Here is a 115,343-nt window from a genome sequence, read left to right as displayed (position 1 = left end):
AAGGACCCTCTGATTAACAGTCAGATGCTCTAACCAACTGAGCTAAGAAGGAATTTGCTTTTTTGACTTAGCGAGTGCAAATATAACTTCTTTTTTAAATGCTACAAACTTTTTTTAAAAAAAGTTTAATTTTTTTTTAATCAAAAACAGCTTTAAAAATATCATTTCCGTTGGCAAATAATACTAAGGCTATTAAAATAAAGAACCCTACCATTTGGGCATACTCCATAAATTTGTCTCCTGGCTTTCTTCCAGATATCATTTCGTATAGTAAAAACATAACGTGTCCGCCATCTAGAGCAGGAATAGGTAATAGGTTTAATACACCTAACATTATAGATAAAAATGCTGTAATACCCCAAAAAGCCTCCCAGCTCCATGTATCTGGAAATATATCGAAAATAGCTTTAAAGCCACCTACACCTTTGTATGCACCAGTACTTGGACTAAAAATCATTTTTAATTGACTAAAGTAAGATGTTATTTGGGTTGTAAACTTGTTGTAGCCTACACCAAAACTTTCTCCAAAACCATATTCTTTTTTTATGATAGAAAAATAGCCTAACTCTTCAAATCTGTTGTAAGTACCAGTTGGGTATATACCAAATTTTCCGTTGTTGTCAACTTTTAATTGCTTTTTTAAGGTTTCTGTGCCTCTTAAAACATCTACAGTAACGGTTTGTCCTTTAAGGTTTGCTAAAACAGCTTCGAATTGATCGAAGTATTTCATTTTTTTACCGTTTACTGCGGTAATAACATCGTCTTTTAATAAGTCTGTACCTTTGTTAGCAGAAGAGTCTGATACTTTACCAAATATAAAAGGCATTCTTATTTCGAAAAGTGTACGGTCTTTACTTGTAGATAGCTGACCCAGAAAATCTTCGGGCATTTGTATTGTTTTTGTAACACCATCTCTTTTTATGGTAACAGATTCTGCACCAATAAAATTACTTTTTATGTCTGAAACGTTTTCAACTTTATAATCGCCTACAGCAATTACATTGTCACCGGTTTTAAAACCTAAATCTGTTAGTAAAGGGTTGTTTATAGCGTAGCCATCTTGAATGCTGGCAGCGCTAATATCTGTGTCTCCGTAAACAAAAGAAGCAAAAATGTATATAACTAATGCTAATACAAAGTTTACAAAAACACCACCTAGCATAATAATTAAACGTTGCCATGCTGGTTTAGAGCGAAACTCCCATGGTTGTGGCTCTTGTGCCATTTGCTCGGTGTCCATGCTTTCGTCTATCATACCCGAAATTTTTACATATCCACCTAAAGGTAACCAACCAATACCGTAAACGGTATCGCCAATTTTCTTTTTAAACAGAGAAAACTTTACATCAAAAAACAAGTAAAACTTTTCTACTCTAGTTTTAAAGGCTTTTGCTGGTATAAAGTGCCCTAATTCGTGTAAAACAATTAGTAGTGAAAGGCTCAGTAAAAATTGAGATATTTTAATAACAAACTCCATATATTATTCGGTCAAATTTTGATAATCGCACAAAAGTAAGCTTTTATACCAACTTTAAAAAGACAATTAAATTTTGTGATTGCTTTTAACAATAAATTAAGCTGTTATAAAGTTTTTAGGAAATTATTTTCATTGTATTTTTGTTTAAATATTAGTTGTACATGTTATCTTATTTTAAGGATTATAAAATTTTTGCAATTGTTTTTGCAGTTATTTCGGTTATTATAGTTTCACTTATTTACAATACTTTAAATGTATATCAGCCTTTGCCTGTTTACCAACCTGCTATGGTTAGTACAGAGTTGGTAGATAGTACAATTCAATACAAAAAAAAGTATCATAAAATAGCAGATTTTAGTTTGACTAACCAAAACGGAAAAACGGTTACTCAAAATGATTATAAAGATAAAATTTACGTTGCCGATTTCTTTTTTACTACCTGCCAAACCATTTGCCCAATAATGACAAACCATATGGCAGAGATACAAAAGGAAATTTTAAATGATGATGAGGTCATGTTGCTTTCGCATTCTGTAACTCCCAAAATAGACTCGGTAGAGCAATTAAAGCGTTATGCTATTAAAAAGGGTGTGAATGATGAAAAATGGAATTTGGTTACTGGTGATAAAAAAGAGATTTATGCTTTAGCTAGAAAAAGCTATTTGGCGGTTAAAGATAATGGTGATGGAGGACCGTTTGATATGGTGCATACAGAAAACTTTATGCTTATTGATAAAAAACGACAGATAAGGGGTTTTTACGATGGTACTAATGCTAACGATATTGATAAGCTACTTGCTGATATTGAAATTTTAAAACAAGAATAAGTATTGTTTATTTGCGTTAGGGATTGAACGGTGTGTTTGAGCTCCCCGACAACGGAGGGAGCGAGTAGTGAAAGCCCGACCCTTGTGGTAACGCCCTAAATAATGTTTAAGGCGTTTTCTATTACTTTATATATTTTTTCTAGTTGTTTGTCTGTTATTACGTATGCAGATTGAATGTAGATGGTACTGCCTAACGGGCGTAGAAAAATACCGCTAGTCATAAAAAAGTTTAATAATTTATCGCGCAGGTTACCGTAGCGTTCCATTTCTATATTTAAATCGAGAGCAAAAATAACTCCGGTTTGTCTTATTGATTTTACTTTGGGGTGTTGCTTAATATGGTTTCCAAATTTTTGATGCGAAGCAATAACACGTTTTATATTGTTTTGAATTTCTGTAGATTGAAGTAGCTCTAGACTCGCCAGTGCAGCTGTACAAGCTAATGGATTGGCAGAGTAGGTGTGGGCATGAAAAAGACCTTTGCCCATATTATCGCTATAAAATGCATTGTAAATATTTTGTGTGCAGGTTGTAATGGCCATAGGCATTAGGCCTCCTGTTAGGGCTTTGCTTAAACACATAACGTCTGGTTTGGTGTCTAGGTGTAGCGAGGCAAAATGTTTACCGGTTTTGCCAAAACCCGTCATAACCTCGTCTGCAATGGTAATAATATGGTGTGTTTTGCAAAATTGTAATATTTGGTTTAAACCTTGGGCATTATGCATTTTCATGGCTGCTGCGCCTTGTACAAGGGGCTCGTAAACAAATCCTGCTATTTTATTTTTACTTATTATGGTTTCTAATCGATTTATAATGTCTAGATGGTTTTTACCGTTTGGTACAGGAATACGTTTTACATCTATAAAAAAATCTTCGAAAGGACCATTATAAACCGATAGGCTAGATACACTCATGGCACCGAAGGTATCGCCATGAAATCCGTCTTCGAAAGCTATTAATGTGTTGCGCTTTTCGCCTTGATTAAAATGATATTGTAAAGCCATTTTAATTCCAATTTCTACAGCGGTCGATCCGTTATCGCTAAAAAAGATTTTATTTTGGTTTTCTGGTAAAATTTTAATGAGCTCTTCTGATAGTTTTATAGCGGGCTCGTGGGTAAAACCACTAAATACTATTTGATCTAGTTGTTGCATTTGCGTGGCAACACGATTAGTAATATAATTGTTGCAATGCCCATACATGCTGGTGTACCACGAGGCTATGGCATCTATATATTCGTTGCCATCTTCGTCTGTTAATATGCAGCCTTTGGCTTTGGTAATAGCAATGGTTTCTGGGTGTAATTTATGTTGGGTTAGCGGGTGCCAAATGTGGCTTTTGTCGCGTTGATTTAGTTTCATAAAGCTTATGCTTTGTTTGTGGGTTCTTGCTTTTGTGTGGTTTTATAATTTACTTTTTAGGGTTTCGGCATATTCTTTAACCACATTTTTATCGAAATAAGGCTCTTCGTCTATACGCCCAAGTATAGGTACTTGGGTCATGTTTTTAATAATGCTTTCTGTGGTTTTATGCGCGTTACCACTAAATAGTATAGAAACGTTAAACCCTTTTTCTTTTAGTAAATTAACGGTAAGTAAAGTGTGGTTTATACTGCCTAAATAATGTCTAGATACTACAATAACCTTATAATTGGGTTTAATAATGTTTAAAATAGTATGGGTATTATTTAATGGTACAAGTAAACCGCCAGCGCCTTCTATTACTAAGTTGTTAGTGGTTTTTGGTGGAGTTATTTTATGTAATTCTATTTTAACACCATCTATATTGGCAGCAGCATGCGGACTCATAGGTGTTTTTAAAGCATAGCTATTTGGGTGGAATTTTGTTTTTGTGTTGGATATTAGGTTTTTAACCTTTTTAGTGTCGCAATTATCTAGCTCGCCTGCTTGTACGGGTTTCCAATAATCGGCCTCTAAGGCTTCTGTAACTATTGCTGATGCTATTGTTTTACCAACTTCGGTAGATATTCCTGTAATAAAGTATGTGTTCATTTTAAATCGAATTCGGTGTTACATGCTTCACATCTGTATTTATGTTTAGTGTAAAATGGAAGTGAAGAAAATAGAACGCCAAAAATAAACCAGAATAATGATTTAGCGTCTTTTATTGTAGAAAATAATTCTATGTTTTTGCTATTGCATTTTGGGCAATTTATGGTGTTGCCATTGTTGTCTACAGAATATTTTTTTATAGATTCTAGAATATGTTGCGCTTTTAAGGCATCTTGAGCTAAAACCTTAAGTTTTACACCTCCAATGGCGTGACTTACTAGTGGGTCTGTATCTATTGTTATATTATCTGAAAGAAAAACTTGAATGCCCTCTGCTTCTAAACGCCCTTTTATAATTTGTGCTTCGGTAGAGTATTGAAATCTTGCTATGGTTTTAAACGTATTACTCATTTGCTTAGTAGTTTAGCAAGTAGTTTTAAAACGTTAGATATGTCTTCTTTTAAATTATAACTATGCAAACAAAACCTTAAACGTTCTTGGTTTTTTGGTACAGTTGGAGATAGAATGGGTTTTACGTTAAATTGATGATTTTTAAGTTTTTCTGCAATTAACTTTACTTTTTTGTTGCCAGAGATAATGCAACAATGGATGGACGAGTTGCTTTCTATAAAAATATGTTCTAAGTGATTTTTTTTAATTTCTTCTTTAAAAAAATTAATGTTTTTTTTAAGTTTTTGCGTTGCTGTGTCTGCTTTTAAATTTGACGTTTTAAGCTGCTTGTATGCCCATTTAATGGTGGCTAAACTATGTGGCGATAGGGCTGTAGTGTATATAAAACTACGAGAAAAATTAACTAAATATTGTTTTAAAATATTAGACCCTAATATAGCAGCACCATGGCAACCCATAGCTTTGCCAAAGGTAATAATACGTGCAAAAACAGATTGTTCTAATTTTAGATGTTGAATTAATCCGTTGCCTTGTTTGCCAAAAACGCCAACAGCATGGGCCTCGTCTACAATAAAAAGTGCTTCGTGTTTTTTACATATTTGAGACATCGTTGTTAAATCTGGCGAATCGCCATCCATGGAAAAAACAGATTCTGTAACTATATAAATGGTGGTGTCTTCTGAATTTTTACTGCGTTCTGCTTCGCATTTTTTTTCTAAATCTATTAGGTCGTTATGTTTAAATTTGTAGGCTTTAGCGTTGCTCATAGCAATACCATCGCGAATAGAAGCATGTATGTATTCGTCGTATAAAATAATATCTCCACGTTGTGGAACAGACGAAAAGAAGCCTATATTGGCATCGTAACCAGAATTAAAAATTAGAGAAGCATCGCTGTTATGAAACTTGCAAATTTTGTTTTCTACAACATGATATAAATTATGATTTCCAGAAAGCAAGCGCGAGCCTGTAGCGCCATTTTTAAAAATATTGTTAGCTTTTAAATACGCGTGTGTGTTGTTAAATATAATTTTAGAAGAAGAAAAACCCAAATAATCGTTGGATGAAAAGTCGATTAAATCGTTTTGATCACCTAATTGTCGTAAGGCATTAGTTGTTATTCTGTCGTCTATTTTTTTTTTAAGTTTTTCGGGAAACATAATATCAAAGATACAAAGAGCCTATAGCATAATAAAATATCTTTTCTTTAAATTATTATTGTTTATCGATAATTTTTATATATTTGTTATCGTTAAACAATAATTAAATTATTTTAAGATGAAAATGTTTGGAACAAAATCTTTATCCAGTTATTTATTTACATTAAGTCGGGTTGTTTCTGTTTTAATATTGCTTTTGGCTCTATTTATTATCATTTCAATTTTAACCAATAATATGGCTTTGTTAGATGGTAGGTTTGCCATCGCTCTTCCTGTATCTAACATGGAAATTAAGGCAAATTATAACTTAAAAACTATTTTTACAATAAGTAGCACGCTTGTTTTTTATGCTGGTTATATTTATTTATTGTCTTTAATTTTTAAAACTTTTAAAGCCGAAAAACTTTTTACTAAAACTGCTGTTAAGTATTTAAAATATTTTACTGTTTTAAACCTAATTGTATTTCCATTTTCTTATTTGTTTATTCGCTTTGTGGTTATGGGTGGTGTTAAAATAAATATTCCGTTTATTGTATTGCACGTTTTAGTGGGGGTTTTATCTGCATTTTTAATAGCTTTATTTAATAACGGTTACAGTGTGCAAAAAGAAAACGATTTAACAATATAGCCCATGTCAATAATTGTAAATTTAGATGTTATGCTAGCTAAGCGACAAATGAAAAGTAAAGAATTAGCGCAGCTTATTGGTATAACTACAGCTAATCTTTCTATATTAAAATCGGGAAAAGCAAAAGCTATTCGTTTTTCTACTTTAGACGCTATTTGTAAAGCTTTAGAGTGTCAACCTTCAGATATTTTAGAATATGTTGAAGATTCACTTTAATAATTAATCTGTACTTTTGAAATATTAAAAATCTATTGCTCTATTATGAAATTGCCATCTTTTATTCTTGTGTTTTTTGTTTCTTTTTTAAGTTTTTCTCAAAACAATCATATTGTAAAAACAGAAGATGGTAGGCGTGTTTTGCTTAAAGCAGATTATACTTGGCAATATATAGATAAAGGAGACCCAACAGTAGACTCTTCTATTAAAGAAGCTATAAAAACCATAGAAGAAAATACCTGTAATACCGAAAATGGTTTTCTAGAACCTAAGTTAGATAGTAAAATACAAGCAAAATTAAAACGAGGTCGATCTACTATAAGCCATGTCAAAAAAAAGGTAGCTAAAGATAGTGATTGTAATGTGTCTGATGTTTTACTTATAGATTTTACAGAGCAAAAAGAAAAAGCGGTTTATCACTTTTGCGTTCGTGGTAAAAAGGTAACGTATAAGCGTATTGGTAATTCTATTATTAAGGCACCTAAGCTTTTTTAAACTTTGTAAGTATATGCTAGGTTTAGCTTAAAATTTGTACTTAAAGCTAATTTGTCTTTTTTGCCAAAAAGTTTTGCATCAAAAATAAAACCTATTTAAAGCTATGCTTGTAGCATGTAGTGTGTTTTGTTGTAGCATAAAGAAGATAACTATATTTCTGTTAGTTCTTTAATATTGTAATGCTTGCTTTTAATTGTGGGGTTTTCCATTTTGAATTAATTTTTATAAAAACTATTAATTAAATGAAGGTGAAAAAAATGAGTTCTTAACAATTAGTTGGTGTAACTTGCCTTAGTTAAAAAGCAAAAGAGTTGTTGTTTTTATTTTGTTATTTTGATGGTTATTGGTGTTAATTTTTTGTGTTTTCTAGGTTAGTAATTAATATTATTACCATATTCATAATTTAATATTCTTTTTGAAATAAGAAAGTAATTAATAATTTCTAATTTTTTATTCTAAATTAGTAGCACTTTTTAATTTAATTTCTCGAAAAATATAGCTTAATATTAAGTAATTAATGGAGGTAGCTAATAAAATACATGATAAAGAACTGGTTATTTGGTCTGAAATAAGACAAGGTAATATAACGTCTCTTGGTGTGCTTTATGATTTGTATATAGATTCTTTAATTGCTTATGGTATTAAAATTAGTGGAGATAAAAATTACACTATGGATTGTATTCACGATCTTTTTGTCGATTTATATAAATACAAAAATAAATTAGCCAAAACAGATAATGTGAAGTTTTACTTATTTTCTGCTTTAAAAAGAAAGATTAATAAAAAATATAAAACCAAAGAAATTCGATTGAATAAAAGCGAATTTAGTGCTGCTATTATTTCAAAAAATAATCACGAAAAATCTTTCGAAGACGATTTGGTAGAAAAAGAACTTTACCAAGAAAAAGTTATTAAATTAAATACTTTATTAGGGCAATTAACAGAAAAACAGCGAAAAGGTTTAAAACTAAGATTTGAAGAAGACAGGTCTTACGAAGACATTGCTTTAGCATTAAATATATCTGTGTCTTCAGCCAGAACAAGTATTTATAGAGCAATAAAAACACTACGAAATCATCCTGTTACACTAGCCACGCTCTTCGTTTTGCAATTTTTATTAAAAAAATAAAAAAACTTGTCTATAAATTAACAAGTAAATGCTTTATAGCATAGAGGGCGTTAACTAAACTATACTTTTTACTCAAAAATTTAACGTACAAACAAAAAGATGAACCAAGATTTAAACAGAAATCCTGACAATAATTCTGTGACAGAATTAGAGAAAAAACTTTTAAAAAAGTCTATTCTCAATTCAATAAAAGCATATAAGGCTAAAAGGCGTTTACGGTATTTTTCTCTAACAGCAGCAGCAACAATAGTTGTTGCCTTAGGAGTTTTTACTTTTTTTAAAGTGTACAAAAATGCTCCAGAAATATCCAACTTTGTTAACACTGCCGATATAAAAGAATTAAAAAATTCTGACAAAGTAAAATTGGTGTTGCAAGAAGGCGATGATATTAAAATTGAAGGGGAAAACACGTCAATTTCTTATTCAACACAGGGTTCTAAAGTAGATATCGGAGATGCTAAAACACTAACGCAAGACACTAAAGTTAAAAATAAAGTAAAGTTTAATACCTTAATTGTGCCATACGGAAAACGTTCTGCGTTAACCTTGTCAGACGGTAGTAAGGTATGGTTAAATTCAGGCTCTAAGTTTGTATACCCAGTTAATTTTTCTGAAGATGATAAAAGAATTGTTTATTTAGTTGAAGGCGAAGCTGCTTTTGATGTGGCGCACAATGCAGAAAAACCATTTATTATGATGACAGAACATCAGGAAATAGAGGTTTTAGGTACGGTATTTAATGTAAGTAACTACTCTGACGATACCAACAACTTTGTGGTGCTTAAAAGCGGAAGCGTACAGGTGTCTTACCCAGAAGAAGATGCAAACCTTTTACAAGAAAAGAAAAAGCTTGTTATTACACCAGGGCGTATGGCTAACATTAATAAAGAAACAAAAAAAGTTACCTCAAGAAGGGTTAATACAGATCATTATTTTTCTTGGCAAAAAGGCATTTTAATATTCGAAAACAGTGAGCTTAATTATATTGTTAGAAAACTTTCTAGGTATTATAATATTCCAATTAAAATAGAAGACGAAGCACTTAAAAAACAAACATTTTCTGGGTCTTTAGACTTAAAAGATAGTGTAGAAAAGGTTATTGAAACAATTATAGAAGCAGGCGTTACAGCAAAATTAAATTACGAAAAAACTAATGATAACTTAATATTAATTAACCAAACTAAAGAAAATATATGAGATAAAAATTATTTAAAAAAAACCAGAAGATGCGCCAACACCTTCCGGTAGATAGATTGCAAAATTATTGCATTAAACAACAAAATTACAAACCAACAAAAAACTAAATTATGAATAAAATCTTTATCAGTCCTCAAAAGGGGCCGAAAAAGACGCTAACTAGCGTCGTTTTAACAATTATGAGAGTTTTTATATTTTTTATATTAATTGGCTTAAGTTCTGTCTATGCCAACTCTACTTATTCTCAAGTAAAAATTGATATTAATGTTAAAAATGTTAGTATTAAAGAGCTTTTTAAAGAAATTCAAAAGAAAAGCGAATACATTTTTTTCTACAAAGATGACGTTATAGATAAAAGAGCTAGAGTATCTATAAAATTAGAAGGAGCTGTACTTTCTGAAATCCTAAATAAATCGTTAAATAATATTGGCTTAGATTATACAATATTAGATAGGCAAGTTGTAATTAAAACCAAAACAAACGTTGTTAGTTTAGAAACTAATACGGTAGTAAAACAGCAAAAGTTTTCGGTTTCTGGTGTTATTAAAGATAATAACGGTACACCTTTGCCAGGAGCTTCTGTAATAGAGAAAGGTACGTCTAACGGATCGCAAACAGATTTTGATGGTAATTTTGAGCTAGATGTAGAGTCTGCAAACGCAATTTTAGAAATATCGTTTATAGGTTTTACAACTAAAGACGTTTCTTTAAACGGTCAATCTACAATAACGGTACAATTAGAAGAAGATACAGCTAAGTTAGACGAGGTTATTGTAGTAGGTTATGGTAAGCAAAAAGTTGCCAACTTAACAGGAGCAGTATCTATGGTGTCTAGCGAAGTTATAGAAAACAGACCTGTTCAAAATGCAACTCAGGCATTACAAGGGCAAATTCCAGGCCTTATAATTGGCCAGTCTAACGGTATTCCTGGTGGCGAAAGCCTTAATGTTACCATTCGCGGACTTAACTCTTTTGGAAGTAATAATTCGCCATTGGTTTTAATAGATGGTGTAGAGGGAAATATTGGAGATTTAGATCCAAGTGTTATTAAATCTGTTAATGTTTTAAAAGACGCTTCGTCTGCAGCTATTTATGGTTTAAAAGCAGCCAATGGTGTTATTTTAGTGCAAACAAAAGCAGGAGGAAAAGAAGGCATGCAGGTTACTTACGATGGCAGTTTCCAGATGAGTAATCCTACTATGCTTCCAAAAATGATTACCAATTCTGTAGATTTTATGAGCTTGTATAACAATTCATTAGTTAATTCTGCTGGCTCTGCAACAGGTGGGTATCCGCAAGAAGTTATAGACGCTTATCGTAATGGGCAAGGTAATCCGTTGTTTCCTAATACCGATTGGACAGATTTAGTTTTAAGAACCGGAACTGTAAAAAGAAACACCGTAGGTCTTAATGGTACTTCTGGAAAAACATCTTATAACCTATCTGTTAGTAGTTGGAATCAAGATGGAATGATAGAAAATTCAGATTATAACAAATACAATTTCTTCTTAAATTTTAAAACTGAAATAAAAGACGATATTGTAGTGGGAGGTACTCTTACTGGTTTAACATCAGATAGAAAAGGACCAAATAATGATGCAGGAAGTCCATTACTACAAACATGGTGGGTGCGTCCAACTTGGGGGCCTTATACTCTAGATGGAACAGGACATTATGCAGCAAAAGCATTTTCGGGTTCTGCAAACGATCCTGACGGACTTATTTTTGACGAAGGTTTTACGCGAGAAAATCCATTGGTAAAATTATATGGGCAAAACGGAACTAGCGACGAAAAATATAATTTTAATGGTAACCTATTTACAAGCATTAAATTACTAGACGGACTTGTTTTTGATGCTAAAGGCGCGTATAAATTCGATTATTTTAGATCTAAAAATCAAGTGTTACAGCAAGACGAGTATAACTTTCGTACTGGAGAATATAATCGTACAACTCGTGATGCTCCAAAAATTGAAGTTGGTAATGAGTTTTCTAAGGTAACTACTTTTTACTCTACTTTAACATACAATAAAGCTATCGAAAATCATGACTTTAAGTTAATGGTTGGTTATAGTCAAGAGTCTAGAAAAAGAGAGTGGACAAACTCTACTAGGTTTGGTATAACAAGTAGATCGCTTACAGAGTTAGATGGCGCAGGAACAGCAAACCAGCTTACTTCAGGATCTACTACAGAAAGTAGTATACAAAGTGGTTTTTCTCGTTTTAATTACTCTTATAAAGATAAATATATTTTCGAAGGAAATGTGCGTACCGATGTAAGTAGTAGGTTTGCAGAGGGTAATCGTGTAGGAGTTTTTCCTTCTTTTTCTGCGGGATGGCGTTTAGAAAAAGAACCTTTTTTAGAAGAAGTAGATTTTATACGACAGTTAAAACTACGTGCTTCTTGGGGGCAACTTGGTAATGATGGTAGTAACGACTATCCATACCAATCGCGCTATGCTTTTGGTAACTATGATGCGGGCAATTATCTTGCAACCAGAAATTCTGGAGCACACGGTTATCCGTTTGGGGCATCTATTTCTCCTGGTGTTGTTTTAGAAAATTTTACAAATGCAGATATTACTTGGGAAACTACAACAATTACAGATATAGGACTTGATTTTACTTCAAAAAACGGTTCGTTTTTTGGTAATGTAGATTATTATCAAAAAGTAACTTCAGATATTTTACGTCAGTTACAAGTATCTGTAGAGTCTGGAGCTGGTGGTCCGCAAGTAAACCAAGGTGAGATGAAAAATACAGGATGGGATATTGTTATTGGTCATCGTAAAACACTTGGCGATTTTAGTTATAAAATTAGTAGTAATATTTCGTGGTATAAAAACGAATTGGTAAAATATGGAGCTGCAGAGATAGGTACAACGACTATTAATGAAGAAGGTTATGCTTTAAACGACTTTTATATGTGGGAAGCAGATGGGTATTTTAATACACAAGAAGATATCGATAATGCGCCAGATCAGCCATTAACGCCATATTTAGGAGGTATTCGTCTTAAAAACCAAAACCCAGAAGAAGATAATGTGGTAGATCAAAACGATCGTATTCATATAGATGGGCAACATCCAGATTTTATGTATGGAGCTAACATTTCGGCAAAATATAAAAACATAGAGGTTAGTACTTTTTGGCAAGGTGTGGCAGGGCAAAAATCGTATCGTTCATCTCACGGTGTAGAGCCTTTTAATCAAGATGGAAATGCGCCATCTGTTTGGTTAAACAATTCTTGGACAGCAGATAATACTAATGCAGCTTTACCTGCAGTTTACAACGAGTCGCTTAGTGATTACGGAGCAGGAAAATACACGAACTCTTTTTGGTTAATGAATACGTCTTATTTTAGAATGAAAAACATTACTGTTAGTTACACTATTCCTAATCAATTTACAGAAAAACTGAAGCTTAAAAAGGCGATGGTTTATTTCTCTGGAGACAATATTTTAACACTTACAGGTGATAACCTGTTTGATATTGATCCAGAAATTCTAACCTCATACACTTATCCTATTTCTAAGTCGTATACGTTTGGTGTTAAAATCACTTTATAATCCATTTAAATCTTTAGAAAAATGAACACAAAATATATTTATAAAGTCTTATTATTAACGTTTGCCATAGCTTTAACAAGTTGTAGCGACGAGTTTTTAGATAAACAACCTGGAGATGCTATTTCTAGCGGAACCTTTTGGAAAACAGAAGGAGATGCACAAATGGCGCTTACTGGTGTGTATAGTAATTTACAAACAAACTTTTATTCTACTTTAACGCTTAGTAAGTGGAACGGAGGGCCTAGTATACAGCAAGGTTGGGATGAATTAACAGATAATATGTACGGAGCCAGAGATAATGGTTTTCGGGATATTTTAAGAGGAATTTTAAACCCAGACGGCGACTCTAAAAGAGCAATAAAAGCACTGTATGGAGTAAGCTATGTAGGAATAAATGGTTGTAATGAATTTTTAGATAAAGTTGATAATGTATCGGCTAGCGAAAGTTTAATAAACCAATGGAAAGGTGAAGCGTTGTTTATTCGTTCGTATTTTTACTATTATTTGGCAACTACTTATGGCGATGTGCCTTTAAGGTTAGAGGCTAGTACGGTAGAAAATCAGCATACAGCAAAAAGTACTCAGGAGGAGATTTTTGCTCAAATTTTAACAGACTTAGATACAGCTATTGGTTTTCTGCCTTCTGGAGCTTACAACGGGCATGTTAAAAAAGAAGCTGCTTTGGCTTTAAAGGCTAAAGTTTTACTTTATACTAAAGATTATCCTAACGCAGCAATAGCAGCAAAAGCAGTAATAGATGGCGGTATGCATTCTTTATCTGCTAAATACGACGATTTGTTTTTAGAAGCTAGTCAAGATGATAATGAAGAAATTATTTTTTCTGTAAAGTTAACAGATACCCCAGGAGAAAGTGCTTTATGGTCTTCTCAAATAATGATTGGTTTTTGGGGTAATATGCACCCAACTACAGATCTTGTTAATACGTACGAGTGTATAGACGGATTACCTATTACATCCTCGCCACTATACGATCCTGCTAACCCTATGAATAATAGAGATCCGCGTTTAAGTGCTACTGTTTACCAAGGTGATTGGAATCCTTTAGTAGAAATTAAATCTGTAACAGGTTTTACTTTTATAAAAGGTATTAACCCAACGGTTATTAGTACGCTTACGCAGCCACTTAACGATGGTACAGACTTTGTTCATCTTAGATATGCAGATGTGTTGTTAATGTATGCCGAAGCTAAAATTGAAGCAGGAGACATAGATCAATCTGTTTTAGATGCAATAAACATGGTACGTGCTAGAGCTTACCAAGTAGATTATACAGATGTAGCAAACTACCCGAGTGTAACGTCTATGGATCAAACCACGTTACGTAACAAAGTACGAAATGAGCGTCGTGTAGAGTTTGTTTTAGAAAACTCGCGTTACTTCGATTTAAAACGTTGGGGATTAGCAGAGCAAATTCTTAATGGTTTTGATGGAGATCCTGTGTCAGAGCGTGTTTTCTTGCCTAAACATTATAAGTGGCCATTACCGCAAGATGCGTTAAACAAAAATCCAGAGTTAGAGCAAAACCCAGATTATATCAATTAAATATTGCATTAATGCAGACAAAAGGCAACTAAATTTTAGTTGCCTTTTTGTTTTAATACTTGTGGAGAAGATGGGATTCGAACCCACGACCTCTTGACTGCCAGTCAAGCGCTCTAGCCAACTGAGCTACATCCCCGTTTATTTTATAAACTTTATACTTCCTTTTTAATAGTAAGTGTAGCAGTTAGCCCAACACTAAAATTTCTTGGTAATTTTTCTACCCCAAAAATAGCTCTCGAGTGTTGGCCTTTTTCTTCCAATACTTTTACAAATAAATCTGAAGCGCCATTAGCAACAATTGGCGAGTCATCCCAATTTGCACCAGATTGAAAATAAATATCAATGTGATTAAGTCCAACAATTTTGTTAAATCCAACCTTGTTTTCTACTTGAGCCAAAACATTTAAGGCGCATAATTCCATTGCTTTGTAGCCTTGTTCGGTAGTTATTTCGTTACCTAATCGCCCTTGGTAAAAGTAGTCTCCATTTAAAATTGGAAATTGAATGGCGATGTATGCTATATTTTCTCGAATATTTACCGAAACATAACTTCCGCCAGGGGTTGATACTTCTGGAAGTTTAAGTCCTAGGTAATTAAGGTTTTCTTTTATATTTCCCATTTGTGTTTGTTATCTTTTTTCGGCGTATTTAAATATGTCAAAGTTTTTAGGAAACTCATTAGTTAACTCTAGTTTGTTAGACGTAATGGTGGGTTTTATTTTAATAACTTTAGTTTCGCTATCTATGTCTATTTCGTGTTCACTTCTCATGTTTACAAGATCGATATGTAAAGCTTTAAAAAAGTGTTTTCCTTTTTTAATGTTTATAATTATATATTCACTGGGTCTAATTTGTCCTAGAGCTTTATTGTCTAGCCAAATATTTAATCTGGCGGTATTGTCCATTTTGTGTAAAATATTTGCTCCATTATAAATTAAAACATTGCCATGGCCTAAATCATCTAATGTTACATTCTCTATGTTAGTTTTTATAAAAGAATATTCTGGCGTTATTGGTTTTAATGCACAAGAAGTTAAGAGTAAAAAACAAAATAAAGTGATGATGGTACTAAAGTTTCTCATTTTATAATTTGGCAGGGTTAGCTTAGGTGCGGGTTTAATTTTTTTTTTTGAAAAATAACCTAGTAAGTTTTCGCTTTGTTAGCATGCTAAACCAAATATAATATTTTGCCTTTATAAAATGTAAGCTTTAGTATTTTTTATTCATCTTAAATTCTAGAGATTTTTTAACGGTTTTCCATTCGCTATTTAAAATTGAAAATACAACAGTATCTCTTAAACAACCCGTTTTATCAATTTTATGATTTCTTAAAACCCCGTCTTGTTTAACTCCAAGTCTTAAAATAGCATTTCGAGATTGATTATTGTGTATATGGGTTCTAAACTCTACAGCAATGCACTCTAAATTTTCGAAGGCGTATTTAAGTAGTAGGTATTTACATTCTGTATTTACTCCTGTTCTTTGTGTAGATTTTGAATACTACGTTGTTCCAATTTCAAGTCTTTTAACGAGAATTTTAATCTAAAAAAATGTAGCGATTTTTTACTAATTATGTTTAACATTTTGTTTTTTTAAAATGCTGTTTAAGCCAAGCAGAAATAAAGTTTTAGTAATTAAATCTTGTATTTTTTTTAGTTCGCTAAATGTCATAGTAAAACTTATATGTGCATTTGGAGCTTCTAATAAAAACAAACTATAAATATCGTTATTTAATTTGCTGTGGTTGGCTTTTATTTTGCTAAACGTTTGCTCTATGTTTTTAGAAAATTGAATAAGCTCTTTTTGGGTAAGAAACAAGCCTGTATTTTTAAACACCAATTGTATTTTATTAAAATCTTTAGCAGCACAACGCTTCCATTTAAAAGCAATTCCTAGGTCGTTATAATAAATAGTGTTTATGTCTTCCATGGGGTTTTCAATTTAAAATAAACGCATAATCTATATCGCTAATATTTAAATTTGTATTAAACACATCTTTTTTTGTGCTAGTTAATAATATTTGCAATTCTCTTATTTCTTGGCGCTTAAACATTAAAACTAAATTTTGTTGCATAGATGGAATTGGTATTTTACGCTTTACTTTTGCCAATGCGTATTTGTGTTCCCAATAATCTATTTCAATATCAAGAATATAGGCTTTAAAGCGCTTAAATTCTTTTTTGCTAAACTCTAAATAAATGTTGTTAAATTCCAGATGGTAAATATGGCATTGTGTACAAATAGACAATTCGCCACTTTTTACTTTAGATATTATTTTTATATTGTTGCACATAGTTTCTATTTAATAACAATCTGTTTTTATTAAACTCATGTTTAGAGGAGTGTTTAATTTAGATTCTGAAATGGTATTAAGTGTTTTTAAAACACCTTTTTCCATGGCTACAGAACCACAAATCATTATAACACCTTTGTTTTTTAAAACACGAGAAATAAGGTCTTCCTTTTCTTCTAAGGTATTTTGGACGTATTTTTTCTCGCTTTCTTCTTTAGAAAAACTAATAAAAATTCCATTTAAGCTTTTGTTATAAAAAGCTTTGTCTATGTATTTAGAGTAAGTTTGGTAGGATTCTTTAGTGCGTCCACCCCAAAACAAATAATTTTTTGTGTTGTTGTGGTTTTTGTTATTAATCATGCCTAAAAAAGGAGCAATGCCTGTGCCATTGGCAATCATAACCACTTCTTTGGCTTTTTTTGGTAGATAAAAATCTTTATTTTTTTTTATTGAGGCAGTCATTATATCGTTTAATTTAAGGGTGTTTAAATAATTAGAGCATTTACCAAACTCGTGTTTTTTAATGCTAAGCAATATGTTGTTATTTACTTTAGCTATAGAGTATAAACGTTCTACAGGGTCGTTTTGGGGTAATATAGATAGTAAATCTCCAGAGGTAAATTTGATTTTTTTTTCGGGTTTAAATTCTATTAAAAATGAATGATCTGTATTTATTTTAGATTTATTAACAACTTTAAATAATTGTGAGTTTTTAGGTTGAGGTATTTTGGTTGGAGTATCTATTTTTAGCTTTAAGTTTTTACTTGCAGACCATAATTCGGCCCAATTTTTAAAAGCTTTAAACGATTGATTATTTATTTTATGAAGCGCTAAATTAGGTGTAAAATTTTGATGCTTTTGTAGTAAGGCATCAACCAAAACAGCGTATTTACAATAGGCTTTGTAGGCTAGCGACCCAAAGCCAAGAACAGTATACTGTAATGTGTTCTGTTGAGGGGTTTTAGTAATAAGTTTCTCGAAATTTGTTGCGTTTATTGGTGCTTCGCCATCTCCGTAAGTAGATGTAAATACAACTAAATGCTTCGCTTTTTTATAGTTTGAATAATTATTTAACTCTGATACAAAAACCGATTTGCCTTGCTGTATTAAAGCATTGTAAAACGTTTTTGCAAAACCAAAGGTGCTTCCAGATTCCGATCCTACTAAAATAATATACTCCGCATTATCTTTACTAAACTTATTGTTTATTTTAATACTATGCTTTTTACGATTTAACGTTATGGCAAAGCCCGAATAGATAAAAAATAAAATGGCAAAGCAAGTAACCAATAATACAAGAGACCAAAGTATAGAGCCTTGCCCAGTGTGTAAAACCATACTCCAGCTAGAAGCCAAAGCGACTAAACTTTCTTTTTTCTTACTTACTGTGTTTCCGCTGTATTGGTTTACGTAAAGTTCTTTGTCTTTTAGTTTTATAATAAAGTAATCTTCGGCATCAGTAGAAAAAGGGAACTCTATGTGTTTTATGTCTTTTAAAGTTGTGCTTTTAAATACATCAAAATTTAAGGTTTGTGTTGGTTTATCTGTATGGGTTTCGGTTAAAACATGTTTATTTTTATTTAATGGTAATAACGAAAATTTTTCTAAAGATAAATAGACTCCAGAAAGGGTTATAATTATTAAAGGTATTAGGGCATACTTACCAATTACGACATGAAAATACTGCTGGAAATCTTCTTTAATAACTTTCTTAAAAAAGTTTAAAATTCCGCCTTGGCGCTTCACAATTAAAATAATGCCTGTAACGACCATTAAAAAGAGTAAAAAGGAGACTAAACCAACAATAAATCTGCCAGTAGATTTTAAAAATAGCGAACGGTGTAAATTGGTAGCAAATTTAAAAATAGGGGCTTTTTCTATAACATTGCCTATTTTTTTTCCTGTAAAGGGGTTTATGTAAAAGGTTTGGTTTTTACCTTGTTTTGTAATAACCGATGCTTGTACAAAGCTATTTCTATCTATATTTATACTAATTATTTCGTCGTAGTTTGCTTTTAAATTATCTATTGTTTTTGCAACAGAAAGTGTTTGGGCATTTTTAACAGCGTATGGCTCTAGCTTATTCAAAATAGGCTCGAATGCTAAAATAATACCAGTTAAAGTAGCTAATAAAATAAAAATAGAAGAAGATATAGCTAGGGTTAGGTGGCTATATCTCCATATAGAAATAGTCATTTTTAATTGGGTTTATTGGGGCATCATACGTACATAACGTATAAAACCATGACCTTCTACTTTGCTTTTTACAGATGCTGAAGTTAATTCGAACTCTACATCGTCTTTGTAATATTCTTGATCTTCTACAGCCGATTCAAAACGAATTTTGTATCCCGCATCTATTTTGTCATCTTCTAACTGAATAATGCTTATAGTACGACCACCTCCACTTATTGTAGCTCCTGTAATGGCATCAATATCTGCTCTAACTTTACCATGAAATTGCCACCAATTTGTAATGTCTGAATACCACTCGTCATCATCACCTTGAACGTACAATGTTTTTTCGTATTCGCCATTTGGGTTTAATAATGAAATAGCAATATATGCACCTTCGCCTGTATAGTTTGTCATTTGAATCATGCATTTATAAGAAGCCGATGCGCTAGGTTTACTTTTAAATCCGAAGGAAATAAATAACACTACTGCCAACATTATAAATGTTTTAAATGCTAATGTTTTTTTCATGGTATATTATTTTAATAGGTTGATGTTTTGTTTGCTTAGTAATTCGTTTTCTTGAGCTAAGTCTAAAAGAGATTCTTCAAAATCGGTTTTAATATTTTTATCTGCTCCAATAGATAGTAAATATGCTACCGTTTTTAAGTTTTTGGCTTTCATAACTGCAATATGTAAAGCTGTTAATCCGTCTTTGTTTTTAGCATTAATGTCAATATTTAAAGTGTTTGAATACTTTAGTAAATCGATATTATTAGCATTTGCTGCTAAATGAAATAAGGTGTTTCCGTTTTTTTGAGTGGTTTTAATATCGAACCCATTTGCAGATAATGTTTTAATATTCTCTTTAAATGCTTCTTGTTTTTTAGGTTGAAATGCTTCTACTAAATAATAAGCAAGGTTGTTTCCTTTAGCGTCAATAACATGGACATCTGCTCCTTTATTTACCAAAAAAGTAACGATTTGAGGTTTGTTTTTTAAGGCTTTTGTTAAAGCAGATTGTCCATGGTTATTAACATGACTAATTTGTTTCGTGTTATTTGCCAACTTGGTAATAATTTCTAATGTATTTCTGCCAGAAGCATTAATAAGAGCTGTATTGCCATTGTTGTCTGTCTTGTTAACATCTACACCTTTATTTATAAAATAATTTATAGTAGCAAGGTCTTTATTGCCATAAGCCAGATTATGTAGCGGTGTTAAACCATTGTTATTAGTAATATTGGCAGCAATACCTAAGCTGTTTAAATGTTTAAAAAAATCTAAAGTATTGTAGCCTTGTCTAGAGCCTTGAGTGGCCATTAACATAGCGTTACCACCGTTGCTATTTGTGTTTTTATATGGCAATCCTTTTTTAATAAGTAGCTCTAGCATGGCTTTATTTCCTGTTTTTGCAACATAATTAAAGGCACCATTACCATGGTTGTCTACGCTTTTTAAACTAAGGCCTTTGGCTTCAAAATAATCTACAAGTTTAAAATCTTTTAAATGCGGAATAAGTAAAAGTAAGGCGTTGGCTCCGTGCTCATCTTTGTCTGTTTTTATATCGATACCATTTTCAATTAATGTATCGTAAATCTCGGTATTAGTCTGTCCTGCAACAGCAGCAAATGTTAATGGAGAAAAATGATGAGAATCTTTAATGTTTAATTTAGCATTGTTTACTATAAGGTGTTTTACTAACTCTAAGTTACCACTATATGCAGCCCAGAACACGTAAGTTCTTTTATCGTGGGTTAGCTTATTAACGTTGTTTCCTTTTTTAGATAATAAATGCTTAATGGTTGTGTTGTCTGCATGCGCTAAAATGGCGTTTGTTACAGCATCAAAACTCATAGGGTTTAATGCTGCAGCGTCGTTACCTTCGGCTATTTTTTGTTCAATAACTTTTATGGTTGGATTGGTTTTCCAGAAACTCTTTTCCCAAAAAATATTTTTTGATTGCGCTTGTAAAAGATTAACAAACAATAAAGTAATGATAGAAAATTTAATAGTTTTCATATAATTAATTTTTTAAAATTTATAACGTAAAGTGGTTCCGAAAGTAACTGGATTTATTCGGTTTAAATATACCGTTCTGTATGCGTTATAACCAACTTCGTTAAATAGGTTGTTTACAAATACATCTAAACTTAAATCTGCATTAAATTGATAAGATGATTGGATGTTAACTGTTGTGTAAGCTTCTAAATCAAAAGGTTTAACGCCTGGTACAACACCATCGTGCGTGTAATCTCTAGACCAAACATTGTGCGGGCGTTCGCCTAAATAATAAACTCCTGCACCTAGGGATAGGCCATCTAAACTATTTTCAAAACGGTATCTTGCCCATAAGTTTGCTGTATTTTTTGGTGTGTTTAGTGGGCTAGAATTGTAATAGTAAGATACGTGATCTTTATATTTAGCATCTAGATACGAGTAGCCTGCTATAAGCTCTAAATTAGGAAGCACTCTACCAATAATTTCTATTTCTACACCATTTCTTGTGTCTTCTCCTCCTTTTAGGTAATAGCCTAAAGATGTTCCGTTGCCATCTATAGCTTCAAGATTTAGGTTTTTGCTAAAGGTAGAGTAATAGGTAACATTAAAACGTAATGCGTTGTTTAACCAGGTCGATTTAATTCCAGTTTCAAATTGATCCCAACGCTCTGTCCCTAATTCGTCTCCATTAACATCTGTGTAAAAAGAACTCATTGGGTTAGAGTTACTCGCGTAAGACCCAAATACAATAATGTTTTTTAAAGGTTTAATATTAAAACCAATTAAAGGGTTAACAGCATCGTCTCTTTTTGATCCAGACAGGCTTCTTCCTAAAAAGTTACCTCGAGTTCTTTCTAGAGAAGTGTAGCGTAAGCCTAAAAATACATCGGCCCACTCTGTTAATGTTACTTTATCTTGAATTGTAAAACCGTAAGATTTTGTTTTAGATCCAGATGCAGCATCAGGGTTTTCGGTAACGCTTACACCAGCTGGTAAAACATTATTTATAGGTTTAAAAACATCAATAATATCTACATAGGTGTTATCTGTTGGGTAGGTTGTAGTGTAAGCTATGTTTTCAAACTCACTAGTTCTATAATCTACACCAACTTGAAAGGTATGTTTTAAAGCTCCTGTTTCAATATTTTTTCCTAATAAATCTATTTGGAATACACTGTTTTTATCTAACCTCCCGCCAGCGTAGTATTCTCTATATCTTTCGTTGCTTTCTAATACATCTAAACCTGTTCTTCCTCCGCCTTCAAATATATAAGATTCTTCTTCGTATATTTCTAAGTCTGATGAGAATAAGCCTGCTTTTACGCTTAAATTATCACTTATTTCTCTTTCAAGTCTAATGGCGTAAGTTGTGTTTACAGAGTTTGTTCTGTCAGAATCAAAACCTACAAAGTTATCGTTTGGTAATTTGTAAATATCATTGGTGTCGTAACCACCTAAATTAATGGTTCCTTGATCTGGAGTTACACTATTATCAGTATAATCCATTTCTAAAATAATATTTGTTTTATCGTTTGGTTTCCATGCTAAAGATGGGTTTATATAAAAACGCTCTGAGTTAACTTTGCTTCTGTAACTATCTGCTTTGTCGTAAGATCCTGCTAGTCTAAAAGCCACAGTTTTTTTGCTGTCTAAAGGCCCATAAAAATCGAATGTTGGGCGTATTTGTCCGTAACTACCTGTTCTAAAACTAACTTCGCCACCATCATAAAATTTTGGTGTTTTTGTAACAATATTTATTACTCCTCCGGCAGAACCAAGGTCGCCTCCAAGACCTTGACTAATTGCCGAAATACCTTTTAATACCTGAATGTTATCTACACCAGCCATGTCTGTTACAACACCTGTACCTCTAAAGTCTGAATGAATTCTAACACCGTTTTTAAGTATAGGAATTCCTCTAAAACCTCTTAAAGACATACTTTCTCTAGTGTTACCATAAGTTGCAAATGTGTAAACACCAGCAACATTTTTGGTTACATCGCTTAAACTTAACGCGTTTTGTTTTTCTATTAAAGCATGCGATAGTATAGATATGCTTTGTAATTGCTCGTTTGGTGCTAATGGTAAACGGGTTAATGTTTCTAGCTTTTCTGCTACTTTATCTCTGTGTCCAAAAAGCTCAACTTCATCTAAATTAGTGTTTTGTTTTAATTTAAAAATTATATGATTTTTATCTCCATTTATATTAATTTCTTTAGTTACCTTGTTGTACCCCACAGCGCTAGCAATAATGGTATATGCTTTATAAGGCACGTTTTTTATAGTAAAAATCCCGTTTTCATCTGAAGCTACACCAATTTCTGTGCCTTCTAAATATACTGTAGCAAAAGGAATACCTTCGTCTAACTGGTTTTTTACTGCACCTCTTATTGTGGCTTGACTATAACTTGAATATATGCTACTTATTACTAGTAGTAATGTTAGTACGCTTTTCATTGTGTTTTAAAATTTGGTTGATTATTTAAGTTGACTTATTTTTTTACGAAAGATTCTATAACTTTATTTATGTTCTCGGTTGTTTTATAATCGTCAGAGAATAAATATTTATATAGTTGTTTGTTTTCTACTTTATTTTCTAGAGATAAGTTTTTATTTCTGTTATATACTTGAGCCCATTTATTACGAACCAAAGCCCATTTTTCGTGGTTTTCTTTCCACCAATCCGATGCGCCTTTACATTTGCTATCGTCTACTTTTACGTAGGTGTTATATCCTTTTTCTTTTGCTAAAATCACATCTTCTTTTCCAGTTTGGCGAATTACTTTGGCGTTATCTTGATCGTGTATCCAACCATCTTTAGTAATTTCATGTCTGTTGCCTCTTAGGGTTATGTTATAATCGCTTCGTTTTGTGTATTCTCTTCTTGGTAGAGGGGCGTTGGTTGTGTTTTCCCAGTAGCTTTTTCCGTCTACATGTACCCATGTTGAAGAACCCTCGTATCGCGGACTATCGTCTACTTGAAATACTTTTTGAGTCCATTGTCCTTTTACTTCAGCTTTTGGTTTGGTAATAAAATTCCAGTTGTTATTGCCATTATACATGTAAAAACTTGTGTTTTCGAAAAGCCAATCTTGTCTCCAGTGCTTTACTATATAGGGTTTTGATGGATCTCCTACTTGTAACAAATGCTGAATTGATATCTTGTTTTTGTCGTCTTGAACTAACTGTGCCCATTCTAAACCTTTATCAACTTTAGTTTTAGATGGTTTGTAAAGCGAATCGTTACTATAGTTAAAGGTTTCTGCAAAATTGAAGGTTACTTCGTAGCATCCACACATTTTTTTAATGGCTTCTGCATCTCTTTTTTTCTTGTTTTGGGCGTTTGTATAAATGGAAAATGTTAAAAATAACAATGTTAAAATTTTTAATCTACTCATTTTTAGCGGGTTGTTTGTTTTGGTTTTAAAAAAATAAAATTTTACTTGTTCTTATTTAGACTGAATTAAAATAAGACATATATTTGCTGCAAATTTAATTAAGAATGGTTCTAAATAAAAAATATTTAAGCATTTATTTTTCAACTTTTTTTTCTTGTTGGATAATTGCGCAGAATGTAAAACAAGATTCTATAAAAGTTAATGGTTTAGAAGAGGTTGTTATAACAGGACAATACAATCCGCAGGGTATAAAAAAGTCTGTTCATAATGTTAAGGTTATTAAAAGAGAACAAATAGAAAACCAAGCAGCCAATAATTTAGCCGACTTATTAAACTTTAATTTAAACTTAACTATTATACCAAATGCCCAAACAGGAAAATCTACGATTTCTTTTTTTGGATTAGACTCGCAATATTTTAATATTCTAGTAGATAATATTCCGTTAGTTAGCGATAATGGATTGGGTAATAATATAGATTTAACACAAATAAATCTTGATGATGTAGAGCGTATAGAAATTGTTGAAGGCGCCATGGGAGTAGAGTATGGTGCTAATGCAGTTTCTGGTGTTATTAATATAATTACCAAAAAATCTATAGATACTAACTGGAAAATTCAGGCTTTTTTACAAGAAGAAACAGTTAATAACGAGTATGCTTGGTTTAATAAAGGTAGGCATATACAAGGTTTAAATATTGGGCATAATTTTAACGAGAACTGGTTTGTTAGGGCAGGTGTAAATAGAAATGAATTTGCAGGTTTTTTTAACCAAAGACAAGGGCAAGATTATTATCAAAACGATGGATTACGTGGTTACGATTGGTTGCCTAAAACCCAAATTAACACTAATGCGCTATTAAACTATAGTAAGACTAATTTTAAGGTTTTTTATAAGTTTGAATATTTTAACGAAACAATAAATTACTATGATGCAGCGGTTAGGGCTAACGTAAACACGCAGTCGCAAACCAGTAATCCATCTGCTACAGATAGGGTTTTTACAACCAACAGATTTGTAAACAATATAAACCTAAACGGTAAACTTAATTCTGGAGCAAATTACAATGCTTCGTTATCTTACCAACAACAAAAGCGTCGCTTAAACGAGTTTAACTATTACATATTAACCAAAGAAAAAAGCAACGAAACCGATGAGGTTTATCAATCTAGCAGCGTATTTTTTTCTAAAGGAAGTATAAATAATTTGGTTAAAAACGATGTTTATAATTTTCAATTAGGTTACGAAACTCGTTTTATAGAAGGTTTCGATACTCAGGCTTCAGGCGATGTTACACAGCAAGATAAAAAGCAAACCCAAAATAATTATGCAGTTTTTGGTTCTTCCGAAATAAATTTTTCTAATAAGTTTTTATTCCGACCAGGTTTACGTTTTGAATACAATTCCCTATTTCAATCTAAATTTTTAGGCTCTATAAGTGCTCGTTATCTTATGAAAAAAGGTTTTGAGTTACGCGGAAACTTTGGTACAGCGTACAGGACACCAAATTTCGAAGAGCTTTACTATTACTTTGTAGATAGCAATCACGATGTAAGGGGTAACGAAAATTTGAGTCCAGAAAATGGTTTTACAGCCTTTTTAAACTTAAAAAAACGTAGTTGGTTTAATAATTTATCAATGCTAAATGCCATAAAAATAAGCTATATCGATATTAAAGATAGAATAGATTTAGCTATTGTTAATAATGCGCCATTGCAGTATCAATATATAAATATAGATACCTATAAATTATGGAGTACAACATTAGAGAATAGTTTAAAAGCCAATAGTTGGATATTTAACTTTGGAGCTACATTACAAGGTATCGCTCAAAACACTAATAACGACAAAGAAGCAAACAACAATTTTCTTTATGCTTTACAAATAAATGCAGGTGCTACTTATCAAGTAAAAAAATGGGATGCTGCTTTTACTGTGCTTTTAAAACATAATGGCGAGCAGCAAAACTTTACAGCTACAGGCGCAGATAGCGATGGTAACTCTACATTTTCTAAAACTACAACTAGTGCTTATAATTGGTTAGATGCCTCTGTAAAAAAGTCTTTTTTTAATAATACAGTTCAAGCCACACTTGGAGGTAGAAACCTGCTAGATGTTACTAATGTAAATATTAGTAATTCAGCAAATGGAGGTATTCACTCTGCTAATAACAATGGGCTTTTATTGGGTTACGGTCGCTCGTATTACTTAAAACTATTATATAATCTTAAATTTTAAAAACTAATATCATGACAAACAAATTATTTACTTTTATTTTATGTGTTGCAGCATGTGCCTTTGTAGGATGTAGCGATAATGACGATGGACCAACGGAACCTATTAAAATTCTTATTGAAGGAGCCTCTATAGCTCCAGAAGTTGGTGGTCCAAACGAGCAAAATCAAGTGTATGTAGATTTAAGTAGTAGCATTTCAACTGTTGTACAACGCGATACTTGGGATTTAGGTTTTTATTCTGGGGCAGAATTTAGAGTTGTAATAAATGGTACTATTGCTATGGCTGCAGCCCAATTAACAGCAACAGATATTGATGCTGTAACCTCCAGTAATCAAGAAATACAAGATTTACAGCCAATGGTAAAAACTAATACCTATGATAAAATAAGCATGCAGTATGTAGATACACCTAATGGAGATTTAAGTGGTACCGCTTTTTCAGAAATTTCTGTAACAGATGCAAATAATCATGTTTATCTTGTAAACTTAGGTTATGAAATAGGAACAGAAACACCTACTACGGGAGCTATTGACACTACAGATGAACCAAGAGGCTGGAAAAAGGTGAGAGTTTTACAAGATGGATCTAATTACATCTTACAATATGCTGATTTAGACGATACAACTCACCAAGAAGTATTAATTTCTAAAAACTCTAATTATAACTATAGTTTTTTTAGCTTTAATACTAATAGTGAGATTAATATAGAGCCAATTAAAGAAGAATGGGATTTAAGCTTTACAACATTTACTGATGAAGTCTTTATAGGTACTGATAGCTATGGACCTTATTTTTATTCAGATTTTGTTGTTACTAATAAAAAGCAAAATACCAAAGTATATATGGTTGATAATGAGTTGCAAACAGATTTGTCATACGAAAACTTTACATTGGCAGATATAGATAATACAAAATTCTCTAGCGACCAAAGAAGTATTGGAAGTAGTTGGAGAAATAGTGGCGGACCAGGAAGCTTACCTTCTTTAAAAACAAATGTATTTTATATTGTTAATGATACTGATGGTAATCTTTATAAATTGCAGTTTATAGCCTTAACAAATGCAGACGGAGAACGTGGATACCCTGAGTTTGTTTATAGTTTATTGCAATAATTAAATATGTAAATTTATATGCAGGTGAGTCTGGCAATTTTTGCTAGACTCACCTATTTTATATAAAAATATAGCTTACTTTAAGAGCATTTAATAATATGGTTTTTTTAAAAAGGATAGGTGTTAAAATTTTACGAACTTAGCAACATTTAAAAGCGTAACTCATTCTAATTTTTTAGAATGCTTTTTACTTTATAAATTTATCTTTTTGGAGACTAACATCAGTTTTAAGCAAATTAATAAATTGGCAATTCCTGCGCTAATATCTGGCGTGTCAGAGCCTATTTTGTCTTTAACCGATGCTGCTATTGTTGGGCATGTTAGTGTAAATGCAACAGAGTCTTTGGCTGCGGTAGGTATTGTTACCACTTTTATGTCTATGCTTATATGGGTGCTTGGGCAAACACGAAGTGCAATATCTTCTATAGTTTCTCAATACGTTGGTGCTAACCAGTTAGATAAAATTAAGAATTTACCAAGTCAGGCTATTTTTTTTATTACCTCTTTAAGTTTATTAATTATTGTTTGTACTTATCCTTTTGCTAAATATATATTTAAACTATACAATGCCTCTGGTATTATACTCGATTATAGTGTCGATTATTATTTAATTCGGGTTTTAGGATTTCCTTTTACTTTGTTTACAATTGCTGTTTTTGGTACATTTAGAGGGTTGCAAAATACCTTTTACCCAATGGTTATTGCTATTATTGGTGCATTAGCTAATATTGTATTAGACATTATATTGGTGTACGGTATAAGTGGTTACATATTACCAATGGATATAAAAGGCGCAGCATATGCTAGTGTGGTAGCTCAGCTTATAATGGCTTTACTATCTGCTTGGTTTTTACTTAAAAAAACAGTTATTCCATTAAAAATAAGTTTTCCGTTAAATAAAGAAATGAGTCGTTTTTCTTTAATGATTTTAAACCTTTTTGTGCGTACAATAGCATTAAATGTTACGCTTTATTATGCGAGTGCATTTGCAACAAGTTATGGTCCTGCTTACATTGCTGCATATACTATAGCTATTAATTTGTGGTTTTTGGGCGCATTTATTGTCGATGGTTATGCAAGTGCTGGTAATATTTTATCAGGCAAATTATTTGGAGCAAAAGCTTATGGTTTACTTTTAAAATTAAGTAATAAACTTATTAAATACGGGCTAATAATAGGTGTTGTTTTAGCTGTTCTAGGATCGCTTTTTTATTTTTCTATTGGTAGTATTTTTACTAAAGAACCAGAGGTTTTAAAGCAATTTAATGCTGTATTTTGGCTCGTGCTTGTTATGCAGCCTCTGTGCACTTTGGCTTTTATTTTTGATGGTATTTTTAAAGGATTAGGAAAAATGAAATATTTACGAAACGTTTTACTCTTTTCAACCTTTATTGTCTTTATTCCAATTTTATTTTGGTTAGATGGTTTAGGTTATAAGCTACATGCCATTTTTATTGCTATTACATTTTGGGTTATTGCTCGTGGTATTCCATTAATTATTAGGTTTCGTAGTTTGTTTGTGCCATTAATTGAAAATAAATAAGTTAAAGGTTTATATACCTAAAGAATTTTCTTATTTTTAGGTTAAACTTTTTTGATTATTATCTCCTTGAAAAAATTATAAGAAATGATATTAAAAATAAAGCTTTTTATATGCATATTTTTTATTAGTATTTCTGTATTCTCTCAACAGAGTCAAATAAATAGCGATTCTATTTTAAAAAGAATTGAACGTTTTAGGACGTTTTTTTACAAACAACAACGGTTTGGTGAAGCATTGGCTTTATCAGAAGATTTATTAAAAATTGCAGAGCAAGAAAAATCAGATACTTTAATAGCGCGAGCTAATAACGATTTAGGTCTTTCGTTTTCTGCTTTAAAGGATAAAAATAAAGCTATTGTTTATTATAAAAAGGCTTTAGCTATTTACAAAAAGCTTAATTTGCTAAACGAAGTAGGAAATGTATCGAATAACATAGGTATTGCTTATGCCGAGATTAACGATTTTGAAAATGCAAAAGTATATTATTTCGAAGCGTTAGATTATTTTGAGACAGAAGACGATAAGGCGCACGTTTATCATGATTTAGGCTACGATTACGGAAGAAATGGTTACTATAAAAACTCTATAGAGTATGTTAATAAAGCATTGCCTTTTATTCTTAAAAATAAAGAGGTAATAACAGAAGGGTATAGTTATCAAGCCTTGTTTTATGCCTACTATAATTTAAAGAATAAAGATTCAGCAGATTTTTATTTCTATAAAGGTATAAATCATGCAAAAGCTATAGATAATTTAGATATTATCTATTTGTTATATGAAGATCGTTTCGACCAGTTAAAAAAAGAAAACAATGCAAAAGAAGGTTTTAAGGTTATAGACTCTGTTTTTAAATATAAAAACCTTCTTAAAGAAAGAGAGGCGCTTAATATTTATAAAGAGGTAGAGGCAAAGCTTCATATTAAAGATACCAATAATAAATTAAAAATTATCAAAAAAGAAAAGCGAGCTCAACAATTATTAAATGTTACATTAGTGTCTTTGCTTACTATTTTGTTAGTTCTGGGTTTACTTCTTTACAGAAAAAATAATCAATTAATAGCGGTTATTCAAAATCTAAATTCTGCCAATCAAATAGCAAAACAAAGCCTTTTAGAAAAAGAATTATTAGAGCAACAGTTAGAAAACATACAAGACGATATAATTACAGATATTCAAGATAATTTTGGGAATAGGCTTAGTGGTATATCTAATTCTTACGAGATCTTTTTATCTCTTTTTAAAACAGAAGATACTAGTAGCGAAAAACTAGAGGTTTTTAAATCGAATTTAGAGCATAGTTTAAAAAATTTACAAGAAGATATTAAAGATTTTATATGGAGTAACAAAAGTAAAAACAACTCTTTGGTTTTAACTCTTAATAAGTTAGAGATGTATGTATATAATTTGGCAAACGAGAATAGTGATGTTAGTATTAATATAAAATCGAACTTGGCAAAAGATGAATATAAGCTACCAAAATATTGGAACAGACAGTTGTTTTTAATATTACGAGAAACAATAGAGAATGCCTTAAAGTATTCTAAGCCAACTTACGTAACTATAGATTTTTCTATAGATAAAAATAATAAGCTAACTATAATAACAGCAGATGATGGTAATGAATTTAAAAGCGAAGCTTTGTTAAATTCGGTATACCTTTTTAATGTAAAAAGAAGAGCGCAAACTATGGGTAGTGTTGTAACCATGGAGCCTAAAGGCGATAATAATGTTATTAATAGAGTTATTATAGAGGGCAAAATACCAAGTGTTTAATTTTGTAATTATAACATGGTAAATAGTAAGTGGCGTTTGTAACTTTAATAATAGTTTGTATATTTCGTTTTTTAAATAAAAACAAAAATTAAAAAATGGAAATTCTATCGTTTATAAGTGGTAATGGCTTGTTTCTTGTTCTTGGCTTAGTATTAGTAATTGTTTATGTGGTAAACCGCAGAAAAAGAAGATAGTTATCTTGTTTTTAACCAGCCAGTAATACTTAAACGTTCTGTTTTTACCGGTTTTACTTCATGTTCTATTTTCTGGCTTTCAAAAATAACAACACGACCAGGAAAAGGATAAATAATTTTTTCAACCTCTTGTCCGTTTTTGTCTAGATATAAAACCAATTCTCCTCCGTTTTCTTCCAACCATCCATCTTCATTTAAATAACAAACAAAAGATAGTTTTCGTCTACCATCATTTTGAAAAGTGTCAATATGTCTTTTATAAAAGGTGCCTTTAGGATATAAAGCATAGTGAAATTCTTTATGCAGAATGCCTAAAAAGCAGGTTTTATTTAAATAATTAACCAAGTGGTTTATTTTATTAAAAAAAGGGAACTCAAAAACATCTGCTTTGGTTTCGTCCATCCATAAAATAATATCTCCCCGTATAGACTTTACAATAATTTCATCAAATTTATTACCAATTGCAGCTTTTTTAAAAGCATTCTCTTTGTGTTTATTTAATAAAGATTGTCGTAAAGTTTCAACTTCTGTACTAGAGAAAAAATTTTCAGAAATACTGTAACCGTCTTGAAGTAAGTTGTCTATAATCTTTTCGTAAGCGGTGTTGGTGTTAAAGTCAAGATTTTTAAAAAGCGCATTCATATGCAAGTAAACCTTTTAAAAATTAATACATTACAAATAATGTCCGTTTAAAAGTGCGCAAATGTAATCTAAAAACCAATTGCTTTTACAAAATGAATATCTTTGCAAAGTAAATAAGTAAACTAATGAGTAATATTCGCATAACAAAACAATTCTCTTTCGAGACAGGTCATGCTCTTTATGGGTACGATGGTAAGTGTAAAAATATACACGGGCATAGCTACAAACTATCGGTTACCGTAATAGGAAAACCAATTACAGATAGCACAAATGTAAAATTTGGTATGGTAATAGATTTTGGAGATTTAAAAAAAATAGTAAAAGAAGAAATTGTAGATGTGTTCGATCATGCTACTGTGTTTAATAAAAATACACCACATGTAGATCTTGCTAAAGATTTGAAAAGTCTTGGGCATAATGTGTTACTTGTAGATTACCAGCCAACTAGCGAAATGATGGTTATAGATTTTGCAGAGAAAATTAAAAATCGTTTACCAAAGCAGCTTAACTTACATTCGTTAAAGCTTCAAGAAACCGATAGCTGTTTTGCAGAATGGTTTGCAAGCGAAAATAATTAATTCGAGATATCGAGTTGTTTAATTTTAACCAATGAGTAAACTTTACATTGTACCAACACCAATAGGTAATTTAAAAGACATTACATATAGAGCTATAGAAGTTTTAAAAGACGTCGATTTAATTTTAGCCGAAGACACACGTACATCTGGTAAGCTTTTAAAACATTTTGAAATTACAACACATATGCAGTCTCACCATATGCATAACGAGCATAAAACGGTAGACAGTGTTATTCAAAAATTAAAAGGAGGTACAACTGTGGCGCTTATTAGCGATGCAGGTACGCCTGCTATTTCCGATCCAGGTTTTCTTTTAACTAGAGCCTGCATAGAACAAAATATAGAGGTAGATTGCTTGCCTGGTGCTACAGCTTTTGTACCTGCGCTAGTAAATTCTGGTTTGCCTAACGATAAGTTTGTTTTCGAAGGTTTTTTGCCTGTTAAAAAGGGACGCCAAACCAGATTGTTACTTTTGTCAGAAGAAACAAGAACCATTATTTTTTACGAAAGTCCGCATAAATTGGTAAAAACATTAGGCCACTTTTGCGAATATTTTGGAGAAGATAGAGAAGTGTCGGTATCCAGAGAGTTAACTAAGCTTTACGAAGAAACTATTCGTGGTACAGCAAAAGAGGTTTTAGCATATTACACCAATAAACCACCAAAGGGCGAAATTGTTATTGTAGTAGGTGGAAATTCCAAAAAATAAATTATAGTTATTCTATTTTAAAATAGAGTTAAGCATTTAAAATTATTAAGATGAATATAGAAGCATTTAAAAAAAAATTAAAAGCAACACCAACAGATATTCAGTTTTCTGAAACAATGAGTGCTATTGAAGCCAATTACAATTTTACTCCAACAGCTTTTAAAAACGGAGCTTTAGCAAATGCTGAAGGACAAAATTCTGGATCGTGTAAATTGTTTGCTTTTGCTATAGCCGAAGGCTTGACTAAGGAAGAAACCTTAGCTAGTTTTGGACAGTATTATTTTGACGATGTTTTAAAAGATCCTAATGGAGATGGGCATCAAAATATAAGAAATTTTATAAGTACTGGTTTTGATGGTTTAAGTTTTAAAGGCACTGCTTTAACAAAGAAATAGCGTATTTATAAAAGGACTGAGTGATTTCTTGGTTTAGAATTTCATGATAAAAAAATTACGTAACTAAAATTAATTAAGTTTAGCGTGTCTTAATGAAGCATGAAAGATTTACTTTATAACATAAGGCAATGCGATATTTGCGAAGCACACTTGCCTTTGGGTACAAGACCTGTAGTATCTGCACATCCCGAATCTAAAATAATTATTATTGGCCAAGCGCCAGGTACAAAAGTGCATGCCTCTGGAGTGCCTTGGGACGATGCTAGCGGTAAACAATTGCGAAAATGGTTAAACGTATCTGATAAAGATTTTTACGACGAAACCAAATTTGCCATTATGCCAATGGGTTTTTGCTACCCAGGAAAAGGAAAAACAGGAGATTTGCCACCACGTAAAGAATGTGCACCACAATGGCACAAGCCTTTATTAAATAAGTTGCCAAATGTAGAATTGGTGATTTTAATAGGCCTATACGCTCAAAAATATTATTTGGGTAAAGAGGCAAAACGTACCTTAACAGAAACTGTTAAAAACCATAACGAATATTTGCCTAAATATTTACCATTACCACACCCATCGCCACGAAATAGATTTTGGTTAACAAAAAATGCTTGGTTCGAAGTAGAGGTGTTGCCCGTATTAAGAGCCCGTATTAAAGGCATGATATAATTACTGGTTTGGCTCAATATCTTTTTTTAAACTAAGAAAATATTTTGGCTTCGTGTTTTTTTCAAAATTTTCTATGTCTTTTAAAGTAGCTTGAGGATGAAGTTTTTTATGTAGCCATAACCTTGTAAGTAAGCCTAACCTTAGTTCTTTACAAAGCATAATAATAAAGGTGAAAATTGAGCTTGTAATTAAATATGTTTCCATGGGTTTGATGTTTTATCAAATCTATGGCAAGAAGTATACGTTTTAAAAGGACAACTACTTTAGAGTGTATCTTTCTGTTTATTAGTTTTTTACGTGTTTTTGTGGTTGTTGTTGTTTTTAAAATCACCTTGTTTTAGCTTAATCTAAAGGGACAAAAGTACACTGTTTTTTTAAACCTAATGTTTATAGGGCTTTCCGGTGGTTATTGTAAAATAAAAAGGTGAATTATTCATTTTTAAAACGCAGAATTAAAAAAACCTCACTATTTCTAGAAAGGTTTTAATCCAATTTATTAAAAAGCAAACAGCATTAAAAATGCTAGAAAACCTAAATATGTTTTCCTTTTTCCCAGCCATGTTTTCCTAAATACTGTTCACCACTTTCTACAGCGCCACCTTCAATAGTGGTTCCCATACTGTCGTTCCATCTATTTAAATATCCAAAAAGAGAAATAACGCCAAGCATTTCTACAATTTCACCTTCGTCCCAATGCTCATGTAAACGCTTTTCAATTTCTTTGTCTACAGCATTTGGTACTTGGCTGGCAAGTAAAGAAAAATCTAAAGCAGCACGTTCTGCTTCGCTAAATGCAGGATGCGTGCGGTATTCCCAAATATTATCTAATTGTTCTTGTTCTGCGCCATAACGCTCTGCAGCTCTTATAGCATGGGCTTGGCAATATCTACAACCTGTAGCGTTGCTAGATACCCAAGCAATCATACGCTTTAATGCAGATGTTACTCGACCTTCATTAGCCATAACAGCTTTATTTAAATTAATAAAAGCTTTGCTAATGGCGGGTCTACGTTGCATAGTTAAAACCGAATTAGGGCAAAACCCAAGGGTTTCGTTAAAAAACTCGGCAAGTTTTTTTGTTTCTAAATCGTGATCTGAAGATAATGGTGTTACTAAAGGCATATTTTAATTTTTTAAGTCTTATTTTTGAGATTTACAAGTAACAAAAAATAATTAAGAAAAAATGGGAGTTCAAGTTACCACAAAATGGTTGGGAGAGATGCGATTTGAAAGCACAAATCCGTCGGGGCATAATTTATTTATAGATGCAGGCGAAGAAAACGGAGGTAAAGGAGAAGGGTATCGTCCTAAAGCGCTGATGCTTTCTGGTTTAGCTGGTTGCTCTGGTTTAGATGTTGCTTCTCTAATAAAAAAGATGAAGCTAGATGTTGCAGATTTTAAAATAGATTTAGATGCTAATTTAACAGACGAGCACCCTAAGTTTTATGATAAAGTTGTTATGAGTTTTCATTTTTATGGAGACAATTTAAACGAAAAGAAACTTCAGAAAGCAGTAGACTTATCGGTAGAGAAATACTGTGGCGTTATGGAGATGTTTCGTCAATTTGCAGAGCTATCTATAGAAACTCATTTTCATAATTCATAACAAATGCGTTGGACGCTAAAACCAAAACCGCCAAAAGAAAAGATAGAAGCTTTAAAATCTGTACTTAGTATAGACGATGTTGTTGCTACGCTATTATTACAACGTGGCATAGAAACGTTTGAAGATGCTAAAAAGTTTTTTAGGCCAAGTCTTGACGAATTGCACGATCCATTCTTAATGAAAGATATGGATAAAGCTGTTACTCGTATAGAGAAAGCCATAGCTAATAACGAAAATATTTTAGTTTATGGCGATTATGATGTAGATGGTACAACCTCTGTAGCATTAATGTCTACGTATTTAAAATCGAAATATCCGCTTGTTCATACGTACATTCCAAATCGTTACGACGAGGGTTATGGCGTGTCTTACAAAGGCATAAATTTTGCTTTAGAAAACGATTTTACTTTAATAATAGCACTCGATTGCGGTGTTAAAGCCATCGAGAAAGTGGCACACGCAAAATCTTTGGGTATAGATTTTATTATTTGCGATCATCACAGACCCGGAAACGAAATTCCAGATGCTGTGGCTGTTTTAGACCCAAAGCAAGAAGATTGTAATTACCCTTATAAAGAGCTTTGCGGTTGTGGTGTTGGTTTTAAACTTATACAGGCGTTAGCCTCTAAAGACGGGCAAACGGTAGACGATTTAACACAATATCTAGATTTGGTAGCTACAGCTATAGGCGCAGATATTGTTCCTATAGATGGCGAAAATAGAGTGCTTGCTTACTTTGGGTTAATGGTTATTAATTCGAGTCCAAGACCTGGAATTAAAGCTATTTTAGATCAGGTAGAAAAAACAGTACTTACCATTACCGATGTTGTTTTTACTGTTGCACCCAGAATAAATGCAGCTGGAAGAATGAAACATGGTAATTACGCAGTAACATTACTTTCTGAGGAAGAGGAAGATAAGGCGAAACAATATGCAGCAGAGATCGATGAATATAATCTAGATAGACGTGAAACAGATAAACGCATTACAGAAGAAGCTCTTAAACAAATTGAAGAACAAAAAGAGCAGGAGCGTTTTACTACTGTTGTTTATGACAAAGATTGGCATAAAGGCGTTATTGGTATTGTGGCTTCTAGATTAATAGAAACCTATTACAGACCAACTTTAGTTTTTACACGAAGTGGCGAGTATTTAGCAGCTTCGGCACGATCTGTTCGTGGTTTCGATGTGTATAATGCTATAGAGGCTTGTAGCGAACATGTAGAGCAGTTTGGAGGTCATAAATATGCAGCAGGATTAACGCTTAAAGAAGAAAATTACGAGGCTTTTAAACAAGCTTTCGAGGCAGTGGTAGACAAAACAATAGATAGAGCGCTATTAACACCAGAAATTAAAATAGATTATAAGATTAATCTAGACGAAATATCGCCAAAATTTTATAGAATTTTAAAACAATTTGCACCCTACGGACCAAATAATATGACACCTGTTTTTATGTCTGATAATTTAATAGATACAGGGTATGGTAAATGTGTAGGAGCCGATAAAACACATTTAAGAATAACAGTTAAGCAACCAGATCTGTCTTCAAACAGTTTTGTTGGTATAGGTTTTAGTATGGGCGATAAGTTGGATGTTATTTCTAGCGGTAATCCTTTTAGCGCAGTTTACTCTGTTGATGAAAACGAGTGGAAAGGCAATATCTCGCTTCAATTTAAACTAAGAGATATAAAATAATATTAAAAATAAATTTGCTTTAACAAAGCGATATTATGGCAAAAACCGATCCTTACGCAGCTTTGCGTATTAAAGAATTCAATATATTTTTACTTGTCCGTTTTTTATTAGTATTCGGCTGGTCTATGCAATTTATTGTTATAGAATGGGAAGTGTATGCCTTAACAGGAGATCCGTTATACTTAGGTTTAATAGGTTTAATGGAAATTATTCCCGCATTAAGCATGGCTTTATTTGCAGGGCATATTGTAGACCAACGCGAAAAACGAAATTTATTAGCCATTTGTATAGCTGCCTTTTCTTTAATAAGCTTTGGTCTTTTTTGGCTAACATCTCAAAATGTGTCTAATACTTGGTCTACACAAAGTATACTTTACTCTGTTTATGCCTTGGTGTTTTTTGGCGGATTTTTACGATCGTTTTTCGGGCCTACCATTTTTTCTATTGTAGCTCTTATTGTTCCTAAAAAAATATATCCAAATGCAGCTACATGGAATAGCTCTACATGGCAAATGGCACGTGTATTGGGCGTTGCTTTTGCAGGCTTTTCTATTAACTGGATTGGCGTACATTGGTCTTTGTGCATTATTTTTGGTCTAATTACACTGTCACTTCTTGTGTTATTTAAAATAAAACGAAAACCTATTCTTAACCCTAAAATAGGCGAACCTGTAATGCAAAGCTTAAAAGAAGGAGTGCGTTTTGTGTTTAAAACAAAAGCCATTTTAGGAGCCTTAACTCTCGATATGGTTTCGGTTTTATTTGGTGGCGCAGTGGCATTATTGGCAGTTTTTGCAGAAGATATTTTAAAAGTAGGTCCAGAAGGTTTTGGTATACTAGTAGCAGCACCATCGGTTGGAGCCTTTTTAACCATGTTAGTTACCGCCTACATTCCAATTAGTAAAAATGCAGGTATGAAACTGTTAGCAGCTATTTTTGGTTTTGGTGTTTGTATTATAGTATTTGGTTTATCGTCTGTATTTTGGATATCTGTGGTAGCCTTGTTTTTTAGTGGTGTAACAGATGGGGTTTCTATGGTAATAAGGCAAACCATTCTTCAATTAAAAACACCAGACGAAATGCGTGGTCGCGTATCGTCTGTAAATTCAATGTTTGTAGGGTCTTCTAACGAGTTGGGGGCTTTCGAGAGCGGATTAACAGCAAAACTTATGGGTACAGCAACAGCAGTAGTTTTTGGTGGCACCATGACTTTAATTACTGTAGTTACTACAGGTTTGGTCTCTCCGTCGTTTAGAAAATTAGATTTAACAAAAGATATAGAAGCACACGAAAACGAAACGTAATAATTGGGGCAAGTTGCCAAAAAAAATGGCAACCAGGCTTTTGGCAGTCGCTCTCTGCGAGGAGCTTCAACAAATGCCTCAATCCTTCTTGCGTGCAAGTTTGTTGTGTAAAAGGTTTAGTTAAAATGGGTTTTGTTTGTCAGTAAGGTCAATCCAAAAAGAATATACTTTTTTCTTGATGTAAGTTTTACTCATTTAAGGTTTTGTACTCTTTTAACTCCAATGTTTCACCATCAAAAACACCGTAGGTGTAGTATTTAATCCAATCTCCTAAATTAATATACTTAGAGTTGTTGTTAAGATCTATATTTAATGGTAAGTGTCTGTGCCCAAACACAAAATAATCGCGGTGTTTTGTTTCTAGTTTGCGTTTGCAATATTGTACAAGCCACTCTTTGTCTTCGCCAAGAAACTTAGCATCGTCATCGCCAGAAATAAGTTTATTTTTTACAGATAGGTGTTGTGCCATACGTACGCCAATATCTGGGTGTAGCCAACGAAATAACCATTTACAAAATGGATTTGTAAATACTTTTTTCATGCGTTTATAACCTTTGTCTTTTGGGCCTAAACCGTCGCCATGTCCAATAAAAAAACTTGTGTTGTTAAAGGTAAATTCTTGGGGTTTGTGGTACACAGGAATGTTTAGTTCTTCTTCGAAATACCCGTTCATCCAAAGGTCATGATTGCCAACAAAATAGTAAATAGGAATACCAGAATCTGATATTTCGGCAAGTTTACCAAGGGTTCTAGTAAAACCTTTTGGTACTACGGTTTTATATTCCATCCAGAAATCGAACATATCTCCAAGAAGAAAAATGGCTGCAGCATCTGTTTTTATTTCGTCTAGCCAGGCTACAAATTTTTTTTCGCGTGGCTTTGAAGCTTCTGTTGTTGGTGCTCCCAAATGATTGTCTGAGGCAAAGTATATTTTTTTTCCTTTGGAAATTTGCATGCTGTAAATATAATATAATTTCCTGCGAACGCAGAAGCCTAATTATCGAGTTTTTTTGTTTTTTAATGGGAGTTGTGTGGTTTGCGCTAGGGATAGAGGCTTTGTTGAAGCTCTTTTTGTGTTGTTGCACATATGCAACACAAAAAAGCGACTGCCGATAGCCCGACCCTTGTGGTAGCGCCCATAATTTTAATAAGTAAAAGGGGTGTTAAACATTAAATACTTCATTATTTTTACAGCATGATTATTACAGATACACATACGCATTTATATAGTGATGCTTTTGACCAAGATAGACACGATATGATTAATCGTGCCATTGAGCAAGGGGTTTCAAGATTTTTTATTCCAGCAATAGACTCAGAGTATACAGCGTCTATGCTTCAGTTAGAAAAAGATTTTCCAGAACACGTGTTTTTAATGACGGGTTTACACCCTACACATGTTAAAGATAATTATAAAGATGAGCTAAAGCACATTGAAGATTTACTAGAAAAGCGAAGTTTTTATGCTATTGGAGAGATTGGAATTGATTTGTATTGGGATAAATCGACTTTAAAAATTCAGCAAGAGGCATTTAATTATCAAATTAAATTAGCGAAAAAGTACAAGTTGCCTATTGTAATTCATTGTCGTGATGCTTTCGATGAGGTTTTCGAGATTTTAGAAAGCGAAAAGGGAGACGATTTATTTGGAATATTTCATTGTTTTACTGGTAGTTTAGAACAAGCGCATAAAGCTATATCGTATAATATGAAATTGGGTATTGGTGGTGTTGCTACTTTTAAAAACGGAAAAATTGATAAATTTTTAAACGAAATTGGTTTAAAACATATTGTTTTAGAAACCGATGCGCCTTATTTAGCACCTACACCTTATAGAGGTAAGCGAAACGAAAGCGCATATATTGTAAAAGTTTTAGAAAAACTGTCTTATATATATAATAGGAGTGAAGAAGATATAGCAGATATAACTACACAAAATTCTAAGGCTGTTTTTAAAGTGTAATTAATACTATTAAAATGAAACCAAATATATTATTAATTTATACTGGTGGTACCATTGGTATGGTTAAAGATTTTGAAACGGGTGCTTTAAAGGCGTTTAATTTTAAAAATTTATTAAAAAGAATACCTGAATTACAACTTATAGATTGTAATATAGATACGGTTTCGTTTGATGAGCCTATAGATTCTAGTAATATGAACCCACAAGAATGGGTGCGCATTGCCGAAATTATTGAAATTAATTACAGTAATTTTGATGGTTTTGTGGTGTTGCATGGTAGCGATACTATGAGTTATACCGCATCTGCATTAAGTTTTATGCTAGAAAACCTTGCTAAGCCAGTAATTTTTACAGGATCGCAATTGCCTATTGGAGATTTGCGTACCGATGCTAAAGAGAATTTAATAACTTCAATTCAGTTAGCATCTATGCAAAAGGATGGTTTACCTATTTTAAAAGAAGTGGGTTTGTATTTTGAGTATAAATTATATAGAGCAAATAGAACAACAAAAATAAATGCCGAGCATTTTCAAGCATTTACATCTTTAAATTATCCAGATTTAGCAGAATCTGGAGTGCATTTAAAAATTAACGAACCTTATTTATTTAAGCCAAATATAAGTAAACCTCTTGTTGTGCATAAAAACATGGATACTAATGTGGCAATAATAAAGTTGTTTCCGGGTATGCAAGAGGCTGTTTTAGCAAGTATTTTAAATACACCTAAATTAAAAGGTGTAATAATAGAAACTTTTGGTGCTGGTAATTGCACTACCCAAACTTGGTTTGTAAATTTATTAAAAAAAGCAATTTCTAATAACATACATATTGTTAATGTAACACAATGTGCAGGCGGAAGTGTTATTATGGGGCATTACGAAACGAGTAGTCAGCTTAAAAAAATAGGCGTAATTTCGGGTAAAGATATTACAACCGAGTCTGCTATTAGTAAATTGATGTTTTTATTAGGGAAAAAAGTATCTTATAAAGACTTCAAAACCAACTATGAAACCGCTTTGTGTGGCGAATTGTTTTAAAATTAACCATTAAAATTTTAGCGTTCAAAGATTTTTTTGTTATTTGAGCCCTTAAATGATGCAATTGAAATAAAGAGAGGTGGCCGAGTGGTCGAAGGCGCACGCCTGGAAAGTGTGTATACCTCAAAAGGGTATCGAGGGTTCGAATCCCTTCCTCTCTGCTGATTTTTATTTTTTAATTGTATTTTTTTTATATCTTTAACACTTTAACTAATAAAATTAAGATTTAGAACATGAAAAGATTATTTTCTATCCTTGCATTATCAGGAATGATGGCATTTGGAACTGTTAGCGCAACTACAACTACTACAACAAGTACAGCTGCAACAACTATCGTTAGTACAACACAAGATGAAGAGGCTCCTGCTGAAGAGTTAACCTTTCATCAAGAATTAAAGAAAAGATTTATTGAAGGGGGTCCTGGATTTATGGGGATCGTATTATTATGTTTAATTTTAGGGTTGGCTATCGCTATCGAAAGAATTATCTTTTTAAACCTTTCTACAACTAACACAAAGAAATTAACTCAATCTGTAGAAGATGCATTATCTTCTGGTGGTGTTGAAGCTGCAAAAGAAGTTTGTAGAAACACAAAAGGGCCTATCGCTTCTATATTCTATCAAGGTTTAGATAGAACTGATGAAGGTATTGATGCTGCAGAGAAAGCTGTTGTTGCTTACGGTGGTGTACAAATGGGACAATTAGAGAAAAACGTATCTTGGATTTCATTATTTATCGCATTAGCACCGATGTTAGGGTTTATGGGAACGGTAATTGGTATGATTCAAGCATTTGATAAAATTGAAGCTGCAGGAGATATGAACCCGTCATTAGTGGCAGGTGGTATTAAAGTAGCACTTTTAACAACTGTATTTGGTTTAGTTGTGGCAATTATTCTTCAAATTTTTTACAATTACATCATTGCTAAGATAGATAGCATTGTTAACGATATGGAAGATGCTTCTATTACGTTAATGGATTTATTGATAAGAAATAAGAAGTAATAATTAAAAACATAAACTATTATGGGTATTCATAAAATATTTAAAATATTGGCTGCTGTTTTAGCTATCGCTGGTGCTGTTTTTACAGTAATGCTAGCGTCAGGAAACGAAAGCCAAATAGGTAACGTACTTTACGTAGCCTATGCGGTATTAGGAATAGTTCTAGGTGCGGTTGTATTATTTACTATTTTTAATACATTATCTAATCCAGCTAACCTTAAACGCACACTTACAGGAGTAGGAGCTTTTGCTTTATTAGCAGCAATTTGCTACTTTGTATTCGCTTCAGGAGTAGAAACACCTTTAAAAGAAGGAGGTGTGCTATCTGCAAACGGATCTAAACTAGTAGGAGCAGCTTTATACTTATTCTATTTTCTAGGCGCAATTGCTATAGGATCTATGTTAATGGGTGGCGTTAAAAAAATGATAAAATAATATGGCAAAACGTGATGTACCAGAAGTAAATGCAGGTTCTATGGCCGATATTGCTTTCTTACTACTAATATTTTTCTTAGTTACTACAACTATACCGAAAGATACTGGTCTTAATCGTAAGCTACCGCCAATAGATGAGAGCGATGTAGAGCCGCCTGTTATTAAACAAAAAAACATCTTTACCGTTTTACTAAACGGTCAAGATCAATTGCTTGTAGAAGACGAAATTATGGAAGTTAAAGACTTAAGAGCAGCAGCTATTGAGTTTTTAGATAACGGAGGTGATGGAAGTTGTTCTTTTTGTAAAGGGAAGAGAGATGAAAAATCATCAGACAATCCAGACAAGGCAATTATTTCTTTAAAAAATGAGCGCGAAACATCTTATGCTGCATACATTGCAGTACAAAATGAATTAGTAGCAGCTTATAATGTGTTAAGAAATAGACGAGCATTAGAGGTAGGACCTAAGAAAGGGTTTCGTGATATGGATTTTATTACTATGCAAAACAACTACAAAGATGTTAAATGGTATGGTAATAAAACAAAACTGAAAGCGGTAATTGACGAAATTAAATTAGAAATTCCGCAAAAGCTTTCAGAAGTCGTAAATTAATTTAGAATTAAAACAATATAGATTATGTCTAAATTTAAAAAGAAAAAAGGTGGAGGTTTACCTCCTATTAACACTGCGGCATTACCAGATATTGTTTTTATGTTGTTATTCTTTTTCATGGTTGCTACCGAGATGAGAGAAGACACACTTAAAATAAAAAATGCGATGCCTGTGGCAGACCAGGTTGAAAAGCTAGACAAGAAAAACCCAGTTAGTTTTATCTATATGGGAACACCAAAGGATGAATTTCAAAAGAACTTTGGTACAGAAGCTAGAATTCAATTAAATGATAAGTTTGCAGATGTATCTGAAGTTATTGCATTTATTGGAGCCGAAAGAGCTGCTTTAAGAGAGGAATTAGTTCCTTTTTTAACAGTGTCTTTAAAGGTTGACAAAAAATCTAATATGGGTATTGTAGGAGATGTAAAGCAAGAGCTTAGAAAAGCGAATGCTTTAAAAATTAACTATGCTACCGGTACTGGTGATGCAACATCAAATATGAAGTAAACAATCTTAATTTGTTAAAATAAAAAAGGTATTCTATTTAGAATACCTTTTTTTATATCTGTAATTTAACAAGTTCAATTTATATTTGTATTACTACTAATAGTTAATAATTTAAAATGAAAAATTTTTTACTATTTCTATCCTTTATTTTTGTTTGCAATGTTGTTATTGCTCAAGATGAAGCTACAACTTCTGTAGAGATTGATTCTTTGTACAAAGAAGATCAATTTTACCTAGGCTTAACTTATAACTTGTTGGGTAATAAACCTAAAGATGTTAGTCAAAGTCAAATTTCTCTAGGGTTTCATTTTGGTTTTATTAAAGATATGCCAATAAACAAAAATAGAAATGTGTCTATTGGTGTTGGGGTTGGCTATTCTACAAACAATTTTAATAATAACTTATTTATTAATGAGAATGAAAACGGAACAAGTACTTATCAAGTTATAGATGATGACATTGGCAATTATTCAAAAAATAAATTGGCGCAACATTTAGTAGAAATACCTATAGAGTTTAGGTGGCGCACATCTACCCCAGAGCGTTATAAGTTTTGGCGTATTTATACAGGGTTTAAGCTAGGTTATTTACTTAGTAGCACAACTAAGTTTAATGGAGATTTTGGAGACTTTAAAAGCCGAAATAATAGCGATTTTAACGATTTTCAATATGGTCTTAGTTTAAGTGCAGGATATAATACTTGGAATATTTATATTTACTATGGTTTAAATGCCATTTTTAATAACAATGCAATGTTAAATAACAAACATATAGACATGAATGCTATTAAAATTGGATTAATGTTTTATATTCTTTAAAAGATAATTGTGAGAAATTTAACTTTAGTTTTTACAGGGTTTTTGCTAATTTTTCAAGTTGTAAAAACCATGAAGAAAATACTACACTTGAGAATTTTAATGGTGATAGAACTACATTCTCTAAAACCTTAGCCAATAAAATACTTATGGCACAAAAAGTTGGAGGTTCTTATAAGCTTTCTAGCACAGAAGCCCTGCCGGTAATGGTTAAGAGTTTAAGCGAAAATGTGCAAAAGCAATCTTATGCAAAAATTAAAGCATTATTTGGCGATTATAAAGGACTAGAATTTCATTCTATAAAAGAAATTGTTAAAGGTGAGACTTATGAAATATATAGGTTTAAAGGTGATTTTGAATTTAACTCTGAAACTGAAGTTAGAGTCGTTTTAAATAAAGAAGGCAAACTATCTGGTTTTTTTGTGAAACCTTGGAACAATAGTTTATAACCAATTAGGAATTAATATTAATTGAGGAATAAAACCAACAAAAAAGCCCATAATAAGTTCTTTATAGGTGTGAGCTTTTAAATGCAACCTCGATGTTGCAATTGCGCCGGTTAGCAAACATATTATGGCTATTACTTTTACAATATTAATGCTAAAATGTATACTTAGTGCGACAAAAAACATAAATATTCCAGAAATAGATACGAGATGTAAACTGGCTTTAAATTTTGCAAATGCTAATACTAAGCTTATAATAGTAGACATAAGTATACCTATAAAAAAATAATATAGCTCTATAAACTCGTTTTGAGGCAATACCCTTAATAAAATTAAAACTGTAATTACACCATTTAACGCTAAAGGAACAATGCGTTCGTTTGTTGTTTTAAGATAAATGGAACTTACTTTACCTAGTGTTTTTAATAAAAAAAATAATAGAATGGGTAATAATACGGTTAGTATAAAAAGCGATATTAGTTTAGCGTTAATAAGATTTTGGTCTACATATCGAGGTGTTTTATAAAAATAAAACATAACACCCAATAAAGGCATTATTAGGGGGTGAAACAGTACCGAAATACTTTTTAATATGCGATGCTCCATTAAATCTTTTTACGTAATCGAGCCACAGGTATATCTAACTGTTCTCTATATTTTGCTACAGTTCTTCTTGCGATAGGGTAGCCTTTTTCTTTTAAAATAGTAGCTAAATTTTCATCTGTAAGCGGTTTTTTCTTATTTTCTTCTTCAATAACGGTTTCTAAAATCTTTTTTATTTCTCTGGTAGATACATCTTCGCCTTGATCGTTTTTCATAGATTCAGAGAAAAACTCTTTAATCAATTTAGTGCCATAAGGCGTGTCTACATACTTGCTGTTTGCAACTCTAGAAACTGTTGATACATCCATAGATATTTCGTCTGCAATATCTTTAAGAATCATGGGCTTTAGCATACGCTCGTCTCCAGATAAAAAATATTCTTTTTGATAATGCATAATGGCGCTCATAGTAACAAACAATGTTTGTTGACGCTGTTTAATAGCCTCTATAAACCACTTTGCAGCGTCTAGTTTTTGTTTTATAAAAATAACAGCATCCTTTTGAGACTTAGATTTATCTTTCGTGTCTTTGTAGCCTTTAAGCATATTATTGTACTCTCTTGAGACATGAAGCTCTGGAGCATTCCTACCATTTAAAGTAAGTTCTAGTTGGCCATCAACTATTTTTATAGCAAAATCTGGTACAACGTGTTCTACAATTCTATTGTTACCAGCATAAGAGCCACCAGGCTTAGGGTTTAAGTGCTCAATCTCGTTAATGGCATCTTTAAGTTGCACTTCTGTAATATCGAATTTTTGAAGTAATTTTTTATAATGCTTTTTAGTAAATTGATCAAAGGCATTATCTATAATATTTGTTGCTAATTCGGTGTCTGCAGTTTTTTCTTTTCGATGTAGTTGTATGCTTAAACATTCTTGTAAACTTCTTGCACCAACACCTGCTGGGTCTAATTGATGTACTAATTTTAAAACATACTCTATTTTGTCTTCTGTGGTGTAAACGTTTTGAGTAAAAGCTAAATCGTCCATAATATCAGATAAAGACCTACGTATGTATCCGCTTTCATCTACACTACCAACTAAAAACTCTGCAATGTCTCGCTCTTCATCATCAAGTCTGTATGTGTTAAGTTGATTAACAAGAGATTGAGTAAATGATGTGCCAGCAGCGTATGGTATGGTTTTATCATCTTCGTCTGCACTGTAATTATTTACTTGCGTTCTGTAGTCTGGTATTTCGTCATCACTTAAATACTCGTCTACATTAATATCTTCAGCATTAATAGTTTCGTTATCTGCATAATCGTCTGTAGAATTATCTAAATCAGAATCAAGCTCGTTTTCTCCTTTTTCTTTTCCACCTTCTAATGCTGGATTTTCTTCAAGTTCTTGCTTTAAACGTTGCTCGAAAGCTTGCGTAGGCAACTGTATCAATTTCATTAATTGAATTTGTTGCGGAGACAGTTTTTGCGATAATTTAAATTGTAAATGTTGTTTAAGCATGTCTTGATTTAAGGTTGTTACTCAAAGATAGAAAAAGCAATTAGTTTACCAAAGTCGTACCAAAGTTGTATAAATATGTTTTTTTTTGTTAGAATTCAGCATTTTGAGGTGTTCTAGGAAACGGTATTACGTCTCTAATATTGCCCATTCCTGTTGCAAACATAACTAACCGTTCGAAGCCTAAACCAAAACCAGAATGTACTGCTGTGCCAAATTTACGTAGGTCTAAATACCACCAAAGGTCTTCTTCTGGTATGTTTAAGGCTGCCATTTTTTCTTTTAAAACATCTAAACGTTCTTCACGTTGTGCGCCACCAACAATTTCTCCAATACCAGGAAAAAGAATATCCATAGCGCGAACCGTTTTACCGTCTTCGTTTAAGCGCATATAAAATGCTTTAATGTTTGCAGGATAATCAAAAAGAATAACGGGGCATTTAAAGTGCTTTTCTACAAGAAAACGTTCGTGTTCGCTTTGTAAATCGGCACCCCATTCGTTAATTATGTATTTAAATTTTTTCTTTTTATTTGGTTTAGAATTACGAAGTATATCTATAGCTTCTGTATAGCTAACGCGTTTAAAATTGTTTTCTGTAACAAAATTTAATTTTTCAATTAAACTCATGTCACTACGTTCTGTTTGTGGTTTTGTTTTTTCTTCGTTTAGTAAGCGTGTGTTTAAAAACTCTAAGTCTTCTTTATTGTGTTCTAGAATGTAAGAGATAACAGATTTCATAAAATCTTCTGCCAAATCCATATTACCTGCCAAATCCATAAAAGCAACTTCGGGCTCTATCATCCAAAACTCTGCTAAGTGCCTAGATGTGTTCGAGTTTTCGGCTCTAAATGTTGGTCCAAAAGTGTATACTTTACCAAGTGACATGGCGTAAGTTTCTGCTTCTAATTGACCAGATACGGTAAGGTTGGTTTCTTTGCCAAAAAAATCTTGTGTGTAATCTATTTTGCCATCTTCCGTTAGTGGTGGGTTTTTAGCGTCTAGGCTAGAGACTTTAAACATTTCGCCTGCGCCTTCGGCATCGCTACCTGTAATAATAGGAGCGTGCATGTAATAAAAACCATTTTCGTTAAAGTATTTGTGTATGGCAAAAGATAACGCTGAGCGTAAACGCATAACTGCGCTAAATGTATTGGTACGCGTGCGTAAATGTGCATTTTCTCTTAAAAATTCGAAAGAGTGTTTTTTAGGCTGAATTGGGTATGTTTCTGGATTAGAATCGCCTAAAATTTTTAGACTTGTTACATTTATTTCGACGTTTTGTCCTTTTCCTAAACTTTTTACTAATTCGCCTTTTATATGTATTGCTGCTCCGGTTGTAATACGTTTTAAAATAGTTTCGTCTGTGTTTTCGAAATCGACAACACATTGAATGTTATTTATTGTTGAACCATCGTTTAAAGCAATAAATCTTTTTGCTCTAAAGGTGCGTACCCACCCTTTTATTTCTACATCGGTTAATGTAATTTCTTGTGATAATAACTGTGAAACAGTACGTGATTGCATATGTATTATAATTTATAATGTAAATATAATGGTTTCAATTTTTATAAATGAAACGTAGTTTGTTTTTTGAGCGCCTTAATGGTGTTTTGATGTATTAAGAACAGTTGAAGCTTTGTTAATTGTATGATGAAACTTGCGTAAGGGATTGATGCGGCATCCTTTTGTTTTATTGATGTTAGTTTATCTACTTGTTGGGAACTACTATTTTGTATAGTAACTAGCTTTTTTAGATTGAAAAACAAAAGATATAGCGCAAAGCCTGACATCGACCTTAGGAGGTGTTACGCCATAATAATTTTTATTTTTTTGTTCGTTTTTGGCTCGCTTTCATTTTATCTAAATTTTCTTTAGTAAGCATATAGTCTTGTACATTTTTGTCTTTCCAACGGTGGTAAGAGAATAGAGGGAATACTACAAAAAATAAACCGAGTACACCAAAACCAATTAGTTTTTGCGAGTAGTCTGTGTCTAGAAAATAGCCTGTAAGAATGCTTGCTATGGCTGCTATAAATAAAATAATTATAAGGTTTTTCATGGGGTTAATGAGATAGTATTATTAATTGACGCCTATAGGCCGATAATAATTTAGATTTTGATATATAACCGTAATATTTTCCGTTTTTTATTACGGGTAAGTTCCATGCACCGCTGGTTTTAAAGAGGTTCATTATGGTGTTCATGGAGTCGTCGTAATCTATAATTCCTCTATCGGCATGCATTAAACTTTCTACGTCTACTTTTTCGTAAAGTTCTGTGTTAAACATTATATGCCTTATGTCGTCAAGCCTTATAACACCTAAAAACTCTTGGTTTTCGTTTACTACAGGGAAATGGTTTCGCGAAGATTTTGATACAGCATCTTTTAATATGGCACCTAATTTCATGTCTGGAGTTAGTTTAATAAAGTTGGTTTCTATAACTTTATCTATATCCATGGCCATTAGTGCGTTTTGATCTTTATCGTGTGTTACAAGTTCTCCACGTTGTGCTAGTTTTAAGGTATAAATAGAGTGCGATACAAAATACTTAGTTATGGCAAAGGAGATGGCAGAAACAATCATTAAAGGAACAAATAGTTCGTAACCTCCGGTAATTTCGGCAATTAAAAAAATGGCTGTTAATGGGGCGTGTAGTACGCCTGCCATAAGCCCTGTCATGCCTATTAGCGTAAAATTAGACTCCGATACATGAAAATCTAAACCTATATTGTTAATGATTTTTGCAAAGGCATTACCTAGTGCACTGCCCATAACAAGTGTGGGTATAAAGACACCACCAACACCTCCTGCTCCAAAAGTTGTGGTCATGGCAATGGCTTTAAAAAAAGCGATGCCAATAAGTAGAGCAATTACTAGCCATATATTCGATAAATCTAAATTAAAAGGTGTTTCTCCTATGGCAGCTAAGTGGTCGCCTTTTAATAAATTGTTCATAATACCGTAACCTTCACCATATAATGGTGGAATGATGTAAAGCATAGTACCTATAGCTAAGCCTCCAATAACAAGGCGTAAAGCTCGGCTTTCGAATTGTTTAAAAAAATTAGTTATCGCAAAAAATACCTTTGAAAAATAGGCTGATGCTAAACCGGTTATAAGGCCTAGAATGGCATAAAAAAAGATGTCGTTAACTTGAAATTTATCGGTTAGTTCGAAACGTAATAATACATCGGTACCTAAAAACATATACGAAGTAACCACTGCCGATACCGAAGCTAGTAAAAGTGGTACTAAAGATGTAAAGGCTATGTCTAGGCTAAATATTTCTATGGCAAAAATTATGGCTGCAATAGGGGCTTTAAACATAGAAGCCATAGCGCCAGTTGCTGCGCAGCCAATAAGTAGCATTCTTGTTTTTGTGTTCATGTGAAATAGCCTTGCTGCGTTAGAGCCTAAAGCAGAGCCTACACTAACAGCAGGACCTTGCAACCCGACAGAGCCACCAAAGCCAACCGTTAGTGGTGCAGTTATTAATGCTGCGTAAATATTGTAACGAGGTATAATGCCACTAAGTTTAGAAATGGCATGAAGAGTAGACGATATACCGTGCCCAATATGTTTTTTTAGCCATATTTGTTTAATAACATAGACAAGAAAAAGACCAATAATTGGAAAAATAAAGTACAGCGAGTTTTTGTAATTGCTAAAAAAATCTATTTCGAAAAGTAGCCTAATGTAGTGTACTAAGTTTTTAAGGGTAACGGTACCTAATCCTGCTAAAAAACCAACTAGAATACTAAGGATGTATATAAATTGTCTTTCAGAAATATGCTTGTATTTCCAAATTAAAAATTTTCGTAAAAGACTTTTGTAGCTTAGCATGTTTAAGTGATGGCTGGTATAAAGCTAATAAAAAATCCTGCAATTTGCAGGATTTTGTAATGTTATGATTTTAAGTTTAATTTTAAGCTTAAATCGTTTAGTTGCTCTTCGTCTATTGCAGCAGGAGCATCTATCATGACATCTCGACCCGAATTATTTTTAGGGAATGCTATAAAATCTCTAATAGTTTCTTGTCCGCCTAAAATAGCAACCAGCCTATCTAGACCAAATGCTAAGCCCCCGTGTGGTGGCGCTCCGTATTGAAAGGCATCCATTAAAAAACCAAATTGAGCTTTAGCTTCTTCTTCTGTAAAGCCTAAGTGTTTAAACATTATGGCCTGTGTTTCTTTATCGTGTATACGAATAGAACCACCACCAATTTCGTTGCCATTTAATACTAAATCGTATGCATTAGCTTTTACCTCTCCAGGGTTTGTATCTAGTAATTTTAACTGCCCTGGTTTAGGAGATGTAAACGGATGATGCATAGCGTGATAATGCCCTGTTTCTTCATCTAATTCTAATAAAGGGAAATCTATAACCCATAAAGGTGCAAATACTTTAGGATCTCTTAAGCCTAAACGTTCTGCAAGCTCCATACGTAAAGCACTTAATTGCGCTCGTACTTTATTTTTATCTCCAGAAAGTACACACACTAAATCTCCTGGTTTTGCTCCTGTAATTTTTGCCCATTTAGCTAAATCGTCTTGATCGTAGAATTTATCTACAGAAGATTTAAATGATCCATCGTCATTACAACGCGAATAAATCATACCTAAAGCACCAACTTGAGGTCGTTTTACCCAGTTAATTAATTTGTCTATTTCTTTTCTTGTGTAACTGTTTCCTCCAGGCACAGCAATACCAACAACCAATTCTGCATTGTTAAAAACTGCAAAGTCTTTATGTTGTGTTACTTCGTTAAGTTCTCCAAATTCCATTCCAAAACGAATATCTGGCTTGTCGTTACCATATAAACGCATGGCATCGTCAAATAACATTCTAGGGAATTTATCAACCTCTACACCATTTACTTCTTTTAATAAATGACGCGTTAAACCTTCAAATATATTTAAAATGTCTTCCTGCTCTACAAATGCCATTTCGCAATCTATTTGCGTAAATTCTGGCTGCCTGTCGGCACGTAAATCTTCGTCTCTAAAACATTTTACAATTTGAAAATATTTATCCATACCACCAACCATAAGTAATTGCTTAAAGGTTTGAGGCGATTGCGGAAGCGCATAGAATTGACCCTCGTTCATTCTAGATGGTACAACAAAATCTCTTGCGCCTTCTGGTGTCGACTTTATTAAATATGGTGTTTCAACCTCAATAAAATCTTGTTTAGATAAATAGTTTCTAACTTCTTGAGAGACTTTAGATCTAAAAATTAAACTATTTTTTACAGGGTTACGACGAATATCTAAATAACGATATTTCATTCTTATATCTTCGCCACCATCAGTTTTATCTTCAATAGTAAATGGCGGAAGCAATGCTTCATTTAAAACGGTTAATTTAGAAACTAATATTTCTATTTCTCCTGTTTTAATATTAGGGTTTTTTGAGGCACGTTCTATAACAGTACCTTCAACTTGAATAACAAATTCGCGACCTAAGTTTTGAGCTTGTTCCATCATGTTTTTAGATGTGCGTTCTTCATCAAAAACAAGTTGGGTAATACCATATCGGTCGCGTAGATCTACCCAAACAATAAAACCTTTATCTCTTGATTTTTGAACCCAACCAGAAAGGGTTACTTCTGTGTTTATATGTGTAGCTCTTAACTCGCCACAATTATGACTTCTGTACATTGTTGTAAAATTGAACTGCAAATTTAACTAATTAGTACAGATGAATAATTTTTTGTTGCTTTTTTTTAATACATATAAATAATAAAGTCTGTTTATTTTGATTTGTAGGGTATTACGGTATTATTGGTGGTGTTTGATGTTTGGTTTGGCATTTTCGTATTTTTTTAACTGTAAAAATGTTAATTTGTAAAGTTTGGAGTTTATTTTTTGATAAAAAACTACGTTTTAGTAATAATCTTTAGTGTTAATTTTTGTTAAAAACATGATAATATGTATATATTAGCATTAACTAATTCAAAATTACTTAAAAATTATGACTAAAATTTTACATTTAAAATTATTAATGTTTTTGATGTTCTTAGGGGTGTCAAGTATCATAGAAGCTCAAGAAGTTTCTGGAACTGTTACCGACGATTCTGGCCCATTGCCAGGTGTGTCTGTTATTGTAAAAGGCACTAGCACTGGTACAACTACAGATTTTGATGGTAATTATAGTGTAAGCGCCAGTAGCGGATCTACATTAGTGTTTTCTTATGTAGGTTACGACTCGCAAGAAATTGTTGTTTCTGGTAATAAAGTAAATGTTACAATGAAAGCAGGTGTTGCTTTAGATGCAGTTGTACTTACAGGAAATAGAGCTAAACCTAGAACAATTTTAGATTCTCCAGTGCCAATTGATAATATTGGATTAGAAGAAATGCAAAAAACAGGGCAGCCAACTGTAGATAAAATGTTAACTTATAAAGTGCCTTCTTTTAACTCGACTACTCAATCAATATCTGATGCTACAGCGCATTTTGATCCAGCAGATTTAAGAGGCTTGGGCCCAAGTAGAACTTTGGTTTTAGTAAATGGAAAACGTAAAAACCAAAGTGCATTAGTTTACATTAACGATACACCTGGAAAAGGAGAGGTTGGTGTAGATTTAAAAAGTATTCCTGCAGCAGCTATAGAGCGTGTAGAAGTTTTAAGAGATGGAGCTTCTGCTCAATACGGATCTGATGCGATTGCAGGGGTAATTAATATGGTTTTAAAGAAAAATGTAAAATATACATCTGTAAATGTGAAATCTGGTATTACTACTGAAGGAGACGGATTTAACTACGGAATAGATTTAAACACAGGTTTAACTGGAGAGAACGGTGGTTATTTAAATATTACTGCTGGTTATTACGAACAAGAAAAAACTAATAGACCTGGAAGTCCTGGGAGCGATGTTTTATTTGGTGTAGCTGCAGACGATCCAACTTGGGGAAGTTGGTTAGCTGAAAATCCAGAATTAGGAATGAATGTTGGTCAGCCAGAATTAAAAAAGCTTGATTTATTTTTTAATGCTGGAATTCCTTTTAAAAATAATTCTGGTGAGTTTTATACTTTTGGTGGTGTAACTACTAGACAAGGAAAAAGTTTTGCCTTATACAGAGCACCTTATTGGGTTGGAGACCCTCATAATTTATTACACGAAGCAGGAACAGATTACCAAGGATTTCAGCCTACTTTTGAAACCGATGTTTTAGATAACAACTTAACAGCAGGTGTAAAATGGAAAATGTTAAATTTTGATGTAGACTTAAGCGGAACTTACGGAAGAAATAGAATAGATTATGAAGTAAACAACACTTTAAATATTGATTTAGGAGCTAATAGCCCTACCGAGTTTAACGTAGGAGGTTATACATTTAGTAATACTTTAGCAAATTTAGATTTTTCTAGAAGTTTAGGACAAGTAAATATTGCTTTTGGAGCAGAGGTTAAAAATGAAAATTTTTCAGCAAGAGCAGGTGATCCTGCATCTTATTTTAATCCTACAGGAAATGGTGGAGCTCAATCTTTTCCTGGTTTACAGCCATCTAATGCTGTACGCGCCGATAGAAATAACTATGGTGTTTATGGAGATTTAGAGTGGGAGCCAACTGAGGAGTTATTAATTGGAGGTGCCATTCGTTATGAGGATTTTAGTGATTTTGGAGATAATGTATCATGGAAGGTAAGTGGTCGTTACTCTTTAGGAGATAAAGGAGCTATAAGAGCTTCTTACAGTACCGGTTTTAGAGCGCCATCTTTACACCAAATATATTTAAGTAATGTGCAAACATTAGTGTCTGGTGGGTCTATTTCTAACCAAGGAACGTTTAATAATGTAGATCCTATAATTAGAGAAGATTTAGGGGTGCCACAATTAACAGCTGAAACATCGCAAAACTTATCGGCTGGTATTACTTATAAAATTAAACCAAACTTATCGGTATCTGCTGATTTCTATAATGTAAAAGTAGACGATCGTGTTTTATTTACAGGTGAAATAGGAACTGATGGAGATGATTCTACAACAAATCCTGTGGAACAAGTGTTGTTAGATAATTCTATTACAACATTAAAATTCTTTGTTAATGCTGTAAATACAAATACTTCTGGGGTAGATTTAGTTGTTAATTATACTAATATAGGTCTTGGTGATGGTATGTTAAATGCTACATTAGCAGCAAACTTTAATGAGACTACAATAGAAGGAGAGATTGATACACCAGAATTATTGGCTCAAAATGGGTACGATATATTTAATAGAAAAGAGCAATCTAGAATTACATCATCTAGGCCAAAATCTAAAGTATTATTAGGTTTAGATTACGATTTAAATAAGTGGAACTTTATTTTAAATAACACCTATTTTGGAGAGGTTAGCTGGCAACATGCTAATAATGGATTAAATGGTGCCGATTTAGGAAATGGACCATTGCCTACAGATGATGCAGATTTCGATCAAACTTTTGCAGGTAAGGTAATTACCGATTTAATTATTGGTTACGAGTTTAATCAAAAACTTTCTGGTACTATTTCTGTAAACAACTTACTTGATGTTTACCCTGACGAAATTGATACCAAAGGTGATTTTGTTACAGATCTTGGGGGTCGTTTTAGATACCCATGGGAAGTAAACCAATTTGGATTTAATGGTACGGTTATAAATGCAAGTTTAGCATTTAAGTTTTAAGTATTTATCATACATAATATTTAATTTAAAACCCCATAATTTAGTTTTTTTGCTAAATTGTGGGGTTTCTTCTTTTTAATAAATTCTTAGTTATTGCCCTATATTGCTATGTATTTTTCTGATTTTCTCTTTTTTTTGTGTTAAAAAATCATTTTCAAGAGTAATATTATGAGGTTGTGTAGCCTAATTCATCGATAATATGCATATATTAGCTAGAACTAATTCAAATTTATAAATATTATGATTAAAGCTTTACGATTAAATTTATTAATGTTTTTAATGTTTTTTGGGATGTCAAGTTACATTGATGCTCAAGAGGTTTCGGGAACAATTACAGACGATTCGGGTCCATTACCTGGAGTGTCGGTTATTGTAAAAGGGACAACAACAGGATCTACAACAGATTTTGATGGTAATTATAGCGTAAACGCTAGCAATGGAGATACTTTAGTGTTTTCGTATGTTGGTTATGATACACAAGAAATTGTTGTTTCTAGTAGCACTGTAAATGTTGTAATGAAAGCAGGAGTAGCGCTAGACGCTGTTATGCTAGTAGGGTCTAGAAACCCGAGTAGAACAGCTGTAGATACAGCTGTGCCTGTTGATGTTATTGATATGGCCGATTTAGCAACTGCTGGACCACAAGTATCTGTAACACAAATATTAAATTATGTGGCACCTTCATTTTCATCTAACACCCAAACGGTTGCAGATGGTACAGATCATATCGATCCTGCACAGTTAAGAGGTTTAGGGCCAGATCAAGTATTGGTTTTGGTTAATGGTAAAAGAAGACATACATCGTCTTTGGTAAACGTAAATGGTACGCCTGGTCGTGGATCTGTGGGTACAGATTTAAATGCAATTCCTGCTGCTTCTATAAAAAGAATAGAGGTTTTAAGAGATGGTGCAGCAGCTCAATATGGATCTGATGCTATTGCGGGTGTTATTAATATTGTATTAAAAAACAATGTTAACGAGTTAACTGCAGCTGTAACAACAGGAGCAAATATGTCTAAAAATGGTAACGATCACGATGGAGGTACCGATGGAGAAAAAACACAAATTGATTTAAATTATGGTATTCCTTTAGGCGATAATGGCGGGTATATTAACATGACTGGTTCGTTAACAACTCGTGAGCGTACATCTAGAGCAAGAGCTAATAGTGGAAGCCTTTTTCATGCATATAACGCTATAGAATGGCAAGCTTACCAAGACGGATTTAATTTATCAGACTTAAGAACAGATTTAAGTGCGATTCAAAATTATGCATCTCAAGTTAGTCATTTTGATGCAACTTTACAATCTCAAATTGCAGGAGCAACCACTATAGAGCAGTTGTCTGGATATAATATGGCAACAGGAGACCAAAACACAGGTATTTTAACTGGTTTAGATGTAACCGATGCAGAATTAGCAGCTAGAGGGCAAACACGTAACGATTATAACATGAGTGTTGGTCAATCTGGTTTGGATCAAGGCCAATTTATGGGTAATTTAGAAATTCCTTTTGGTGATGATGAGAATGAAGCTAAGTTATATGCTTTTGGTGGTCTATCTTATCGTCATGGTGATGCTTCCGGTTTTTATAGAACACCTGGGCATAGCTCGGGTAGAGGTAATACTTTGTCTTATATCAATGGATTTTTACCTAACATTGAGTCAGATATTATTGATAAATCTTTAGGTTTTGGTATTTCTGGAAAAATTAATGATTGGAACATCGATTTATCTCATACTTGGGGTAAAAACACGTTTGCTTACAATATAACAAATACAACAAACTTTTATTTACAAGCATCGTCTCCAACAGAGTTTGATGCAGGTCTTAATGGGTTTCAACAAAACACTGTTAATTTCGATATGTCTAAGTTTTACGATGATGTTATGTCTGGCTTAAACTTAGCTTTTGGAGCAGAGTATCGTGTAGAAAACTTCTTTATAGAAGCTGGCGAAGAGTCTTCTTATGCTAAGTACGATGTTAATGCAGAGGTAGAAACTGCAGCTGCAGCAGGAGATCCTACTTTACAAGTAACAGACTTTTTTGGAAACCAAGCTAGCGCAGGGGCGCAAGTGTTTTCTGGGTTTACACCAGAAAATGCTGTGGATACTAAAAGAAATAGTATGGCTTTATATGTTGATGTAGAGGCAGATTTAACCGAAGAATTTTTAGTAAGTGCAGCTGTACGTTTCGAAGATTTTAGCGATTTTGGAAGCACACTTAACGGTAAGTTAGCTATGCGCTATAAGTTAAGTGATAATACTAATATAAGAGGGGCTTTAAGTACAGGCTTTAGAGCCCCTTCGTTGCACCAACAGTTTTATAGTAAATCTAATACATTGTTTAACGATCAAGGTATAGCTCAAGAGGTAGGTACTTTTACAAATAACTCTAGAGCAGCAGAGTTATTTGGTATTCCTAAGTTAAAAGAAGAAACATCTTTTAATGCTAGTTTAGGGTTTACTTCTAAAATTCCGGATGCTAATTTAACTATAACTATAGATGGTTACTTTATAGCTATAGACGATAGAATTACATATACAGGTAACTTTGGTAATCCTAATGATGGATCTCAGTTAGCTAGTATTTTTACTAATTTAGGAATAGGTCAAGCGGCATTTTTTGCTAATGCTATAGATACAGAAACTAAAGGTTTAGACGTGGTTATTAGTCATAAAGCTAATGTTGGTAAAGGACGTTTAACCAATAATTTAGCTGCAACTTACTCTAAAACTAAAAAAGTGGGAGCAACTAAAGGAAGTGATATTTTAACAGCAGCTGGTTTGTTAGATAATTATTTCGATGAAGGTTCTAGAGTGTATTTAGAGCTTGCTGTACCAAGAGTAAAAGCTAATTTGACTCATAGTTTAGATATGGGAGATTGGAATTTCTTTTTAAGAAATGCATTTTTTGGTAGTGTTTTCGATACAGGAACTTTAACAGAAGGTGGACATCCAGAAATTGGATCTAACGTAGTAACAGATTTAACAATAGGCTATAATTTTAGTGAAGCTGTAAGATTAACTGTTGGAGCCAATAACTTATTAGATGTTTATCCAGACGAGTTACCAGGATATTTAACATCTAGTAATCAATTTGTATACTCACGTCGTGTATCTCAATTTGGTAATAACGGACGTTATGTTTTTGGAAGACTTACTTTTAATCTAAAATAAGAAATATTGCTGTTTTAAGTTTATAAAAAATCTCCAAGACTTATTTAATTCTTGGAGATTTTTGTTTTAAATATATCTTTTTTAATTAAAATCAAAAAGCCTTAGTATAAACCAAGGCTTTCATCACTATTAATCAACCCTTATTTAGGGAAAAAACAAGGATTCTTGTAAACAACTAGTAGTTCTAGCTGTAATTCGAAAGCGAATTTTTTGTAGCGTGCAAAGCTAAATAAAAGCTTTGTTTAATTAATTTAAGTGTTTCTTTTTTCGTTAAATCGGATTGAATTTTTTATTTATAATCGGTGAAATACATAAAATAAAAACCCAGAGCTTCATTTAAGAATATCTGGGCTTTCGCAATCAATTGAATTAGTCACCAATTAAAATTGTTTGTACTTATATATTGCCTTTAATATTTTCTATTTGCGAATATTTTGCTGCTCTATTGCTATAAATCCACATTTTAAATTTAGTTACCAAATAGAATAAAATAGGAACTACAATTAAAGTTAAGAATGTAGCAATAAATAAACCATAAATTACTGTCCAGGCTAGTGGCCCCCAGAAAATAACATTATCTCCTCCTGTATAAATATTAGGGTCAAACTCACTAAATAGTGTAAAGAAGTTAATGTTAAGTCCAGTTGCTAAAGGAATTAACCCTAAAATGGTTGTTATAGCTGTTAGTAATACAGGGCGTAAACGTGCTTTTCCTCCTTTAATAATGGCTTCTAAAAGCTCGTCGTTTTCTATATAGGCATCATCTTCTAAATCGTGTTCAACTTTCTTTCTGTCAATTAAAAGTTGGGTATAATCTAAAAGTACCACACCGTTATTTACAACAATACCAGCAAGCGAAATAATACCCATCATGGTCATCATAATAACAAAAGAACTTCCTGTTGCAACAATACCGCCAAACACACCAATTAAACTTAAAAATATGGCTAGCATAATAATACCAGGCTTAGAAATGGAGTTAAATTGAAATATTAATATGAAGAAAATTAAGCCTAAACCTGTAAAAAATGCACCCATTAAGAAAGCCATTTGTGTTTCTTGCTCTTCTATTTGGCCAGTGTAATCTATTTTTACAGTGTTTGGTTTTTCTTCAAAACTTTGCATCTCGTTCTGAATTTTAGAAACTATTGCTGTAGCATCTGTAAAGCCAGGAGCTAATGCAGAATATAAGGTTACAACACGCTTAACGTCTTTATGCTTAATAGCACTAAAGCCTGAGTTGTTGGACTGTTTGGCTACGGTAGATACAGGAACTTCTTTTACTTGCCCCGAAGCCATATCTCTAAAAGTGATTTTTTGATTAAATAATGCGCTGGTATTATATCTGTTTTCTTTGTTGAAGCGAACATAGATATCATAATCTTCACCATCTTCTTTAAAAACACCTGCCTTTGCTCCAAAAATTGAATTACGAAGTTGTTGACCTACTTGACCAGATGAAACGCCTAATTCTCCTGCTTTCTTTCTATCGACTAGTACTTGCATAGAAGGTTTAGATTTGTTTACATCTATTTTTAACTCGTCTATGCCTTGAATGTTTTTAGAGTTAATAAAATCTTTCATCTTTTCTGCAGTGGTAATTAGTTCTGCATAGTCATCTCCTTCTAATTCAACATTAATAGGGTATCCTGCAGGTGGGCCAACTGCATCTTTTTCTACAGAAATGGCAATACCAGGATAAATATCTTTTAAATCTTCCTGAACCTTTTTAAGTAGCTCGTTACTATCTGCTCCATCTCTAAACTTATATTCTCGCATTGTAGCTGTAATTTTACTACGATGTGGCATTTCTGCAGCAGATCCACCATCTGTTTGTGGGTTTCCTGCACCTTCTCCTACTTGAGAAACAGCACTTTCTGTTAAGAAATTAAAACCAGAATCGTCTATATAGGCTGGGTCGTTTAAAATGTTGTAAACACGTGCTTCTATATCTTTAGTAATGGCATTTGTTTTCTTTATGTCTGTACCTTCTGGGTATTCAATATAAACAATAATTTGATTTGGCGTATTGTCTGGAAAAAATTCAACTTTTGTACGCTGACTAGAAACAGATGCTCCAAAGCCTATAAATGCTACAATTAAAAGAGCAACTGTACCTATTGTAATTATAATAGGTTTTCTTCCGCTTAAAGCAAATCGAAGTGACTTTTCGTAAAAGCGCTCCCAAACTGGTAAAATTTTATTTTGAAAAGCATTAGACCATCCTCTTAAAAATAATCGATAAGCCCAAAGCATAATAACTGTTACAATCATTAAAGTACCTAGACCTCTATAGCTACCACCTACTATTAGAATTAAAAGTCCTATACCACCAATAATAGCAGATATTCTTAAAATTTGTTTTACAGGCATGTCTTTGTCTTCGGTAGTCATAAACTGAGATACTAAAACCGAGTTAAAAAATATAGCAACAAATAATGACGAACCTAAAACTACCGATAAGGTTATTGGGAAATATATCATAAATTGCCCCATAACGCCAGGCCACAAGCCAAGAGGAATAAATGCAGCTACCGTAGTTGCTGTAGATATAATAATAGGGAATGCAATTTCTCCAATACCTTTTTTAGCTGCTTCGGTTCTGCTCATGCCTTCTTCGTCCATTAAACGATAAACGTTTTCTACAACAACAATTCCGTTGTCTACAAGCATACCAAGTCCCATAATTAAACCAAAAAGAATCATGGTGTTCATGGTGTAACCTAAAAGATCTAATATCATTAAAGACATAAACATAGACATTGGTATGGCAAAACCAACAAACAAGGCGTTTTTAAAACCTAAAAAGAACATTAAAACAGTAACAACTAATAGGATACCAAATATAATGTTGTTTACTAAATCGTCAACCTGACCAATGGTTTTTGATGATTGATCGTTGGCTATAGTAACTTTTAAGTCTGGAGGGAATACATCTTTTATGGCATGGTTAACAATGGCTCTAATTTTTTCGGCAGCATCTACCATGTTTTCTCCCGCACGTTTTTTTACATCTAGCATTACAACTTCATGTCCAAACTCTCGAGCGTAGGTTGTTTTGTCCTCATCTTTAAACGTTACTTTAGCAATATCTTTTAGGTAAATAGAATTACCCATTTCAGATTTTACAACAAAATTCTCAAGCTCTATGGGTTTTTCTATTTCGCCTATAATTCTAATAGTACGTCTTTGTCCGCTAGAAATTAAATTACCAGCAGACATAGTAACGTTTTCGTTATTTATAGTGTTTATAATGTCGTTAAAGCTTACTTGCGCAGCCATCATTTTATAGATATCTACAGCAACTTCAACTTCTTTTTCTTGTGCACCACGAATGTCTACTTGTTTAATTTCTAGTAAACTTTCTATTTCGTCTTCTAGGTATTCACCATATTCTTTAAGCTTATCTACTGGATAGTCTCCAGAGATATTAATATTTAGAATAGGGATTTCTTCAGACATACTAAGGTCGAAAATATTAGGCTCTACTTTTGCACCATTAAATGTTGGCCAATCTTCGCCAGATGTTTCGGTATCTACTTCATCTTTTATTTTTTGTTTGGCTGCATCAACAGTAATGTTTTCGTCAAACTCTACAACCACAATAGAATAATCTTCTTGAGATGTTGAGGTTATTTCTACTACGTTACTTACAGTTTTTATTTTGTCTTCAATAGGGTCGGTTATCAGCTTTTCTATATCCTCGGCAGTATTTCCTGGGTAGATAGAGCTAATGTATATTTTTGTTTCTTTAATTTCTGGGAAATTCTCTCTAGCCATACCAAAATAGGCTCCGGTTCCTAAAACAAGAATTAACAAGATCAAAACATACATCGTTGTTTTGTTGTTAATGGCCCAGGTAGATAGACCAAATTCTTGATTTACTTTCTTTTCTTTTTTATCTTTAGTCATTATAAAAGAGTCTTTATTTTAATGTCCTCGAAAGGCAAAATATTATACTATTCAGTAACTAGAATTTTAACTGCTTGTCCGTCTTTTACACTTCTAGCACCTTCTTCAATAACAGATAAACCGTCTTCTAGTCCAGATAAAATTTCTATATAATCGCCTTGAGTTTTACCAGTTTCTATAATAATACGCTTTACAGTAGCTTTATGGTTAGACTCTCCAGTAACCGTGTATACGTATTGCTGCCCTTCAGCATTTTCAGAAATAATACTTTGCGGAATTAGTATGGCCTTAGGGTTTGTATAATCGTTAATTTTAAGTTTGGCTGTTAAGTTTGGCTTAATAGTTTGGTCTGTGTTAGATAAATCTACTTCTACTTTAAAAGTTCTATTTGCAGGATTAATAAAGTTTCCTGCTTGGCGTACTTTCGATTTAATTTCTTTGTCTAGAAAAAGAAAATCTACAATAACTTCTTTGCCTGGTGTTACATTAGATATGTAGCGCTCTGGTACATCGGTTTCTATGTACATGTCTTTTAAATTAACAATTCTAAATAATTGAGATTGTCCTGGAGATACTACAGAGCCACGTTCTGTAATAACATCGTCTATTGTTCCTGTAAAAGGAGCACGAACAACTGTTTTACCCACTTGTTTTTGCAATTGGTTTACTGCTTGCTCTTGGGCTTCGTAGGTTGTTTTTGCTTGTAAATATTGAATTTCACTTCCAATTTTTTGATTCCATAAACGTTCCTGACGTTCGAAAGTGGTTTTAGTTAATGCGGTTTGAATTTTTAACTGTGATAATTGTTGACTTAATCCGCCATCGTCTATACGTGCTAAAATTTGACCTTTACTAACCTTTTGTCCTTCTGTAACATAAACATCTGTTAACATGCCAGAATATTCAGGAAAAATAACAACGTTTTGTTTAGTACTTACATTACCTTGTAATTCTATAAAGTGGTTAAATACCGTTTCTTTTGCTTTAAAGGTTGTTATTAAAGGTATTTTTTCTTGAGGATCTAATGCTTTAATTTTTTCTTCAAGCATTTTAATTTTCGCACCTAATTCTATGTGTTCTGTATCTAAATCAGATTTCTTTTTGCGAATTGCCGCTAAATCGTCTGTGGCAATAATATCTTCTACAGATTTTTTGCCATCACCACCACAAGAGGTTAATATTATGGCGCTTAAGAGTGTTAAATATATGTATTTCATGATGGTTGGTTATTTAATGTTAAGTAAGTTTTTTAGTGTTGCTTTTTTGTTTATTACGTCTATAATAGCCTGTAGGTATTCTTGTTGATTAGTGTATAGTTGCAATTGAGCTTGTCTTAAATCGAAACTACCAGCAATACCTTCTTTAAATTTAATAGTGTTTTTACGTTCTATCTTTTCTGCTAATGCTAAGTTTTTTTGTTTGTTTGTATAGGTGTCTATAGCCAATGTGTATTCGTTTTTGGCATTTTTAAACTCTAAAGACAAATTGTTTTCTGCATCGATTAAATCGTTTTTTGCCATGTCCCATTCAATTTTAGCTTTTTGTCTTTTGGCTTTACCTCCAAAAGAGCTAAAAATAGGAATAGTAAGGCTAACGCCTCCCGTAGTTGTAAATAACCAATCTTGTTCTGGTTTAAAATAGGTAGAAAACGAATCGCTATAACCTAAATAACTCGAGTTGATAAAGGCGTTTATTTTAGGCAGTTGTTCAGATTTTTCTAGTTTATATTCCAAGTGTTTACTTTCTACTTGATTTTTTGCAATTTTATAATCTATGTTATTAGAAACAGGATGATCTTCACTAATAAGGTCTAACGAAATATGTTGTAAAATTAAATTTTCTAAGGTGTCTGTTAATTCTATCTTTTCTTCAGGGTCTATGCCTAAAAGTACTTTTAAATAGCCTTTGGAAATAACATATAAAGTTTCTAAGCTCTTTAAGTTATTTTCTAAGTTAGATAGTGTTAATTGTAGTTGTTCTACATCCTCTTCTTCCGTTAATCCGTTTTCAAAAATCTTAGTGGTTTCGTTTAAATTAGATTTTAAAGCAGTAATGTTGTTTTTCATTATAACAATACTTTCTTTGGTTAGCAAAGCATTGTTGTACAAGCTAATAATGTTTGTTTCAATATCATTAACGGTTTTGTCTTTAGAGTTTTTAGATATTTCTAAAAAAACTTTGTTAGATTGAAGTCCAACTATATAACCACCATCAAAAAGCAACTGGTTTAACCCAATTGAAGGTGTTATACTGTGTTTTGGAAACATAAACCTAAACGGGCTATCTTCTGGCAAAGAATTAATATCGAATGGCGTTTTTATGTTTACTTGATAGTCTAAAGAACCATTTATTTGCGGTAAGCCACGAGACGAGGTTTCCCATACTTGTTGCTCTGCAGCCAAGATGTTTAATTCTGCATTTTTAATATTCCTATTGTTTTTTTGTCCGTAAACTATCGCTTCTTCAAGAGAAAAGCTTCGTTTGTTTTCTTGCGAAAAAGCGACAAGGCTATATAGTAAACTAAAAGTTAATATTAGTTTGTTATTCATTGTTATGATTGATTTGATGTTATAAATTGATTAAGTGTTTCTAAACCTTTAGGCGTACTAATGCCACGTAAATGGTATTCTAAATAATTGCTCATAAGCATATTTACAGAAAATTGCTTGTTAGGAAATAAGTCTTGGTCTTTAATAGCAAGCATAGAATTAAAATAAATTCTAGCTATAAAATCGATATTAATAGATGGCCTGTATAAGCCTAATTTAATACCTCTTTCTAGGTTATTTGTTACACAAGATTGCATAATATCAAATTGCCTGCATTTTAAAGTGTTAAATATTTTTGGATAATATTTTTGTAATTGAAACTGAGGCGAAGATTTTTCGTCTTTTAAATGATCCATTACAAATTCTTTAATGTTGTAAATTTCTTCTATAGGGTTTTTTTCTAAATTGCATATTTCATCTATACCACAAGAAATAAACTCAAATAAATGCATAGAAGCAGCTTCTACCAATTTGGTTTTGTTATCGTAATGCTGATAAATTGTTTTCTTTGATATGCCTAGCGTGTTTGCAATATCGTCCATTGTAACACTTTTAAACCCGTAGTTTATAAACAATTCTGTAGCTCCTAATAATATTTTGTCATTCATAATTAGGTGCAAATGTAATTCGGGAAACTTTAAAAACCTAAAAAGTTTCCTAAGTTTTATCTTTTTTTAACACTAATTTTACTTTCACACTTTTTAATAAGACGAATTAAGTTATTTTTGCGCCATGCTTTCTATAGAAAAATACCAAGAAGAGTTTATTAAATATTTAGAAGAATACAAGATTGTAAAAGAGCCAAAAGGCTTATACGACCCTATTCAATATATTTTAAATTTAGGCGGAAAACGTTTGCGCCCAGTGTTAACATTAATGTCTGCAGAGATTTTTAATGTAGATTTTAAAAAGGCGCTTAATGCGGCTTTAAGTATTGAAGTTTTTCATAACTTTTCGTTGGTTCATGACGATATTATGGATGATGCTCCTTTACGACGCGGAGAGGTAACTGTACACGAAAAGTGGAATATTAATACGGGTATTCTTTCTGGTGATGCCATGTTAATTATGGCTTATCAGCTTTTTGAAAACTACGAGGCAACTACATTTCAGGCTTTGGCTCAGTTGTTTAGTAAAACTGCATTAGAGGTTTGCGAGGGGCAACAATACGATGTCGATTTTGAAGTTAGAAACGATGTTACTATTCCTCAATATTTAAAAATGATTGAGTATAAAACCGCTGTTTTGGTTGGTGCAGCCATGAAAATGGGAGCTATTGTTGCTAAGGCTTCGAAGGAAGATCAAAATAGTATTTACGATTTTGGAAGGTATTTAGGTATTGCATTCCAGTTACAAGACGATTATTTGGATGCCTTTGGCGACCCTAAAACTTTTGGTAAACAAGTAGGAGGCGACATTATTGAAAACAAAAAAACGTATTTGTATTTAAAGGCTTTAGAGTTTGCATCTAACCAAGATAAAGACTTATTAATAGACTTATTTAGTAAGAATTTAGATGACAATACAGAAAAAATAGAAACGGTAAAAAGTTTATTTTCGTCTACAGGAGCTACAGATAAAACAAAGGCAGAAATAGAAATTTATACAAACAAAGCATTTTCTGTACTCGAAAAATTAAATATTTCAAACGATAAAAAAGAGCTTTTAAAGGTGTTTGGTAATAATTTAATGAGCAGAACTGTATAATGAAATTGCCCGCTACTTTTACAGATTTAATCGATGAAGCTAACCAATTAAATTTATATAAAAATTTAATAATTCAGCTTAATAAAGATTTTCTTTTGGCTAATATTGATTTAGATTTTCATGAGGATGTTTTGCCTTCTAGTTTAAAACTAATACTTCACGAAACAGTTTATAAATTAATTCAAGAAAAATTTACCGAGTATTTAAACTTGCTCTATATTATTGATGTATCAGAAAGTAAAGTAAAGGCTTTAGATGGAGAAGATATGGTTAAGTTGGCAGAAGATGTATCTTTCTTAATCTTAAAACGCGAATGGCAAAAAGTATGGTTTAAAAACAAATACTCTTAAGTAAATAGCTGTTGGTTTTTAAAAATGATAGAAAGCATCTTTTATATGCTCGATGTTAAAACCAGATTTTTCTTTTACAATAGCAATAATATCAAAACGCACTTCTAGGTTTAAGTTGTTAGCATTAACATATTCGTCTACAGCTTTTACTAAACGTTGAATTTGTTTGGGTTTTACAAATTCTTCGGGATTTCCAAAGTTATTGGTAGATCTTGTTTTTACTTCAATAATAGCAAGTGTATTGTTGTGTTGGGCAATAATGTCTACTTCGGCTTTGTTAAAGCGATAATTACGCTCTAAAATGTCGTATTTTTTTTCTAGGAGAAAATTTACAGCAAGTTGTTCGCCTTTTTTGCCAAGTTCGTTGTGATTTGCCATACAACTAATGTAATAAAATTATTTTTTGGTATTTAATAGTTAGCCTCTAAATAGAAAGAAGTCATCTTTCATGTGTTCTATCTTGCTGTCTTGATTAGAGATAATGTAGTCTATGGCTTGTTTTGTAAACAGGTCTCCTTTTTCTGTAAGCGACACAATGTTTTTATCAAATTTTATCATATTATTTTTTAGGGCCAAATCTAATACGTTTTTAGAGCGTACCTTTTGCCAATTAATATGTTCATTAAGGTGATTTACATGGCGTTCGCTTTCTTCTGTGTGGTTTCTTAGGTGTAGTAAAAAGGTAAGAAGAGACACTTCTGTGCGCTGTTGTTTTTCTCTGTACATAACAGCAATAACTCCTTTGTTGGGAGCGAATAAGTAAACTGCTAAAAATAATAAGCCTAACATGGTTGTTATAGATCCTGAGATAGAGGCGTCTAGACCATGAGCTAACCAATATCCAGAAATAGCACTAAAAACACCAAAACAAACAGCATAAGTAATCATGCGCTTTAAATTGGTGGTAAGCAAATAGGCTGTTGCTGCAGGAGCAATCATTAAAGCTACAACTAAAATGGCACCAACCGCATCAAAAGCACCAACAGTTGTAACAGAAGACACACTCATAAGTCCGTAATGTATAAGTGCGGGAGAAAAACCTAAAGAGGCAGCCAAACCTTTATCGAAGGTGCTTACTTTTAGTTCTTTAAAAAAGGCTATTAAAAGTATGATGGTAAAAATTAAAATAATACCAATAATCCATAAAGCTTTTGGGCCAACGTCTGTTTCTGCAATAAATAGTCTGTCAAAAGGAGCAAAGGCAAGCTCGCCAAGTAAAACTGCATCGACATCTAAATGTACATCGTTTGCATTTTTGGCAATTAAAATAACACCAATACTAAATAGGGTAGGGAATACTAAGCCAATAGCGGTGTCTTCTTTTACTAGTCCTGTTTTTTGAATATACTCTACTAAAACTACGGTAATAATGCCTGTAAAAGCAGCTAGTAAAATAAGTAAAGGTGAGTTTAAATCTTGAGTTATAAAAAAACCAATAACAATACCAGGAAGTATAGAATGACTAATGGCATCGCTTATCATTGCCATTTTGCGTAGCACTAAAAAAGTACCCGGAATGGCGCAAGCTATAGCTACCAAACTTGCAATAAGTTGTATCTCTATTTGTGCGTTACTCATTTTCTTGGTTCTGTTGGTTGTATAAATTTAAAGCAGTTTTGTAGCCTTCTTCTGTTAAGCTCCATTTGTTTCCTTTTAAGGTTACGTAATGTTTGTCTTCTAGTTTTTTTAGTGTGTTTTTTGTGTAACCTTGAAAATTATTTAAAATTTTAATGGTGTGTGGGTGAGAAATATTATCGTGCGTTTCTGCTATATGAAACATAAATGCCAGTGTTTTATGTAATTGCAAATCGCGACGGTTTTTTATAAATCGAATTTGTTTAAACAATAAGCCTCTACTCGGAGAGAATATAAACGATACTAAAACAAAAACACCAGCAACAATAACTATAATAGGGCCTGTAGATAAGTTGTTTTGAGTAGCGCTTATTGCTGTGCCAAAAACGCCAGAAAAAGCGCCAAATATGGCAGATAAAACAACCATAACGCCAAGGCTGTTTGTCCATTGTCTTGCTGCAGCTGCGGGAGCTAATAACATAGCACTCATTAAAACTACACCAACAGTTTGTAGTCCTAAAACAATAGCTAGAACAATAAATGTAGTAATTAAAACATCTATAAATTTGGTGTTAAAACCAAGGGTTTTGGTATAATCGGCATCAAAAAGAAGAATTTTAAATTCTTTCCAGAATAGTAGTAAAACAAAAAGGCATACGCTTGTAACAATGGTCATGAGCCAAACATCGCTAACCATTAAAGTGGCAGCTTGGCCAAATAAATACTTATCTAAACCAGCTTGGTTGGCATTTGGTTGTTTTTGTATAAAGGTTAAAAGTAACATGCCAAAGCCAAAAAAGAGTGATAGAATAAGGCCTAATGCAGTATCTGATTTTAAATGTGTTTTGCTAATAATACCTCTTATCCAAAAGGTGCCTATAAGCCCGCTAATTAAAGCGCCTAATAGTAAAATATTACTGTCTTTGGTTCCTGTAATTAAAAAAGCTATAGCAATTCCGGGTAATGCAGCATGCGAAATGGCATCGCCCAGAAGGCTCTGTTTTCTTAGTACTGCAAAGCTACCTAACATACCGCAAACAGCGCCAAGTATGGCGGTGCCCAAGGTTATTGTTCTTAGGGTATAATCTGTAAAAACTAACTTTATGTATTCTGTTATGTCCATAATTACTGCGGACACAGGTTTTTTACCTGTTTCTCTTTTAATTTAAGGCTTACGATTCTTGTATGCTTACTTTATAATTTATGCCATAGGTTTTTGTTAAGTTGTCGTCGTTAAAAATGTCTTTAACAGGACCTGTGGCTATTTTTTTTACGTTTAAAAAGGTTACCCAATCGAAATATTCTGGAACGGTTTGTAAATCGTGGTGAACTACAATAACAGTTTTGCCTGATTTGCGAAGTTCTTTTAAAATATTTATTATGGCTATTTCTGTTGTAGCGTCTACACCTTGAAAGGGTTCGTCCATAAAATATATAGATGCATTTTGCACCAATGCGCGTGCTAAAAAAATACGTTGTTGTTGCCCGCCAGAGAGTTGACTAATTTGGCGGTTTTTAAAAGGTAGCATGCCTACTTTTTCTAAAGCTTCTAAAGCTAATTTTTTTTCTTTTTGTCCAGGACGTTTTATCCATCCTAAACTTCCGTAAGTCCCCATTTTAACTACATCTAATGCTGTTGTGGGGAAATCCCAATCTACACTTCCTTTTTGTGGTACGTAGGCGACTAAATGGCGTTGGTTTTTATAGGGTTTGCCAAAAATAGATACGCTTCCTGCTATAGGTTTTAAAATGTCTAATATAGATTTTATTAGTGTCGATTTTCCTGCTCCGTTTGGTCCAACTATAGCCATAAGAACACCTTCGGGAATTTCTAAATCGATATCCCAAAGTACGGGTTTGTAATTGTAGGCAACGGTTAAATCGTCTACTTTTACTGCTATGTTTTTTTTAGTATTAGTTTTTTTTTCTCCGCTTGTGCTTTTGTTCATTTTTTGTTTTTTTACTGCTTGCGTTGTTTTTAAACTATGCAGAAAGAGAACTTGTTAGCTGTCTTAAACTTGCTTTGGCTTACAATTTAGCCCTGATAGTAGCGACATCCTTTTTTGATTTTTCTTCAAAAAAGATATAGCGAATAGCAGGTATAAGCTTCGTGTTATTTTAATGCATTTACTATGGTGTTTACATTATACTCGAACATGCCTATATATGTGCCTTCTACGGTGTTTGCGTTGCCTAATGCGTCTGAATATAAAGAACCTCCAATTTTAACATCGTGATTTTTAGATTTTACTGCAGCTTGCAATGCTTCTATTGTGCGTTTTGGCACAGAGCTTTCTACAAATATAGCTTTTACTTTTTTCTCTATTATAAAAGCTGCTAGTTTTTGAACATCTTGCACGCCTGCTTCGGTTGCTGTAGATATGCCTTGTAGACCTACGACTTCGAATTGAAAAGATTTTCCGAAATAGTTAAAAGCATCGTGTGCTGTTACTAGTATGCGTTTTTCTTTGGGTAGTGTTGTTATTTGGGTTTCTAGTTTTGTTTTTAAGGCTTTTAATTGATTTATGTATTTTGTCGCGTTGTCTTGAAAGGTTGGTTTTTGTTCTGGAATGGCTTCGGATAGTTTATTGGCTACAAATTGTGTGGCTAGAATCCAATAGTCTGCATTAAACCAAATGTGTGGGTCGTAGTTTGATGCAAAATACTCTGATGATATTAAGGTGTTTTTATCTAACGCATCTGCAATGGCAATGGTTTTTGTTTTTTTACTGTGCATTTTTTCGAACACTTCTACAAGTTTGCCTTCTAGGTGTAAACCGTTGTAAAAAATTAAATCTGCGTTTGCTAGTTTGGTTACGTCGCCTTCGCTGGCTTTGTATAAATGCGGGTCTACACCACTACCCATTAAGCCTTGTATGTTAACTTGATTGCCTGCTATGTTTTTTACCAAGTCTGTTATCATAGATGTAGTGGTTACCACATTTATTTTTCCGTTGGTTTTTTTAGTGTTTTTACAGCTTAAAATGGTTAAACAAATTAGAGTTGTGTATATGTATTTTTTCATGTGTTTTATTTTGTGTGAAATTACTAAAAACCAGTTAATTATTTAAATGAATACCTTAAGCCTAAAAAGGCTCTTATACCTTGGTTTGGTGCGTAAACGTAGGATGGGTCGAAGGTTAGTCCGTATGGATTATCTGGTGTTACTTCTGCATTACCATTGCTGTTAAAGGTTACGTTATTATCAAAAGGATCGTTGGCTCTGGCTATAATAAAAGGGTTGCCTTTATTTGGTGTCCAGTTTAATAGATTTTTTATGCCTCCATAAATTTCTAAATTAGTTAAACCATCGTAGGTTAACTGTATGTTTTGAATACTCCATGTTGGTGAATTTTCGCTTCGCGGATCTAGATCGCTTAATAAAGGCAGGCGCATTGGTCCGTAAATATTACCAGTATAATCGAAGGTTAAGTTGTATTTGTAATTTTTGTATGATGCAGCCCATGTGCCTGTAAAACGCTCGGTTAATATTTGACGTTTTGTAACACCTTGTTCTGTTTGCGAAACGTCTTGTAGTGTACCACCAATTAAAACTTTTATTCCGCTAGCTATAATAGCATCTATGTTTAAGCTAACTCCTTTGGTTATGGCTTTTCCGTTAAGGTTATCGTAAATTATTTGGTTTGGGTTGGAGTCGTAATCTGGTAGAATTAAATTAGAGAAATGGGTATACCATGCCGATGCGTCTAAACCAATTATAGCACCAGACTTTGTATATATTTTTTTAAGGTAATTTACATTAATGTTGTACGAGCGCTCTGGTTTTAATTCTTCGGCAATTATAACATCTCTAGCACCTGTAAGTGCCGCGTGCTCTTCGGTAAAAATATTAACCACTCTAAAGCCAGTACCTGCATTTATACGAAACACATCGTCTGCAGTTGGTTTAAACTTATATGCAATACGTGGTGTAAAAATATTACCGTGTCTTTTGTCGTAATCGTAGCGAGCACCAAGTAATAAGGTGTGTTTGTTGCTTAATTTAATTTCGTCTTGGGCAAATAACGACGGAATAACTACTTCGTCTGCATTGGCAGTGGCAGGTGTGCTATCGTTATAATAATTGTATCTAGCAGCAGCGCCAAATAATAAATCGTGATTTTTTAAAGGTTTATCCCAAGTAAATTGCCCAAAACCAATACGCTGTTGCGCTAAATAAGGTGTGTTGCCATATACAGAACTTTGATCGTGGTCTGTGTAAGAGAATTGAAACATAACTTTATCTTTAATAGGAAGTTGGTATGTTCCTAAAAGTTCTGCTCGTTTTGTGTAAATGCTTTCTCCGTAAATATCATCTCCTCCTCTAAACGAAGAATTCCATTGCATTTCTCCTCCCCAGCGGTCTTCGTAAAACACTCTTCCTGCTAGAGAGAATACTCTATTTTCTTTTCTTTTGAAATTCCATTTTTGGAAAATAGAAATTCTGTTTTGTAGGGTTAAATCGGTAAAATTATCACCATTATTATCTATTGGGTTGTTATAATTAAAGTAATTAACTCCAAAAAGTAAATTGGCTTTTTTGCCAACTTTGGTATTAAAACCTAAATCTAAATTAAGTTCTCCCCAGCCCGTAACGTAGCTATCTGCAAAAAAGCGAGGTGCATTTTCTGGGAGTTTTGTTATTATATTTATTAAACCGCCAACTGCTTCACTACCATAAAGTGACGATGCAGGACCTTTTACAATTTCTATTTGTTCTATTAAAGAATTTGGTATACCAGACAGACCATATACAGTAGATAAACCACTAACAATAGGCATGCCATCTATAAGTACAAGCGTATATGGACCCTCTAAACCGTTAATGTGTATATCGCCAGTGTTACATACATTACAATTAATTTGTGGGCGAACACCATTTACATTTTGTAAAGCTTCAAAAATATTGGGTGTAGGGTTCTTTTTTAAAAAAGTTGGGGTATATACCTCTACGGGTACAGGGCTTTCTAATCTAGAAACTGCTTTTAGGGTTCCTGTTACAACAACTTCGTCTAACATTTCAGATTCTGGTAAATCAAAATTTAGATAAGCATCTTTGTTTGTAATGGTAAGTGTTTTCTTTTGTGTTTTATAACCCGTAAAAGAAGCAATTATAGTATAGGTTCCAGCTTTAACGTTGGTAATATTAAAAGCTCCATTGTCTTGAGATACAGCTCCTTTTTTTAACCCTTTTATATAAACATTTACATAGGGTAAAGGTTTGTTATCTGTTGTGGTTTTACCTATTATATTTTGGGCATTTATAGTTAAGGAAAATAAGCTTAATATGCCAATTGTTAGGTGCTTCATCTATTTTATTTTTTACAAATATAAAATAATTTTTAGGTAAGTCTAAAAATTATTTTAAAGTTATAAATTTTATATATTTGTTTGGTCTAAAAACAACATATGATAACTCTTACCGAAGAAAACTATATTAAGGCCATTTATCACTTAGGTAAACAAGGCGAGCATAACGTTAGTACAAATGCTATAGCAAAAGATATGGAGACCAAAGCGTCTTCTGTTACAGATATGGTTAAGAAACTATCTGAGAAAGGATATGCCGATTATAAAAAGTATCAAGGCGTAACCCTAACTAATACAGGTAGGAAAATTGCAATAGGTGTTGTTAGAAAACACAGGCTTTGGGAGGTTTTTTTAGTTGAAAAACTGAATTTTTCTTGGGACGAAATACATGAGGTTGCAGAGCAATTAGAACATATTAAGTCTGAGAAATTAATTAAACAGTTAGATGCTTTTTTGGAGTACCCAACACATGACCCGCACGGAGATCCTATTCCAGACGAAACAGGAAAAATTAAAAGCATAGATAAAATTTTATTATCGCAGGCACAAATAAACGATTCTTGTATTTGTGTTGGTGTACAAGATTCATCCTCAGAATTCTTAAAATATTTAGATAAAAATAAAATTGCATTGGGTACAGCCTTGAAAGTGATTCATAAAGAACCTTTTGACAACTCTGTAACTATTGAGGTAAATTCGAAAGAGCTTATTATATCTAATTTAATTGCAAACAACCTGTTTGTTAAGTTGTCTTAATTCGTTATTTTTTAAGTTGAATTTGTTTTCTGATTTTTTTTGGAAACTTATTAATTCCCGTAATAGTGAGTTGTTTATAATAACATTCTGCAGCTTCAGATTGTATTTGTATTTGACCTTTGTTTAAAATGGTTCCGTCATGTTTTTTTGCATTTTCTACAACCATTACAATTTCTCCATTTACAACATGTACCGAGTTGTTGCCAACTACGTATAACTCTAAATGGTTCCACTGTCCGTTAGGCAAATCGGTTTCTGGGTAAGCGCTAACATAACCCGGTTTTTTTAAATAGGTTTTAGAGTTAATGTTAAACTTGCCCCGCTTATCGGTATTATCGCCTTTTATTTCAATTATAGGGCTACCAACTTTTGGTTGGCCTGTATTGCCTCCAATAGAGATAAAATCGCCCATGTCTGTTTCTTGTACTTGGTATTCTAAACTTGTTTTCCATGTTTTCCAGAAACGACCATGCGCACCATAAGCGTGATATAAAATACCATTGTCTCTTAGTATGTTTAACCTAGGCGCCCATTTTTTTTCTCCCCATTTAAAATAAACACTTAAATGATAATTTTGATACGAAGCTTTTGTTGTTAAACCACCATAAATTTCTCCAGTAATTTTTAAAACAACTTCCCCATTTTCTTCTATGGTAGAAAACACATTTTTAATATCGTTATTAAGTCCAAGAGGTGTGCCTGCATGCACATTAGCTGATTGATATGTTCCTGCTGGTAAGCCTTCTACTGTTTCGTGAGGTACACCAATCCATTTTTCAAAATTTGATAATTCTGAATCAAAAAGTGTTATTGTTTTACCTTTTTTTTGAGCAAAAGATAAACTAATACAGAGTAGAGATAATACTAGGGTGGAGAATAAAGGTTTTTTCATTTTTAATGAATTGCTTATTGTGGTTTTAGTTGTAAACCATTAAAGTAGTTATAAAAAATGAGATAGTAATTTGCCTAAAATAGTTTTTAAAATTATTTACTTAAAATTTTAGTAAATAATTAATGGCAGCCACAACTGTTGTCTCCGCCACATGATTTAGTTTTTTTCTTTTTAGACGTCCAAACATATTTTTTTACAATATATGTTAGAGCAAAACTAGCGGTTATAAAAACGAGTATATTTTGTATAATGGTATTCATTTTTGTTTAGTCGATACGGTTTGTAATGGCTTTCAAAATATATTACAAGTTACATAATTATTTTAAAAACTGAAATGCAATTAAAGCTGCAATGTATGCAATAGCAGACATGATTACGAGTTGTAAAATAGGCCATTTCCAACTATTGGTTTCTTTTTTTACAATTGCCAGAGTACTCATGCATTGCATAGCAAAGGCGTAAAATAATAATAGAGATATACCAGAAGCTAATGTAAATACAGCTTTGTTAGTGCCTTGGTGTTTTTCTGCTTCCATTTTGGCTCTAATGGTTTTGTTTTCTTCGTCTTCAGCTTCACTTCCTACGCTATAAATTGTAGACAGTGTGCTTATAAAAACTTCTCTAGCAGCAAAACTACTTACAATGGCAATACCAATTTTCCAGTCGTAACCTAGTGGTTTAATTGCGGGTTCAACAACTTTTCCTATGTATCCTAAAACAGAATTTTCTAATTTAAGAGATGCTATTTCGTCATTAATCACTGCTTTTTTAAACGTTGGATTTTTTGTTGTTAAAGAATCTGATATTTGAGTTTTTGTTATATTTTCGTTGTCTTCAATTAAGCTATTTATGTAGCGTTCTTCTTTGTTTTTTAAAGATAATTGCTGAATATGACTAAAACCATTTTTAGCAATGTCTTGGTTAACAATACTAGTGGCATTGTCGTAGCTATTATTAATGCCAACAGAACCTAAAATCCAGATAACAATAGATATGGCTAAAATAATTTTTCCTGCTCCAAAAATAAACGATTTCGTTTTTTCTAAAACCGTAATAGCTACATTTTTAAACATTGGTAATTTGTAGTTAGGCATTTCTACAACAAAAAATGTTTTGCTTTTAATTTTTAATATTTTATTTAAAATGTGTGCCGAAAAAACTGCTGCTCCAAATCCAATTAAATATAAAAGCATAAGTGTTAGTGCTTGATAGCTTATGAAGCCTAAAAAGCGACCTTTGGGAATTACTAAAGCAATTATAATTAAGTAAACAGGCAAACGAGCCGAGCAGGTTGTAAAAGGAGTAACAAGAATGGTAATTAAGCGTTCTTTCCAGTTCTCTATGTTACGAGTAGCCATAATTGCAGGAATGGCACAGGCAGTGCCAGAAATTAATGGCACAACACTTTTTCCGCTTAAACCAAAGCGTCTCATTATTCTATCCATTAAAAAAACTACGCGACTCATGTATCCACTTTCTTCAAGTACCGCAATAAATAAAAATAAGAATGCTATTTGCGGAATAAAAATAACTATACCGCCTAAGCCAGCTATAATGCCTTCTGCTAATAAATTGGTAAAAGCACCTGGAGGCAATGTGTTTTTTGTCCATTCGCTTAACGATGCAAAAACACCATCGATAAAGTCCATAGGTACGCCAGACCAATCGTAAATAGCTTGAAAAATGGTAAGTAGGATAAAAAAGAAAATAACGTAACCCCAAATTTTATGAGTTAAAATACGGTCTAGTTTAGAGCGTAAGTCTTTTGCTTGCGATGCATCTATAGTTTGCCCTTTTTTAAGAACATTATTTATAAACTGATAACGTTTTATGGTTTCTCTCTGTTGTAAGCGCTTTAAATCTCCTTTACTTTTTGTTTTAAAACTAGCAATAGCCTCAATTTCCTGTCTGTTTGTTTTACCAAAATTAACATCTTGAGTAATAACCAGCCAAAGTTTGTAAGTTAATTGGTTAGGAAATGCTTTTTTTAGATTATCAAAGTATGTTTTATCAATTTCTGAAGGGTTTAAACAAGGTGAAGTAGAAATAGCTTTATAATTTTCAATAAGGCTTTTTAAATAATCTATACCTTCATTTTTACGTGTACTTATTAAAGCTATTTTAGTATCTAGTTTTTCTTCTAAGTAGTTAATATCTAAAGAAATACCTTTGTAGCTCATTCTGTCTGCCATATTAATAACAAGAATGGTAGGGATTTCTAAGTCTTTAATTTGCGTATATATAAGTAAATTTCGTTTAAGATTTTCTACATCGCTAACCACAACAGCAATATCTGGAAAGTCTTTATCATTCTTATTTAAAAGCAGTTCTATAACCACATTTTCGTCTAAAGATGATGCGTTTAAACTGTAAGTTCCTGGCAAATCAATAATATGCGCTTTAACACCTCGAGGTAATTTGCAAACCCCTTGTTTTTTTTCTACAGTAATGCCAGGGTAGTTACCAACTTTTTGGTTTAAACCTGTTAAAGCATTAAAAACAGAGGTTTTTCCTGTATTTGGATTGCCTATTAAGGCTACATTTATTTGTTTACTCATTTACTTTTTCAATTAGAATATGCATTGCGGTTTCTTTTCTAATCGCTAAATGAGTCCCATTAATATTTAAATACATTGGATCTTGAAATGGAGCAAGTTGTACTAGCTTAACCGAGTTACCTGGTAAACAACCCATTTCTAGAAGTTTTAAGGGAATATGAATAGACGAAACATCGGTAATAATACCATGTTCTCCACGTTTAAGATGTGCTAAAGTGTTTTGCAAGCTTATTTAGATTGATTTTAAAGAAGCAAAAATAAACTAAAGTTTACACCTATAAAAGTTTAGGCCTTTAAAGTTTTGCTTTATCAATAATTATTTAGGCGTTAACACAAGGGGTGGTCTTTAAGTGGTTTCTATTACTTGAATAAAACTAGAAGAGTTATAGCAAGCCCTGACATGAGCAAAGTAGGGGTAAAAAAAAACTGTGTTTCTTAATTAAAGAAACACAGTTTTTAAAATGCTTTGTTATGTATTAAAACTTATAGCTTAAACCAACAGTGTAGTATGTTTGTAGGTCGTTATCAACCGAGTCAAACGTTTCTCCTGTGTTTCCTAAAGTAGTTATAGCATAATTTAATGCTTCTTGCTTGTTGTTTCTTAAACCAAAATCAAAACCAACACCAATCATTTTCCATAGTGTGTAGCTAAAAGAGTTTGTCCATGTCCAGTTAGATAAATCGCTAGATTTATAGCTTTGAAAAGCAGAAAGGTTAGTTTTAAAGTTTACAGCTCCAATTTGTCTTGTATAGTCTGCTACAATTTTAGCACCTAGAGACGAATCGAAAATAGCATCATTATCAGCAAATACAAAGTTGTAGTTTAATGGGTGAATAACTACAATTAAGTTTTCGATAGGTGTCCATGTAGCACCAACACCAACATCTAAATAACCAGGGTCGTTAAAGTTATTTAATAATGTTGTTCTGTATTCTGCTAATCCAGAGACAGCTAATGTTTTAGTAATATTTCTTCCGTATAAAGACGAAATGCTAAAAACATCTGTAGTAGGGTTAAAGCTATCATCGTCATCTGTACCGTTATCTTTATTGTCTAATTTTACCCAGTTAAGGTTTGTTGTTAAAGAGTTTCTCCAAAAGAAGTTGTCTTCAATTAAATTAGCAAAAGCATTTAAAGTAAATCCAATATTACCAGACGAGTTGTTTGGTGCGTCTTGAGCGTACCAGTTGCTAAAATTAGAAAGGCTACCTCCAATAGTACCAAAAGCTCCTTTTCTCCAACCTGGTAAAGCATCAATTTTAGCTTGTAAAGCGTTCGCTTCAGCTTGAGCAGCGTCTGCAATGGCTTGTTTTTCAGATTTTTGTTTTTGTAATTCTTCTTTGGTTTGTGCGTTTACCGAAACCATTCCGATACAAAGCGCAAGTAATAATAAGGTCTTTTTCATTGTTTGTTTTTTTAATAAACTACGTGCAAATATAGGTTAATTTTATAGTTGATAAAACATCGCTTATGTTTTTTAGGCGATTACAAGTAAGACCCTAAACAAATAGAAAGTCACAATTGAAGCGGTAATTATTTATTTTTAAATAATGGAACAGAAGAGCAGGCTTCTCCATACATTATAGATTTTGCAATGGGTTTTAATTTGCTAGACAGCATAATGTATGCGTTTTGAGGTACAGGTTTTTTAGAGCAGCCTTTTATAATAATAGGCTTGTCTTTATAGCTAGAGACGTCTAAACTATTTAGTACATCTTGATAGATAGAAGTTTCTAGTTGTTCTAAATTACCAATAAGAACTTTTTTTGCATAAGGCTCTAAATAAATACTTAATAGCATAAATGCCCAAGCAGGAATAATAGCATCTGTACTGCATGTTAACGCTACATAACTATCTTGGTATTGAGACCAGTTAAATTCTAAGGCTTGTAGTCTAAAATCTTTTTCTCTTAGTACAAACCCTTCAAATAGCCAGTCTTTTATATCAAACAAGATGCGTTTACCGTCGGGATAATAATCTTCAAGGTTTAAGGTTATTAGTTTACTGTTCGCTACGCGATTTATGATTTCGTCTGGCATAAAGTTATTTATATTTCCAATTCCATTTTGTTTTATCAAAGCAAAACCAATATTTTTTAATTTTTCTATTGTTTTGAATAGTATAACCGAAGTAGGAACCTAATTGGTTTTTATATTTTTTTTTAAAATTAATAACATCATCGAAACACGGAGTTTTGTTAGATTTCTTACAAAATCTTTTAGATGAGAATTGAATTGGGTAGCCATCTTTGTAAACTCTAGTTTGTTTAATAGAGGTGTGACCATTAATTTTTTCAACTAATTCTATAACCCCATTTAAGATTATTGGAGAGCCTGTATTATGAGTCTCTTTCTTGTCAAAAAGAACAAAATCTTTTTTACCCTTATTAAACCAATATACCAATGTGTCATTATGATATAAATCAAATCCCCAATAAATTGAATTGATACTATCAGTAGGTATTAAATTCTCATTATAAAAAGTTTTCTTGTATTCTGAATTGTTTACTTGCGATACTAAAAGGGTAGGGATAACAAAAAACAAACCACAAATAAATTTTAATGAGCTCATAATAGCTTACTAATTTTAAAAAAGCAGTTGTTATTAACAACTAACTTAAAGCATCCCCAATTCTAACTTCGCTTCTTCACTCATTAATTCTTGTGTCCAAGGCGGATCGAAAGTAATTTCTACTTCTGCATCTTTAACTGCATTTAGCGATTTTACTTTTTCTTCTACCTCTAGTGGTAATGTTTCTGCCACAGGACAGTTGGGAGTTGTAAGCGTCATTAGTATTTTTACATCGTAGTCTTCGTTTACAAAAACATCGTAAATTAATCCTAGTTCGTATATGTCTACTGGTATTTCTGGATCGTAAATGGTTTTAAGTACGTTTACTATTTTTTCGCCTAGCTCGGCTGTATCTATTGTTTCACTCATGGTATAAAATTTTTTTTTCGCAAAAGCAAAAAAGTATTGCTTTGCTGTTTGCACAGTAACAAAATTATTATTTAAGTTGCGTTTGGTAAGCAACAGCATATAATTTAAGTTGTTTTATCATACTAACTAAACCATTGGCTCTTGTAGGCGATAAATGTTCTTTTAATCCAATTTGATCTATAAAATCTGTATTGGCATTAATAATGTCTTTTGGGTGTTGGTTAGAAAACGACCGAATTAAAATAGCTATTATACCTTTAGTAATAATGGCATCGCTATCGGCAGTAAATTCTATTTTGTCACCTGTTAATTCGGCATGTACCCAAACTTTACTTTGACAACCTTTAATAATGTTGCTGTCTGTTTTAAATTGATCGTCAATTAATGGTAAATCTTTACCTAAATCAATCATGTATTGATAACGTTCTTCCCAATCTTCAAACATTGAGAACTCGTCTATTATTTCGTTTTGTATGTCTTCAATACTCATACTACTAATGTCTGTTCTGTTTTCTTGTGCGTAGTTCAAGAAGAGGTTTCTTAAAACATTGTTTTTAAGGTTGCTGCTACGCCCAACCAAACCATGTATTTGTTATGCAAAAATACAACATCAAAAGTTGCTATTCAATATTTTTGGAAATAGATAAGATTTCTTTAACAAGTTGTTCTATTTCTGGAAGTGGGTTACCATGATCAAAAGCCTTAGTTTGGTATGTTTTTCCTTCTTTTGTAATTTTAAAATGCGCTAATGGTGCACCATCAAATTGATGTTTTACCGATGGCGAATCTAAATTTGTCATGGCATTTAAATTAATATCTTCTGTAAGCTTTAAAAGTAATTGCCATTGGGTTTTGCTATGTTTTGTAAAGAGTGGTTTAGCGTTTCTTTTGCTAGATGTGTAAACGCCCATTTTGTCTATTTTTATGGCTTTATAAGTGCCACGATTAGAGGTGGTATATTCTAATGTTAGGTTTTGGTTTACAACCTCTTTTTTAGCAGTAATTATTACGTTTTTTTTGTTTAAAAATGCAACAGTGTTTTTAGTGCCTGTAACCTGGTTAATTGTTTTTATGGCTTGATGAAACTCGTTTTCAATCGTGTTTGCTTCTCCTTTGCACATCTTACGTGTTAAGCCTAAAGGACTAAAACTTAAAGTGTCTTTTTTAAATTTATAACTGCCAAAAAAACGATTGCATCCAGAAAAGCCAGAAACTTGCTTTGTGTTGTTATTAAAATTTATAAAAAGTTTATGTGCACTAACATCTTTGTTGTTTATAGTTGTAATGTAATAAGTGCTATCTAATTTGGTTAAAAATGGAGTGTTGTTTTCTTGCAAATTTAATGGTTTAGAATTGCCACAAGATTTTATAACAAGGGCGCTAAATAGAATTAAAATCAATTTCATTTTGTTATATATTGTTTTGTTTCTATTAAATAAGCAAAAAGAACGCCAAATTTTAAGACAGCATCATTTTTGCTTTTTTTACACCCGCTACCAAAGCATCAATTTCTTCTTTAGTGTTGTAAAAAGCAAAAGAAGCTCTAACTGTGCCTGGTATACAATAAAAATCCATAATGGGTTGTGCACAATGATGGCCTGTTCTTACTGCTATACCTAGCTTGTCTAAAATGGTGCCAACATCGTAAGGGTGAATGTTATCTAGATTAAAAGAAATAACAGATGTTTTATTTTTAGCTGTTCCGTAAATTTTTAACCCTTCAATTTGTTTTAATTGATTGGTTGCGTAATCTAGTAGCTCGTTTTCGTATGCTGCAATATTTTTAAAGCCAACAGTGTTCATGTAGTCTATTGCGGTTCCAAAAACAATTCCGCCACAAATATTGGGTGTGCCTGCTTCAAATTTATGAGGTAAATCTGCGTAGGTTGTTTTTTCGAAACTTACTTCTGCTATCATTTCTCCTCCTCCTTGATAAGGGGGTAATTTTTTTAGCCATTCTTCTTTTCCGTAGAGCATACCAACACCTGTTGGACCACACATTTTATGTGCAGAAGCAACGTAAAAATCTACATCTAAATCTTGCACGTCTGGTTTTATGTGTGGGCACGATTGTGCGCCATCTATTAAAACTGCTGCTCCAACTTCATGCGCTTTTTCTATAATGTATTCTATAGGGTTTATAGTGCCTAAAGCATTAGATATATGATTTGTAAAAACAAGCTTTGTTTTATTAGAAAGTAAATTGGTGTAAGTTTCCATAACCAGTTCACCAGCTTCGTTCATTGGTATAACTTTAAGTATTGCACCCGTACGCTCGCATAGCATTTGCCATGGTACAATATTACTATGATGCTCTAGGGCAGAAACAATAATTTCGTCTCCTTTTTTTAAAAGAGCAGAAAATCCGTTTGCAACCAAATTAATACTATGCGTTGTGCCAGACGTTAATATAATTTCGTGCGAAAACTTAGCATTAAAATGTGCTTGTATTTTTAAACGAGATTGCTCGTATAAGTCTGTTGCCTCTTGACTTAACGTATGGACGCCACGATGAATATTAGCATTGTAATTAGCATAGTAATTTACAATAGCATCTATTACTTGTTGTGGTGTTTGCGATGTAGCTGCATTATCAAAATAAACTAATGGTTTTCCGTTTACTTTTCTAGATAATATAGGGAAGTCTTTTCTTATTTTAAGTACGTCGAACATAAAGATAGTTTAATACAAAAATACTAACAAAAAACCATAGATGCGATAAATGGTTTAAGTTTAATATTAATTATTTAACACGACTCTTTAAGTGTAAAATATACAGAGGTGCCATGCTCTTCATTATCTTTAATCCAAATAGAACCATTATACAGTTCTACTATTTTTTTGCAAACAGCTAAGCCAATACCATGGCCTTGTTTTTTATTTCTATCTGATTTGAAATAAATTTGAAACACCAATTTTTTATCGCTGTCTGGTATTCCTATACCATTGTCAGCAATACAAAATGTATAGGTTTTATCTCTGTTTTGCTTACACGAAATATTAACTTTTGGAACTACTCCCTTTTTAGTATTAGAAATAGAATTACGTATTAAATTAGTTAATAACTGTGTAAATGAGCTTTTGTTAATTTTTAACTTAGGTAGGTTGTAGTATGTTATATTTAACTCTTTATTTGTTTCTAGCTCTAATTCTTGTTTTATATTTTGTACTACAAGGTTTGTATCTATATGTTTTTCGGGCAAACTAGGGACTCCTTTTGTATAAAGTTGTAATGTGTTGTTAATTAAATCGGTAAGGCTTTCTAAGTTTTTTGAGCAGAATTTTAGTAAATCTAAATCTTTAATATCAATAGAACTTTCGTATTTGTTTATAATTTTATTGATTAAAATTTTGGTAGATATTAAAGGCGATTTTAAATCGTGAGCAGCGACTTTGGTAAACTGCTCTAAATCATCATTAGCTTTTTCTAATTTGTTTAAATTAAGTACTAATTGCTCGTTAAAAATATTTAATTGTTCTGTTTTAGATTTTATTTCGTTCTCTATTTGTTCTCGCTTTTTCTTGAAATATGTTACCGGAAAAAGCTCGCCTTCTTGAAGCGAAGACAGAGAGATAGAATTGCTAAGGTGATTAATTTTAAAGGTAGAATTGGTTGCTTTTAATATGAAAAAAGTTCTAATATCTCCAATTTCAGAAAATTCTAATCTTATTGAAAAATCCCAAGTAGAAACGACAGCTACAGTATATAAATTATTTTCAAGATGATTAATAACAATATTTTGAATTTTAATATCAAAAGGAATAGGAATTTGATTAAAATCTTCATCTATAGCTTTAAGCCAAGAATTATAGTTGTAAATATTAGGCGTAATTCCATCTAAACCTGAGAAATTTTCAAGAAAAAACGACTTGATTTTTAAATCTCTACCTCCATATAACTCAAAATATTTAGTTATAAAATCTTGTATAGCTATATTTATATTCACCATATCTAAAAATACAAATAAAAAAACAGACACACAATGTGCGACTGTTTTTTAAGGAAAGTATAAAATTTTAAAATTAACGGTTTAGGTTTTTATAAGTCAAACCCAATATTTACACCCAATTTATTTGCTATTATTTTGGTAATGCGTTGCTTAATTTCTGGAATTTTAACAGAATTTAATACATTATTACTAAACGCATACATTAAAAGCGCTTTGGCTTCTTTTTCAGGTATACCACGAGAACGCATATAAAACATAGCGCTTTCGTCTAACTGGCCAATGGTACAACCGTGAGAACATTTTACATCGTCTGCAAAAATTTCTAGTTGCGGTTTGGTGTTTATAGAGGCTTTGTCGCTTACTAAAATATTGTTGTTAGATTGAAAAGCATTTGTTTTCTGTGCTTCTTTTTCTACAATAATTTTACCATTAAAAACCCCTGTAGAGCTATCTCCAAAAATACCTTTATAATCTTGGTGACTTTCGCAATTTGGTTCTATATGATGAACCAATGTATTATGGTCTACATGTTGTTTGTCTCCTAATATAGTGACACCTTTTAATATAGAATCAATACGTTCTCCGTTTTGATAAAAATTAAGATTATTACGTATTAATTGACCTCCAAAAGAGAAGGTGTGAACAGAAGCAACACTTTCGCGTTTTTGATTTATAAAAGTGTTATCTATAAGTGATGCCTTAGCGTTGTCGTTTTGTATTTTATACAAATCAACAATGGCGCGTTTGTTGGCGAAAATCTCGGTAACACTGTTTGTTAAAACAGGATTGTCTGTTAAGCTTTGGTGTCTTTCTATAATTTGAACATGAGAATTCTCGTCTACAACAATTAAATTACGCGGTTGTAATAGGGTTGCAGATTCGTTTCCTGTAGAAAAATTAATTATCTGTATAGGCTTGTCTACTAATTTGTTTTTTGGGATGTGTATATAAGCACCTTCATTAGCAAAAGCAGTGTTTAAAGACGGTAAACTGTCTTTTGGAGCTACTTTGTTAAAATAATTTTCGACTATAATACGGTACTTTGGCTTTGTTAAAGCAGCAGACATTAAGCATACATCTATACCATCGTGAGTTGTCTCAGAAAGGTGAGAAGAATATCTGCCATCTATAAAAACAATTTTATAGGTGTCTATATCGTGAATAAAGTACTTTTTTACATCTTTATATTCAATAGTGTTTTCTTGTTTAGGGAATACACTATAATCTTGTTTTAATACTTTGTTTAAAGAGGTGTATTTCCAAGCTTCTTCTTTTTTAGAAGGGAAACCTTTTTCTTCAAACAGTTTTATGGCATCGTTTTTAATGTCTTGTATGTAAGTATCAATGTGAGATTGATCTTCCGATATTAAATAAGATGCTAATAGTTTTTCTTTTAAATCCATGTTGACAAGTCTTCAGTTTTTCAGTTTTTAGTCAAAAATGACTGCCAACTGTTAACTTTTTCTAACTGGTTATTAAATTACGCGTTCACTTCTTCTTTAATCCAATCGTACCCTTTTTCTTCAAGTTCGTGAGCAAGCTCTTTAGTTCCCGATTTTACAATTTTTCCGTTGTATAATACGTGAACAAAATCTGGTACAATATAATCTAAAAGACGTTGGTAGTGTGTAATTACTACTACTGCGTTATTTTTGCTTTTTAATTTGTTAACTCCGTTGGCAACAATACGTAAGGCATCTATATCTAAACCAGAATCGGTTTCGTCTAGTATTGCCAATTTAGGCTCTAACATTGCCATTTGAAAAATCTCATTACGTTTTTTTTCTCCTCCAGAAAATCCTTCGTTTAAAGAACGTGATAAAAATTTCCTGTCAATTTCTAATAATTCTGCTTTTTCTCTAATTAATTTTAGCATGTCTTTAGCAGGCATGTCTTCTAAACCTTGAGCTTTACGATTTTCGTTAATTGCTGTTTTAATAAAATTAGTAACAGATACACCAGGAATTTCTACAGGGTATTGAAAAGATAAAAATACACCTTTGTGCGCACGCTCTTCTGCAGCTAATTCGTTTAAGTTTTCGTCGTTTAGTATTATGTCTCCAGACTCTACTTCGTATTCTTCTTTTCCTGCAACAACAGAAGCTAATGTGCTTTTTCCAGCACCATTAGGTCCCATAATAGCATGAACTTCTCCTGCTTTTACCTCTAAGTTAATACCTTTTAAGATGTTTTTCCCTTCAACACTTGCGTGTAAATTTTCTATTTTTAACATACTATTCGCTTACTAATTTTACTACGTTATTTTTATCTTTGTTTGATGGCGAAACGTTTAATATTTCTACAATTTCCACCTTATTCTCCCAAAGAATTTTATCGTCTTTTTTATTGCTAATTATACCTTTAACCTCTACATATACCATATCTGTTGGTATTGCTTTGTGTTTTTCTGCAAGTTTATTAAGTTCTAGCATTTTGTCTGTTACAAATACACCGTAAATGTTCGATTTTGTTTGTAAAACAGCTGCATCGTCATAATAAACAAATTCTCCTTTTATCAGGGTTAATTTATCTTCTTGTTTGCTAGTTTTATTCACGTTGTCTTCTTTTTTTTCAACGTTTTTACAACTCAAGCATATCGTAAGACTTAATAACAGAATGAGAATCTTTTTCATTTAAAAAAAATTTATCCTACAGAGCCTTCTAAACTTATTTCTAGTAGTTTTTGTGCTTCTACAGCAAACTCCATAGGTAATTTGTTTAGTACTTCTTTGCTAAAGCCATTAACAATTAATGCTATAGCTTTTTCTGTATCTATACCACGTTGGTTACAATAAAAAATTTGGTCTTCTCCAATTTTACTTGTTGTAGCTTCGTGTTCTATTTTCGCCGATTTGTTTTTGGCTTCAATATATGGGAACGTATGTGCACCACACTCGTTACCCATTAATAAACTATCGCATTGCGAAAAGTTACGCGCGTTTTCTGCTCTAGAATTTATTTGAACTAACCCACGGTAGCTGTTTTGCGATTTTCCTGCCGATATACCTTTAGAAATAATGGTAGACTTAGTGTTTTTACCTAAGTGAATCATTTTTGTTCCTGTATCTGCTTGCTGGTAATTATTTGTTACTGCTATAGAGTAAAACTCGCCTACAGAATTGTCTCCTTTTAAAACACAAGAAGGGTATTTCCATGTAACTGCCGATCCGGTTTCTACTTGTGTCCAAGAAATTTTAGCGTTTTTTTCGCATAGTCCTCTCTTGGTTACAAAATTGTAAACACCTCCTTTGCCTTCTGCATTTCCTGGAAACCAGTTTTGTACAGTAGAGTATTTTATTTCGGCATCGTCTAGAGCTATAAGCTCTACAACTGCTGCGTGTAATTGGTTTTCGTCTCGACTTGGTGCTGTACAGCCTTCTAGGTAAGAGACATAACTGCCTTCGTCTGCAATTACAAGGGTTCTTTCAAACTGGCCTGTTCCTGCTTGGTTAATTCTAAAGTATGTAGATAATTCCATTGGGCAACGTACACCTTTTGGAATGTAGCAAAAAGATCCGTCGCTAAAAACAGCGCTGTTTAAGGCTGCATAAAAGTTGTCTTTCGTTGGTACTACTGTGCCAAGATATTTTTTTACAAGTTCTGGATGCTTTTTTATAGCTTCAGATATGCTCATAAAAATAATACCTTTTTCGCCTAAGGTTTTTTGAAATGTTGTTGCTACAGACACTGAGTCTACAACAATATCCATGGCTATATTATTCATCTTTTTCTGTTCATCAACAGAAATACCCAGCTTTTTATACATAGCTAATAAATCTGGATCTACATCGTCCAAAGTTTTATTAGGATCTACAGCAGTAGGAGCAGAGTAATAAGCGATAGATTGAAAATCTGGCTTTTGGTAATTTACATTTGCCCATTCTGGTTCGGTCATGTCTTTCCAAACTTTAAAGGCTTCTAATCTCCAATCGGTCATCCATTGTGGCTCATCTTTCTTTTTAGAAATAGCGCGTACAATATCTTCATTTAAGCCAATAGGAAATGTCTCAGATTCTAAATCGGTATAAAAACCGTATTCATATTCCTTGGTTTTTAATTCTTCACGTAAATCATCTTCCGTATACTTCGACATAATTCTTTCTTATTTTTATAATGAAAATGATTCTCCGCAACCGCAAGTACGGTTGGCGTTAGGGTTATTAAAAACAAACCCAGTTCCGTTTAATCCTCCAGAATACTCTAAGGTTGTACCAATTAGATATAAAAAACTCTTTTTGTCTACAATAATTTTTATGTCATTGTCTACAAAAATTTTATCGTCTTCTTTTTGTTCTTTGTCAAATTTTAAATCATACGAAAGTCCTGAGCATCCTCCACTTTTTACGCCAACACGAACATAATCTGTGTTAGCATCAAAGCCTTCGTCTTGCATAAGATCAATGACTTTCTTTTTTGCTATTTCCGAAACTTTAATCATATTTTTATTTAGTTTTTCATGCTGTTTTAATGTGTAAAACATGTCACTCTATTTATTAAAACCAAACATTTGTTTAAATAAATGTCTCTTAATTCTATCAAGATGGTCTCCAAATAGAGTGCAAATATACAATATAAGTCATGTATTTCCATAGAACCTAACATTATATTAGCATATAGTTTGATAGGTTTTTGTTATTTAATGGCTAAGGTGGGAATAGCGCGCTACTAAGCGCTTCGAATTATTGGTTTAATCGAATTCTAGTTAAATATGTTTAGCAATTTAAACTATTATAAAAAAGAGCTTGTTGCTTTAAAGTTTTGAATTAAAGTGTGTTACCCTATGTTTTGAAGGTTTTCTAGTCTAGCGTATTGTTTTGCTGGTATTTCTATAATATTTCCGCTTACGCTTAATCTAAATTGTTGTTTACAGCATTTGCAAATAACTTCTGGTTGACCTTGTGTAGGATTATCTATTAAAAAATAGTTATGTCCAAAGGTAAGGCAAAAGGGGTTTTTGGGTAGGTTTGAGTTCATAGTAGGAGAATTTATAGTTTTAAGTTAGTAAATTAAGCTCTATTTCTTACGTTTTTATATGTGTTTTCGACGAAATGCGTTTTACTGTCGTGTGTTTGCTTATTTTTTTAGTTAAGCCTTTTTTATTAGAAGGTTTGTGTAATTGGTTTTTAAAAAACACATTAATATCGATTTATGAGTTTTAATATTAAAAATTATCATTTTTTATAAATAGGCTTCTTATTTTTGTAAAATGATAGAGGATAAAAATCAACAACGAACAGATTTAAGTACTTTAGGAGAGTTTGGCCTAATAGATCACTTAACAAAGAATTTTAAAATTAATCATACATCAACTGTAAAAAGTATTGGTGATGATGCAGCTGTGTTAAATTTTGAAAAAAAGAAAATTGTTGTTACCACAGACTTGTTGGTTGAAGGTGTGCATTTCGATTTAAGTTACGTGCCTTTAAAGCATTTGGGTTACAAATCGGTTGTTGTTAACTTGTCAGATGTTTATGCTATGAATGCTAAAGCAACTCAAATTACAGTATCTGTGGCTGTCTCTAATAGATTTCCATTAGAAGCACTTGAAGATTTGTATGCAGGAATAGAAACTGCAGCTAAATTATATAATATTGATGTTGTTGGGGGCGATACCTCGTCGTCTACCAAAGGTTTAATAATATCTGTTACTGCTATTGGTGAGCTAGAAAAAGATGAAGAGGTTTATAGGGCAGGAGCAAAGCCAAACGATTTGTTGGTGGTTACCGGAGATTTAGGTGGTGCTTATATGGGCTTGCAAGTTTTAGAGCGAGAAAAGGAAGTGTTTAAAGTAAATCCTAACAATCAGCCAGATTTAGATGCTTATTCTTATATTATAGAAAGGCAATTAAAGCCAGAGGCAAGGCAAGATATAGTTAAGTTGTTGGCAGATTTGGAGGTTAAGCCCACGTCTATGATTGATATTAGTGATGGCTTATCTTCTGAGGTGTTGCATTTATGCAAACATAGCGATGTGGGTTGCGATTTGTATGAAGAAAAAATTCCATTAGATCCGGTTGTTATATCTTCTTGCGAAGAGTTTAATATAGATAGTACTATGGTGGCGTTAAATGGAGGTGAAGATTACGAGCTTTTATTTACAATATCTCAAGACGACTTTCCTAAGATAAAAGCTAATCCTAATTTAACTATAATTGGGCATATAAGAGAAAAAGAAGCAGGAGCGCACCTAGTGACTAGAGCAGATTCTAGAATACCATTAAAAGCTCAAGGGTGGAAAAATTTTGAGAGTTAAGCAATGCGCAATTTAGCTTTGTTTCTTTCTTGGTCTTGATTCGCTACCCGTTTAAGGTGCATACGCTCGAGAACATCGTTAATTTCTTTAAATTTTGGAGTGAGTAGTGTTAATTCTCCATTACCGCTAGTGGTAAGCTGTTTTTTGCAATTTACGCAAGTGTACTCTTTAACATGATCTGTAACATGTCGTGTTACTTTATAATCATGTCCAAACACCTTGCAATGGATGTTTTTCATTTAAAATACTTATGTTAATTATACGTCTTAGGGAGCATTAAAGTACTAAAAATGATTTTATTAGCGCGATGAAATACTTAGTAAATCGACGAAGTGATTGTTTTTTGCCTCGAACGACTCAATCTCTTTTCGTGAATGCGTTCTAGTATCGCGTTAATTTCTCTAAACTTGGGAGTTAGCTCTATTAAATCTCCGTTACCGCTTGTAGTTAGTTGCTTTTTACAATGGCTACAGGTGTACTCTTTAACATGGTAGGTTACTTTTTTTGTAACTTGGTAATTGTGCCCAAATAACGAACAGTACATTTTAGGTATAAAACCAGGGTGGTTAGGGTCTTTTTTCATGGTTTAATAATTTAGGTTTGCATAAATATATAAATAAAAACCAATATATCGATGAAACACTATTTTTTTTCGATGAAATACACTAATTCTGTAGTTAATTCTGTTCTATTCTCTATATGAGACATGTGCCCATCTGGAAATTCAACACATTTTACCTCTGTATTTTTCGTTTGTTCTATTAAGCTATTATAATCCAAAACAGGGTCTTTTTTTCCAATTATCATCATCTTTTTATATGGTGTAAAATGGAGTAAAACTTCCCTATCTTCTCTTATCTTCATACCTTCTAAAGCAGCAACAATGCCTTGTAGAGGTGTTTTTAAGGCTTCCTTAATGGTGGCTTTTTTTTCTTCAGCAAAAAGTTTTCGGTTTTTTGGTCTTAATAAGTTGGCTATTGCCATTCTTATAAAGCTTTTGTGGTTGTTTTTAACAGCTGTAATGGCTCGGTCTCTGTTCTTTTTCTTTTCTTCGGTATCTGCAACAGCTGTAGAGTTAATTAATACCAAACCTTTTAAGGCGTCAGGGTTTTTTTCTGCGAAAGCAAGAGCAACATATCCACCCATTGAATGCCCAATACAAGTCGAGCGTCGTATTTTTAAATGTTTAAGAACAAATTCTACAACACTTGCCATGAGTTCCATACTGTGTACGTAGCCTAGGCATTCTGTTTGTCCGTGCCCTAATAAGTCTATGCAAATAACACGGTTTCTTTTAGTTAACTCAGGTGTAATCGCGTTCCACATGCTGCTATTTTCTAAAAAACCATGTAAAAGTACTACAGCATTTCCTTTGCCTTGGTCTGTGTAAAAAATATTTATGCCTTTGTATTTTAATATCATTCTAAAAAAAAATCTTTGACAAAGATAAAAATCGACATAATAAAATGCTATTAAGTCTTATAAGATGATTTTTAAAATAGCAGGGCTTTAGTTTTTAACTTTTTTTATGGCAGTAAAGGCTTTGTCTACAAATTCGTCTTCAACTAGAATTGTAAACTCGTTTGTGGTAGATAGTACTTCGTATAATACAACACCTTCCCAAGCTAATCGTTTAAAAAAATGATAATACAGTCCTGCTATTTTAGAGTTGTCTTGAGGTAAGTTTATGCTTATAGCAGATAGACCATCTTGTATAGCTAAAAATGTTTCTTTTTTTAAATGAGTTTTAACAAAATCGTCTAAACTACTAGAAACAATAATGTTGCTTTCGTGTATGCCTCTAGTAAAGGTGTAAAATAATTTAGATTCTTCGTTAATTTTATCAAGAATTTTTGAGTGGTTGTCTATTAACGAGTCTGAGTTTTTTACTGTAAAATCAGTTAAGTTAGAGCGCACAGTTATGTCTCCTAAATTCTGAATAGCGCGTTTCATTTTTACAGAATTAGAGAGTGTTGCTGGTGGGTTATAACGCCTTAACGCCATCATTATAGCGCCCGGTTTTACGTCTTTTTTTAGCATTTTACTTATGGGCTCTGTTAGCTCTATGGCTAAAGCGCTAAAGTTTATTATGTTTCTAGAAAGTGCTTCTTCTAGGTAAGGTTGTGTTATTAAAATGTCTTCTACACAGTTAGATACAGTCTTCATGTTAATTATTTAACAATTTGTGCTAAAATAAACATTTTTTTATATAAATGATGTGATTTGAGTTACGAACCATAATTTTGTTGATGAATTATCATCTTGATAATATTATATTATAAAGTATTTAGTAAATGAAAGTATTAAAGTTTGGTGGAACCTCGGTTGGATCTATAGAGAATATTCAAAATGTAAAGAATATTGTAAATGATGGGGAAAAGAAGGTAATTGTATTGTCTGCAATGTCTGGTACTACCAATGCATTGGTATCTATTGCAAATAATATTGCTGAGAAATCTGTTAACGATGCAACAGAAACTATAAATAAACTTCATGAAAAATATTTTGAAGTTATAGATAGTCTTTTGCAAAACAAAGCGATAAACGAAGAGGCAAAAAACTATGTAACAGGAATTTTTAATTTTTTGTTAGAGTGTACCTATAAAACATATTCGCAAACTTTAGCAAACGAGATTGTGGCACAGGGCGAATTAATGTCAACATTTATGTTTAATGGGTATTTAAAGCAAGAAGGTATAAGTTCTGCGTTGTTGCCAGCATTAGATTTTATGAGGATAGATGGTGCTAAAGAGCCTAATATGGACTATATAAAATCTAATTTAAGTCGTATTTTAAAAAATACAGGTGAAGTAGATGTTTATATTACACAAGGTTTTATTTGTTTAGACAATGCTGATGCTATTTCTAATTTGCAGCGTGGTGGAAGCGATTATACTGCAACAATTATAGGTGCAGCTATTTTAGCAGAAGAGGTGCAGATTTGGACAGATATTGATGGTATGCATAACAACGATCCTAGATATGTTGATAATACACGACCAATTTCTAATTTGTCTTTTGATGAAGCTGCAGAGTTGGCTTATTTTGGAGCAAAAATATTACACCCACAAACCGTTACTCCTGTAAGAGAAGATAATATTCCGGTGCGATTAAAAAACACTATGGACCCTGATGCTTACGGTACTTTAATTTCTAGCGAAACGCCAGAAAATGGTATTAAAGCATTGGCTGCAAAAGACGGTATTACTGCTATTAAAATTAAGTCGGGTAGAATGCTGCAAGCTCATGGTTTTCTTAAAAAGGTTTTTGAGATATTTGAGACTTACGAAACATCTATTGATATGATAACAACATCGGAGGTGGCAGTATCGCTAACTATTGATGACGATAGAAATCTTGATAAAATTATATCAGAATTGGAGGCTTTCTCGACAATAGAGGTCGATACTAATCAAAGTATTGTTTGTTTGGTAGGGCATGGTATAGTGAATCACTCAGAAACTTATAAGTTGTTTCAGATTTTAAAAGATGTTAAAATAAGAATGATTTCTTATGGAGGAAGTAATAATAATATATCATTGCTAGTTAATGCTAATGATAAAATAAATACGCTAAGAAAGTTAAATGATTATTTATTTGAATTAGTCACTCTATAATTAATAAAATTTAAGCTATTAGCAAAAGGGTCGTTGTAAAACGACCCTTTTAACTTTTTAAGAATTCATTATATCTTCAATTTCATTAGCTTCAATAGGTATATTTCTCATTAGGTTAAATGGTTCGCCAGAATCTTGAATAACAACATCGTCTTCTAATCGAATACCAAAACCTTCATTAGGAATGTAAATACCAGGCTCTACAGTAAACACCATGTTGGCTTGCATGGGTTCTGTTAAAATACCATAATCGTGTGTGTCTAATCCCATGTGGTGAGATGTGCCATGCATAAAGTACTTTTTGTAAGCAGGCCATTCTGGATTTTCGTTTTGTACATCGGCTTTATCTAATAGGTTTAAGTCTAATAATTCCGAAGTCATAATTTTTCCAACCTCAATATGGTAATTGGCCCAGTCTGTTCCTGGTGTTAGCATTTTTGTAGCTTCGTTTTTTACTCTATTTACAGCATTGTAAACTGCTTTTTGACGTTCTGTAAATTTTCCAGAAACAGGTACACTTCTAGTCATGTCGCTAGAGTAATTGGCATATTCTGCGCCAATATCCATAAGAATTAATTCTCCTGCCTTGCATTGTTGGTTGTTTTCAATATAGTGTAAAACATTTGCATTATTACCTGAGGCAACTATGGGTGTGTAGGCAAATTTCTTAGAACGATTTATTAGTAATTCATGAGTAAATTCTGCTTCAATTTCAAATTCCCAAACATCTGGTTTTACAAAATTTAATATTCTTCGAAACCCTTTTTCTGTAATGTTGCAGGCTTGTTGAATTAAATCTATTTCTATTTGATTTTTTACAGATCGTAAGCGTTGTAAAATAGGATTGCTTTTTGCTACTCTATGGGCAGGAAAACGTTCTTTTAACCATTTAGTATAACGGTCTTCTCTAGTTTGCGTTTCAACAGACGCTCTATAGTGTTCGTTTGTGTTAATGTAAACGGTATCGCATTGTGTCATTATCTCGAACATGATTTTTTCCATGTCTTGTAACCAGTATACTGTTTTTATTCCGCTAGTTTCAAAAGCTTTTTCCTTTGTTAGTTTTTCTCCTTCCCAAATGGCAATATGCTCGTTGGTTTCTTTTAAAAATAATATTTCACGATGTTTCTCTTTGGGGCAATCTGGAAATAAAACCAAAATACTTTCCTCTTGGTCTACACCGCTTAAATAAAAAATATCTCTATGTTGCTCAAAAGGCATGGTGCTATCTGCGCTAATAGGATATATGTCGTTAGAGTTAAAAACAGCTAAGCTGTTTGCTTCCATTTGGTTAGCAAAATTTTTTCTATTTTGTATAAAGAGGTTTGGGTTTATAGGGTGGTATTTCATAATGTATGTATTTCTATTATCGCGCTAATTTAATCTTTTATTAAAGATTATTTGGTTTAAGAGTAACTGTTGGACATCTAAAAACAAATATATTGCGTATATTACTACATATCATTACAATACTTTAAAATGGAAAAAAGTTTTACGCGTAAATTATTAAATTTATTTATTCTGTTATTTTTTATTAGTTCTAGTTTTAATGCTCAAGAAGTTTTAAGAGAGATTTCTTTAGAAGAGCAAATAAATGCCTCTAATTTGGTAGTAGAAGGTAAGGTTTTATCGAAAGAATCTTTTTGGAATTCTAATTATACTAAGATATTTACTGTTAACACTGTAGAGGTGTATAAAGTGTTTAAAGGTGATTTGGTAGAAACTGTAGAAGTAATTACACCGGGAGGTTTTGTAAATGGAAAAATGCAAAAGGTGATACCGAGTTTGCAATTAAATACTAACGATATTGGTCTTTTTACTTTGCATGGAGAAGAAAAATCGGTAAAATCAGATAAAATAAAAGCTTTTAAGCCATATAGTTCTGTTCAAGGTTTTTATAAGTATAATTTAATCGATAATGTAGCTATAAACCCTTTTTCTGTAATTAAGAATATTGAAGAAGATTTTTATGCTAGAATTGAAAAAATTAGTAACTCTAAGTTTTCAAAAGTTAAAGACTTTAAGGTTGTTAAAAACACTTTAAAAAACAATGGAATAAAAGGCGTGTTGGCACCAAATATTACTAGTTTTTCGCCAACTTCAATAACAGCAGGAACGCAATCGCAATTAACAATAACAGGTACTGGTTTTGGGGCTACACAAGGTGCGGGCTCTGTGTCTTTTAGAAATGCAGACGATGGAGGAGGAACATTTGTTACTGCTTTAAATGGACAAATAATTAGTTGGTCTGATACTGCTATTGTTTTAGAGGTGCCATCGTTAGCAGGTACAGGAACAATATTAGTTACAGATGATAGTAATAGTTCGGTTGAGTCTGTAAATTTGTTAACGGTTACTTATGCCTTATCTAACGGGCAGGCTAATGACACGGAGTATAAGTTGCAGCATGTAGATATGAATGGCGATGGAGGTATAACTTGGATATTTAACTCAGATTTTGAATCAAATACAAATGCTAATACAGCTTTTAATGCAGTGCTTAAAAATTGGAGTTGCGAAACGGGGATTAATTGGGATGTAGATTCTAATACAACTACTGTAGACTCTGCTCTAGATGACGGTTTAAATGTAGTGTCTTTTAATGTTTTGCCAGCAGGTAATTTAGGGGTTACTACGCTATATGGTGGAGCATGTAATAATTCTGAAGATTGGGTGGTTAATCAGGTAGATTTAATTTTTGATAATACAGATCTTTCCCCATGGTTTTATGATGGGGGAACAAATCTAGGTTACGATTTTTATAGCGTAGCTTTACACGAATTAGGTCATGCGCATTTGCTAAATCATGTTGTAGACAGTGATGATGTTATGGATTATGACATAGCTTTAGAACAACAAAATAGAACTTTAAATTCTAAGAATATTGATGCAGCAAATATGGTGCAAGCAAGAAGTACTGCAAACATGATATGTAGTTTGCCTTTAATGAGTGCTTATGCAGGAAGTTGCCCTTTAAGTGTGGAAGATGAAGAGCTAAATAATTCGGTTAGTATGTATCCTAATCCAACAATTGGCCAGTTTTTTATTAAAAACGATTCGTTTCTTACGTTAGAAAAAGCTGTAATATATGATGTTAGCGGTCGGTTAATCTCTAATACTGATTTGTTAAAAACAAAAGTGATAAGCTTACAAGGGGTATCAAAAGGTATGTATTTTGTAAATATTCACTCTTCAAACGGAATGATAACAAAAAAAATACTTAAAGAATAAGTGTGTTATATCGATAGCTTTTTAAAATAAGCCAAAGCAGTTAACTGTTTTGGCTTATTTTATTTAAAGGCTTTAAGTTAAAAATATAAACTAAGTGTTTTTACGTAGATAATTTGAGTTTTTAGTTGTAAAACAGAATTATATTTTGGTTGACCAGCATTAACAAAGGGATGAAAGTATAGAATACGTAGTGTTTTTGCACGGTTGCAATTTATTAATAAAGTAAATTTTGTCTATTTGTTAGAAAATAATCTTAAAATATAATATGGTTTGTTGATAATTCTTCAATATCTGTTCGAATTTGCTAGTCTTTTTTAAAACCATTCTAAATAGCGAAAACAAAAGAGCGGTTATTTGTCTATAAATGCTTCCTAGCTTACATTTGTATAAATTATAAACTAACTTCAAAATATGAGTGGATTTTTTAAATCTTCGATTGGAAGAAAGGTAGCTATGGCGCTATCAGCGCTCTTCCTAATGTTTTTCTTACTTCAGCATTTATTTATAAACTTATTATCAGTTTTTAGTCCAGATGCATTTAACGAAGTATCACATTTTATGGGTACAAACCCACTTGTTCAATTTGCACTACAACCGGTATTAATTTTTGCTGTTGTATTTCACTTTGTAATGGGATTCATTCTTGAGCTTAAAAATAAAAAAGCGAATGGTGTTTCTTATGCAAAAAACAACGGAGCAGCAAACTCTTCATGGTCAAGTAGAAACATGATTTACAGCGGGCTAGTAATTCTAGCGTTTATTGTACTTCACTTTATCGATTTTTGGATTCCAGAAATTAACACAAAATATATTGTTGGAGATGTGTCTGGGTTGCATAACGGTGAATTTAGATATTACCACGAACTAGTTGAGAAATTTCAAAATCCTTTAAGAGTAGGAGCTTATGTAATTTCGTTTGTACTTTTAGGTTTACACCTAGCACATGGATTTACATCTGCTTTTCAATCTATGGGATCTACAGCTGGTCGTAAAAAGAACTTACAACTATTCGGTAAGGCGTATTCAATTTTAATCCCATTAGGATTTGTTTTCGTTGCGCTTTTTCATTTCTTATTAAATAACCATTAATCTTAAATACTATGGCTTTAGATTCAAAAGTACCTCAAGGTCCAATTCAAGATAAATGGACAGATTATAAAAATAAAATAGACTTAGTAAATCCTGCAAACAAGCGTCATATCGACATAATTGTGGTAGGAACAGGTTTAGCTGGTGGTTCTGCTGCTGCAACCTTGGCTGAGTTAGGATATAACGTAAAAGCATTTGCTTATCAAGATTCTCCGCGTCGTGCACACTCTATTGCTGCACAAGGAGGTATTAATGCTGCAAAAAACTATCAAGGTGATGGAGACTCAACTTACAGATTGTTTTACGATACTGTAAAAGGAGGCGATTACAGATCTCGCGAAGCTAATGTATATCGTTTAGCAGAGGTGTCTGCAAACATTATAGATCAATGTGTAGCTCAAGGTGTTCCTTTTGCTCGTGATTATGGAGGATTGTTAGATAACCGTTCGTTTGGTGGTGTATTAGTGTCAAGAACATTTTACGCTAAAGGGCAAACAGGACAACAATTATTATTAGGTGCATATTCTGCAATGAACCGTCAAATTGCTCGTGGTAAGATTGAAATGTTCAATCGTCATGAAATGCTTGATGTTGTAAAAGTTGACGGAAAAGCAAGAGGAATTATAGCTAGAAACTTAATAACTGGTGAAATAGAGCGTCATTCTGCGCATGCGGTAGTTGTGGCTTCTGGAGGGTACGGAAACGTATTTTTCTTATCTACAAACGCTATGGGATCTAATGTTTCTGCTGGTTGGAAAATACACAAAAAAGGAGCGTTTTTCGCTAACCCTTGTTACACACAAATTCACCCAACATGTATTCCGCGTTCGGGAGATTATCAGTCTAAATTAACATTAATGTCTGAGTCTTTACGTAACGATGGACGTATTTGGGTACCAAAAAATATGGATGATGTTATGGCAATTCGCGAAGGCAAGAAAAAGCCAACCGATTTGTCTGAAGACGAAAGAGATTATTACTTAGAGCGTCGTTACCCAGCATTTGGTAACTTAGTACCTCGTGATGTGGCTTCGAGAGCAGCAAAAGAACGTTGCGATGCTGGTTATGGTGTTAATGCAACTGGCGAAGCTGTGTACTTAGATTTTGCTTCTGCAATTGAGCGTTACGGAAAAGAGCAAGCAAAAATTCACAATATCAATAATCCTTCAGAAGCAAAAATATACGAATTAGGACAAGCTATTGTCGAGGCTAAATACGGAAACTTATTCCAAATGTATGAGAAAATCGTAGATGAGAATCCATACAAAACGCCAATGATGATTTATCCTGCAGTTCACTACACAATGGGTGGTGTATGGGTTGATTATAACCTAATGACAACTGTTCCTGGTTTATACTGTATTGGTGAAGCTAATTTCTCTGATCATGGAGCAAACAGGCTTGGGGCTTCTGCTTTAATGCAAGGTTTAGCCGATGGGTATTTTGTATTACCTTATACAATAGGTGATTATTTATCTGATGATATTCGTACAGGGAAAATACCAACAGATACTGCTGAATTTGACCAAGCTGAAAAAGAAGTTAAAGAGAGAATAGAATTCTTTATAACTAATAAAGGAACAAAATCTGTTGATTATTTCCACAAAAAACTTGGAAAAGTAATGTGGGATAAATGTGGAATGTCAAGAAACGAAAAAGGCTTAAAAGAAGCTATGGTCGAAATAAAAGCTATTCGTGAAGAATTCTGGAAAGAAGTTTCTGTTCCTGGAGCATCTAACGAAATGAACCCAGAACTTGAAAAAGCTGGAAGAGTAGCAGATTTCTTAGAGTTAGGAGAGTTATTTGCTAAAGATGCTTTAACAAGAGCTGAATCTTGTGGAGGACACTTTAGAGAAGAGTCTGCTGAACTCGATGGGCCTCAAAAAGGTGAAGCAAAGCGTAACGATGAAGAGTTTGCATTTGTTTCGGCTTGGGAATACAAAGGAGAACCTGCAGATGCAGAATTACATAAAGAAGAATTAGAATTTAAAGATATTGAACTTAAACAACGTTCATACAAATAAGAAAAACATATGAATTTAACATTAAAAATTTGGAGACAAAAAGACGCTAGTTCAAAGGGTCAGATGGTAGATTATAAAGTAACTGAGATTTCAGAGCATATGTCTTTTCTAGAAATGATGGATGTTTTAAACGAACAGTTGGTAAACTCTGGTGAAGAACCAGTAGCTTTCGATCATGATTGTCGTGAGGGTATTTGTGGGATGTGCTCTATGTATATTAATGGAGAAGCACACGGGCCAGATAGAGGCGTAACAACTTGCCAATTACACATGCGTATGTTTAAAGATGGCGATACAATTACTATCGAACCATTTAGAGCAGCAGCATTTCCTGTAATTAAAGATTTAGTTGTAGATAGAACATCTTTTGAGCGTATACAACAAGCTGGTGGTTACATTTCTGTAAACACTTCTGGAAACACTCAAGATGCTAATGCTTTACCAATTTCTAAACACGCAGCAGACGAGGCTATGGATGCTGCAACTTGTATTGGTTGTGGGGCTTGTGTAGCGACTTGTAAAAACTCTTCTGCCATGTTATTTGTAGGCGCTAAAGTATCACAATATGCTTTATTGCCACAAGGACAAGTAGAGGCTACAGATCGTGTTAAAAACATGGTTGCGCAAATGGATTTAGAAGGTTTTGGTAACTGTACCAACACTGGAGCTTGCGAGGTTGAGTGTCCTAAAGGCATTTCTTTAGACAACATTGCAAGAATGAATAGAGAATTAATGAAAGCTACAATTAAGTCGTAGTATTAATTATAAAGTAAAAAAGCCCATATCATTATTTGGTATGGGTTTTTTTATGCTTTTTTTTGAAAAAGATGATGTTTAAGGCATTTTTGTTCTTTTTAAGAGCACTTAGGTTTTAAAATTTTATAGTTTCTTATTTCCTTTCTATATTTAGAGAGGCTAAAACTAAACTAAACATGACATCTTTTAAATTATTCTATTCTTTATTATTTTTTATATGCATATGCTTTCTTGGCTATTCCCAACAAAATGATTTGCTAGTAAATGGAACCATTGTAGACGAAAGTAATTACGGAATTCCCTACGTTGCAATAGGTATACCTTCAAAATACGTGGGAACTTCTAGTAATGAAGAGGGAGCTTTTTCTATGAATCTTTCAAAAAGTAATTTAAGCGATACTTTAGAGGTGTCTAGCATAGGTTATAAAACTATTAAAATTACGGTTCAAGATTACATAAACCAAAAAGAGAAAACCATTGTTTTATTAGAAGACATTGTATCTCTTGATGCAGTAAATATTTTAAAAACTACAGATTATATAAAACTAGCAGTTAAAAGTTTAAAGAAAACTACAGTTAGTAATAGACATCAATTAAATGTGCTATATCGCCGGTTTTCTAGCGAAAATTATAAAGCTAGATTTCTTGCAGAACAATATGTAAAAGTTCTAGATAATGGCCCAATTAATACTGAATTTACAGATATTGAGGTTGCAGAAGGTAGAAAATCTGCAGACTATAGGTTTGCAAAGAAAAAACAAACCTATCATGCTATAAATGTTGTGGCACAAAGAGACCCGCTAAGACAAGGAAATATACTTAAAGACTATACTTGGAAAAAAATAGGAGATACTAGGTATGATGGCGAAGATTTAGTAATACTTCAAGGTGTTGGTAAAAAACAAAAATGGAAAAAAGTTAAACTATATATAGGAGTAGATAATTTTGCGATATATAAGGTAGAAACTACCGATTTAGACGCTATATACATTTATAAAAAACATTTTGATGGCAGGCTTTATTTAAGTTATCATAGTCGAGTATGGAGCTCTAATATGCCTTTAAATCCAATTTACCAAAAAGCTTTAGGTTTAAAAAAGGATAAGGTAGCTGTGTCTTATAAGCACGAAGCTATTGTTTTAGGTATAGAAACTAATAAAAAGAAAATAAAAGTTAGTAGCTTTGGTAGATACGGAAAAGACATGGGAGATTTAGATGTTAAATACAACGCTACTTTTTGGAAAAACTTAAGCATGCCACCAGAATCAGATTTTTACAAAAAAAGTGTAAAAGAGCTAGAGTCTATTTATGGAGTGCCATTAGAAACTCAATTCGAATTGGTAAATAAATAGTAAAAAAGGCTATATTAATTAATACAATCTAATATGGTTATTAAATGCCTAGTAAGAAACATATAAAATATACTGTTTTATTTTTATTAATTCTTTTTTTCTTTAATAGAAGAGGGAATGCTCAAAAATTTATTGAAAACTTTGAAATTACCCATTTCAAACTCCCAATAGAAACAAATTCTCAAACTATTGTCGAAGACTCATTTGGCTTTGTATGGATAGGTTCTTCAAATGGTTTGTGGCGTTTTGATGGTAGTAATTTTAAAAATTACATTAAAAGCGAAAACGATAAAACCAGTATTACAGATAATAATGTTTCTTACCTCTACGAAGACAAACAAAAAACATTATGGGTTGGCACTTATGGTGGTGGTTTGCTTAGGTATGATAGAGATTGCGATTGTTTTCAGCAGTTTATTCATGACGAAGAAAATGATAAAAGTATAAGTTTTAACGAAATCAAAACGATTTTCGAAACCAAAAACAATCAATTCTATATTGGTACAGATGGTGGCGGTTTAAATCTAATGGATCGTGAAAATAATACTTTTAAACCTTTTAAATACGATGCAAAAGACGCAACAAGTATAAGTCATAATAATGTGCTTGCAATTGAAGAATTGCCAAACGGAAACTTAGCTATTGGCACCTGGATTGGTTTAAACATTTTTAATACTAAAACTCAAAAATTTAAAAGGCATTATATTACTCCAAGTACAGAGCCACAACATCACCATAGGTTAGAATATTATAACGGAAAACTAATAAGTGCTTCTCAAAAATTTTTTATTTACAATAACAAAAAAAATAGTTTTACTAAAATAAACCAATTTAAAGGTGCAGCTTCTGGTGTAAAGAAGAAAAACGACGAAAATTGTTGGTTTTTAAGCGGTGGCTCTATTTATATTGTAGATTCTCATTTAAAATTAAAACAACAAATTAACATAGACGAGTTGTTTAGTTCTGAAAAAGGGTTTTGGCCCATACGCTTGTATCATAATCACATAAATCATGCTACTTGGCTTTTAGATTTGTCGGGTAATTTCTTTCTTATCGAAGAAAAAACAACACCATTTAAATCGTTTATTAAAGAAAATTATAAAGGTCAAATTGCTCAAACATCCCATAACTTTTGGGTATCAAATGGCAGTAGAATTAACCTGATAGATAAAAAAACACAAGAACTTAAAAAACTAGAAATACCTTTTAAAGGGTTTACTTATATAGCCACAAATAAAAATAATAATGTATGGGTTACAGATCATGAATATTACTATGAATTTTCAACCTCTGGAGATTTAATTCAGAAACAAAAACAAGATGTTTGGCCTTTTGCTATTATACAAACGTCAACCAATCAATTGTGGGTTGGAGAGGTTTTAGGGGCTTCAAATTACAATATTAAATCTAACATAAATATAAAGTACGAATGCGATTGGGATACGCCAAATGGTATAGGCTATTTTCATCGCGCATCGGTTATTTTCGAAGACTCTAAAGGAGATGTTTGGATTGGTACTTTTGGAGATGGTTTAAAAAAACACATTACTAATACTCAAGAATTTATTCATTACAGACATAAAATTGGAGATAAAACAACCCTAAATAACAATTTTGTAAATGAAATATTCGAAGACAAACAGCATAATTTGTGGTTTGGTACAAAAGCAGGACTTTGCAGGTTAGACCGAGAAACAAACACTTTTGTACAATGCGAAAACCCTATAATAAAAGATAAAATAGTACAATCGATAGAGCAAGATGAAGATGGTAATTTATGGATTGGGACCTTAAATGGCTTAATAAAATACGATTATACAAACGATGACATTAGAATATTAAACGAGCAAGATGGTTTATTATCTCATGTTATAGGCAGGTCGAGTTTACATTTAGATACTGGTGAACTTGTTTTTGAGACCAATAAAGGGTTGATGATTTTTAATCCAAATCAAGTTATCGAAAGTAGTAAAGCGCCTAAATTATATATATCAAAATTATGGGTTAATAACGAAGTTATAACCTCTAACAGCAAGTACATTTCTAAAAATATTGAGGTTGAAGAGCTTGTTAATTTAGCATATGAAGACAAAAAGTTTGAGTTCGAATTTCAAGTTATAAATTACAACAATAACGGGCGCTGTAAGTTTGCGTATAAACTAGATGGTTACGATAAATCTTGGATTAATGTACAAGGTAACCAAAAAGCAACATATACAAATATTCCATCTGGTACATACACTTTTATGGTTAAAGGTAGTAACGAGCATGGTGTTTGGAGCAATCAAATTAAAAAAATAAATATTACTATAAAACCACCATTTTGGGAGTTGTTGTGGGTTAAAATATTGGGACTAATTATAGCCATGTCGCTTTTTGTTTTAATAATATGGCTAGTTATTAAAAAGGAAAGAAATCGATCTAAATTTGAAATAGAAAAAGAACGTGTTTTGCAATTTGAAGAAGTTGCTAAAATGAAATTGAAATTTTTTACTAACATATCTCACGAATTACGGACGCCTTTAACTTTAATTACGTCTCCTTTAGATAAGTTTGTGCAAGAAAAAACAAAACCGAATAATAAGGTTTTAGAAATGATGCATCGTAATAGTTCCAGACTATTAGAATTGGTTAATCAAATTTTAGATTTTAGAAAGTTAGAAAGTAGTCAAAAGCTTCAAATTTCAATGCAAAACGACTTTTCTGTTTTTAATAATATTAATGCATCATCTCAATATTGGTCTAAAGAAAAAAATATTAGCTATATAAATGAGCTTCCAGACAGCAAACACGAACTGTTTTTTGATGCCGATGTTTTAGAAAAAATAGTAACCAACCTTATGTCTAATGCTTTTAAATACACGCCTAAAGCAGGAACTGTGCAATTACTAGTTAAGCTAAAAGATATAGAAACCAAAGAAGATAATAAGGTTGTTAACGGTTTTATAGAAATTCATGTTATAGATAATGGCTCCGGAATTCCTATAGAATATCAAGAAAAAGTATTCGAGCGTTTTTATCAATTAGACGAAAATCCAGATTTTGGATATAGTAGCGGTATAGGTTTGTCTCTTACAGCAGAACTTGTAAAGTTGCATAACGGAACCATTGAATTAAAAACAAGCGCAGAAAAAGGGTGTCATTTTAAAGTAGAAATACCTATTGGGTATAAAGATTATCAAAATGAGTATACTAATATAGAAAATAAACTTCCAGAAATTAATGCGGAAAAAACGTTAGTACTTATTGTTGAAGATAATGATGATATTAGGGGTTATATACATGATGAGCTAAAAGAAACCTATCAAATAGTTGAAGCAGAAAACGGAAAAGAAGGCTTGCAATTAGCAATAGCAACATTGCCAGATGTTATAATTAGTGATATTATGATGCCAGAGTCGGACGGTATTCAGCTTGCAAATCAATTAAAGAGTAACGATTTAACATCGCATATTCCGCTTTTATTTTTAACTGCTAAAACAGGTGTCGAAAATAAAATAGCAGGTTTAACTACTGGTGCAGAAGATTACATTCAGAAACCTTTTAATATTTCAGAAATTAAACTAAAAATTAAAAATGTTTTAGAGAGTAGAAATCAATTACTTAAAAAATTCAAACTAGAAAATCCACAAGAATTAAGTGTTTCAAATTCTAAAAACGACGATAAATATTTAGAAAAAGTAAACTTAGTTCTAGATAAACATCTTGAAAATTCAGATTTTTCGGTAGATCAACTGTGCTCAGAATTGGCTATAAGCAGATCTCAACTTTATAGAAAAATTCAAGCACTTACGGGTAAATCTATTATAGAATACATAAACTCGTATAAGCTCACTATTGCAATGCAGCTTATAAAAGAGAAAAAGTATACCTTAAAAGAAATATCGTATAAAATAGGGTATAACGACAATCGTTATTTTAGTCGATCCTTTAAAAAAGAGTTTGGTAACCCACCATCTTACTACGTTCCTAAAAAGAACACTTTGGAGTAATTGTTTAATATTTACACCATTATAAATAAAAAATCCACCTCCATTTCTGTACTTCTAATTTACTTTTGAAGGCACTGTTTTTTTAAATAAAGAAATGAAGTTAAGGTATCTCTTTTTTATTCTAATTATAATGTCTTCTTGTAAAGACAATAATTCTAATTACGCAAATATTCCCGAAAAGAAAATACCTAAGGTTGTAGATTATAATTTTGATGTGCGTCCTATTCTTTCAGATAAATGTTTTAACTGTCATGGTCCAGATGCCAATAAAAGGTCTGCAGGTCTTAGGTTAGATACAGAGCAAGGTGCTTTTAAAGCCTTAAAAGAAGACAAAACCAAACATGCCATTGTTGGCGGAAAACCAGATGAATCAGAAGTTTTTGTTAGAATAACAACAAGCGATACAATGAGGGTTATGCCTCCAATCGATTCTAATTTAAAGCTATCAAAATACGAGATTAAAGTTATAAAAAAGTGGATAAAACAAGGAGCTAATTATCAAAAACATTGGGCATTTGTTCCTCCAGTAAAGCATAAACTTCCAGAGGTAGAAAATAAAGATTGGGTTAGTAACGATATCGATTATTTTATATTAAATAAAATTGAAAGTATAGGGTTGCAACCTAATCAAAGGGCAAAAAAGGAACGTCTCTTAAAACGTGTTGCTTTTGATATAACAGGGTTACCTCCATCTTTAGAGCTGCAAAATCAGTTTTTAGCAGACACTTCCAAAAATGCTTACGAGAAAATAGTAGACCAACTTTTAGCCAATAAACATTATGGAGAAAAAATGGCAAACCATTGGTTGGATGTGGCACGATATGCAGATTCTCATGGTTATCAAGACGATGGAGCAAGAACCATGTGGCCATGGCGCGATTGGGTTATTCATGCATTTAATCAAAATTATACTTATGATAAATTTATAACCTGGCAATTAGCAGGCGATTTATTACCAAAGAAAAATATTGAAGCTATTTTAGCTACAGGCTTTAACCGAAACCATAAAATAACGCAGGAAGGTGGCGTTATAGATGAAGAATACCGTATAGAATATGTTACAGATAGAACCAATACGTTTGGTAAAGCCTTTCTTGGTTTAACCTTTGAATGTGCCAAATGTCACGATCATAAATACGACCCTATATCTCAAAAAGATTACTATAGTACATTTGCTTTTTTTGACAAAGTTCCAGAAAAAGGCTTATATAAAATAGATAGAAATTTTGCAGACCCTCCACTTATTGTTATAGATAATAAACTTATTAAAACCGAACTACCTTTTATAAATAAAACAGGTCCAGAAAATGTAAAGGTGATGGTAATGGAAGATTCTGTTGGTATAAGAGCGACACATGTTTTAGATCGAGGCGTTTATGATGCTAAAACCGATACTGTAGATTTTAATACACCAAAAGCCATTTTAGAGTTTAATAAAAATAAATTTGATAGTAACAGACTCGGGTTAGCAAAATGGTTGCTAGACAATAAAAACCCTTTAACATCTAGAGTGTTTGTTAATCGTGTTTGGCAAGATGTTTTTGGAGCTGGTATAGTAAATTCGTCTGGAGATTTTGGTATGCAAGGCGATTTACCAACACATTTTGAATTATTAGATTGGTTAGCTGTAGATTTTCGGGAAAACGGTTGGGATATTAAAAGACTTATAAAACAAATTGTAACCTCTGCTACCTATACACAATCTAGCGTTGTTCAATCAAAAAAAACAGACATAGACCCAGAGAATATCTATTTAGCTAGAAAGCAAAGAACAAGGTTAAATGCAGAAATGATACGCGACCATGTCTTAGAAAGTAGTGGTTTGTTAAATAAAGAAATTGGTGGCCCAAGTGTAAAACCGTATCAACCAAATAACCTCTGGAAATTGGCAGGCACAGGCAGAGGTATATTAACAAACTACATTCAAGATCACGGAGATAAATTATACCGTAGAGGTATTTATACATTTATTAAAAGAACGGTATTGCCTCCTGTACAAACTACTTTTGATGCAGCAGCACGAGACCAATGCGAAGTAAAAAGACAAAGCACATCTACACCATTGCAAGCTTTAATAATGTTAAACGGACCAACAACCTTGGAGTCTGCTCGTGTACTGTCAGAAAAATTAAATAAAGAAGAACTATCTGTAGAACAAAAAATAGAAAAGGCATTTCAGCTTATATTATGTCGTAAAATGAAGCCTGAAGAAAAGAATATTTTAACCACTTATTATAACGAACAAAAAGAAGCATTTAATACAAAACCAGACAATGCTAAGGCTTTTATTGATGTGGGCGAATACCCTATTTCAGAAAACAGAGATAACGTTGAAGTCGCATCGCTCATGCAAATTATACACACGCTTTATAATATGGAAGAAACAATAATGAAGGGTTAAAGCCTTGATAATAAACAGTAACCGTAATTGTGTTTTACTACAACATATGTGTAATGCGTAATATGTGCAACTCTTTAAACAAAAAATCCACCTTGCCTTATGGGTTTCAAGGTAAATTTGAAGACCAGCCTTTATAAAACTAAACTAAATGACAAATTCACGTAGAGACTTTATTAAAAAAACAGCCTTAGCAAGTACTGTTTTATCCGTGCCATCATACGGTTTTACTATTTTAAAGAAACCAGAATTAAGTAATCAAATAATTGGTCATGGCAATTTTAAATACCGTGTGCATAAATCTTGGGGAAATCTAGATCCTAATACAACACCTATTAAAAACTGTCACGAAATGGTTTTAGACTCTAAAGGGCGTTTAATTATGGTTACAGACGAAACCAAGAATAATATTATTATCTACGATAAGTCTGGTAAACTAATTAAAACTTGGGGACACGAATATAAATCTGGACACGGGTTAACATTATTTAATGAAGGAGAAGAGGATGTATTGTTTATCTGCGATCCCAATGGCGGAAAAGTAATAAAAACAACGGTTGATGGTAAGGTACTTACGGAACTTCCTAATCCGAAAAAAATAGGAGTTTATACCGAAAAAATGAGATATAAACCAACAGAAACTGCTATTGCTCCAAACGGTGATATTTATGTTTCTGATGGATACGGATCAGATTGGATTTTGCAATTCAATAAAAACGGAGAGTTTATCAGGAAGTTTGGTGGTAAAGGTCATAAAGACGAGCAATTAAATAATGCTCACGGTGTTGCTATAGACGATAGAGACCCAAACAATATTACACTTTTGTGTACCTCTAGAGTACATAATTCATTTAAAAGATTTACACTAGATGGCAAATATATATCTACCATTTATTTACCAGGAGCCTATGTTTGTAGGCCAGTTGTAGATGGCGAAAATATCTATTCTGGCGTATGTTGGTCTAGAATGAAATACTTGGAGCGCGTTCCAGATTCTGGCTTTGTAACTATTTTAGATAGAAATGATAAAGTAGTGTCTAACCCTGGCGGAGAAAAACCAAAGTATAAAGGCGGAGAATTACAACTTATGCTTCAAAACACACCGCTTTTTAATCACTGTCACGATGTGTGTGTAGACGAAGATAAAAACCTTTATGTATGCCAATGGAACGCTAATAAATCATATCCTATTAAATTAGAGAGAATATAATGAAGTTTAGATTTCTCATATTAATTATAATTATAATCTCGTCTTGTAAAAACAAGAATACAGGCTATACCAATATACCAGAAAAGAAGGTGCCAAAAATTGTAGATTATAATTTTGATGTACGCCCTATTCTGTCTGATAAGTGTTTTAATTGCCATGGGCCAGATGCAAACAAAAGATCTGCAGATCTTAGATTAGATACAGAAGAAGGTGCGTATAAAGCCTTAAAAGACAATAAAGATAAGCATGCTATTGTAAGCGGAGAACCAGATAAATCTGAGGTTATTGCTAGAATAACTACAAACGATACTTTAAAGGTTATGCCACCTAGCGATTCTAATTTAAAACTGTCAGAATACGAAATAAAAATAATAAGAAAGTGGATAAAACAAGGGGCAAACTATCAAAAGCATTGGGCATTTGTGGCTCCCAGAAAACCAGAGCTTCCAGAAGTTAAAAATGCAGATTGGGTTGCTAACGATATTGACTATTTTATATTAAATAAAATTGAAGGTATGGGGCTTCAGCCAAACCAAAGAGCAGGGAAAGAGCGTCTTTTAAAACGCGTTGCTTTCGATTTAACAGGATTACCTCCATCTTTAGAATTGCAAAACCAATTTTTAAACGATACTTCTACCGATGCTTACCAAAAAGTTGTAGACCAACTTTTAGCCAATAAACATTATGGAGAAAAAATGGCTCTTCATTGGCTTGATGTAGCGCGTTATGCAGATTCTCATGGGTATCAAGATGATTGCGGACGTAGCATGTGGCCATGGAGAGATTGGGTAATTCATGCGTTTAACGAAAATTACAGCTACGATAAGTTTATAACTTGGCAACTGGCTGGCGATTTGTTACCACAAAAAAATATTGAAGCCATTTTAGCCACAGGGTTTAACAGAAACCATAAAATAACACAAGAAGGCGGTGTAATACAAGAAGAATATCGCATAGAATATGTTACCGACAGAACTAACACCTTCGGAAAAGCTTTTCTTGGGTTGACTTTTGAGTGTGCTAAATGTCATGATCATAAATACGATCCTATTTCTCAAAAAGATTATTACAGTGCATTTGCCTTTTTTGATAAAGTACCAGAAAAAGGATTGTACAGTGGTGTGCGCGTACTTGCAAACCCGCCACTTATTACTATTGATGATAAACTGATTAAAGACAAACTACCATTTATAAACAAAAAAAGCCCTGAAAATGTAAATGTTATGGTTATGGAAGACAAACCCGGAATTCGTACCACACATGTTCTAGATAGAGGGGTGTATGATGGTAAAACCGATACTGTAGATTTTGATACTCCTAAAGCAATTCTTGAATTTAACAAGGACAAATTTGAATCTAATAGGCTTGGTTTAGCCAAATGGTTAATTGATAAAAATAACCCATTAACAGCTCGTGTTTACGTTAATCGAGTGTGGCAAGATATTTTTGGTAGAGGTATTGTAAATTCTTCTGGAGATTTTGGTATGCAAGGCGATTTACCAACGCATTCTAAATTGTTAGACTGGTTGGCGGTAGATTTTCAAGAAAACGGATGGGATATTAAACGTCTTATAAAGCAAATTGTAACCTCTGCAACCTATACACAATCTACAATTGTTCAGCCTGATAAATTAAAAACAGATCCAGAAAATATGTTTTTAGCTAGAATGAACAGAACCCGTTTAAATGCCGAAATAATTAGAGATCATATTTTAGAAAGTAGCGGTTTGCTTAATAAAGAAATTGGAGGCCCTAGTGTAAAACCATACCAACCAGATAAGTTGTGGGCATCTGCAAGTTCTAGAAGAGGTTTGTTGGCAACTTATGTTCAAGATCATGGCGATAAATTATACCGTAGAGGCATTTATACCTTAATTAAAAGAACGGTTTTACCACCTGTACAAACCACTTTTGATGCTGCTACTAGAGACCAATGCGAAGTAAAAAGACAAAGTACATCTACACCTTTACAAGCTTTAATTATGCTAAATGGCCCTACAACTTTAGAGTCTGCACGTGTATTGTCAGAAAAATTAAATAAAGAACAATTGTCTATAGATCAAAAGATTGAAAAAGCATTTCGATTAATTGTTTGTCGTAAAATAAAACCAAAAGAAAAAGATATTCTCCTTGCATATTACAACGAACAAAAAGAAGCATTTACAGAAACACCAGAAAATGCATTAAACTTTATTGATGTTGGTGAATATCCTATTTCTAAAAACAGAGACTCTGTTAAAGTAGCCTCCCTAATGCAAATTATACACACCTTGTATAATATGGAAGAAACAATAATGAAAAGTTAAAGACCCATGGACAAAGAATTTTTTGAACATCGATTAAACATAAACAGAAGGCATTTTTTAGGTAAAATGGCTATGGGAGTAGGAGGCGCTGCTTTAGGATCTCTTTTAATTCCAGATTTATTAAAGGGGTCTCCTGTTGCAAGCAACGAGTTGCCTCTTGGTATTAAGCATTTTGCATCTAAAGCAAAACGCATTATTATGCTTACACAAAACGGTGCACCATCGCAACTAGAAAGTTTTGACTATAAACCAAAACTTAGAGATATGTTTGGCGAAGATTTGCCAGACTCAATCCGTCAAGGACAACGTTTAACAGGAATGACCGCAAATCAAAAAAACTTCCCCTTGGTTGGTTCTAAATTCGACTTTAATCAATATGGAAAATCGGGTACTTGGGTAAGTGATTTGTTTCCTAATATCGCAAAAATCACAGACGATATTTGTGTTATAAAGAGTATGCACACAGATGCTATTAACCACGATCCAGCATTAACATTCTTGCAAACAGGGTCTCAACAAGGTAACAGACCAAGTATGGGGTCTTGGTTTAGTTATGGTTTAGGCAGCGAAAACAAAAACCTACCCGCCTTTTGTGTGTTACTCTCAAAAGGTTCTGGTAACGGTCAAGGTGTGTATTCAAAATTATGGTCTAACGGTTTTTTAGACAGTACACATCAAGGTGTACAATTAAGTGCTAGCGAAGATCCTATTTTGTATTTAAACAACCCAAAAGGTATGGATAAAATGCAACGAAAAAAAATGTTAGATAATCTAGCAGAACTAAATAATTTAGGGCATGCAGAGTTTGGCGATCCAGAAATACATGCAAAAATTAAGCAGTACGAAATGGCGTTTAGAATGCAAACTGCTGTTCCAGAAATTACAG

At 32.6% G+C, this 115,343-nt stretch carries 101 protein-coding genes, 3 tRNA genes and 1 pseudogene (2 of these 105 cut by a window edge); 45 read left to right on the top strand and 60 right to left on the bottom strand.

Going from position 1 to position 115,343, the window contains the following annotated elements:
- Together ABD715_RS05820 and rseP are read right to left on the bottom strand one after the other, a co-directional pair.
- Positions 1–52, bottom strand: a tRNA-Asn gene (locus ABD715_RS05820) (it extends 22 nt beyond the left edge of the window).
- An 84-nt stretch (positions 53–136) separates the two neighbouring features.
- The gene (gene rseP, locus ABD715_RS05815) at positions 137–1,477 is read right to left on the bottom strand and encodes an RIP metalloprotease RseP (protein WP_344787173.1); all 1,341 of its coding nucleotides are present in this window, start codon (positions 1,475–1,477) and stop codon (positions 137–139) included.
- 161 nt (positions 1,478–1,638) lie between these two features.
- On the opposite strand from rseP, the gene ABD715_RS05810 reads away from it, so the two are divergent.
- The gene (locus ABD715_RS05810) at positions 1,639–2,304 is read left to right on the top strand and encodes an SCO family protein (protein WP_344787172.1); all 666 of its coding nucleotides are present in this window, start codon (positions 1,639–1,641) and stop codon (positions 2,302–2,304) included.
- Positions 2,305–2,399: 95 nt separating this feature from the next.
- Here ABD715_RS05810 and bioA read toward each other — a convergent pair whose 3' ends face one another.
- Genes bioA through ABD715_RS05790 form a run of 4 tightly spaced genes read right to left on the bottom strand, consistent with a single transcriptional unit; the run spans position 2,400 to position 5,886 of the window.
- Entirely contained in the window at positions 2,400–3,665 is a 1,266-nt protein-coding gene (gene bioA / locus ABD715_RS05805) for an adenosylmethionine--8-amino-7-oxononanoate transaminase (RefSeq protein ID WP_344787171.1), read from the bottom strand.
- Between the two features lie 42 nt (positions 3,666–3,707).
- On the bottom strand, positions 3,708–4,316 hold the full coding sequence (gene bioD, locus ABD715_RS05800; protein ID WP_344787170.1) for a dethiobiotin synthase: 609 nt from the start codon (positions 4,314–4,316) through the stop codon (positions 3,708–3,710).
- Complete coding sequence (locus tag ABD715_RS05795; protein WP_344787169.1) at positions 4,313–4,726, bottom strand: putative signal transducing protein; 414 nt, start codon at positions 4,724–4,726, stop codon at positions 4,313–4,315. The genes bioD and ABD715_RS05795 overlap by 4 nt, the downstream gene beginning before the upstream one ends.
- Positions 4,723–5,886 (bottom strand): aminotransferase class I/II-fold pyridoxal phosphate-dependent enzyme, encoded by a 1,164-nt coding sequence (locus ABD715_RS05790; RefSeq protein ID WP_344787168.1) that lies wholly within the window; start codon positions 5,884–5,886, stop codon positions 4,723–4,725. The genes ABD715_RS05795 and ABD715_RS05790 overlap by 4 nt, the downstream gene beginning before the upstream one ends.
- 118 nt (positions 5,887–6,004) lie before the next feature.
- Between ABD715_RS05790 and ABD715_RS05785 the strand changes: the two genes are divergently transcribed.
- The 7 genes from ABD715_RS05785 (at position 6,005) to ABD715_RS05755 (ending at position 14,683) form a co-directional block, all read left to right on the top strand.
- The gene (locus ABD715_RS05785) at positions 6,005–6,514 is read left to right on the top strand and encodes a DUF2975 domain-containing protein (RefSeq protein WP_344787167.1); all 510 of its coding nucleotides are present in this window, start codon (positions 6,005–6,007) and stop codon (positions 6,512–6,514) included.
- A 3-nt stretch (positions 6,515–6,517) separates the two neighbouring features.
- The gene (locus ABD715_RS05780) at positions 6,518–6,730 is read left to right on the top strand and encodes a helix-turn-helix domain-containing protein (protein ID WP_344787166.1); all 213 of its coding nucleotides are present in this window, start codon (positions 6,518–6,520) and stop codon (positions 6,728–6,730) included.
- A gap of 45 nt (positions 6,731–6,775) precedes the next feature.
- Complete coding sequence (locus ABD715_RS05775; RefSeq protein ID WP_344787165.1) at positions 6,776–7,225, top strand: DUF3157 family protein; 450 nt, start codon at positions 6,776–6,778, stop codon at positions 7,223–7,225.
- Between the two features lie 517 nt (positions 7,226–7,742).
- Positions 7,743–8,354 carry an RNA polymerase sigma factor gene (locus tag ABD715_RS05770; RefSeq protein ID WP_344787164.1) on the top strand — a complete coding sequence of 204 codons (612 nt, stop codon included), beginning with the start codon at positions 7,743–7,745 and terminating at the stop codon, positions 8,352–8,354.
- Between the two features lie 99 nt (positions 8,355–8,453).
- Positions 8,454–9,551 carry a FecR family protein gene (locus ABD715_RS05765; protein ID WP_344787163.1) on the top strand — a complete coding sequence of 366 codons (1,098 nt, stop codon included), beginning with the start codon at positions 8,454–8,456 and terminating at the stop codon, positions 9,549–9,551.
- Between the two features lie 179 nt (positions 9,552–9,730).
- Positions 9,731–13,120 carry a TonB-dependent receptor gene (locus ABD715_RS05760; protein WP_344787162.1) on the top strand — a complete coding sequence of 1,130 codons (3,390 nt, stop codon included), beginning with the start codon at positions 9,731–9,733 and terminating at the stop codon, positions 13,118–13,120.
- A gap of 21 nt (positions 13,121–13,141) precedes the next feature.
- The gene (locus ABD715_RS05755) at positions 13,142–14,683 is read left to right on the top strand and encodes a RagB/SusD family nutrient uptake outer membrane protein (protein ID WP_344787161.1); all 1,542 of its coding nucleotides are present in this window, start codon (positions 13,142–13,144) and stop codon (positions 14,681–14,683) included.
- Positions 14,684–14,745: 62 nt separating this feature from the next.
- Here the strand turns inward: ABD715_RS05755 and ABD715_RS05750 are convergent.
- From ABD715_RS05750 to ABD715_RS05700, 11 genes and pseudogenes are all read right to left on the bottom strand, one after another.
- Positions 14,746–14,819: transfer RNA gene (locus ABD715_RS05750), tRNA-Ala, on the bottom strand.
- Between the two features lie 16 nt (positions 14,820–14,835).
- Positions 14,836–15,303 (bottom strand): RidA family protein, encoded by a 468-nt coding sequence (locus ABD715_RS05745; RefSeq protein WP_344787160.1) that lies wholly within the window; start codon positions 15,301–15,303, stop codon positions 14,836–14,838.
- 9 nt (positions 15,304–15,312) lie between these two features.
- Complete coding sequence (locus ABD715_RS05740) at positions 15,313–15,765, bottom strand: hypothetical protein (RefSeq protein WP_344787159.1); 453 nt, start codon at positions 15,763–15,765, stop codon at positions 15,313–15,315.
- Between the two features lie 127 nt (positions 15,766–15,892).
- Positions 15,893–16,159 (bottom strand): annotated as a pseudogene (locus ABD715_RS05735) (GNAT family N-acetyltransferase); the annotation flags it as partial.
- Between the two features lie 90 nt (positions 16,160–16,249).
- Complete coding sequence (locus tag ABD715_RS05730) at positions 16,250–16,612, bottom strand: hypothetical protein (protein ID WP_344787158.1); 363 nt, start codon at positions 16,610–16,612, stop codon at positions 16,250–16,252.
- Between the two features lie 7 nt (positions 16,613–16,619).
- Complete coding sequence (locus ABD715_RS05725; protein WP_344787157.1) at positions 16,620–16,976, bottom strand: DUF6686 family protein; 357 nt, start codon at positions 16,974–16,976, stop codon at positions 16,620–16,622.
- Positions 16,977–16,985: 9 nt separating this feature from the next.
- Positions 16,986–19,172, bottom strand: a complete 2,187-nt coding sequence (locus ABD715_RS05720; protein ID WP_344787156.1) for a PepSY domain-containing protein — start codon at positions 19,170–19,172, stop codon at positions 16,986–16,988.
- 12 nt (positions 19,173–19,184) lie between these two features.
- Positions 19,185–19,682 (bottom strand): DUF2271 domain-containing protein, encoded by a 498-nt coding sequence (locus ABD715_RS05715; protein WP_344787155.1) that lies wholly within the window; start codon positions 19,680–19,682, stop codon positions 19,185–19,187.
- Between the two features lie 6 nt (positions 19,683–19,688).
- Positions 19,689–21,173, bottom strand: a complete 1,485-nt coding sequence (locus ABD715_RS05710) for an ankyrin repeat domain-containing protein (RefSeq protein WP_344787154.1) — start codon at positions 21,171–21,173, stop codon at positions 19,689–19,691.
- 12 nt (positions 21,174–21,185) lie between these two features.
- Entirely contained in the window at positions 21,186–23,609 is a 2,424-nt protein-coding gene (locus ABD715_RS05705) for a TonB-dependent siderophore receptor (protein ID WP_344787153.1), read from the bottom strand.
- A 35-nt stretch (positions 23,610–23,644) separates the two neighbouring features.
- Positions 23,645–24,550: a DUF6607 family protein gene (locus ABD715_RS05700; RefSeq protein WP_344787152.1), complete on the bottom strand. Its 906-nt coding sequence runs from the start codon at positions 24,548–24,550 to the stop codon at positions 23,645–23,647.
- A 104-nt stretch (positions 24,551–24,654) separates the two neighbouring features.
- Between ABD715_RS05700 and ABD715_RS05695 the strand changes: the two genes are divergently transcribed.
- From ABD715_RS05695 to ABD715_RS05680, 4 genes are all read left to right on the top strand, one after another.
- The gene (locus tag ABD715_RS05695) at positions 24,655–26,787 is read left to right on the top strand and encodes a TonB-dependent receptor plug domain-containing protein (RefSeq protein ID WP_344787151.1); all 2,133 of its coding nucleotides are present in this window, start codon (positions 24,655–24,657) and stop codon (positions 26,785–26,787) included.
- Between the two features lie 11 nt (positions 26,788–26,798).
- Positions 26,799–27,899, top strand: a complete 1,101-nt coding sequence (locus tag ABD715_RS05690; protein WP_344787150.1) for an HmuY family protein — start codon at positions 26,799–26,801, stop codon at positions 27,897–27,899.
- 208 nt (positions 27,900–28,107) lie between these two features.
- A complete protein-coding gene (locus ABD715_RS05685) occupies positions 28,108–29,442 on the top strand; it encodes an MATE family efflux transporter (RefSeq protein ID WP_344787149.1) in 1,335 nt (444 codons plus the stop codon).
- A gap of 84 nt (positions 29,443–29,526) precedes the next feature.
- The gene (locus ABD715_RS05680; RefSeq protein WP_344787148.1) at positions 29,527–31,215 is read left to right on the top strand and encodes an ATP-binding protein; all 1,689 of its coding nucleotides are present in this window, start codon (positions 29,527–29,529) and stop codon (positions 31,213–31,215) included.
- A 194-nt stretch (positions 31,216–31,409) separates the two neighbouring features.
- On the opposite strand, the gene ABD715_RS05675 is transcribed toward ABD715_RS05680, so the two are convergent.
- Positions 31,410–32,051: a 2OG-Fe(II) oxygenase gene (locus tag ABD715_RS05675; RefSeq protein ID WP_344787147.1), complete on the bottom strand. Its 642-nt coding sequence runs from the start codon at positions 32,049–32,051 to the stop codon at positions 31,410–31,412.
- A gap of 125 nt (positions 32,052–32,176) precedes the next feature.
- Between ABD715_RS05675 and ABD715_RS05670 the strand changes: the two genes are divergently transcribed.
- From ABD715_RS05670 to ABD715_RS05655, 4 genes are all read left to right on the top strand, one after another.
- Positions 32,177–32,629, top strand: coding sequence for a 6-pyruvoyl trahydropterin synthase family protein (locus ABD715_RS05670; protein ID WP_344787146.1), 453 nt, complete (start codon positions 32,177–32,179; stop codon positions 32,627–32,629).
- A 31-nt stretch (positions 32,630–32,660) separates the two neighbouring features.
- A complete protein-coding gene (rsmI, locus tag ABD715_RS05665; protein WP_344787145.1) occupies positions 32,661–33,338 on the top strand; it encodes a 16S rRNA (cytidine(1402)-2'-O)-methyltransferase in 678 nt (225 codons plus the stop codon).
- A 50-nt stretch (positions 33,339–33,388) separates the two neighbouring features.
- A complete protein-coding gene (locus tag ABD715_RS05660) occupies positions 33,389–33,733 on the top strand; it encodes a HopJ type III effector protein (protein ID WP_344787144.1) in 345 nt (114 codons plus the stop codon).
- Between the two features lie 99 nt (positions 33,734–33,832).
- The gene (locus ABD715_RS05655; protein WP_344787143.1) at positions 33,833–34,402 is read left to right on the top strand and encodes a uracil-DNA glycosylase family protein; all 570 of its coding nucleotides are present in this window, start codon (positions 33,833–33,835) and stop codon (positions 34,400–34,402) included.
- Here ABD715_RS05655 and ABD715_RS05650 read toward each other — a convergent pair whose 3' ends face one another.
- Both ABD715_RS05650 and ABD715_RS05645 read right to left on the bottom strand, forming a co-directional pair.
- Positions 34,403–34,606 carry a hypothetical protein gene (locus tag ABD715_RS05650; RefSeq protein ID WP_344787141.1) on the bottom strand — a complete coding sequence of 68 codons (204 nt, stop codon included), beginning with the start codon at positions 34,604–34,606 and terminating at the stop codon, positions 34,403–34,405.
- Between the two features lie 327 nt (positions 34,607–34,933).
- A complete protein-coding gene (locus tag ABD715_RS05645) occupies positions 34,934–35,524 on the bottom strand; it encodes a carboxymuconolactone decarboxylase family protein (RefSeq protein WP_344787139.1) in 591 nt (196 codons plus the stop codon).
- A 61-nt stretch (positions 35,525–35,585) separates the two neighbouring features.
- Here ABD715_RS05645 and ABD715_RS05640 point away from each other — a divergent pair, with 61 nt between their 5' ends.
- From ABD715_RS05640 to ABD715_RS05630, 3 genes are read left to right on the top strand one after another with little or no spacing between them, the layout of a single operon-like run.
- Positions 35,586–36,008, top strand: coding sequence for an OsmC family protein (locus ABD715_RS05640; RefSeq protein ID WP_344787138.1), 423 nt, complete (start codon positions 35,586–35,588; stop codon positions 36,006–36,008).
- 3 nt (positions 36,009–36,011) lie between these two features.
- Positions 36,012–37,706 (top strand): single-stranded-DNA-specific exonuclease RecJ, encoded by a 1,695-nt coding sequence (recJ, locus tag ABD715_RS05635; RefSeq protein ID WP_344787137.1) that lies wholly within the window; start codon positions 36,012–36,014, stop codon positions 37,704–37,706.
- 35 nt (positions 37,707–37,741) lie between these two features.
- Positions 37,742–39,010: an MFS transporter gene (locus ABD715_RS05630; protein WP_344787136.1), complete on the top strand. Its 1,269-nt coding sequence runs from the start codon at positions 37,742–37,744 to the stop codon at positions 39,008–39,010.
- Between the two features lie 187 nt (positions 39,011–39,197).
- On the opposite strand, the gene ABD715_RS05625 is transcribed toward ABD715_RS05630, so the two are convergent.
- Positions 39,198–39,965: a UDP-2,3-diacylglucosamine diphosphatase gene (locus ABD715_RS05625; RefSeq protein ID WP_344787135.1), complete on the bottom strand. Its 768-nt coding sequence runs from the start codon at positions 39,963–39,965 to the stop codon at positions 39,198–39,200.
- Positions 39,966–40,205: 240 nt separating this feature from the next.
- Between ABD715_RS05625 and ABD715_RS05620 the strand changes: the two genes are divergently transcribed.
- From ABD715_RS05620 to ABD715_RS05580, 9 genes are all read left to right on the top strand, one after another.
- Positions 40,206–40,973, top strand: a complete 768-nt coding sequence (locus ABD715_RS05620; RefSeq protein WP_344787134.1) for a TatD family hydrolase — start codon at positions 40,206–40,208, stop codon at positions 40,971–40,973.
- A gap of 14 nt (positions 40,974–40,987) precedes the next feature.
- The gene (locus ABD715_RS05615) at positions 40,988–42,010 is read left to right on the top strand and encodes an asparaginase (protein ID WP_344787133.1); all 1,023 of its coding nucleotides are present in this window, start codon (positions 40,988–40,990) and stop codon (positions 42,008–42,010) included.
- Positions 42,011–42,083: 73 nt separating this feature from the next.
- A tRNA-Ser gene (locus tag ABD715_RS05610) sits at positions 42,084–42,171 on the top strand.
- A 72-nt stretch (positions 42,172–42,243) separates the two neighbouring features.
- The gene (locus tag ABD715_RS05605) at positions 42,244–43,014 is read left to right on the top strand and encodes a MotA/TolQ/ExbB proton channel family protein (protein WP_344787132.1); all 771 of its coding nucleotides are present in this window, start codon (positions 42,244–42,246) and stop codon (positions 43,012–43,014) included.
- A gap of 21 nt (positions 43,015–43,035) precedes the next feature.
- Positions 43,036–43,449: a hypothetical protein gene (locus tag ABD715_RS05600; RefSeq protein ID WP_344787131.1), complete on the top strand. Its 414-nt coding sequence runs from the start codon at positions 43,036–43,038 to the stop codon at positions 43,447–43,449.
- 1 nt (position 43,450) lies between these two features.
- The gene (locus tag ABD715_RS05595; RefSeq protein WP_344787130.1) at positions 43,451–44,062 is read left to right on the top strand and encodes an ExbD/TolR family protein; all 612 of its coding nucleotides are present in this window, start codon (positions 43,451–43,453) and stop codon (positions 44,060–44,062) included.
- Positions 44,063–44,086: 24 nt separating this feature from the next.
- Positions 44,087–44,569: an ExbD/TolR family protein gene (locus ABD715_RS05590; RefSeq protein ID WP_344787129.1), complete on the top strand. Its 483-nt coding sequence runs from the start codon at positions 44,087–44,089 to the stop codon at positions 44,567–44,569.
- A gap of 116 nt (positions 44,570–44,685) precedes the next feature.
- Positions 44,686–45,387 (top strand): porin family protein, encoded by a 702-nt coding sequence (locus ABD715_RS05585; RefSeq protein ID WP_344787127.1) that lies wholly within the window; start codon positions 44,686–44,688, stop codon positions 45,385–45,387.
- Between the two features lie 146 nt (positions 45,388–45,533).
- Positions 45,534–45,833, top strand: a complete 300-nt coding sequence (locus ABD715_RS05580; protein WP_344787126.1) for a hypothetical protein — start codon at positions 45,534–45,536, stop codon at positions 45,831–45,833.
- Here ABD715_RS05580 and ABD715_RS05575 read toward each other — a convergent pair.
- The 6 genes from ABD715_RS05575 to aspS all read right to left on the bottom strand — a co-directional run bounded on the left by ABD715_RS05575 (position 45,828) and on the right by aspS (position 53,556).
- Entirely contained in the window at positions 45,828–46,436 is a 609-nt protein-coding gene (locus ABD715_RS05575; RefSeq protein WP_344787125.1) for a hypothetical protein, read from the bottom strand. The two genes, ABD715_RS05580 and ABD715_RS05575, sit on opposite strands and share 6 nt — an antisense overlap.
- Entirely contained in the window at positions 46,436–47,896 is a 1,461-nt protein-coding gene (gene rpoN, locus ABD715_RS05570) for an RNA polymerase factor sigma-54 (protein ID WP_344787124.1), read from the bottom strand. Before rpoN ends, ABD715_RS05575 begins: the two co-directional genes overlap by 1 nt.
- A gap of 88 nt (positions 47,897–47,984) precedes the next feature.
- Positions 47,985–49,418: an asparagine--tRNA ligase gene (gene asnS / locus ABD715_RS05565; protein WP_344787123.1), complete on the bottom strand. Its 1,434-nt coding sequence runs from the start codon at positions 49,416–49,418 to the stop codon at positions 47,985–47,987.
- Positions 49,419–49,716: 298 nt separating this feature from the next.
- Positions 49,717–49,953, bottom strand: a complete 237-nt coding sequence (locus ABD715_RS05560) for a hypothetical protein (RefSeq protein ID WP_344787122.1) — start codon at positions 49,951–49,953, stop codon at positions 49,717–49,719.
- 4 nt (positions 49,954–49,957) lie between these two features.
- On the bottom strand, positions 49,958–51,739 hold the full coding sequence (locus ABD715_RS05555; protein WP_344787121.1) for a chloride channel protein: 1,782 nt from the start codon (positions 51,737–51,739) through the stop codon (positions 49,958–49,960).
- 62 nt (positions 51,740–51,801) lie between these two features.
- Entirely contained in the window at positions 51,802–53,556 is a 1,755-nt protein-coding gene (aspS, locus tag ABD715_RS05550; RefSeq protein WP_344787120.1) for an aspartate--tRNA ligase, read from the bottom strand.
- A gap of 313 nt (positions 53,557–53,869) precedes the next feature.
- Between aspS and ABD715_RS05545 the strand changes: the two genes are divergently transcribed.
- Together ABD715_RS05545 and ABD715_RS05540 are read left to right on the top strand one after the other, a co-directional pair.
- Positions 53,870–56,548 carry a TonB-dependent receptor gene (locus tag ABD715_RS05545; protein ID WP_344787119.1) on the top strand — a complete coding sequence of 893 codons (2,679 nt, stop codon included), beginning with the start codon at positions 53,870–53,872 and terminating at the stop codon, positions 56,546–56,548.
- Between the two features lie 240 nt (positions 56,549–56,788).
- Positions 56,789–59,728 (top strand): TonB-dependent receptor, encoded by a 2,940-nt coding sequence (locus tag ABD715_RS05540; RefSeq protein ID WP_344787118.1) that lies wholly within the window; start codon positions 56,789–56,791, stop codon positions 59,726–59,728.
- Between the two features lie 396 nt (positions 59,729–60,124).
- On the opposite strand, the gene ABD715_RS05535 is transcribed toward ABD715_RS05540, so the two are convergent.
- The 4 genes from ABD715_RS05535 to ABD715_RS05520 are packed head-to-tail and all read right to left on the bottom strand — an operon-like array spanning position 60,125 to position 66,797.
- Positions 60,125–63,640 (bottom strand): efflux RND transporter permease subunit, encoded by a 3,516-nt coding sequence (locus tag ABD715_RS05535; protein ID WP_344787116.1) that lies wholly within the window; start codon positions 63,638–63,640, stop codon positions 60,125–60,127.
- Between the two features lie 47 nt (positions 63,641–63,687).
- Entirely contained in the window at positions 63,688–64,857 is a 1,170-nt protein-coding gene (locus ABD715_RS05530; protein WP_344787115.1) for an efflux RND transporter periplasmic adaptor subunit, read from the bottom strand.
- 9 nt (positions 64,858–64,866) lie between these two features.
- Positions 64,867–66,189 (bottom strand): TolC family protein, encoded by a 1,323-nt coding sequence (locus ABD715_RS05525; protein ID WP_344787114.1) that lies wholly within the window; start codon positions 66,187–66,189, stop codon positions 64,867–64,869.
- 2 nt (positions 66,190–66,191) lie between these two features.
- Complete coding sequence (locus ABD715_RS05520) at positions 66,192–66,797, bottom strand: TetR/AcrR family transcriptional regulator (RefSeq protein ID WP_344787113.1); 606 nt, start codon at positions 66,795–66,797, stop codon at positions 66,192–66,194.
- Between the two features lie 124 nt (positions 66,798–66,921).
- On the opposite strand from ABD715_RS05520, the gene ABD715_RS05515 reads away from it, so the two are divergent.
- Together ABD715_RS05515 and ABD715_RS05510 are read left to right on the top strand one after the other, a co-directional pair.
- Positions 66,922–67,896, top strand: a complete 975-nt coding sequence (locus tag ABD715_RS05515; protein WP_344787112.1) for a polyprenyl synthetase family protein — start codon at positions 66,922–66,924, stop codon at positions 67,894–67,896.
- Positions 67,896–68,246: a hypothetical protein gene (locus ABD715_RS05510; RefSeq protein WP_344787111.1), complete on the top strand. Its 351-nt coding sequence runs from the start codon at positions 67,896–67,898 to the stop codon at positions 68,244–68,246. Before ABD715_RS05515 ends, ABD715_RS05510 begins: the two co-directional genes overlap by 1 nt.
- A gap of 18 nt (positions 68,247–68,264) precedes the next feature.
- On the opposite strand, the gene ABD715_RS05505 is transcribed toward ABD715_RS05510, so the two are convergent.
- The 6 genes from ABD715_RS05505 to ABD715_RS05480 all read right to left on the bottom strand — a co-directional run bounded on the left by ABD715_RS05505 (position 68,265) and on the right by ABD715_RS05480 (position 75,131).
- Positions 68,265–68,624 carry a YraN family protein gene (locus ABD715_RS05505; RefSeq protein ID WP_344787110.1) on the bottom strand — a complete coding sequence of 120 codons (360 nt, stop codon included), beginning with the start codon at positions 68,622–68,624 and terminating at the stop codon, positions 68,265–68,267.
- A 39-nt stretch (positions 68,625–68,663) separates the two neighbouring features.
- Entirely contained in the window at positions 68,664–69,824 is a 1,161-nt protein-coding gene (locus ABD715_RS05500; protein ID WP_344787109.1) for a metal ABC transporter permease, read from the bottom strand.
- Positions 69,817–70,944, bottom strand: a complete 1,128-nt coding sequence (locus ABD715_RS05495; protein ID WP_344787355.1) for an iron chelate uptake ABC transporter family permease subunit — start codon at positions 70,942–70,944, stop codon at positions 69,817–69,819. Before ABD715_RS05495 ends, ABD715_RS05500 begins: the two co-directional genes overlap by 8 nt.
- 49 nt (positions 70,945–70,993) lie before the next feature.
- A complete protein-coding gene (locus ABD715_RS05490; protein WP_344787108.1) occupies positions 70,994–71,770 on the bottom strand; it encodes a metal ABC transporter ATP-binding protein in 777 nt (258 codons plus the stop codon).
- A gap of 164 nt (positions 71,771–71,934) precedes the next feature.
- Positions 71,935–72,846 (bottom strand): metal ABC transporter solute-binding protein, Zn/Mn family, encoded by a 912-nt coding sequence (locus tag ABD715_RS05485; protein WP_344787107.1) that lies wholly within the window; start codon positions 72,844–72,846, stop codon positions 71,935–71,937.
- 38 nt (positions 72,847–72,884) lie between these two features.
- Positions 72,885–75,131: a TonB-dependent receptor gene (locus ABD715_RS05480; RefSeq protein WP_344787106.1), complete on the bottom strand. Its 2,247-nt coding sequence runs from the start codon at positions 75,129–75,131 to the stop codon at positions 72,885–72,887.
- Between the two features lie 99 nt (positions 75,132–75,230).
- Here ABD715_RS05480 and ABD715_RS05475 point away from each other — a divergent pair, with 99 nt between their 5' ends.
- A complete protein-coding gene (locus ABD715_RS05475; RefSeq protein ID WP_344787105.1) occupies positions 75,231–75,887 on the top strand; it encodes a metal-dependent transcriptional regulator in 657 nt (218 codons plus the stop codon).
- 4 nt (positions 75,888–75,891) lie between these two features.
- On the opposite strand, the gene ABD715_RS05470 is transcribed toward ABD715_RS05475, so the two are convergent.
- The 18 genes from ABD715_RS05470 to ABD715_RS05385 form a co-directional block, all read right to left on the bottom strand.
- Positions 75,892–76,779 carry a 3-keto-disaccharide hydrolase gene (locus ABD715_RS05470; RefSeq protein ID WP_344787104.1) on the bottom strand — a complete coding sequence of 296 codons (888 nt, stop codon included), beginning with the start codon at positions 76,777–76,779 and terminating at the stop codon, positions 75,892–75,894.
- Positions 76,780–76,898: 119 nt separating this feature from the next.
- Positions 76,899–77,039, bottom strand: a complete 141-nt coding sequence (locus ABD715_RS05465) for a FeoB-associated Cys-rich membrane protein (RefSeq protein ID WP_344787103.1) — start codon at positions 77,037–77,039, stop codon at positions 76,899–76,901.
- A 57-nt stretch (positions 77,040–77,096) separates the two neighbouring features.
- Entirely contained in the window at positions 77,097–79,337 is a 2,241-nt protein-coding gene (gene feoB / locus ABD715_RS05460) for a ferrous iron transport protein B (RefSeq protein WP_344787102.1), read from the bottom strand.
- Entirely contained in the window at positions 79,330–79,563 is a 234-nt protein-coding gene (locus ABD715_RS05455) for a FeoA family protein (protein ID WP_344787101.1), read from the bottom strand. The genes feoB and ABD715_RS05455 overlap by 8 nt, the downstream gene beginning before the upstream one ends.
- A 250-nt stretch (positions 79,564–79,813) precedes the next feature.
- A complete protein-coding gene (locus ABD715_RS05450) occupies positions 79,814–80,743 on the bottom strand; it encodes a DUF3078 domain-containing protein (RefSeq protein WP_344787100.1) in 930 nt (309 codons plus the stop codon).
- 128 nt (positions 80,744–80,871) lie between these two features.
- The gene (locus ABD715_RS05445) at positions 80,872–81,378 is read right to left on the bottom strand and encodes a DUF2480 family protein (protein WP_344787354.1); all 507 of its coding nucleotides are present in this window, start codon (positions 81,376–81,378) and stop codon (positions 80,872–80,874) included.
- A gap of 4 nt (positions 81,379–81,382) precedes the next feature.
- Positions 81,383–81,910, bottom strand: a complete 528-nt coding sequence (locus ABD715_RS05440; protein WP_344787099.1) for a hypothetical protein — start codon at positions 81,908–81,910, stop codon at positions 81,383–81,385.
- 45 nt (positions 81,911–81,955) lie between these two features.
- Entirely contained in the window at positions 81,956–82,279 is a 324-nt protein-coding gene (locus ABD715_RS05435; protein WP_344787098.1) for an SUF system Fe-S cluster assembly protein, read from the bottom strand.
- Positions 82,280–82,346: 67 nt separating this feature from the next.
- The gene (locus ABD715_RS05430; protein WP_344787353.1) at positions 82,347–82,769 is read right to left on the bottom strand and encodes a SufE family protein; all 423 of its coding nucleotides are present in this window, start codon (positions 82,767–82,769) and stop codon (positions 82,347–82,349) included.
- A 130-nt stretch (positions 82,770–82,899) separates the two neighbouring features.
- On the bottom strand, positions 82,900–83,685 hold the full coding sequence (locus ABD715_RS05425; protein WP_344787097.1) for an META domain-containing protein: 786 nt from the start codon (positions 83,683–83,685) through the stop codon (positions 82,900–82,902).
- Between the two features lie 52 nt (positions 83,686–83,737).
- Entirely contained in the window at positions 83,738–84,952 is a 1,215-nt protein-coding gene (locus ABD715_RS05420; protein ID WP_344787096.1) for an aminotransferase class V-fold PLP-dependent enzyme, read from the bottom strand.
- Positions 84,953–85,026: 74 nt separating this feature from the next.
- Entirely contained in the window at positions 85,027–86,229 is a 1,203-nt protein-coding gene (locus ABD715_RS05415; protein WP_344787095.1) for a sensor histidine kinase, read from the bottom strand.
- Positions 86,230–86,318: 89 nt separating this feature from the next.
- Positions 86,319–87,632, bottom strand: a complete 1,314-nt coding sequence (sufD, locus tag ABD715_RS05410; RefSeq protein ID WP_344787094.1) for a Fe-S cluster assembly protein SufD — start codon at positions 87,630–87,632, stop codon at positions 86,319–86,321.
- Positions 87,633–87,709: 77 nt separating this feature from the next.
- Positions 87,710–88,462 carry a Fe-S cluster assembly ATPase SufC gene (sufC, locus tag ABD715_RS05405; RefSeq protein WP_344787093.1) on the bottom strand — a complete coding sequence of 251 codons (753 nt, stop codon included), beginning with the start codon at positions 88,460–88,462 and terminating at the stop codon, positions 87,710–87,712.
- A gap of 1 nt (position 88,463) precedes the next feature.
- Positions 88,464–88,784: a hypothetical protein gene (locus ABD715_RS05400; protein ID WP_344787092.1), complete on the bottom strand. Its 321-nt coding sequence runs from the start codon at positions 88,782–88,784 to the stop codon at positions 88,464–88,466.
- 89 nt (positions 88,785–88,873) lie between these two features.
- Positions 88,874–90,322 (bottom strand): Fe-S cluster assembly protein SufB, encoded by a 1,449-nt coding sequence (gene sufB, locus ABD715_RS05395; protein WP_344787091.1) that lies wholly within the window; start codon positions 90,320–90,322, stop codon positions 88,874–88,876.
- 15 nt (positions 90,323–90,337) lie between these two features.
- Entirely contained in the window at positions 90,338–90,667 is a 330-nt protein-coding gene (locus ABD715_RS05390) for a HesB/IscA family protein (RefSeq protein WP_344787090.1), read from the bottom strand.
- A 335-nt stretch (positions 90,668–91,002) separates the two neighbouring features.
- Positions 91,003–91,203: a hypothetical protein gene (locus tag ABD715_RS05385; RefSeq protein ID WP_344787089.1), complete on the bottom strand. Its 201-nt coding sequence runs from the start codon at positions 91,201–91,203 to the stop codon at positions 91,003–91,005.
- A 232-nt stretch (positions 91,204–91,435) separates the two neighbouring features.
- On the opposite strand from ABD715_RS05385, the gene thiL reads away from it, so the two are divergent.
- Positions 91,436–92,482, top strand: a complete 1,047-nt coding sequence (thiL, locus tag ABD715_RS05380; protein ID WP_344787088.1) for a thiamine-phosphate kinase — start codon at positions 91,436–91,438, stop codon at positions 92,480–92,482.
- On the opposite strand, the gene ABD715_RS05375 is transcribed toward thiL, so the two are convergent.
- The 4 genes from ABD715_RS05375 to ABD715_RS05360 form a co-directional block, all read right to left on the bottom strand.
- Positions 92,479–92,721 (bottom strand): hypothetical protein, encoded by a 243-nt coding sequence (locus ABD715_RS05375; protein WP_344787087.1) that lies wholly within the window; start codon positions 92,719–92,721, stop codon positions 92,479–92,481. The genes thiL and ABD715_RS05375 overlap by 4 nt on opposite strands.
- Positions 92,722–92,798: 77 nt before the next feature.
- The gene (locus tag ABD715_RS05370) at positions 92,799–93,065 is read right to left on the bottom strand and encodes a hypothetical protein (RefSeq protein ID WP_344787086.1); all 267 of its coding nucleotides are present in this window, start codon (positions 93,063–93,065) and stop codon (positions 92,799–92,801) included.
- Positions 93,066–93,124: 59 nt separating this feature from the next.
- Positions 93,125–93,904 carry an alpha/beta fold hydrolase gene (locus tag ABD715_RS05365; RefSeq protein ID WP_344787085.1) on the bottom strand — a complete coding sequence of 260 codons (780 nt, stop codon included), beginning with the start codon at positions 93,902–93,904 and terminating at the stop codon, positions 93,125–93,127.
- An 87-nt stretch (positions 93,905–93,991) separates the two neighbouring features.
- Positions 93,992–94,648: a hypothetical protein gene (locus ABD715_RS05360; RefSeq protein ID WP_344787084.1), complete on the bottom strand. Its 657-nt coding sequence runs from the start codon at positions 94,646–94,648 to the stop codon at positions 93,992–93,994.
- Positions 94,649–94,776: 128 nt separating this feature from the next.
- On the opposite strand from ABD715_RS05360, the gene ABD715_RS05355 reads away from it, so the two are divergent.
- Positions 94,777–96,099, top strand: coding sequence for an aspartate kinase (locus ABD715_RS05355; RefSeq protein ID WP_344787083.1), 1,323 nt, complete (start codon positions 94,777–94,779; stop codon positions 96,097–96,099).
- A 57-nt stretch (positions 96,100–96,156) separates the two neighbouring features.
- On the opposite strand, the gene ABD715_RS05350 is transcribed toward ABD715_RS05355, so the two are convergent.
- The gene (locus tag ABD715_RS05350) at positions 96,157–97,449 is read right to left on the bottom strand and encodes an aminopeptidase P family protein (RefSeq protein WP_344787082.1); all 1,293 of its coding nucleotides are present in this window, start codon (positions 97,447–97,449) and stop codon (positions 96,157–96,159) included.
- A gap of 129 nt (positions 97,450–97,578) precedes the next feature.
- On the opposite strand from ABD715_RS05350, the gene ABD715_RS05345 reads away from it, so the two are divergent.
- The 10 genes from ABD715_RS05345 to ABD715_RS05300 all read left to right on the top strand — a co-directional run.
- On the top strand, positions 97,579–99,330 hold the full coding sequence (locus tag ABD715_RS05345) for a T9SS type A sorting domain-containing protein (RefSeq protein ID WP_344787081.1): 1,752 nt from the start codon (positions 97,579–97,581) through the stop codon (positions 99,328–99,330).
- A gap of 411 nt (positions 99,331–99,741) precedes the next feature.
- On the top strand, positions 99,742–100,419 hold the full coding sequence (locus ABD715_RS05340; RefSeq protein WP_344787080.1) for a succinate dehydrogenase cytochrome b subunit: 678 nt from the start codon (positions 99,742–99,744) through the stop codon (positions 100,417–100,419).
- Between the two features lie 11 nt (positions 100,420–100,430).
- Positions 100,431–102,443, top strand: coding sequence for a fumarate reductase/succinate dehydrogenase flavoprotein subunit (locus ABD715_RS05335; protein WP_344787079.1), 2,013 nt, complete (start codon positions 100,431–100,433; stop codon positions 102,441–102,443).
- Positions 102,444–102,452: 9 nt separating this feature from the next.
- The gene (locus tag ABD715_RS05330; protein WP_344787078.1) at positions 102,453–103,199 is read left to right on the top strand and encodes a succinate dehydrogenase/fumarate reductase iron-sulfur subunit; all 747 of its coding nucleotides are present in this window, start codon (positions 102,453–102,455) and stop codon (positions 103,197–103,199) included.
- Positions 103,200–103,375: 176 nt separating this feature from the next.
- Complete coding sequence (locus tag ABD715_RS05325) at positions 103,376–104,551, top strand: carboxypeptidase-like regulatory domain-containing protein (RefSeq protein WP_344787077.1); 1,176 nt, start codon at positions 103,376–103,378, stop codon at positions 104,549–104,551.
- 44 nt (positions 104,552–104,595) lie between these two features.
- Entirely contained in the window at positions 104,596–108,543 is a 3,948-nt protein-coding gene (locus tag ABD715_RS05320; RefSeq protein ID WP_344787076.1) for a hybrid sensor histidine kinase/response regulator transcription factor, read from the top strand.
- Between the two features lie 94 nt (positions 108,544–108,637).
- Positions 108,638–110,944, top strand: coding sequence for a PSD1 and planctomycete cytochrome C domain-containing protein (locus ABD715_RS05315; protein WP_344787075.1), 2,307 nt, complete (start codon positions 108,638–108,640; stop codon positions 110,942–110,944).
- A gap of 148 nt (positions 110,945–111,092) precedes the next feature.
- A complete protein-coding gene (locus ABD715_RS05310) occupies positions 111,093–112,151 on the top strand; it encodes a 6-bladed beta-propeller (protein ID WP_344787074.1) in 1,059 nt (352 codons plus the stop codon).
- Entirely contained in the window at positions 112,151–114,457 is a 2,307-nt protein-coding gene (locus ABD715_RS05305; protein WP_344787073.1) for a PSD1 and planctomycete cytochrome C domain-containing protein, read from the top strand. The genes ABD715_RS05310 and ABD715_RS05305 overlap by 1 nt, the downstream gene beginning before the upstream one ends.
- A 6-nt stretch (positions 114,458–114,463) precedes the next feature.
- A protein-coding gene (locus tag ABD715_RS05300) for a DUF1501 domain-containing protein (RefSeq protein ID WP_344787071.1) crosses the window boundary here: on the top strand, positions 114,464–115,343 show its 5' portion. It continues 575 nt past the right edge of the window; the window shows 880 of its 1,455 coding nt (coding positions 1–880); the start codon lies at positions 114,464–114,466; its stop codon lies off the right edge, out of view.

It is taken from the genome of Postechiella marina (assembly GCF_039538365.1).
Taxonomy (GTDB): domain Bacteria; phylum Bacteroidota; class Bacteroidia; order Flavobacteriales; family Flavobacteriaceae; genus Postechiella; species Postechiella marina.
The sequence above is the reverse complement of the archived record's forward strand: the minus strand, read 5'-3'. Positions and strand labels throughout refer to the sequence as shown.

What these genes read in the sequence shown, in the direction of transcription:
- ABD715_RS05555 (WP_344787121.1), bottom strand. Translation starts at nt 51,739, where the DNA reads ATGCTAAGCTACAAAAGTCTTTTACGAAAATTTTTAATTTGGAAATAC.
- ABD715_RS05660 (WP_344787144.1), top strand. Translation starts at nt 33,389, where the DNA reads ATGAATATAGAAGCATTTAAAAAAAAATTAAAAGCAACACCAACAGAT.
- ABD715_RS05385 (WP_344787089.1), bottom strand. Translation starts at nt 91,203, where the DNA reads ATGAACTCAAACCTACCCAAAAACCCCTTTTGCCTTACCTTTGGACAT.
- ABD715_RS05330 (WP_344787078.1), top strand. Translation starts at nt 102,453, where the DNA reads ATGAATTTAACATTAAAAATTTGGAGACAAAAAGACGCTAGTTCAAAG.
- aspS (WP_344787120.1), bottom strand. Translation starts at nt 53,556, where the DNA reads ATGTACAGAAGTCATAATTGTGGCGAGTTAAGAGCTACACATATAAAC.
- ABD715_RS05495 (WP_344787355.1), bottom strand. Translation starts at nt 70,944, where the DNA reads ATGGACATAACAGAATACATAAAGTTAGTTTTTACAGATTATACCCTA.
- ABD715_RS05450 (WP_344787100.1), bottom strand. Translation starts at nt 80,743, where the DNA reads ATGAAAAAGACCTTATTATTACTTGCGCTTTGTATCGGAATGGTTTCG.
- ABD715_RS05590 (WP_344787129.1), top strand. Translation starts at nt 44,087, where the DNA reads ATGTCTAAATTTAAAAAGAAAAAAGGTGGAGGTTTACCTCCTATTAAC.
- ABD715_RS05475 (WP_344787105.1), top strand. Translation starts at nt 75,231, where the DNA reads ATGATAACTCTTACCGAAGAAAACTATATTAAGGCCATTTATCACTTA.
- ABD715_RS05560 (WP_344787122.1), bottom strand. Translation starts at nt 49,953, where the DNA reads ATGAAAAACCTTATAATTATTTTATTTATAGCAGCCATAGCAAGCATT.
- ABD715_RS05630 (WP_344787136.1), top strand. Translation starts at nt 37,742, where the DNA reads ATGGCAAAAACCGATCCTTACGCAGCTTTGCGTATTAAAGAATTCAAT.
- ABD715_RS05445 (WP_344787354.1), bottom strand. Translation starts at nt 81,378, where the DNA reads ATGCCAGACGAAATCATAAATCGCGTAGCGAACAGTAAACTAATAACC.
- ABD715_RS05415 (WP_344787095.1), bottom strand. Translation starts at nt 86,229, where the DNA reads ATGGTGAATATAAATATAGCTATACAAGATTTTATAACTAAATATTTT.
- sufD (WP_344787094.1), bottom strand. Translation starts at nt 87,632, where the DNA reads ATGGATTTAAAAGAAAAACTATTAGCATCTTATTTAATATCGGAAGAT.
- ABD715_RS05680 (WP_344787148.1), top strand. Translation starts at nt 29,527, where the DNA reads ATGATATTAAAAATAAAGCTTTTTATATGCATATTTTTTATTAGTATT.
- ABD715_RS05350 (WP_344787082.1), bottom strand. Translation starts at nt 97,449, where the DNA reads ATGAAATACCACCCTATAAACCCAAACCTCTTTATACAAAATAGAAAA.
- asnS (WP_344787123.1), bottom strand. Translation starts at nt 49,418, where the DNA reads ATGCAATCACGTACTGTTTCACAGTTATTATCACAAGAAATTACATTA.
- ABD715_RS05670 (WP_344787146.1), top strand. Translation starts at nt 32,177, where the DNA reads ATGAGTAATATTCGCATAACAAAACAATTCTCTTTCGAGACAGGTCAT.
- ABD715_RS05530 (WP_344787115.1), bottom strand. Translation starts at nt 64,857, where the DNA reads ATGAAATACATATATTTAACACTCTTAAGCGCCATAATATTAACCTCT.
- ABD715_RS05485 (WP_344787107.1), bottom strand. Translation starts at nt 72,846, where the DNA reads ATGAAAAAATACATATACACAACTCTAATTTGTTTAACCATTTTAAGC.
- ABD715_RS05365 (WP_344787085.1), bottom strand. Translation starts at nt 93,904, where the DNA reads ATGATATTAAAATACAAAGGCATAAATATTTTTTACACAGACCAAGGC.
- ABD715_RS05740 (WP_344787159.1), bottom strand. Translation starts at nt 15,765, where the DNA reads ATGAGAAACTTTAGTACCATCATCACTTTATTTTGTTTTTTACTCTTA.
- ABD715_RS05420 (WP_344787096.1), bottom strand. Translation starts at nt 84,952, where the DNA reads ATGTTCGACGTACTTAAAATAAGAAAAGACTTCCCTATATTATCTAGA.
- ABD715_RS05540 (WP_344787118.1), top strand. Translation starts at nt 56,789, where the DNA reads ATGATTAAAGCTTTACGATTAAATTTATTAATGTTTTTAATGTTTTTT.
- ABD715_RS05440 (WP_344787099.1), bottom strand. Translation starts at nt 81,910, where the DNA reads ATGAGCTCATTAAAATTTATTTGTGGTTTGTTTTTTGTTATCCCTACC.
- ABD715_RS05320 (WP_344787076.1), top strand. Translation starts at nt 104,596, where the DNA reads ATGCCTAGTAAGAAACATATAAAATATACTGTTTTATTTTTATTAATT.
- ABD715_RS05580 (WP_344787126.1), top strand. Translation starts at nt 45,534, where the DNA reads ATGGCACAAAAAGTTGGAGGTTCTTATAAGCTTTCTAGCACAGAAGCC.
- recJ (WP_344787137.1), top strand. Translation starts at nt 36,012, where the DNA reads ATGCGTTGGACGCTAAAACCAAAACCGCCAAAAGAAAAGATAGAAGCT.
- ABD715_RS05605 (WP_344787132.1), top strand. Translation starts at nt 42,244, where the DNA reads ATGAAAAGATTATTTTCTATCCTTGCATTATCAGGAATGATGGCATTT.
- ABD715_RS05690 (WP_344787150.1), top strand. Translation starts at nt 26,799, where the DNA reads ATGACAAACAAATTATTTACTTTTATTTTATGTGTTGCAGCATGTGCC.
- ABD715_RS05470 (WP_344787104.1), bottom strand. Translation starts at nt 76,779, where the DNA reads ATGAAAAAACCTTTATTCTCCACCCTAGTATTATCTCTACTCTGTATT.
- ABD715_RS05325 (WP_344787077.1), top strand. Translation starts at nt 103,376, where the DNA reads ATGACATCTTTTAAATTATTCTATTCTTTATTATTTTTTATATGCATA.
- ABD715_RS05390 (WP_344787090.1), bottom strand. Translation starts at nt 90,667, where the DNA reads ATGATTAAAGTTTCGGAAATAGCAAAAAAGAAAGTCATTGATCTTATG.
- ABD715_RS05370 (WP_344787086.1), bottom strand. Translation starts at nt 93,065, where the DNA reads ATGAAAAAAGACCCTAACCACCCTGGTTTTATACCTAAAATGTACTGT.
- bioA (WP_344787171.1), bottom strand. Translation starts at nt 3,665, where the DNA reads ATGAAACTAAATCAACGCGACAAAAGCCACATTTGGCACCCGCTAACC.
- ABD715_RS05595 (WP_344787130.1), top strand. Translation starts at nt 43,451, where the DNA reads ATGGCAAAACGTGATGTACCAGAAGTAAATGCAGGTTCTATGGCCGAT.
- ABD715_RS05355 (WP_344787083.1), top strand. Translation starts at nt 94,777, where the DNA reads ATGAAAGTATTAAAGTTTGGTGGAACCTCGGTTGGATCTATAGAGAAT.
- ABD715_RS05785 (WP_344787167.1), top strand. Translation starts at nt 6,005, where the DNA reads ATGAAAATGTTTGGAACAAAATCTTTATCCAGTTATTTATTTACATTA.
- ABD715_RS05490 (WP_344787108.1), bottom strand. Translation starts at nt 71,770, where the DNA reads ATGAACAAAAGCACAAGCGGAGAAAAAAAAACTAATACTAAAAAAAAC.
- ABD715_RS05765 (WP_344787163.1), top strand. Translation starts at nt 8,454, where the DNA reads ATGAACCAAGATTTAAACAGAAATCCTGACAATAATTCTGTGACAGAA.
- ABD715_RS05600 (WP_344787131.1), top strand. Translation starts at nt 43,036, where the DNA reads ATGGGTATTCATAAAATATTTAAAATATTGGCTGCTGTTTTAGCTATC.
- ABD715_RS05730 (WP_344787158.1), bottom strand. Translation starts at nt 16,612, where the DNA reads ATGGAAGACATAAACACTATTTATTATAACGACCTAGGAATTGCTTTT.
- ABD715_RS05710 (WP_344787154.1), bottom strand. Translation starts at nt 21,173, where the DNA reads ATGAAAACTATTAAATTTTCTATCATTACTTTATTGTTTGTTAATCTT.
- ABD715_RS05515 (WP_344787112.1), top strand. Translation starts at nt 66,922, where the DNA reads ATGCTTTCTATAGAAAAATACCAAGAAGAGTTTATTAAATATTTAGAA.
- ABD715_RS05755 (WP_344787161.1), top strand. Translation starts at nt 13,142, where the DNA reads ATGAACACAAAATATATTTATAAAGTCTTATTATTAACGTTTGCCATA.
- ABD715_RS05715 (WP_344787155.1), bottom strand. Translation starts at nt 19,682, where the DNA reads ATGAAAAAAACATTAGCATTTAAAACATTTATAATGTTGGCAGTAGTG.
- ABD715_RS05725 (WP_344787157.1), bottom strand. Translation starts at nt 16,976, where the DNA reads ATGTGCAACAATATAAAAATAATATCTAAAGTAAAAAGTGGCGAATTG.
- ABD715_RS05425 (WP_344787097.1), bottom strand. Translation starts at nt 83,685, where the DNA reads ATGAAATTGATTTTAATTCTATTTAGCGCCCTTGTTATAAAATCTTGT.
- ABD715_RS05500 (WP_344787109.1), bottom strand. Translation starts at nt 69,824, where the DNA reads ATGAGTAACGCACAAATAGAGATACAACTTATTGCAAGTTTGGTAGCT.
- ABD715_RS05345 (WP_344787081.1), top strand. Translation starts at nt 97,579, where the DNA reads ATGGAAAAAAGTTTTACGCGTAAATTATTAAATTTATTTATTCTGTTA.
- bioD (WP_344787170.1), bottom strand. Translation starts at nt 4,316, where the DNA reads ATGAACACATACTTTATTACAGGAATATCTACCGAAGTTGGTAAAACA.
- ABD715_RS05510 (WP_344787111.1), top strand. Translation starts at nt 67,896, where the DNA reads ATGAAATTGCCCGCTACTTTTACAGATTTAATCGATGAAGCTAACCAA.
- ABD715_RS05640 (WP_344787138.1), top strand. Translation starts at nt 35,586, where the DNA reads ATGGGAGTTCAAGTTACCACAAAATGGTTGGGAGAGATGCGATTTGAA.
- ABD715_RS05305 (WP_344787073.1), top strand. Translation starts at nt 112,151, where the DNA reads ATGAAGTTTAGATTTCTCATATTAATTATAATTATAATCTCGTCTTGT.
- rsmI (WP_344787145.1), top strand. Translation starts at nt 32,661, where the DNA reads ATGAGTAAACTTTACATTGTACCAACACCAATAGGTAATTTAAAAGAC.
- ABD715_RS05535 (WP_344787116.1), bottom strand. Translation starts at nt 63,640, where the DNA reads ATGACTAAAGATAAAAAAGAAAAGAAAGTAAATCAAGAATTTGGTCTA.
- ABD715_RS05585 (WP_344787127.1), top strand. Translation starts at nt 44,686, where the DNA reads ATGAAAAATTTTTTACTATTTCTATCCTTTATTTTTGTTTGCAATGTT.
- ABD715_RS05645 (WP_344787139.1), bottom strand. Translation starts at nt 35,524, where the DNA reads ATGCCTTTAGTAACACCATTATCTTCAGATCACGATTTAGAAACAAAA.
- ABD715_RS05795 (WP_344787169.1), bottom strand. Translation starts at nt 4,726, where the DNA reads ATGAGTAATACGTTTAAAACCATAGCAAGATTTCAATACTCTACCGAA.
- ABD715_RS05435 (WP_344787098.1), bottom strand. Translation starts at nt 82,279, where the DNA reads ATGAGTGAAACAATAGATACAGCCGAGCTAGGCGAAAAAATAGTAAAC.
- ABD715_RS05760 (WP_344787162.1), top strand. Translation starts at nt 9,731, where the DNA reads ATGAGAGTTTTTATATTTTTTATATTAATTGGCTTAAGTTCTGTCTAT.
- ABD715_RS05505 (WP_344787110.1), bottom strand. Translation starts at nt 68,624, where the DNA reads ATGGCAAATCACAACGAACTTGGCAAAAAAGGCGAACAACTTGCTGTA.
- rseP (WP_344787173.1), bottom strand. Translation starts at nt 1,477, where the DNA reads ATGGAGTTTGTTATTAAAATATCTCAATTTTTACTGAGCCTTTCACTA.
- ABD715_RS05705 (WP_344787153.1), bottom strand. Translation starts at nt 23,609, where the DNA reads ATGAAAAGCGTACTAACATTACTACTAGTAATAAGTAGCATATATTCA.
- ABD715_RS05720 (WP_344787156.1), bottom strand. Translation starts at nt 19,172, where the DNA reads ATGACTATTTCTATATGGAGATATAGCCACCTAACCCTAGCTATATCT.
- ABD715_RS05525 (WP_344787114.1), bottom strand. Translation starts at nt 66,189, where the DNA reads ATGAATAACAAACTAATATTAACTTTTAGTTTACTATATAGCCTTGTC.
- feoB (WP_344787102.1), bottom strand. Translation starts at nt 79,337, where the DNA reads ATGAGTAAACAAATAAATGTAGCCTTAATAGGCAATCCAAATACAGGA.
- ABD715_RS05695 (WP_344787151.1), top strand. Translation starts at nt 24,655, where the DNA reads ATGGTTCTAAATAAAAAATATTTAAGCATTTATTTTTCAACTTTTTTT.
- thiL (WP_344787088.1), top strand. Translation starts at nt 91,436, where the DNA reads ATGATAGAGGATAAAAATCAACAACGAACAGATTTAAGTACTTTAGGA.
- ABD715_RS05745 (WP_344787160.1), bottom strand. Translation starts at nt 15,303, where the DNA reads ATGGGAAATATAAAAGAAAACCTTAATTACCTAGGACTTAAACTTCCA.
- ABD715_RS05675 (WP_344787147.1), bottom strand. Translation starts at nt 32,051, where the DNA reads ATGAATGCGCTTTTTAAAAATCTTGACTTTAACACCAACACCGCTTAC.
- ABD715_RS05545 (WP_344787119.1), top strand. Translation starts at nt 53,870, where the DNA reads ATGACTAAAATTTTACATTTAAAATTATTAATGTTTTTGATGTTCTTA.
- ABD715_RS05655 (WP_344787143.1), top strand. Translation starts at nt 33,833, where the DNA reads ATGAAAGATTTACTTTATAACATAAGGCAATGCGATATTTGCGAAGCA.
- sufC (WP_344787093.1), bottom strand. Translation starts at nt 88,462, where the DNA reads ATGTTAAAAATAGAAAATTTACACGCAAGTGTTGAAGGGAAAAACATC.
- ABD715_RS05480 (WP_344787106.1), bottom strand. Translation starts at nt 75,131, where the DNA reads ATGAAGCACCTAACAATTGGCATATTAAGCTTATTTTCCTTAACTATA.
- ABD715_RS05620 (WP_344787134.1), top strand. Translation starts at nt 40,206, where the DNA reads ATGATTATTACAGATACACATACGCATTTATATAGTGATGCTTTTGAC.
- ABD715_RS05790 (WP_344787168.1), bottom strand. Translation starts at nt 5,886, where the DNA reads ATGTTTCCCGAAAAACTTAAAAAAAAAATAGACGACAGAATAACAACT.
- ABD715_RS05310 (WP_344787074.1), top strand. Translation starts at nt 111,093, where the DNA reads ATGACAAATTCACGTAGAGACTTTATTAAAAAAACAGCCTTAGCAAGT.
- ABD715_RS05335 (WP_344787079.1), top strand. Translation starts at nt 100,431, where the DNA reads ATGGCTTTAGATTCAAAAGTACCTCAAGGTCCAATTCAAGATAAATGG.
- ABD715_RS05340 (WP_344787080.1), top strand. Translation starts at nt 99,742, where the DNA reads ATGAGTGGATTTTTTAAATCTTCGATTGGAAGAAAGGTAGCTATGGCG.
- ABD715_RS05575 (WP_344787125.1), bottom strand. Translation starts at nt 46,436, where the DNA reads ATGGAGCATCGCATATTAAAAAGTATTTCGGTACTGTTTCACCCCCTA.
- ABD715_RS05520 (WP_344787113.1), bottom strand. Translation starts at nt 66,797, where the DNA reads ATGAATGACAAAATATTATTAGGAGCTACAGAATTGTTTATAAACTAC.
- sufB (WP_344787091.1), bottom strand. Translation starts at nt 90,322, where the DNA reads ATGTCGAAGTATACGGAAGATGATTTACGTGAAGAATTAAAAACCAAG.
- ABD715_RS05625 (WP_344787135.1), bottom strand. Translation starts at nt 39,965, where the DNA reads ATGCAAATTTCCAAAGGAAAAAAAATATACTTTGCCTCAGACAATCAT.
- ABD715_RS05315 (WP_344787075.1), top strand. Translation starts at nt 108,638, where the DNA reads ATGAAGTTAAGGTATCTCTTTTTTATTCTAATTATAATGTCTTCTTGT.
- ABD715_RS05360 (WP_344787084.1), bottom strand. Translation starts at nt 94,648, where the DNA reads ATGAAGACTGTATCTAACTGTGTAGAAGACATTTTAATAACACAACCT.
- ABD715_RS05770 (WP_344787164.1), top strand. Translation starts at nt 7,743, where the DNA reads ATGGAGGTAGCTAATAAAATACATGATAAAGAACTGGTTATTTGGTCT.
- ABD715_RS05375 (WP_344787087.1), bottom strand. Translation starts at nt 92,721, where the DNA reads ATGAAAAACATCCATTGCAAGGTGTTTGGACATGATTATAAAGTAACA.
- rpoN (WP_344787124.1), bottom strand. Translation starts at nt 47,896, where the DNA reads ATGCTTAAACAACATTTACAATTTAAATTATCGCAAAAACTGTCTCCG.
- ABD715_RS05700 (WP_344787152.1), bottom strand. Translation starts at nt 24,550, where the DNA reads ATGAGTAGATTAAAAATTTTAACATTGTTATTTTTAACATTTTCCATT.
- ABD715_RS05430 (WP_344787353.1), bottom strand. Translation starts at nt 82,769, where the DNA reads ATGAGTATTGAAGACATACAAAACGAAATAATAGACGAGTTCTCAATG.
- ABD715_RS05775 (WP_344787165.1), top strand. Translation starts at nt 6,776, where the DNA reads ATGAAATTGCCATCTTTTATTCTTGTGTTTTTTGTTTCTTTTTTAAGT.
- ABD715_RS05615 (WP_344787133.1), top strand. Translation starts at nt 40,988, where the DNA reads ATGAAACCAAATATATTATTAATTTATACTGGTGGTACCATTGGTATG.
- ABD715_RS05780 (WP_344787166.1), top strand. Translation starts at nt 6,518, where the DNA reads ATGTCAATAATTGTAAATTTAGATGTTATGCTAGCTAAGCGACAAATG.
- ABD715_RS05810 (WP_344787172.1), top strand. Translation starts at nt 1,639, where the DNA reads ATGTTATCTTATTTTAAGGATTATAAAATTTTTGCAATTGTTTTTGCA.
- ABD715_RS05465 (WP_344787103.1), bottom strand. Translation starts at nt 77,039, where the DNA reads ATGAATACCATTATACAAAATATACTCGTTTTTATAACCGCTAGTTTT.
- ABD715_RS05650 (WP_344787141.1), bottom strand. Translation starts at nt 34,606, where the DNA reads ATGGAAACATATTTAATTACAAGCTCAATTTTCACCTTTATTATTATG.